The organism is Bradyrhizobium sp. P3_C3, from assembly GCF_056402655.1.
Window position 1 is genome coordinate 57,672 of sequence record NZ_JBFUGY010000016.1, and the last position, 114,883, is coordinate 172,554.

Below are 114,883 nucleotides of genomic sequence, written 5' to 3' on the forward strand. Positions count from 1 at the left end.
GACGAAGCGCGGCAGATAAGGCTGACGCGCGATCATCTCGGCCGGCGGATGCCAGTCCGGCCACTCGGCCTTGCGACTGACGCTCTGCACGCCGGCCCAGGTGAAACCTTGTCGGCCGACGCCGACGCCGTAACGGATCGCGCGGCCATTGCCGAGCACGTAATAGAGGTAAGTGTTGCCGGTATCGATGACGATGGTCCCGGCCGGCTCGTTCCGGTCGAAGCTGACGATCTGCTTGCGCAGCCGGTCGGGCAGCGCGGCATCCTCGTCGGCGGCCTGCGGCGCCGCGTTGACATAACCCCGCGAATAGCTCGGGTCCTGCGGATATCCCTGCGGCTGCATCGGCGCGTAGCCGAGCGTCTGGGCCTGTGCCGCGAAGGGCACGGTCAGCAATGCTGTCGCGAAGGCAATGGCGGTGGTGGCGCGCAGCGAGAAGCGGCGACGGACTGGAGAGAACCTTGTCATGTGCTGCCCCATTGGATGTGCATCAGGTGATGCGGCTCCCAACAAACGCAGCTGGACCGACTCAAGTTCCACCGCTCGCTGCGGCGGCGAGGTCACAGTCAAGCGAGCAAAACTTCACGAAACCGCGATGGAACCGGAACGTCCGCCCGGACGTTCTACTGCCAACAATGGGCGCGCGGAGGCTTCCGTGCGGGAGGAGATATTGTGCGCGTCCTTCCCACTGAACGTCTGATTTCCGGCAATAACGAGGGCGCCCCGCTTCCCGACAGCCATGTCGAGCTGCCGCCGGTGATCCGCCGCACCGAGTTCGTCGCCTTTGCGCTCGCCGGTCTGTTCCTGATTGCCGTGGTCGCCGTGCTCTACGTCGCCAGGGCATTCTTCCTCCCGGTCGTGATGGCGGTCGTCGCCGGCACCATGTTGTCGCCGGCCGCGAGCTTTCTCGAGCGGCGGCATGTGCCGCGCGCCTTCGGCGCCGTGCTGATCGTGATCGCGGTGACGACGGTGGTCGCCTTCGTCGTCGCGCTGATTGCCGTGCCAGCGATGGAGTGGAGCTCGCGCCTGCCGGAATTGGGCGCGCAGTTGAAGGAGAAGATGCACGTCTTCGACCGGCCGCTGGCGCTGTGGAAGGAATTGCAGACGATGGTGGGCGGCTCGGAGGGGCTGCCTAGCCTTCCGCTGCCGAAAACCGAATGGGTGCAACCGACGCTGGAATTCCTGTCGCCGACCTTCGCCGAATTCCTGCTGTTCTTCGCCACGCTGATCCTGTTCATCGCGAGCTGGCGCGACCTGCGGCGGGCGCTGATCATGAATTTCGGCGATCGCGATTCGCGGCTGCGCACGCTGCGGATCCTCAACGAGATCGAGGTCCATCTCGGCAACTATCTTTTGACGGTGACGCTGATCAATGTCGGCGTGGGTATCGCAACCGGTCTCATCTGCGCCGTCACCGGCATGCCCAATCCGGCCGGGCTCGGCGCGCTTGCGGCGGCGCTCAACTTCATCCCGATCATCGGACCGGTCGCGATGTTCGTCATCCTGGTCGTGGTGGGGCTCGTCGCCTTCCCGACCATCGGCGGCGGACTGATGGCGGGGCTCGCCTTCGGCGGCATCACCTTCCTGGAAGGACACTTCGTCACGCCGACCATCATCGGGCGCAGGCTTTCCCTGAACGCGCTTGCCGTCTTCATCGCGCTGGCCTTCTGGACCTGGCTGTGGGGGCCGATGGGCGCATTCCTGTCGTCGCCGCTCCTGATCGTCGGGCTGATCCTGAAGGAGCATCTGCTGCCGGAGAATTCGCCGCAGCTGCCGCAGGCATGACCGGTTTCCCGAACGGAACTTACCCGGGCACGAAACGTTTTCCGGCTATCTCAGCCGCCAACAGCTTTGGAGCTCCTGATGTCAACCAATGGCGAAACCGGGATGAGAGACTGGACCGACAAAGCCACCAGAGAACGCCTCGAGAAGGATGTAGCAGCCGTGAAAAGCGATATCGCCGCCCTCACCGATCAGATCACCGACGCGCTCAACACCTTTGCCAATTCCACCAGCAAGCAGGCCCGCCGCGGCTATCGCCAGGCCCGCGAGAGCGTGGATTCCGCGGTCGACGACATGTCGGATCGCGGCAGCGCCATGATGGAAGCTGCGCAAGACGCCTACGGCTCGATCGAGGAAACGCTGGAAGATGCCATCACGCAGCGGCCGCTCGCGACCGTCGGACTCGCGCTCGGCATAGGCTTCCTGATCGGCGTCGCCTGGCGCCGATAGCGTGGGCGCAGGACCTTGACGTTACGTCGGCGCTGTCGCGCCGTCGCTGCCGGCTTGCGGGGATCTGAGGAGCAAGGCCATGTTACAGCGCATCATCGACGGCATCAGCGCATCGACGGGCACGACCGTTCGCCTGACATCGCTCGCCGCGGGCGCGGCACTCGCGCTTTTCATCACCACGGGCTTTCTCTGCGCGGCCGCCTTCATCTCGGTCCTTCAGACCTATGGACCGGTGCAGGCCTGCCTCGCCGGCGCCGGCATCTTCTTCCTGCTGACGCTTGCCGCGGCGGGGAGCTATTGGGGCTACAAGCGGGAGATGCGGAAGCGCGCCCGGATCGCCGCCGAGCGCGCCGCGAAGTCGGCCGCTTCGAGCATGCTCGCCGACCCCATGCTGCTCGCGACGGGCCTCCAGATCGTTCGCGCCATCGGAATCAAGCGGCTGCTGCCGATCCTGGCGATCGGCGGCGTCGCCCTCGGAATCATGGCGAGCCGCGCCGGCGCATCCGACGAAGCCTCGGCTGAACCGGCCGAATAGCGGTCGAAGCGCTAAGATAATTTCGTCGTCGGCAGAACGGGCGAGCTTGCGGGAATTCCATCCGGCGATCATGCGCAATTTTGCGCCAGATTGGACAATTCCGGCCCCCCTCACGCAAACGCTACTCGGATAGGCGGGCGGTTGCCGCTAAAAGCAGCGGCCCTGATTCCAAAAGTCATTTTTCGCGATGAAACCGTCCGTCAAGGCGAACCTCGCCGCATTCCATCACGATGCCAGATTGTATTTGACGCTCGGCATTGCCAACTGGTCGGTGTTCGTCGACCACATCCCGAACAACGTCGTCAATCTCCTGACGCTGCGAAATTTCGGCTTCAGCGGCGCCGCGGACCTGTTCGTGTTCGTGGTGGGTTATGGCGTCGCGATCATTCACGGCAGGATGGCGCTGGAGCGCGGCTACGTCGTCGCGGCGACGCGCATCTTCCGCCGCGTCTGGCGGCTCTACGCTGCCTATGTCGTGCTCTTCGTGATCTACATCGACACCATCGCCTATGTCGCCTCGCAATCGATGGCGCCGGAGATCATCCACGAATACAACATCTCGGGCATTCTCGATCATCCGCTGCGCATCCTGGTCCGCGGCCTCGTGCTCCAGGAAGAGCCGCTGAACCTCGACCTCCTGCAACTGATGATCCCGCTGATGGCGTTCTTTCCGTTTGCGCTATGGGGTTTGTTGCGGCGGCCGAACCTGACGCTGGCGGCATCGGTCGCGCTATACGTTGCGGCGCGCTGGTTCGACTGGAATTTCCGGGTCTATCCGGACCAGGACTGGACCTTCAATCCGCTGTGCTGGCAGATGCTGATGGTCCTGGGCGGCTGGTTCGCCGTAACAGGCGCCTCCGGACGCGCGTTGCACGGCATGTCCTGGCTGCGGATCCTCGCGGGTGCCTATCTCATCTTCGCGATGGCCGTCACCTTGATGCGGCATTCGCCCGCGCTGGCCGTCTATTTGCCGGACTTCGTCGTCAGCAGCATCGCGCCGACCGACAAGGAAAACCTCGCGCCCTATCGCGTGATCCATTTCCTCGCGCTCGCCTTCCTCGCGACCCATCTCATTCCGGCCGACCACCCCGGCCTGAAGTTGCGGCCGCTTCAGGCGGTGATCACATGCGGCGAGGAATGGCTCGCGGTGTTCTGCGTTGCCGTGTTCCTGTCCTTCGCCGGCCATCTCATCCTGATCACCGGACCGAACCTCGTGGTGATGCAGATCGCGGTAAGCCTCGTTGGCTTCGCGGCCATGACAGCAGTGGCCTATTACATCTCGTGGTCGAGGCGGCAGGACCTTCCGGCCGCCCTGCGGCAGCAGGCCTAGAGCTCCGTTCCGATTTAATCGGAACGGAGCTCCAGATTCCTGTCTTGACGTGTTTTCTTCACGCGGACCGGTATCCACTTCGCTCGAAAACGCTCTAGCCAAATAATCGTGCGATTCTGCTAGGCCGAGACCTGTGGCTGCGCTATGCGGGGAGCCTCTGCGTGATGGGACCGGGCGTGGCGATGGCAAAGGGCGGGGGTGATGAGGCTGACAGCGCGCCCCGGCGCGGCCGGCCGCGATCGATCGAGACCACCAACGCCATTCTCGAAAGCGCCTATGCGCTGATGGCCGCCACCGGCCTTGCCGCCACCTCCATCGACGCCGTCGCACGCCACTCCAGCGTCTCCAAGATGACGATCTACAAATGGTGGCCGTCGCGGGAAGCGCTGCTGATCGACGCCTTCCTTCATCATGCCGCGCAGATGCTGCCGCTGCCGCCTGCGAGCTCCGGCAGCCCCGCGGCGCGCGCACGCCGCCATGCCGCGGCCTATGCCGAGGCGCTCCAGGGCGAGTTCGGCAAGGTGCAGCTCGCCGTCGTCTCCGAATGCATTTCCAAGACCGGCTCGGCGGAGCTGTTCTATGCCCGCTACCTGCAATTCCGCCGCGACGCACTGGTCGAGATGATCGCCGCGGGCCAGACGGATGGCAGCATCCTGGCGGAGGCAGCGCCCGAGGATCTCTACGACGCGATCTATGGCAGCCTGTTCTACCGCTATGTCTTCGGCATCGCACCGATCACGCCGGCCTACGCGCGCAATCTGGTCGACCTGGTGCTGCGGCCGAAGGGTTAGAGCATGATCCGGAAAAGTGCGAAGCGGTTTTCCGAAAAGATCATGCTCAAAACAACAATCTGAAGCGCGATCTCTATCGCACCGGCCTGACCGGTGCCGAGATCTTGTCCGTGCGGTCGCGCTCGGACATGTCGACCACCGTCTCCATCGGCGCCGTCAATTCATAGACGTAGGAGGCGTCGGTGAAGTAGCGCTTGGCGGTGCCGCCGAGCGCTTCGGGCGCGACACGGTCGAGCAGGATCAGACCGAAATCGGAATCCGGGCGGCGCGTCGCCTCGCTGGTGTTGAACTCCTCCCAGCGGAAATGGAAGACCTCGTCGGTCCCCTCGCCCGTCACCGTCCAATTCGCGGTGATGTGCGGATGCTTTCCGACCAGCGACAGACCCTCGTCGGAGTGCGAGGCGAGCTCGAAGAACAGGAGCGACAGGCTCTGCGCGGCGCGCGCGCTGACCGCGATGTCGGGGCCGGTGACGGCGATGCGGTCGGCATGCGGGATGGCGCGCGCCTCGAACAGGCCCTTCAGCTTGACGCCCTGCCACTGGCTCTCGCTGAGCAGCGAGACCACGTTGGACATGGCGTGGATGCGGCCGATCAGCAGTTCACGCGCAACGTCGATGTCCGAACCGTGACGCAGCGTGCGCGTCACGATCGACTGGATCACCGCCAGGATGTTCTTGACCCGGTGGTTGAGCTCGTCGATGACGGCGGTCAGCCGGCGCTCGAAGCCGATCCGCACCTGGATTTCCCGGCTGAGCCGCAGATTGTTGTAGGCGACATAGCCGAACAGGCCGCACACCATCGCGGTGATGGCAAAACCGATCGCCGCCACGATGATTGCCGTCTGCTCGGCGCGCCGCGCCGAATTGGTCTTGGCGTAGTAGCCGAGATGCCAGTCGCGCCCGCCAAAGCTCACCGTGCGCGTCGCCGACGGCGCCGGCCCGTCCGCTGCCGTCATGCGTGACGAGACCACGCCCTGGTCGTTGGCGACGAGCTCGCCACCCTCCCTGCGCGGATCCTTCAGCGCGACCGAGAACAACGACATGTCGTCATTGGTCAGCATCAGGGAGGCGAGCTCGTAGGAAAATGTGACGAAGCCGGCCGGCTCGGTCGCGCCCTCGGGAATGACGGGCGYGGCCACGATGATGCCGATGGGCCCGCCGCCCCGCAGCAACTGAACCGGGTCCGAGGCGACCGACCTCTTCTCGACACGCGCACGCGTCAGCATGGCGCTGCGCACCTGATCCTGCTCGTAGCTGCGGCCGGGCAGCGCCTTGGTCTCGTTGCTGCGCGGCTCGAGGTCCATCAGCACGTCGATCGGCTGGGTGACCTTCGCAAGATCGATCGGCTTGTCGTCATACGTGCGAATCTGCGGATTGGGGAAGCCGGCGCTCGCGATCGCGTCCTCCGCCGGCAGAAGCTCGTTCGGCTTCAGCCGGGCGACCCACCCGGCGACCACGAAATCGGTCTTGAAGGCGTAGATGGCCGAGCGCAGCGGCTCCAGCATGTTCGGCTTGATGACCGACGGCGCACGGAACAAGCCTGAGGCGACACGCGCAAGCAGCTCGCGCTCGGTCAGCCGGTCCTGGACCAGGCTCGCGTGGACGTCGATCGCGCGCGCCAGCGCGATCCGGTCCAGTGCCAGCTCCTGGTCGTGGACGCGATAGGCCGCGAGCCCGGAGAGCAGGGCTCCGAGCAGGGCGATGAAACCGATGATAAAACCCAGCCGGACCACTTCGACTACTCAGGCGAAAACAGCAGGTCGGCAATAAACACGGAGCATATCAACGCCGCTCGAACGGCCATGTGCCGAAACAGAGTGGACCCCAGTAACGGAGATAATGAAGGAGGAGGCATCAGTACGCAACTTCGGTCGCCTGAAAAGCTTAATTCGCCCGGCCGATGGTCTGGCCATGAAGGCTTTGCTCCGGGCACCGGAGGTAGTTAATCGCCGTGTCCGAAATTTGTTCCGCGGATGCGGCTTTTGCCCTAGACGTTAACGGCCGAAAACGCCTGCGCCACGTCGTCGCGCCGTCAGCTTGCCCGTTTCAGGCCGCCTTTGGCCTCGATGAAGCCGACGATCTGGTCGAGCCCCTCGCTCTTTTTCAGGTTGGTCATGACGAAGGGGCGCGCCCCGCGCATGCGCCTGGCGTCCGTCTCCATCTTCTCCAGGGAGGCGCCGACATGGGGCGCGAGGTCGATCTTGTTGATGACCAGGAGGTCGGAGCGGGTGATGCCGGGGCCGCCCTTGGACGGGATCTTGTCGCCGGCCGCCACGTCGATGACGTAGATGGTGAGGTCCGCGAGCTCCGGGGAAAAAGTGGCAGCCAGATTGTCGCCGCCGGACTCGATCAGCACGAGGTCGAGCCCGGGGAATTTTGCACGCATGTCGGCGACCGCGGCAAGGTTCATCGAAGCGTCCTCGCGGATCGCGGTGTGCGGGCAGCCGCCGGTCTCGACGCCGGCGATGCGGTCCGGCGTCAGCGAGCCCGAGCGCACGAGGAATTCCGCATCCCATTTGGTGTAGATGTCGTTGGTGATCGCCGCGATGTCATAGCGCTCGCGCATGGTCTTGCAGAGCAGGTCCATCAGCGCGGTCTTGCCCGATCCGACCGGGCCGCCTATTCCGACGCGCAAGGGGCCGTGAGATTTCGACATGTCACTCGCTCTCTCTTGATGGATTAAAGGCCGCACCGCTCACGAGCGAAACAGCCGCGTATATTGCGTCTCGTGCCGCAGGCTGGCGAGATCGGCGCGGAAGGTCGCGCTGCCGAGGTCGTCCAAGGTCGCATTCAACGCACGATTGGCGGTCGCGGCAACGGCGGCTTCCAGCTTCACCAGCACCCGCTGGCTGTCGGTCTGGCCGAGCGGAATGAGGCGGCTCGCCGCCGAAATCCAGTTCGAGACCAGCGCATGCAGGAAGGCGTGCAGCGTCGGCGCCAGCGGCACGCCGTGCACCGCGGCGACCACGCCGACGGCGACAGGATAGATCAGTGCCGTGCGACATGCCGCCACCATGGCATCCAGCCCGTCGGCATCCCACGCGGCGCGGGAGATGTCGATGAAGGCGCGGCCCTGCGAGGTCGTCTCGAGCTGCCGCTCGCGCGACGGCACGAAGGCGGCGGCGAGCTCGGCGATATCGTTCAAGGTGGTGTCTTCGCCCAACTCAGTGGCGCGATAGGCGTGGACCAGGAACGTCGCATCGCAAAAGCCGGAGCCGTCACCCAGCATGGCGTCGAGCCAGTCGGCCAGGGTCGCGGTGTCGGTGATGTCGCCCGCCTCGACCGCCCATTCGATGCCGCTGGAATAGGAGAAGCCGCCGACCGGAAAGGCCGGCGACAGCCACGTCATCAGCCGGTACAGCGCCGCCGCCTCGCGCTCGGCGAGGTCACCGGCACTCACCGGCTCATTTGTGGTCATGAGCATGCTTGTGGCCGTGGTGGTGGTCGGGGTGGTCGCAATGCTCGTCGTGGTGATGGTCGTGGCCACGGTCATGCGCGGCATGATCATGATGCTCGTGGCCGTGATGATCGTGGCCATGATCGTGGTGGTGATGGCCGTGATCATGATGCGCATGGTCGTCGTGGCCATGTGCATGGCCGGCATCGGCGTAAGCGCCGCCTTCGGGATCGAACGGCGCCTCGATCTCGATCACGCGCGCACCGAGGCCTTTCACCATGGCCTCGATGACATGGTCGCGGCGGATGCGCAGGCTCTTGGCCATGATCTGCGTCGGCAAATGACGATTGCCGAGATGCCAGCCGACGCGAATGAGGTGGTGCGGATCGCGGCCGCGGATCTCCAGCAGCGGCTCGGGCGCCGCGACCACTTCGACCAGCCTGCCGTCCTCCAGGACCAACGCATCACCGCCGCGCAGTGCGACGGCATTCTCCAGGTCGAGCAGGAATTCGAGGCCCCGCGTCCCCGTCATCGCCATGCGGCGGCGGTGCCGGTCGTCGAAATCGAGCACCACCGTATCCGCCGGCGTCTCCGTGAAGCCGTGCTGTCCCTTAACCTGCGTCGCCCGGATCATGCTTTTACCCCGTTACCGTGTCTCGACCTTCTCGGGCGTGATCACTTCAATCTTCGGCGGCGCCGTAAAACACTTCACCGCGACGCGGCCGAACGTCTTCATGTGCTCCATGGCACGATGCGGCACCAGCGCCTCGGCGCTCTCCCACTGCTCGACGAACACCATCTTGGCGGGATCGGTGACGCTCTCGTGCAAATCATAGGCGATGTTGCCGGGCTCCCTCCGCGTCTCCTTAATACAGGCGGTGGCGGCCGCAATGAATTCGGCGCGCGTCTCGGGCTTGATGGTCAAGGTGGCAACGACGTAAATCACGAGAAATCCTCCCGGCTTTTCTTCTGAGGTAAGATACCGGGCGGGACCTTAGACCAGGCGGGGTCGAACGCAAAACCGGAAAAGCCACCCCCCGGGCCTGCGCCGGGGGCATGCGTCCAGGCGCTATTTCAGTACATGAAATATCGCTGCGCCATCGGCAGCACCTCGGCGGGCGCGCAGGTGAGCAGTTCGCCGTCGGCGCGCACCTCGTAGGTCTCGGGATCGACCTCGATATTGGGCGTGGCGTCGTTGTGGATCATGCTCTTCTTCGAGATTTTTCCGCGGGTGTTCTGCACCGCATAGAGCTTCTTGTCGATGCCGAGCTTTCGCGCGAGGCCGCCGGTGACCGCCGCCTTCGAGGTGAACACCACGGACGACGCGGTGCGCGCCTTGCCGAAGGCACCGAACATCGGCTGATAGTGCACCGGCTGGGGCGTCGGGATCGAGGCGTTGGGATCGCCCATGGGGGCGGCGACGATCGAGCCGCCCTTGATAATACAGTCCGGCTTGACGCCGAAGAAGGCCGGCGACCACAGCACGAGATCGGCGAGCTTGCCCTTCTCGACCGATCCGATCAGTTTCGACACGCCGTGCGCGATCGCGGGATTGATCGTGTATTTGGCGATGTAGCGCTTGACGCGGAAATTGTCGTTGTCCTTGCCTTTGTCCTCGGCGAGCGACCCGCGCTGCTTCTTCATCTTGTCCGCAGTCTGCCATGTCCGGATGATGACCTCGCCGAGGCGGCCCATGGCCTGCGAGTCCGAGGACATCATCGAGAGCGCGCCGAGATCGTGCAGAATGTCTTCGGCGGCGATGGTTTCCTTGCGGATGCGGCTCTCCGCAAACGCGAGGTCTTCCGCGATCGAGGGATCGAGATGGTGGCACACCATCAGCATGTCCAGATGCTCGTCGATGGTGTTGCGGGTGAAGGGCCGCGTCGGGTTGGTCGAGGACGGCAGCACATTCTTCAGCCCCGCGACCTTGATGATGTCGGGGGCGTGACCGCCGCCGGCGCCCTCGGTGTGGAAGGCGTGGATGGTACGGCCCTTGAAGGCCTTGATCGTATCCTCGACGAAGCCGGATTCGTTCAGCGTGTCGGAATGCAGCATGACCTGGACGTCGTAATCGTCGGCCACCGACAGGCAGTTGTCGATCGCAGCCGGCGTGGTGCCCCAGTCCTCGTGCAGCTTCAGCGCGCAGGCGCCGCCCTTGATCATCTCGACCAGGGCGGCGGGCCGCGACGCGTTACCCTTGCCGGAGATGCCGAGATTGACCGGGAAGGCGTCGAACGACTGGATCATCCGCCCCATGTGCCACGGTCCCGGCGTGCAGGTGGTGGCGAACGTGCCGTGCGAGGGACCGGTGCCGCCGCCGAGCATCGAGGTGACGCCAGACATCAGCGCGTGCTCGATCTGCTGCGGACAGATGAAATGGATGTGGCTGTCGAAGCCGCCGGCGGTGAGGATTTTTCCTTCGCCCGCGATCACGTCGGTGCCGGGGCCGACGATGATGGTGACGCCCGGCTGGATGTCGGGATTGCCGGCCTTGCCGATCGCCGAAATCATGCCGTCCTTGATCGCAACGTCGGCCTTCACGATGCCCCAGTGGTCGACGATCAGCGCATTAGTGATGACGGTGTCGGCCGCGCCCTGCTTGTTGGTGACCTGCGACTGCCCCATGCCGTCGCGGATCACCTTGCCGCCGCCGAACTTCACCTCCTCGCCGTAGGTGGTGAAATCCTTCTCGACCTCGATGATGAGATCGGTGTCGGCCAACCGGACCTTGTCGCCGGTGGTCGGGCCGAACATGTCGGCATAGACGGAACGCTTTATTTTGACGGACATCATAAGCCCCGTTTGCGTTTGAATTTTTGGTTGTTCACAGCGAAGCCCTCGCTGCGCTTACGGCATCGTCGAATTTTGCATCGAGCCACGAATTGCCGCCACGGCATCCGGCGACGACCTGCTCAGCCCAGCCCGTGTAGTCGGCGAGATCGTCGCGCTCTTCGGCGGACGGGTCGGAATGAATGCGCGCGCCGATATTGCTAATCTTGTCGGCGATCTTGATCAGTTTGGCGCCGGCCGTCTTCTTCGGTGCATCGACGATCTGCCGGCGTCGCCGCTCTGGTTTGGGCAGGCTCATGTCGTCCGTACATTCAACGACGAGGGAGGCGACGCGGTCCGAGAATTTCCGCGCAAGTTCCTCGCGCGTCGTCTCGGTGTCCTCGATCGCATCATGCAACCACCCGGCCGCCACAAGCTCGGCATCGGCGCCATCTGTCGCTACCGCAAGCAGGTTCGCGACCTCGGCGAGATGATTGATGTATGGCTCGTTCCCCCGCCCCTTGCGCGCCATCCCGTTATGCCGGCGCGCGGCAAGCTCAGCAGCTTCCGAGATGAGGCGGACGGCGGGCAGCATGCCTCACAGCTTCCCCATCACGTCGCCACGGAAACCGTAGATCGTTTTCTTCCCCGCCACGGCGACGAGCTGGACGTCGCGGGTCTGGCCGGGCTCGAAGCGGACGGCGGTGCCGGCGGCGATGTCGAGGCGCATGCCGCGGGCTTTCTTGCGGTCGAACTTCAGCGCCGGGTTGGTCTCGAAGAAATGGTAGTGCGAGCCGACCTGGATCGGGCGGTCGCCGGTGTTGGCGACCGTCAGCGTCACGGTCTTGCGGCCGGCATTGAGCTCGATCTCGCCGTCCTGGATGAAGAGTTCGCCGGGGATCATGCTCTCGCTCCTACCTGATCGGCTCGTGCACGGTGACGAGCTTGGTGCCGTCCGGAAAGGTCGCCTCGACCTGGATGTCGTGGATCATCTCGGGAATGCCCGGCATCACCTGGTCGCGGGTGAGGACCTGCGCGCCGGACTGCATCAGCTCAGCGACGGTGCGGCCGTCGCGCGCGCCTTCGAGGATGAAGTCGGAGATGATCGCGATCGCCTCGGGATGGTTGAGCTTGACGCCGCGATCCAGCCGGCGGCGGGCGACGATGGCCGCCATCGAGATCAGAAGCTTGTCCTTTTCGCGGGGAGACAGGTTCATGCAGCATCTCTTCCGTTCAATGCATCAATTCAGCAGCCATCAACTCAGCCACAGCCGCGGCAGCGCCGCGCCGGTCCGCGCCAGCACCGCCATCATGTCGGCGCGCAAGCGCGCGGCATCTTGGGCACAGAACCGCGCCATTGCAAAGCCATTCCAGGCGGAGATTCCAACCTCGCCGGCGAATGACTCCGAGGCCTCGCGAATACGCTCGATCAGCGGCTCGTCGCCGGGAACGATCAGCGCCGTACCGATCGCGGCACCGCCCTTGGCCACCGCCGATCGCCCAAGTTTTGCACCGATATTGCCGTCGAGCCTGACAGTTTCGGCGAACACCAGCTTGCCCCCACGACGCAGCCGCCAGCGATCAACGAACTCGCCCTGCTCCATCCGCTCGCCCATGGCGGTGCGGCCGAACACGACGATCTCGCAAAGCAGAAGCGAGGCGGCCTCGTCGAGCTCGATATCGAAACGACGATGGACCCGGGCGCGATCAAACAAGATCGTCTCCTGGGGCAACCAGCCGAGATGCGCGCCTGCGGCGACCTTCAAGGCGATATTGAGCTGCGCCGCCGCCCCTGGCGCGCGATAGACCTTCTCGGCCGCCGCCGTGGTCAATGTCAGGCGCGAGCCCTGGCCTGCCGCGATCTCGATGTCAAAACTGTCTCCGCCGGCAACGCCACCAGCCGTGTTGACGAACACGCCGGAGAGCCCCTCGCCCTCCGGCGAGGGAAAGCGCACGCGCAGGGAGCCGGACTCATGCAAGACGCCACGCCGCGTCACGCCATCGCGGGCATGGACGTCGAAGCGCACCGCGCCGCGGGCGCGGTTCGCCTCGAAAACCGAAGATGTCGTTAAAGCGTCGCTGCGCATCCGTCTCCCCAGCCGGCCGCGGCAAAAATTTTCGGATTACAGCGCCATCTGGCGGCTGATTTCGGCCGGATCGAGATTGGATCGGTCGCAGGAGAACTTCACCGCGCCGCGATCCATCACGGCGAAACTGTCGCCGAGTTCGCAGGCAAAGTCGAGATATTGTTCGACCAGCACGATGGCGATGTTGCCGAGGTTACGCAGATACGAGATGGCGCGACCGATGTCCTTGATGATCGACGGTTGGATGCCCTCGGTCGGCTCGTCGAGCAGGAGCAGCTTTGGCCGCATCACCAGCGCACGCCCGATCGCGAGCTGCTGCTGCTGGCCGCCGGAGAGGTCGCCGCCGCGCCGGCCGAGCATGGATTGCAGGACCGGGAACAGCGAGAACACGTCGTCCGGGATGTGCTTGTCCTCGCGCTTGAGCGGACCGAAGCCGGTCTTGAGGTTCTCCTCGACCGTCAGAAGAGGAAATATCTCGCGGCCCTGCGGCACGAAGCCGATGCCCTTGCGCGCTCGCTCGTAGGGCTTGAGCCCGGTGATGTCGCTGCCGTCGAGCACGATCGCGCCGGAGGAGATCGGATACTGGCCGACCATGGCGCGCAACAGCGAGGTCTTGCCGACGCCGTTGCGCCCGAGCACGCAGGTGACCTTGCCGGGCTCTGCGGCGATGGAGACGCCGCGCAGCGCCTGCGCCGCGCCGTAGAACAGGTTGATGTCCTTGACCTCAAGCATCGCTCAGCGCCCCAGATAGACTTCGATGACCCGCTCGTTGGACGAGACCTGGTCGATGGTTCCTTCCGCAAGCACGGTGCCTTCATGCAGGCAGGTGACCTTGACGCCGAGCTCGCGCACGAACGTCATGTCGTGCTCGACGACCATCACGGTGTGGGTCTTGTTGATCTCTTTCAGCAGCTCGGCGGTGAGATGCGTCTCGACGTCGGTCATGCCCGCGACGGGCTCGTCGACGAGCAGCAGCTTCGGATCCTGCGCCAGCAGCATGCCGATCTCGAGCCACTGCTTCTGACCGTGGCTGAGGCTGCCGGCGAGCCGGTTGCGGGCGTCGGTGAGGCGGATCGTCTCCAGCACCTTGTCGATGCGCTCCGATTCCGCCCTGCTGCCGCGCCAGAACAGCGTGCCCTTGACGCTGTGGTCGACATTGAGCGCGAGCAGGAGATTGTCCTGCACGGTCTGGCTCTCGAACACGGTCGGCTTCTGGAATTTGCGGCCGATGCCGAGCTCGGCGATGCGGGTCTCGTCCAGACGCGTCAAATCGGTGACGCCGTCGAACAGCACCGTGCCCTCGTCGGGCTTGGTCTTGCCGGTGATGATGTCCATCATCGTGGTCTTGCCGGCGCCGTTCGGGCCGATGATGGCGCGCATCTCGCCGGGCGCGAGCGTCAGCGACAGATTGTTGATGGCGTGGAAGCCGTCGAACGAGACGTGCACGCCGTCGAGATAGAGCATCGCGGAGGTCGCGCGGGTGTCCATCACGTTCATTGCGCCTACTCCGCCATCTTGGGTTCGGTGACGCCATCTTCGGCCGCGGCGCTCGCGCTGGTCGCCGCGGTGCGTTTTTCTTTGGACGACTCCCACCAGGCATTGAAGGTGCCGACGATGCCCTTCGGCAGCAGCAGCGTCACCAGGATGAACAGCGCGCCCAGCATGAACAGCCAGTAGGGCGCGAGCATGCCCGAGGTGAAGAACGTTTTTGCATAGTTGACGACGACGGCGCCGAGTGCCGCGCCGATCAGCGTACCGCGGCCGCCGACCGCGACCCAGATCACCGCCTCGATCGAATTGCCGGGTGCGAACTCGCTCGGGTTGATGATGCCGACCTGGGGCACATAGAGCGCACCGGCAACGCCGGCCATGCAGGCCGACAACGTGAACACGAACAGCTTGTAGGATTCGACGCGGTAACCGAGGAACCGGCTGCGCGATTCCGCGTCGCGGATTGCGATCAGAACCTTGCCGAGCTTGGAGGACACGACGGAGCGGCAGATCAGGAAGCTCAGGATCAGCGCCAGGCAGCTCAGCGCAAACAGCGCGGCACGGGTGCCCTCGGCCTGCACGTTGAAGCCGAGGATGTCCTTGAAGTCGGTCAGGCCGTTGTTGCCGCCGAAGCCGAAATCATTGCGGAAGAAGGCGAGCAGCAGCGCATAGGTCATCGCCTGCGTGATGATCGACAGGTACACGCCGGTGACGCGGGAGCGGAAGGCGAGCCAGCCGAAGCAGAAGGCAAGCAGGCCGGGCACGACCAGCACCATCAGTGCTGCGAACCAGAGCATGTCGAAGCCGTACCAGTACCAGGGCAGCTTCGAGTAGTTCAGGAACACCATGAAGTCGGGCAGGATCGGGTTGCCGTAGACGCCGCGGGTGCCGATCTGCCGCATCAGGTACATGCCCATCGCGTAGCCGCCGAGCGCGAAGAAGGCGCCGTGGCCGAGCGAGAGGATGCCGCAATAGCCCCAGATCAGGTCGATCGAGAGCGCGAGGATCGCGTAGCAGACATATTTGCCCCAGAGCGCGACCAGATAGGTCGGCACCTGCAGGACCGAGCCCGCGGGCAGCAGCAGGTTGGAGAGCGGGATGAGGATGCCGCAGGCCGCGACGATGGCGAGAAAGATCGTCGCGCCGCGGTCCAGCGACCTGGTCAGCATGTGGGGGGTCATGCTTCCACCGCACGGCCCTTGAGCGCGAACAGGCCGCGCGGCCGCTTTTGRATGAACAGGATGATGAGAACGAGGATGGCGATCTTGCCGAGCACGGCGCCGGCGACCGGCTCCAGGAATTTGTTGGCGATGCCGAGCGTGAAGGCGCCGACCAGCGTGCCCCAGAGATTGCCGACGCCGCCGAACACCACGACCATGAAGCTGTCGATGATGTAGCTCTGACCGAGATTGGGGCTGACATTGTCGATCTGCGACAGCGCCACGCCCGCGATGCCGGCAATACCGGAGCCGAGACCGAAGGTCAGCGCGTCGACGCGCGAGGTGGCGATGCCCATCGAGGCCGCCATGCGGCGGTTCTGCGTCACCGCGCGCATCTCGAGGCCAAGCGCGGTATAGCGAAGCATCGCCAGCAAAATCGCGAACACCGCGAGCGTGAAGACGAGGATCCAGAGCCGGTTATAGGTGATGGTGATCTGGCCGAGCTCGAACGCGCCGCTCATCCAGGAGGGATTTCCGACCTCGCGGTTGGTCGGGCCGAACATGGTGCGGACCGCCTGCTGGAGCACCAGCGACAGGCCCCAGGTCGCCAGCAGCGTCTCCAGCGGACGGCCATAGAGGAAACGGATGATGCTTCGCTCGATCAGCACGCCGATGCCGCCGGCAACGAGGAAGGCGAGCGGCACGGCGATCAGCAAGGAATAGTCGAACAGGCCGGGATAGCGGGTGCGGATCACCTCCTGCACCACGAAGGTGGTGTAGGCGCCGATCATCACCATCTCGCCATGCGCCATGTTGATGACGCCCATCACACCGAAGGTGATGGCGAGCCCGATCGCGGCGAGCAGCAGCACCGAGCCGAGCGAGAGGCCGTACCAGGCATTCTGCACCGTGGACCAGACCGCGAGCGAGCCCTGGATCGAGCTGATTGCGCTCGCAGCGGCCTTGGTCACCGAGGCCGGCTGATCGCCCATGCCTGTCAGCAACGCCATCGCCTCCTGGTCGCCGCGCGCCTTGAGGGTCGCGACCGCCTCGAGCTTCTCGACCTCGGTGGCATCGGACTTGAACAGCAGGATCGCGGCGCGGGCATCGCCGAGTGCGGCCTTGACCGATTTGCTGGTTTCCTTGGCGAGCGCGGCATCGACCGGCTCGAGCGCAGTCTCCTCGTGCGACTTGAAGACGGATTGCGCCGCCTGGAGGCGCGTTCCGACATCCGGCGACTGGAGCGTCAGGCTGCCGATCGCAGCGTCGACGCTGCGGCGCAGGCGGTTGTTGAGGCGCACCGCGCTGGCGCTGTCGGGAACGCTGGCGACGGGCTCGCCGGTCGCAGCATCGATCGACTTGCCGTCGGCACCGGTGACGTAAACCTTCTTGCTATCAGGGTCGGCCATGAGGCGACCGTCCTGGAGCGCGCTGATGATGGGGAAAGCCAGCTTGTTGCCGCTGCTCGCGACGACGCCGATCGCCTCATCGGTGTCGGAGAAATCGTCATTGGCGAATTTGGCGACCGCATCCTCGAACGGACCGGCAAAGGCCGGCAGTGCGAACGCGATCAGGAACAACGAGAGGACAAAGGTACAGAGACGAGCGGACAAATTGGTTGGCACTTTGAATCACCCCGGCAGAAGTGGGGAGAAGGCGGCGGAATAGCCGCCTCCTCCCGTCGTGCAATGAACCGACAGATCGGGATCAGGAGCCCGAGCCGAGGCACTTGTTGGTCTTGGTGTTGAAGTTGCCGCACTTCTTGCCGACCCAGTCGCCGACCAGGTCCTTGGAGCCATCGAGCTCCTTCGACCAGGCGTCGCCTGCGACAAGACCCGGGGTCTTCCACACCACGTCGAACTGGCCGTTGGCTTTGATTTCGCCAATGAACACCGGCTTGGTGATGTGATGGTTCGGAAGCATCTTGGAGGTGCCGCCGGTCAGGTTCTTGGCTTCGATGCCGGGCAGCGCGTCGATCACCTTGTCCGGATCGGTCGACTTCACCTTCTCGACCGCCTTGACCCACATGTCGAAACCGATGACGTGGGCTTCCATCGGATCGTTGGTCACGCGCTTCGGGTTCTTGGTGTAGGTCTGCCAGGCCTTGATGAACTTCTCGTTCTCGGGCGACTTGATCGACTGGAAGTAGTTCCAGGCGGCGAGATGACCGAGCAGCGGCTTGGTGTCGATGCCGGCGAGCTCTTCCTCACCCACCGAGAACGCGACCACCGGGATGTCCTTGGCCTTGATGCCCTGGTTGCCGAGCTCCTTGTAGAAGGGAACGTTGGCGTCGCCGTTGATGGTCGAAACCACCGCGGTCTTCTTGCCGGCCGAGCCGAACTTCTTGATGTCGGCCACGATCGTCTGCCAGTCGGAGTGACCGAACGGCGTGTAGTTGATCATGATGTCTTCCTGGGCGACACCCTTCGACTTCAGGTAGGCCTCCAGGATCTTGTTGGTGGTGCGCGGATAGACGTAGTCGGTGCCCGCGAGCACCCAGCGCTTCACCTTCTCGTCCTTCATCAGATAGTCGACGGCGGGGATCGCCTGCTGGTTCGGCGCAGCACCCGTGTAGAACACGTTGCGCTCGCTCTCCTCGCCCTCATACTGCACGGGGTAGAACAGGATGCTGTTCAGCTCCTTGAAGACCGGGAGCACGGACTTGCGCGACACCGAGGTCCAGCAGCCGAACACGACCGCGACCTTGTCCTTGGTGATCAGCTCGCGCGCCTTTTCGGCGAACAGCGGCCAGTTCGAGGCAGGGTCGACCACGACGGCTTCGAGCTTCTTGCCGTTGACGCCACCCTTCTTGTTCTGCTCGTCGATGAGGAAGAGGATGGTGTCCTTTAGCGTGGTTTCGCTGATGGCCATGGTGCCGGAGAGAGAATGAAGGACGCCGACCTTGATGGTGTCGTCCGCGGCCTTGGCGCCGGTCAATGAAGCCAGACCCATCATCAGTCCGGCGGTCGCGGCGAGAACGCCACGGCGGCTAAATGACGCCGCTATATCGTGAGTGGATTTGTTAAGCATGGATGTATCATCTCCCTAACGCAGACGTGAAAAAGACGCTGCGAAACGGCCCCACGGCCGCCTGCGATTAACAGAATCGCAAGAACCATGCCATGGGCTGAGCACATGCCAACCTATTGGTCAGGCTAGATAATTTTGCTGCAATCCAACTTTCGCCGCACTCCGATTGCTCAAATCTTGGGCGAATAAAATGTATGCCAATGCGGCAGACAGGTTGTTTTTTGAGCAAAACAGCAACCCTGTCTAAATTTCCGGCATAACTATTTCTGCACTGCAATCGCGGTTTGAGGCCGCGTTGCCTTGAAACCGCCCCCTGAATGTTCCATATGGAGGTTCGAGACCTCTTGCGAATCAAGGGGTCGTAGCGAGCCGCGTGTTCTTAAGCCCTTTCCGGGCCTCTGGCTTGCCCCATCCCATCAAGCCATCCGACACCCCAAACACGCAGGTGTCCATTCGACACCCTTATTGCGCGTGCCCCGCTGATTGCGCCGGGCGCTCGCTTTCGACATGGAAAGAACCCATCTTTTGACTTCCTTTCAGGACTTCGGCCTTGCCGAACCCATCGCGCGTGCTCTCGCCGAAGAGAATTACGTCACTCCCACCCCCATCCAGGCCCAGACGATTCCCACGGCGCTGACCGGCCGCGACGTCGTCGGCATCGCCCAGACCGGCACCGGCAAGACCGCGTCCTTCGCGCTGCCGATCCTGCACCGCCTGCTCGAGAACCGGATCAAGCCGCAGCCCAAGACCTGCCGCGTGCTGGTGCTCTCGCCCACCCGCGAGCTGTCCGGCCAGATCCTCGACAGTTTCAACGCCTACGGCCGCCACATCCGGCTGTCCTCGACACTCGCCATCGGCGGCGTGCCGATGGGCCGCCAGGTTCGCGCGCTGATGCCCGGCCTCGAGGTTTTGGTGGCGACCCCCGGCCGGCTGCTCGACCTCGTGCAGAGCAACGGACTGAAGCTTGGAAGCGTCGAATTCCTCGTGCTCGACGAGGCCGACCGCATGCTCGACATGGGCTTCATCAACGACATCCGCAAAATCGTCGCCAAGCTGCCGATCAAGCGGCAGACGCTGTTCTTCTCGGCCACCATGCCGAAGGACATCGCCGAGCTCGCCGACGCGATGCTGCGGGATCCCGCCCGCGTTGCGGTCACCCCGGTGTCCTCGACCGCCGAGCGGATCAACCAGCGCATCATCCAGGTCGATTTCTCGGCCAAGCCCGCCTTCCTGACCAAGCTCCTGAAGGACGAGCCGGTCAATCGCGCGCTGGTCTTCACCCGCACCAAGCATGGTGCCGACAAGGTCGTGAAGACACTTGAGAAGGCTGGCATCGCCGCCAGCGCCATTCATGGCAACAAGTCGCAGAACCATCGCGAGCGGACGCTCGCCCAGTTCCGTTCCGGCGAGATCCGCACCCTGGTCGCCACCGACATCGCTGCCCGCGGTATCGATGTCGACGGCATCAGCCACGTCATCAATTTCGACCTGCCCAACGTGCCCGAGACCTATGTGCACCGCATCGGGCGCACCGCGCGCGCCGGCGCCGAGGGGACCGCGATCTCGCTGGTCGCCGGCGGCGAGGAACTCAGCTATCTCCGCGACATCGAGCGGCTGATCAAGGTAACGCTATCGCGTGAGGATCACCGCACCGATGCCGGGCGCCGCGATGCGGGCCCGCCCCCGCCGCAGCAACGACAGGGCCGGCCCGGCCGCCCGGGCCAGCGTCCGCAAGGCGCAAGGCATGGTGAGGGACGTCACACTGACGGACGACGCACCGACGAAAGGCATGCCGACGGACGCCACCATAGCGCCGCCAAGCATGGCGACGGAAGGCCCGGCGAAGGTCGGCACGGTGACGGAAGGCATGTTGACGGACGTCCCGGTGGTAGCCAGAAGGTCTCGAAGGGGTCTCGCCGCCAACGGTCCGGTGGTAAGACGCATTCTTCCCCAACCGAGCGCCCGGAACAGCGTTCCGCGCATAGCGCCGGCAAGCCCGATGGGATACAAGGCGTGGCCTTTTTACGCCGCGAGAGTCGGCCGATGGGCCAACCGACCCGCAAACCCTATTCGCACTAGCCGTCCACGACCTGGAGAAATTCATGGCTAAGGAAGAGCTGATCCAGTTCGAAGGACTGGTCACCGAAATCCTCCCCGACGCGCGCTACCGCGTGCAGCTCGACGCCGGGCACGAGATCGTCGCCTACACCGCCGGCAAGATGAAGAAGAACCGCATCAAGACGCTGGCGGGTGACCGCGTGACCGTGGAAATGTCGCCCTACGACCTCGAGAAGGGCCGGCTGATTTTCCGCCACAAGGACGAACGTCCGAGTGGCGTGGGCGGGCCTCCCCGTCCCGGACAGCGCGGTGGCCAGTTCCGCCGCCGCTGATCCGCTTCCGGCATCTCGGCTGCGAAAGTAAAATTCTGACCTGTATGCTGATCCGCCGTGTCGATCGCGGCGGATCAAAAAATCGTGCACGTCAGGATTGTTTTGGTGCCTTAATTCCAATAAAATCACTCATCGATTTTCGGCCGGACGACATTGGCATCCACCGGTACAGCCGGTTCAGACACGCTGACGACCCTTCCAGAAACTCGATCTAACCCGCCTGCGAAAGTAGGCTTCGACACTGCACATCTGAGAAGGAACTACCCCGTGAGCATGGGAACCGTGAAGTGGTTTAACGCGACCAAGGGCTTTGGCTTCATCCAGCCCGACGATGGCGGCCAGGACGTCTTCGTACACATCAGCGCCGTCGAGCGCGCCGGTCTCGGCACGCTGCGTGAAGGTCAGAAGGTCTCTTACGAGATCGTGGCCGACCGTCGTTCCGGCAAGTCGGCAGCGGACAACCTCCGCGCCGCCGGTTGAGCCCAAGGGCCTTTGGCCCGGACGGCTCTAGCGAGCAAGCAAAAGGAAAAGGCCGTGCGCAACGCACGGCCTTTTTTCATGTCCGAAAGAGCGGATGGACTCAGCAGGTCGTACCGGCCGCATCCGCGCTGTCGTAGACGCAACTGGACAACGCGTCGCTCTTGCCAGTTCGTCTTGCGAGCTCGTCTTGCTAGTTCGTTTTGGCGGCCGCGCCGGCGTTGCCGCTGGCGTTGTTGCTCAACGAACCGGCCTGGCTCATCGTGTTGTTGAAATAGTTGTCGCTGTCGCCGAGCGTCACGCGGCGCTGACACAGCGGCATGCAGCTGTAGGACTCGCGCTCTACCCCGCGATAGACGGTGACGAGCCGGTCGCTCGGACCTTCGACCTGGATCTGACGGTCGACCAGGATCTCACCGCCCCGGTCGAGCGCGATGAAATTGGTGGCACCGTAGCCCTTCCCGGTCACGACGATCATGCCGCCGGGCTGGAGCGTGACGTCGGCGATCAGGGGATTGCCGACCACGATGGTCGCCACCTTGCCGGGCAGCCGGACCAGCTTGGCCTGGTCGACATTGACGGCGATGGTGTCGGCGGTCGCCTCGGCAAGGCTGGCGGCCGGCGATGCCAGCACCGCAGCCGCAACCAGAAGACAAACGCGCGCATGACGGCGCAGCAACTCTTTACGCATACTCTTACCCCCGGGACGTCACAAACCGGCAGAAGCGATTCGATACACAGCGGAGCCGGTGCCCGACCCGGCTAACCTGCCCTTAATTCGTGAACGTTCCGCAAACTCGCCGACTATTGTTTGAACGGACTGGCGCTTTGCTGCCTCAGAAGATCCCTTACTGGCGGAACGGATAGGCGAGCTGGCCCCCGATCTCCTTCGGCATGGTCGCTTCGTCCTTGCCGTAGTCCTGCGGCAGTTTCCCCTCCGGCATGCGGAAGGTGCCGAACAGCACGTCCCAGATCGGAAACGTCCCGGCAAAATTGGTGTCACCGCCCTCTTCGAGCCCGGTGTGGTGCCAGCGGTGGAACACCGGCGTCGCCAGCACATATTTGAACGGCCCGAAGGTCCAGTTCAGGTTGGCGTGCACGAAGGCCGAATGGAAGGTGGTGAACGGACCGAGCCAGATCATGACGTTCGGGGAGATGCCGGCCATCAGCAGCACGACGTCGACGCCGATCGTCCCGAGCATGAGATTGACGGGATGGAAGCGGGCCGCGGAAATCCACCCGATCTCCTCCGACGAATGATGGATGGCGTGGTACTTCCAGAATCCGCCGTCGTGGAACAGCCGGTGCAGCCAGTACAACATGAAGTCAGACAGCACCAGGAACAGTATGGCCTGTACCCACAGCGGCAACTGCGCCAGCGGGCCATGGCCGTTGTCGTAGAAGGCGATCAGGTCGTCGGCATCGTGGATGTTGAAGACGGCACCGGCACCGACGATCAGGAGTCCGATCCGCATGGTGCGGGCGAACACCGGAACGAAGAACCAGTAGCAGATGTCGGTGAGGATCTCGCGCTTGCGCCACCACGGCGCGCCGGGATTGCAGGCCCAGAAATGCTCGAGCACGGTGAAGACCGCCGCGAGCACGAAGGTGACGGGGACCATCTTCTGGATGGTCTCGCCGAGCATCAAGGCGACTTGCATGGGCAGGCTCGACATCGTCGCCTCTCTTCCAAACTTCTGATCCCGCTTAGGCCTACTCCCCGAAATTTAAGGGAGGGTGAAGTCCACGGCGCGCTTGGGGCGCATTTGGAACAGGAAGAATTTCGATTGCGTCCTTAAGGCCAAATTCACTCTGGGCAAAAGCATCGGGCTGGAAGCGGGTTTGCCCGATCGAATTAACTCTACCGAAAGAGCTCGGATCTCATGTTTATCGCGTCAAGCACAGCGCCGAACGAGGCGATCACACCCCAGACGGAGTTTAGTTCATGAAGAACCTGATTGCGCGTTTCGCGAAGGATGAATCCGGCGCCACCGCCATCGAATACGGCCTGATTGCCGCCGGCATCGCACTGGCCATCATCACCGTCGTCAACAACCTCGGCAGCTCGCTGAACACCAAGTTCGGCTCGATCAGCTCCTCGCTGAAGTAAGCGACCGACCAACGACGGCAAAAGCCCCGGACCTCCGGGGCCTTTGTTTTTCTGAACGCGGCGAGTTCCAGTGGCGTTACGCGAGTACAGAACCGAAGCCGCGGTTGCGGCGAGCGAGGCGGAGGCGGCCGAGACCTCTTCGCCGGCGTACTGGGTTTGCCTTGCGCTGCTGCTTGCGACGGCCGTCCTCGCCGCGCGCATTGCCAGCATCTGGTGAGTGCGCCTCCGGCAGGCTCCTGCTCGCAGCGCCGCTGCCGCCGTTGTCGGTTTGTTTAGCACTGCCGGCTAGCATGCGGCGACACCCCCGATCCCGCGATGAACCCAAGCTCAAGACGCCGCCCATGATCCTCGACCTTGCGCGCCTTCTGCTCTTCCCGGCCCTGATGGCCTTCGCCGCCGCGAGCGATCTCTTCACGATGACCATCTCAAACCGCGTGTCGCTGGCGCTGATCGCAGGCTTCTTCGTGCTCGCGTTCGCCGGTGGCATGGCACCTTACGAGATGCTGAGCCATGTCGGCGCCGGCGCACTGCTTCTCGTCGTGGCCTTCGGCTGCTTTGCGATGGGCTGGATGGGCGGCGGCGACGCCAAGGTCGCGGCTTCGGTCGCGCTCTGGTTCGGCTTCGCGCAATTGATGGATTTCCTGCTCTACGCTTCGCTGTTCGGCGGAGCCCTGACGCTGCTCCTGCTCCAGTTCCGGCAATGGCCATTGCCTTACGGGCTGGCGGGCCAGGCCTGGCTGGCACGGCTGCACGACAAGGAGAGCGGCATTCCTTACGGCATCGCGCTCACGCTCGGCGCGCTGATGGTCTATCCGGAGACCGAATGGGTGAAGGCGATCGACCTCGCTCACCTCGCACTGCGCTGAACGCATCGGGTAAGCCGGCGTTAAGCCGATTTAGATACGCCTCATTAACCATGCTTTGACGAATAGCTGGTCAACTGCCGATTACGGCGGCGGCTGCGTCGCGGCGTTTTGTGGAAAGTGAAGCGTATGAATAGGGCACGCATTGTCGTCCTGACGGTCGCCATCTGCGCCGGCGGTGTCGCCGCGTACCTGGCGAGCGGCTCGGACTCTGCGCCGCCACCGGCGGCTCCGGTCGCACAGCTTCCGACCGTCGACGTCCTGGTCGCCAAGAACGACATCGGCCTCGGCCAGACCGTGAAGCCGGAAGACGTGCAATGGCAGACCTGGCCGGCCGCGACCGCGAGCTCCACCTTCATCCGCCGCAACGAGCGCCCCGAGGGCGCAACCCAGGTCATCGGCTCGATCGCCCGCGCGCCCTTCATCCAGGGTGAGCCGATCCGCGACCAGAAGCTGGTCAGGGCCGAGGGCTCCGGCTTCATGGCGGCGATCCTGCCGACCGGCATGCGCGCGATCTCGACCGAGATCTCGCCGGAGACCGGCGCGGGCGGCTTCATCCTGCCCAACGACCGCGTCGACGTGCTTCTGACGCGCCGCCTCAAGAACGCCGACCAGGGCGCCGGCGCCCAGGACATCGTCACGTCCGAGATCATCCTGGCCAACGTCCGCGTGCTGGCCATCGACCAGGCGCCGAAGGAAAAGGACGGCCAGAACGCCGTGGTAGGCAAGACCGTCACGCTCGAGCTCAATCCCGCGCAGACGGCGACGCTCTCCGCGGCCCGGCAGAGCGGCACGCTGTCGCTCGCGCTGCGCAGCATCGCCGACGTCAAGATGAGCGAGATCACGCTCGATGATTCCGCGAAGCGCGATGGCGTTTCGATCATTCGCTACGGCATCCCAAGCGCGACGGCGAAGGCACGATGAGGACTGTCGATATGAAATGCAGGGCAGATTTGGCGACGATGCGAGCCTCAATGGTCCGCGCCCTGTCGTTTTCGGCCGCCTTCGCGCTGACGCTCAACCCGGTGCTCACCCCGGCGATCGCCGCCGACTACCGCCCCGTGGCGCAGGTCGCGGCCGACGGCCAGATGAACGCGCGCTTCCTCTCGCTCGGCGTCGGCAAGTCGATCGTGATCGACCTGCCGCGCGACATCAAGGACGTGCTCGTCGCCGATCCCAAGATCGCCAATGCGGTGGTCCGCTCGTCGCAGCGGGCCTACATCATCGGCGCCTCGGTCGGCCAGACCAACATCGTGTTCTTCGATTCCGCCGGCCAGCAGATCGCGGCCTATGACATCGCGGTCAAGCGCGACCTCAACGGCCTGCGCGCCGCGCTCAAGCAGGTCCTGCCCAATTCCGACATCCAGATCGACGGCCTCGGCGACGGTGTCGTCCTGACCGGCTCGGCGGCGAACCCGCTGGAAGCGCAGCAGGCCAATGATCTCGCCGCGCGCCTCGCCGGCGGCGCCGAAAAGGTGGTGAACTCGATCGTGGTCCGCGGCCGCGACCAGGTCATGCTGAAGGTGACCGTCGCCGAAGTCGCGCGCACCATCATCAAGCAGCTTGGCATCGATCTCACCGCGAACCTGAACTACGGCACCTCGGTGGTGAGCTTCACCAACTCCAACCCCTTCACGGCTCTTGGCAAGAACCTGGTGGACGGCAACGCCCTGACCACGAAGTTCGGCGCGACGCCGTCGGTGCAGGCGACCCTGCGCGCGATGGAGAGCGCCGGCGTGATCCGGACGCTGGCCGAGCCGAACCTGACCGCGATCTCCGGTGAGTCCGCGACCTTCATCGCCGGCGGCGAATTCCCGGTACCGGCGGGCTATGCGTGCGATCCCACCACGCATGTCTGTACCACCCAGATCAGCTTCAAGAAGTTCGGTATCTCGCTCAACTTCACCCCCATCGTGCTAAGCGAGGGCAAGATCAGCCTGCGCGTGATGACCGAGGTCTCGGAACTGTCGAACGAAAATTCGATCACGCTGTCGCAGGCCGTGACCTCAAACTCGGTGAACTCGCTGACGGTGCCCTCGATCAAGACCCGCCGCGCCGAAACCTCGCTCGAAATTCCCTCCGGCGGCGCGATGGCCATGGCCGGCCTGATCCAGCAGCAGACCAAGCAGGCGGTCAGCGGGTTGCCGGGACTGATGCAGCTCCCGATCCTCGGCACGCTGTTCCGCAGCCGTGACTTCGTCAACAACGCGACCGAGCTGGTGGTGATCGTGACACCTTATGTCGTTCGCGCCGCGTCGCCAAAGGACCTGTCGCGGCCGGATGACGGCTTCGCCGCGCCTGCAGACCCGCAGGCCGAGCTGCTCGGCAATATCAACCGCATCTACGGCGTGCCCGGCCGGACCGAACCGGCCAAGAACTACCGCGGCACCTACGGCTTCATTACCGACTGAGGCGGAACGGGGATTTCACGATGATCACAGCACCACCCCAGATTCGCAAACGCGCCATCCGTTTCGGTGGCGCGCTCGTTGGCATGGCGCTCGCCCTCGGCGGCTGCCAGCACAACGAAGCGGTCACGGCCTCCATCCCCGACGATTACAAGCAGCGCCATCCGATCGCGATCGAGGAGCAGAACCGCTCGATCGTCGTCTTCGTCGGCCATGCCCGCGGCGGATTGACCGCCGCCCAGCGCGCCGATGTGATGGGCGTCGCCTCGGCCTGGCTGCACGAAGGTACCGGCGCCATCCGCATCGACGTGCCGTCCGGCACGCCCAACGCGCGTCCGGTCGCGGACACGATGCGCGAGATCCAGGCGATGCTGGCGGGCGCGGGCGTTCCGCCGCGCGGCGTCAACATTCGCCCCTACCAGCCGGAAGACAGGCGCTTCCTGCCGCCGATCCGGCTCACCTATTCCAAGATCGCCGCGGTCGCCGGTCCCTGTGGCCTGTGGCCGGACGACATCGGCCCCTCGATGAAGAACAAGAGCTGGTTCGAGAACAAGGACTATTACAATTACGGCTGCGCCTATCAGCGCAACATGGCGGCGATGATCGACAATCCGTCGGACCTCGAGCAGCCGCGGCCTGAAACGCCGTCCTATACGGCGCGTCGCACCACGGCCTTCGAGAAGTATCGCAAGGGAACGACGACGGCGACCACCTATCCTGAGGCCGAAAAGGCCAAACTCAGCGACACCGGCAAATGATCAGCTACGCTCGCCAGACTCAACAAGAGCAGTCCGAGGCGCCGACGCCGGTCGAGGAGCATATTGCTCCCTCACCGCGCGTGTCGGTCCAGGCTTTCTGCGAGACCGTCGAGACCGCTGCCGCGGTGCAGTCGGCCGGCGAAGACCGTCGTCTCGGCAAGGCCCATCTGAAGATCCAGATGGGCGGCATGGCGGCCGCGATCGAAGCCTACCGCTCGGCGCCGACGCCGAACGTGATCGTGCTCGAGAGCGACGGCCGCAACGATCTTCTGACCGGCCTCGACCATCTCGCCACGGTCTGCGACGCCGGCACCCGCGTGGTCGTGATCGGCCGCATCAACGACGTCACGCTCTACCGCGAGCTAGTGCGCCGCGGCGTCAGCGACTACGTGCTCGCGCCGGTCGGCGCGATCGACGTCGTGCGCTCGATCTGCAACCTGTTCTCGGCGCCCGAAGCCAAGGCGGTCGGCCGCATCATTGCCGTGGTCGGCGCCAAGGGCGGCGTCGGCGCGTCCACCATCTCCCACAACGTCGCCTGGGCGATCGCGCGCGACCTCGCAATGGACTCGGTCGTCGCCGATCTCGACCTCGCCTTCGGCACCGCCGGGCTCGACTACAACCAGGACCCGCCGCAAGGTATTGCGGATGCCGTGTTCTCGCCGGATCGCGTCGACACCGCCTTCATCGACCGCCTGCTGTCGAAATGCACCGACCATCTCAGCCTGCTGGCGGCGCCGGCGACGCTCGACCGGGTCTATGATTTCGGCACCGACGCCTTCGATGCCGTGTTCGACACGCTGCGCTCCACCATGCCGTGCATCGTGCTCGACGTTCCGCATCAATGGTCGGGCTGGACCAAGCGCGCCCTGATCGGGGCGGACGACATCCTGATTGTGGCAGCGCCTGATCTCGCCAATCTGCGCAACACCAAGAACCTGTTCGATCTGCTGAAGGCCTCGCGGCCCAACGATCGGCCTCCGCTCTACTGCCTGAACCAGGTCGGCGTCCCGAAACGGCCCGAAATTGCCGCCGCCGAGTTCGCCAAGGCGATCGAGAGCCAGCCGGTCGTCTCGATCCCGTTCGAACCGCAGATCTTCGGCTCGGCCGCCAACAACGGCCAGATGATCGCGGAGATCTCCGCCAACCACAAGTCGATCGAAATGTTCCTTCAAATCGCCCAGCGCCTGACCGGCCGCAGCGAGACGAAGAAGCAAAAGTCTTCCTTGCTTTCACCCCTGATTGACAAGTTGCGGGGAAAATAAGCCGCCGCATGGAGTTGTTAAGTGTTCGGTAAGCGTAGCGGAACAGACACCGATACTCGGGCTCCCAAGCCCGGCGCCGTGTCGCCAGAGCCTGCCCAGGCTCCGGCGCCCGCGGTGTCGCGCGCGCCGCCCCCGCCGGCCGTCGCCTCGCCGCCGCTTGCCCCCGCGCGGCCGGCGCCGGCCATGGAATCCCGCCGCTCGGACAATTACTACGAGGTCAAGGCAACGATCTTCGGTGCGCTGATCGAGGCCATCGACCTCGCCCAGCTCGCCAAGCTCGACTCCGAGTCCGCGCGCGAGGAAATCCGCGACATCGTCAACGAGATCATCGCGATCAAGAACATCGTGATGTCGATCGCCGAGCAGGAAGAGCTGCTCGACGATATCTGCAACGACGTTCTCGGCTACGGCCCGCTGGAGCCTCTGCTGTCGCGCGACGACATCGCCGACATCATGGTCAACGGCGCCGACACCGTCTACATCGAGGTCGCCGGCAAGATCCAGCGCACCGGTATCCGCTTCCGCGACAACCAGCAGCTCCTCAACATCTGCCAGCGCATCGTCAGCCAGGTCGGCCGGCGCGTCGACGAATCCTCGCCGATCTGCGACGCGCGCCTCGCCGACGGCTCCCGCGTCAACGCCATCGTGCCGCCGCTGTCGATCGACGGGCCCACGCTCACCATTCGAAAATTCAGGAAGGACAAGCTGACGCTGGATCAGCTGGTCAGGTTCGGCGCGATCTCGCCGGAGGGCGCGGAAATCCTCCAGATCATCGGCCGCGTCCGCTGCAACGTGCTGATCTCCGGCGGCACCGGCTCCGGCAAGACCACGCTGCTCAACTGCCTGACCAACTACATCGAGCACGACGAGCGCATCATCACCTGCGAGGACGCGGCCGAGCTCCAGCTCCAGCAGCCGCACGTGGTGCGACTCGAAACCCGTCCGCCCAACATCGAGGGCGAAGGCCAGGTCACCATGCGCGAATTGGTGCGCAACTGCCTGCGTATGCGCCCCGAACGCATCATCGTCGGCGAAGTCCGCGGACCCGAGGCGTTCGACCTGCTCCAGGCCATGAACACCGGTCATGACGGCTCGATGGGCACGCTCCACGCCAACAATCCGCGCGAAGCACTGTCGCGCTGCGAATCCATGATCACGATGGGCGGCTTCTCACTGCCCTCGCGCACCATCCGCGAGATGATCTGCGCTTCGATCGACGTCATCGTCCAGGCCGCGCGCCTGCGCGACGGCTCGCGCCGCATCACGCACATCACCGAGGTGATGGGCATGGAAGGCGACACCATCATCACCCAGGACATCTTCCTCTACGACATGGTCGGCGAGGACGCCAACGGCAAGATCATCGGCCGGCACCGCTCGACCGGCATCGGCCGCCCGAAATTCTGGGAGCGTGCGCGCTATTACGGCGACGAGAAGCGCCTTGCCGCCGCGCTCGATGCGGCGGAAGTCGCGCCGAAGACATGAGCAGATCGGCGCAGCCATGAACATGCAGGTCCTTGCCCTCGCCTTCCTAGCCACCGCCGCCGTCGGCGGCATCGCCTGGGTGTTCCTTTATCCGCTCCTGTCCGGAGAACGGAAGGCGGAAAGCCGCCGTGCCTCGATCGCGCGCGCCGATGCGCCCGCGGCCAAGCAGACCGAAAAGAGCCAGCGGTCGCGCCGCGAGCAGGTCGAGACGTCGCTCAAGGATCTCGAGGCGCGGCGCCAGCAGGAGAAGAGCGTTCCGCTCGGTGTTCGCCTGTCGCAGGCAGGGCTCGACTGGACGCCACAGAAATTCTGGATCGTGTCCGCCGTCGTGGCGGGAGTGCTGTTCGCGGCCGCCATGTTCGTTGGCGGCGGCCTGCTTGGCGCCGCCGGTCTTGCTTTTGCCGGCGGCTTCGGCCTGCCGCGCTGGGCGCTGGGCTTCCTGAAGAAGCGACGCGAAAACAAATTCCTGGCGGCGCTGCCCGATGCGGTCGACGTGATCGTTCGCGGCATCAAGGCGGGCCTGCCACTGTTCGAATCGATCAAGGTCGTCGCCGCCGACTCGCCTGAGCCGCTGCGCAGCGAGTTCCTGGCCATCATCGAGACGCAGGCGATCGGTATGCCGCTCGGCGAGGCCTGCTCGCGTCTCTACGAGCGCATGCCGCTGCCGGAAGCCAACTTCTTCGGCATCGTCATCTCGATCCAGCAAAAATCCGGCGGCAACCTCTCCGAAGCGCTCGGCAACCTCTCCAAGGTGCTGCGCGACCGCAAGAAGATGAAGGAAAAGATCCAGGCGATGTCGATGGAGGCCAAGGCCTCGGCCGGCATCATCGGTTCGCTGCCGCCGATCGTGATGTTCCTCGTCTATCTCACGACTCCGCACTACATCTCGCTGCTTTGGACCCATCCGACCGGCCAGCTCATGCTGGTCGGCTGCGTCGTCTGGATGTCGATTGGCATCATGGTGATGAAGAAGATGATCAATTTCGATTTCTAACGGTGCCGTATGGTCGAATTCCTCGTTTCGAAACTGCATGATGTCCGCTTCATGACCATGCTGCTGGCGGCCATCGCCGCCAGCGCCACCGTCTATACGCTGGTGATGCCGCTTTTCGCCGGCGAAGGCCTCGCCAAGCGCATGAAGGCGGTGGCGAGTGAGCGCGAGCGCATCCGCCAGCGCGAGCGCGAGCGCCTCAACAAGAGCGAGAAGGTCTCGCTGCGCCAAACGCCGAAGCAGGTCGTCTCCCGGGTCGTCGAGGACTTCAACCTCACCAAATGGCTCGCGCAGGAAGCCGCGCGCGACAAGCTCATCATGGCGGGCTATCGCGGCCAGGCGCCCTACATCACCTTCCTCTTCGCCCGCATGGTGGCTCCGCTCGTGCTGTTCGTCGGCTCGATCATCTACGTGTTCCTGATCGCGCATATGCAGCAGTCGATGCCGATCAAGATCGGCATCTGCATCGGCGCGGCCTATCTCGGCCTTCAGGCGCCCATGCTGTTCCTCAAGAATGCGATCTCCAAGCGCCAGCTATCGATCAAGCGCGCCTTCCCCGATGCGCTCGACCTGCTCCTGATCTGTATCGAATCCGGCATGTCGGTCGAAATGGCGTTCCGGAAGGTCGCTACCGAAATCGTTGGCCAGTCGATCGCGCTGTCCGAGGAGTTCACCCTGACCACGGCCGAGCTGTCCTATTTGCAGGATCGCAAGGTCGCCTATGAGAACCTGGCGCGGCGCACCGGGCTCGAGGGCGTCAAGTCGGTGTGTCTCGCGCTTCAGCAGGCGGAGCGCTACGGCACCCCGCTCGGGCATTCCTTGCGCGTCATGGCGCAGGAAAACCGCGACATGCGCATGAACGAGGCCGAGAAGAAGGCCGCCGCGCTGCCGCCGAAGTTGACGGTGCCGATGATCCTGTTCTTCCTGCCGGTGCTGTTCGTCGTCATTCTCGGACCGACCGGCATCAAGATCAGCGAGCTGCACTGACGTCGAGACGCGGACCGCGCGCGGTCCGCCGGCAGCTTCAGGATTGCAAGATCAGGTTCTGATCAATCGGGCTGGCTGAGCGAGGCGACCGGCGTCCGCTTCGGTGCGCCGCGCGGAGCGTCGCTGCGGCTCAGCATTTCCTTGAGGTAAGCGACATTGGCCGCGGCCTGGTCGGGCGGCAGGTCGGCCTTCACGATCGTCTCGGCTTCGGCGAAACGGCCCTGGAGACCGATGACGAGGCCGAGATTCTGCCGCACCCGGGTACTGGCGCGCGGCGAGGCGTAGGCCTGCCGCAACGCCTCTTCGGCCTTCGGCAGGTCCTTCGACAACATGTAGGACAGGCCGAGATTGGAGAGCACGCCGGGATCGCCTGGTGCGATCCTCAGCGCGCTCGCATAATAGGAACGCGCCTCGTCGTGGCGGCCCATCTGATCGAGCGCGGTGCCCTGCACCGAGAGCAGGCGCCAGTCCGGATTGTCGGGCGAGTGCGCCTTCGACAGCACATCGAAGGCTTGCTGAAAATTGCCGTTGTCGGCGAGCGCGCGGCCATACTGCGCGAGCAGCGCCTTGTTGCCGGGATTGGCGATGGTCGCCTGCTCGAGCACGGCGGCGGCCTGGGCGCGCTGGCCGTTGGCGCGCAAGGCCTGGCCGTAGCCGAGCGCCGCGTCGGCGTCCTTGGGATTGGCACGGTAGCGCTCGCCATAGACGTCGACGGCGCGCGCGGGATCGGCGGGGGCGGCTTCCGTCCGCGGCCCGACAGAGCCTGTGACGTCGGAGAGTTTCGACATGGCCGTGCAGCCGCCGAGGCCCATGGCCACTGCCGCCACCAGCGAAGTGGACGCGAGAAGCCGGGCAAGACTGAACCGTTGACGCATGACGCTTTTGACTCACGAGCCGATTGATCGAGCCGAACGCGCCAGCAATAGACTGTTAACCCTAACGGCGGGTTAACGTCAGCCTGGCTGCCCCTCACGGCGGTGTCTGCGGCGGCGGCTCGCCACCGAGTGCCAGATCGAGACCGAGCACCCTCACCGGCTCGTTCAGGTCGTGCAGCAGCAATTGCAGCCGCCGCCGCGACTGAGCAACATCGACGCCCGCGCTCGGCATCCCGGGCCATTCGCGCCGGAAGTCGTCGCGGTTGACCAGCCGCTTCGCAAGCAGCTCGTCGAGCTGAACATCGTCAATGCCGAGCACATCGGCGCAGTGCTCGATCAGGCGGCGCAGCAGCAACTTCACCGCGGCCAGCGCCCCGGCGTCATCCCTGCGCTCCGATCTCGCGAACTTGCCCTCGATATCGGCCCAGGCCCATGAGGTCACGAGATAGGCGTGGAGCGCGCTCGGCCAGTCCACCTCGCTGTCGGCATAGAAAGCGCGGCGCATCAGGAGCCGGCGAGCCTGTGCGGCGACTTGATCACGCTTCAGCATCGCACATGAGGCGATCTCGATGGCCGACTGGACGGCGGGATCACGCGAAAAATCCCGTCCTGCCGGCAACCTGATGACGCCGTCCGGCAGGTTCGAGTCGAGCAGCCCGAAGGTGCCGTCGTTGCGCGGCCGCGAATAGCGCGTGATCGCGAACTGGTGCTCCGTGCGGCCGGCCTGGGACGATGCGCCAAAATGAATGATGTTGAAGCCGGCATCGTCACCGGCCTGCCCGGTCGAGGACGGACAGGAGAGCACGTAGATCGTACGCCAGAAGGCTTCGCCGCTTTCGCTCCGCGTGGCACGCGGATCCGGAATCGAATAGCGGGTGAGCCCCTCGACATGCCGGTGTCCGTGCAGGACCAGATTGACGTTGAGCGACGTCGCCGCTTCGAGGAACGTTGCGGGCGCCGCGAGATACATCAGCGGTTCGTCGGGGACGCCGAGAAACCGCTTTCCTTCGCCGGTCGCCTGCGGCAGCGGATGATGATGCAACGCCAGTACGCGCACCAGGTTTTCCGCCGGCTCGGCATAGTCGGCGCGCCCCACGGATCCCATGCTGCCCGCGAGCTCGACGCTCAGCCGGGCGGAATCCGCGACAAGCGCGCTGTAGGCGCTCTCGTCGACATGGCCGCTCGCGAGCGTCGAGAGGCTCGCGCGGTTGGAGTCCAGCAGCACCAGATCGAGGCCGGCCTGGCGGTAATAGACGCTCTTCGAGCTCCGCGGCAGATGCAAATAATCATAGACGTCGTGGCGGCCCGCGCGCTGGCTCGGGCGCTTGACGTCGTGATTGCCCGCGACCGCCTGGATGTCGGTGAACAGTCCGGTCTGCCGGAAGGACGCGATGACGGCGAGCGCTTCGTCCAGCGCGCGCGGCGTCGGGTCGTCCACGAGATCACCCGTGATCAGCAGAATGCGATCGGGAACGTCCGCGAAGTCCGCCATCGCCTGGCGGATTGCGGCACCGAGCGCCTCGGTCGTCGCCAGCAGCCGGCCTGACCCGTCCAGATGCAGGTCGGAAATCTGCGCAATAACGAACGCTCTATCCATTTTGCGCCGCTCATTTGCGAATGCTGCGCCGCCCAAACGATGAGAAGAATGCTTTCGACGAACAGGTTTGGCCGGATATCAAGCCGGCCCGCCGCGTTGTTGCGCTCGGCAGAACCGCACGGCACAATCTAAAATATCCATCAATAATGCCACAACCGCGGCGCTAGTAAAGCCCCGCGGCCGCGCGCTCGTGAACGGCAGTTCTCAGCATGGGTACGAGATCCGCCCGGCGATGGTTTCGCTCACCCGATCAATATTCGATGGCAAGCCGCTTGCGGATTTCGTCGATGCGCTTGTCGAGCGCATCGAACCGCGCGTGGACGGAGCGGTCGTGGAGATAGAAGACGTAGCCGCCGGCAAGGAATGCGAAGATCCAGTGATGATGCTCGACATAACCAAAAATCGCCTCGACGACCTGGCCGATGAATGTGACCACGCTCCACACAAATTCCATTGCAGTTTCCTCCCGGCAGGCCTCGTCTTCGGCCGCCGGTCATCTCCTGCACACTTTTCCCAGTCGATCCGGCGGCCGTTGCCGGAACCTAGCATGGGCCCCTTGCGGCGAGTAGCGGGTCGCTGAACGGTGACAGCAAAGCCGATTGCAGCCGCGGCGAAACTCTGCGAAGTCTCGTCCGTTCGCATGACCTGCTTGATCTGACGATCCGGACCCGCCAATGCCTTCTGTCTTCGAGACATCGCCCACCGCCATCCCGATCACCTTCGTCACCAAGTCGAGCTGGGATCAGGTCGCCGAGAAATTGCCGCCGGCGCAGCGCCAGTTTGCCACCGCGAGCGCCTTTGCCGCCAAGCCGGGCGGCTATCTCGCGCTGCCCGCGCCGGACGGCGCGATCGCGCAGGTGCTGTTCGGACTCGAGGACGAGGGCGCGAGATCACGCGACCTGTTCCGGCCGGGCGCCCTGCCCGGCCTGCTGCCGCCGGGCATCTATCGCTTTGCCAATGCGCCGCACGATGCGCGGCTGGCGTCGCTCGCCTTTGCACTCGGCAGCTACCGCTTCGCCCGCTACCGCAAGGCTGACCGCCCCGCCGTCCGCCTGGTACCGCCCGATGGCGTCGACGCCGCCGAGATCAATCGCGTGGCGGATGCCGCGATGCTGGCGCGCGACCTCATCAACACGCCGTCCAACGACATGGGCCCGGAAGAGCTCGCTGCGGCCGCGCAAGCGCTCGCCACGGAATTCGGTGCGAGCTTTGCCTGCACCATCGGCGAGGATCTGAAGACGAATTTTCCACTGATCCATGCCGTCGGCATGGCCTCGGACCGCGCGCCGCGGCTGATCGACATCGGCTGGGGCGATCCTGATCATCCCAAGGTGACGCTGGTCGGCAAAGGCGTCTGCTTCGACACCGGCGGGCTTGACCTCAAGCCGTCGAGCGGCATGCTGATCATGAAGAAGGACATGGGCGGCGCCGCCAACGTGCTGGCGCTCGCGCGCATGGTGATGGATGCGAAGCTCAAGGTCCGCTTGCGCGTGCTGATTCCGGCGGTCGAAAATGCCGTCTCCAGCAATGCCTTCCGGCCGCTCGACATCTTCACGTCGCGCAAGGGCATCACGGTCGAGATCGGCAACACCGACGCGGAGGGCCGGCTCGTGCTCGCCGACGCGCTGGCGCTGGCCGACGAGGAAAAGCCGGACCTTCTGATCGATTTGGGCACGCTGACCGGCGCGGCGCGCGTCGCGCTGGGGCCGGATTTACCGCCCTTTTACACCAATGATGAGACGCTGGCCGCCGACGTCGCGCGGTGCGCGACGACGGAGAACGATCCGTTGTGGCGCATGCCGCTGTGGCCGCCTTACGATGCGTGGCTGGACTCCAAGACCGCTACCATCACCAACGCACCGTCCGGCGGCTTTGCCGGCTCGATCACCTGCGCGCTGTTCCTGCAACGGTTCGTCGAGCAGGCGAAGAGCTGGCTTCATGTGGATATTTACGGCTGGACCCCGTCGGCGAAGCCGGCGCGGCCCGAAGGCGGCGAATGCCAGGCCGCGCGCGCCATCTACACATTGCTGAGCGAGCGCTATGCATGATCCAGGACACGATCCGCGGCTGACACCGGCGCGCGGCGACCTCGCCGCAAAATATCTCGAAGGCCAGGTGCAAGCCGACCGCTTCGTCACGGGCGAGGAATTCGAGGTCTTCGAGGCGATCGCACCCGTGCGCGAGCAGCCGTCGTCGAACGCGATGCTGATGACGGAGGCGCTGCGCGGCGAACGCGTCACGGTCTACGATCGCAACGGCGAAGGCTGGGCCTGGGGCCAGCTTGGTGGCGATGGTTATGTCGGCTGGCTGCCTGATGCAGCGCTGATGAAGCCATCGGCCGCCCCGACCCACAAGGTGAGCGCGCTCCGGACATTCGCCTTCCCCGGTCCCTCGATCAAGCTGCCGCCGGCAGACACACTCGTCATGGGATCGAAGATCGCGGTCGCGCGCGAGGACGGCAGCTTCGCCGTGACGCGCGACGGACAATATCTGCCTAAGGCTCATCTCGCCCCGCTCGATCACCGCGAGCCGGACTTCGTCGCGGCAGCCGAACGCTTCGTCGGCACGCCCTATCTCTGGGGCGGCAAGAGCAGCCTCGGCATCGACTGCTCCGGCCTCGTGCAGGTTTCGCTGACGGCAGCGGGCATCGGCTGCCCGCGCGACAGCGACATGCAGCAGGCAGGGCTCGGCCGCGCGCTGGAGCCGCATGAGCGGAGCAGCTTGCTGCGCGGCGATCTCATTTTCTGGAAGGGCCATGTCGCCATCGTCCGCGATGGCGGCACCATGGTTCACGCCAACGCGCATCACATGGCAACCGTGATCGAGGCGACCGACCCGGCGATCGCGCGGATCAAGGCGGCTGGCAGCGAAATCGTCGCGATCAAGCGGTTGTAGCGCGACTTCGTAGGCTGGGTAGAGCGCAGCGAGACGCATCGTTCTCACCACGCGCCGCGATGCGATGGGTTTCGCTTCGCTCTACCCATCCTACCGAAGATTACGTCGCCACCGACCCGTTCCCCGCCGTCTCCAGCCGGAACGCCGCCGCGAACAGCGCGCGCGTGTAATCCGTCTTCGGGCTCTTGAACAGTTCGGCGGCCTGTCCCTCCTCGACCACCTTGCCGCCGCGCATCACGATGAGATGGCTGGCGAGCGAGGCGACGACGCGCAAATCGTGCGAGATGAACATGTAGGTGAGATCGCGCCTGCGCTGGAGTTCCCGCAAGAGGTCGACCATCTGCGCTTGAATCAGCATGTCGAGTGCGCTGGTCGGCTCGTCCAGCACGACGAAATCCGGCTCCAGCACCACCGCGCGCGCGATGCTGATGCGCTGGCGCTGGCCGCCGGAGAACTCATGCGGATAGCGATAGCGGGTGTCCGCCTTCAACCCGACGTCCTCGAGTGCCTTGACGACGCGCTCCTCACGCTCCTCGCGCGACAGCTTTGGCTGGTGCACGGTGAGGCCCTCGGCGATGATGTCGGCAACCGACATGCGCGGGCTGAGCGAGCCGAACGGATCCTGGAACACGATCTGCATGTCGCGCCGGAAGGGGCGCATCTCCTTGAAGCGCAGGCCCTGGATATCTTTGCCGAGGAACACGATGCGCCCGTTCGAGGAAATCAGCCGCATCAGGGCGAGCCCGAGCGTGGTCTTGCCCGAGCCGGACTCGCCGACAACGCCGAGCGTCTCGCCCTTGCGTACGGCAATGCTGACGCCGTCGACCGCCTTGATGTGGCCGACCGTCTTGCGCATCAGGCCGCGCTTGATCGGAAACCAGACCTTCAAATCATCGGCGGACATCACCACCGGTGCATTCGGCTGCGGCGGCGCCGGATCGGGCTTCGGCTCCGCCGCGAGCAGGTCGCGCGTATAGGGATGGTTCGGGGTCCTGAAGACCTGCTCGACCGGCCCCTGCTCGACGATCTCACCGCCCTTCATGACACAGACTTGGTCGGCGATGCGGCGCACGATGCCGAGATCGTGGGTGATGAACAGCAGGCTCATGCCGAGCCGTGAGCGAATTTCCGCGAGCAGCGTCAGGATCTGCGCCTGCACGGTGACGTCGAGCGCCGTGGTCGGCTCGTCCGCGATCAAGAGGTCCGGCTCGTTGGCGAGCGCCATCGCGATCATCACGCGCTGGCGCTGACCACCGGAGAGCTGGTGCGGATAGCTGTTGAGCCGCGTTTCAGGCTCGGGAATGCCGACCTGCGTCAGCAGTTCCAGCGTCCGCTTGCGCGCCTCGGCATTGCTGGTCGGATTGTGGAGCTGGATGATCTCGCCAATCTGCGCCTCGATCGTGTGCAACGGATTGAGCGAGGTCATCGGTTCCTGGAAGATGATGGAGATATCGCTGCCGCGAATCTCCCGCATCTGCTGCTCGGACTGGTCGATCAGCTCCCGCCCCTTGAAGCGGATGCTGCCCGAGGGATGCGAGGCATTCGGATAGGGCAGGAGCTTCAGGATCGAGAGCGCGCTGACCGACTTGCCGGAACCGGACTCGCCGACCAGTGCGACGCATTCGCCGCGCTTGATCTGGAACGAGACCTTGTCGACCGCGAGCGTGGTGGCGCCGCCCTGGTGGAAGGCCACCGAGAGGTCGCGGACGGCAAGCAGGGGCTGGTTGATCGCGTCCATCACGCCCTCACTTGAACGTCTTGCGCGGATCGAAGGCGTCGCGCACGGCTTCGCCGATGAAGATCAAGAGCGACAGCATGATCGCGACCGAGAAGAAGCCGGAGAAACCAAGCCAGGGCGCCTGCACGTTGGACTTGCCCTGCGACAGCAGTTCGCCGAGCGACGGCGAGCCGGGCGGCAACCCGAAGCCGAGGAAATCGAGGGCCGTGAGCGTCATGACCGACGAGGAGACGATGAACGGAAGGAACGTCATCGTCGCGACCATCGCGTTCGGCAGCAGATGCTTGAACATGATCACGGCGTTCGACACGCCGAGGGCGCGCGCGGCCTGGATGTACTCGAAATTGCGCCCGCGCAGGAACTCCGCGCGCACGAGCCCGACCAGCGACACCCAGGAAAACAGGAGCAGGATGCCGAGCAGCACGAAGAAGCCAGGCACGAGCACCGACGAGAGGATCAGCAAGAGGTAGAGCGAAGGGATCGCAGTCCATATCTCGATGAAACGCTGGAACAACAGATCGACCCAGCCGCCGAAATAGCCCTGCACCGCGCCGGCCGCGATGCCGACGACGGAGGAGACAATGGTCAGGCACAGGCCGAACAGCACCGAGATACGGAAACCGTAGATCAGGCGCGCAACCACGTCGCGGCCCTGATCGTCGGTGCCGAGCCAGTTGTATTCGAGGTCGCGGCAGCTCTTGAGGCCCTTCTTCTCGACGACAGGCTTGCACTGCGCCTCCGTCAGCATCCAGGTCGGCGGCGACGGCGCCGGCGTCGGCAGGTCGAGATTGTGGGTGTCGTAGGAATAGCGGATCAGCGGCCAGACGATGCTGCCACCCTTGTCCTTGATCAGCTTCTGCAAATAGGGATCGCGGTAGTCGGCCGCCGTCTCGAAGTCGCCACCGAAGGTCGTCTCGGAATAGGTGACGAAGGCCGGCCAGTAGAGATGGCCGTCGTACTTGATCAGGAATGGCCGGTCATTGGCGATCAGCTCGGCAAACAGCGACACCACGAACAGGATCATGAAGATCCAGAACGACCAGTAACCGCGCCGGTTCGCCCTAAAATTCTGCCAGCGCCGCCGGTTGAGCGGAGATGGCACGAACGGCTTGCGTGTGATCGGCACGGCATCGCCGAGCGGCGACTTTGCGGTGGTTTCGATCGGGGTCGGGGCGGTCAGTGTCATCAGACCTCCCGTGCCTCGAAATCGATCCGCGGATCGATCCACATGTAGGTCAGGTCAGAGATGAGGTTGATCACGAGGCCGACAAGCGAAAAGATGAAGAGCGTGCCGAACACCACGGGATAGTCGCGGTTGAGAACGCTCTCGAAACTGAGCAGTCCGAGCCCATCCAGTGAGAAGATGGTCTCGATCAGAAGCGAGCCCGAGAAGAAAGCGTGAATGAAGGTGCTGGGAAAGCCCGCGATCACGATGAGCATCGCGTTGCGGAAGACGTGGCCATAGAGCACCCGATTCTCGCTGCAGCCCTTTGCGCGCGCGGTCATCACGTATTGCTTGCGGATCTCATCCAGAAACGAGTTCTTGGTCAGGAACGTCATGGTGGTGAACGCGCCGAGCCCCATGGCGATCAGCGGCAGCGTCAAATGCCAGAAGTAATCGATGATCTTCCAGTACCAGGGAAATTGCGACCAGCCGTCTGACGTCAGTCCGCGCAATGGGAACCAGTTGAAGAACGAGCCCCCGGCGAACAGGATGATCAGGAGGATCGCGAACAGGAAGCCGGGAATCGCGTAGCCGAGCACGAGCACGCTCGACGTCCAGGTATCGAAGCGCGTTCCGTCCTTGACTGCCTTCCGGATGCCGAGCGGAATCGAGATCAGGTAGGTCAAGAGCGTCAGCCAGATGCCAAGCGAGATCGAGACCGGGAGCTTTTCCTTGATCAGCTGGAGCACGCTGACATCGCGAAAATAGCTGTTGCCGAAATCGAAGCGGGCGAAATTCCACACCATCAGCGCGAAGCGTTCGGGGGCCGGCTTGTCGAAGCCGAATTGCTTCTCCAGCTTCTTGATGAAGTCAGGGTCCAGGCCCTGCGCGCCGCGATATTTCGAATTGATGGCGTCGCCACCAGCGCCCAGCTGACCGGGCGCGCGCTGAGCGAAATCACCGCCGCCCGAGATGCGCGAGCTGCCGCCGGTGTCGGCGCCCGAGAGCTGCGCGATGACGCGCTCGACCGGGCCGCCCGGCGCGAATTGCACGACGACGAAGGAGACGAAGAGGATCCCGAGCAGGGTCGGGATCATCAGGAGGATGCGGCGGGCGATATAGGCGCTCATGATTATTTCGCCTGCTCGAGCTTGGTCGCCTTGGCGGCATCGAACCACCAGTTCTCCGGCGCACCGACGCCTTGCGCATATTTCGCCGGCTTGTCGGGATGGCTGAACTGGTCCCAATAGGCCACGCGATGAAAGTTTGCGTACCACTGAGGCACCCAGTAGCGCCCGGCCCGGAACACGCGATCGAAGGCGCGGCAGGCCGTGGTCAGCTCCGCCCTGGTCTGGGCGGCAATGATCTTCTCGATCAGCGCGTCGATGATCGGATCGGAGATGCCGGCGAGATTGTAGGAGCCTTTGGTCTTGGCCGCCTGGGAGGAGAAGAACGCCCGCATGGCGTCGCCGGGCGTCGCCGACATCGAGAAGCGTTGGATCGTCATGTCGAAATCGAAATCCTCGAGCCGCGCGCGGTACTGCACGGCATCGACCAGGCGAAACGTGGCGTCGATGCCGAGCGTTGCGAGGTTCTTCAGGTACGGCCCGTGATGCGGCTGGATCGACTGCTCGTCGTTCAGGAACTCGATCGTGAAAGGCTCGCCATTGGGCAGCACCCGCTTGCGATCCTTGACGACGTAGCCCGCCTCGTTGAGCAGCTCGCCCGCCTTGCGCAGCAGGCTGCGGTCCTGTCCCGATCCGTCCGACACCGGCGGCACGAAAGGCTGGCCGAACACTTCGTCAGGCACCTTGCCGCGGAAGGGCTCGAGCAGCGCGAGCTCTTCGGGCGAAGGCGGGCCTGATACCATCATGTCGGAGTTCTGGAATGGCGAGTGCGTGCGCGCATAGGCGCCGTACATGATCGACTTGTTGGTCCATTCGAAGTCGAAGGCGTAGGTCAGCGCCTCCCGCACGCGCGGATCCTTGAACTTGTCGCGGCGGATGTTGATGAACCAGCCCTGCGCACCCGACGGGGTCTCGTCCGGCAGCTGCTCGCGCTTGACCCGGCCGTCCTTGATCGCCGGGAAATCATAGCGTGTGGCCCAGATGCGCGAGGTGAGCTCCTCGCGGAACAGATAGTTCTTGCCGGTGAAGCCTTCGAAGGCAACGTCGCGGTCGCGGTAGAATTCGTAGCGCACCGTGTCGAAATTGTAGCTGCCGCGGCAGACCGGCAGGTCGGCGCCCCACCAGTCCTTGACGCGCTCATATTCGACATAGCGGTTCACCTCGAACCTGCCGACCTTGTACGGGCCGGAGCCCAGCGGCGTATCGAGCGTCGATTCATCGAAGGCGCGCGTGGCATAATAGGCCTTCGAGAAGATCGGCAGGCTTGCGACATAGAGCGGCACGTCGCGCGCGCGGTTCGGCGCGAAGGTGACGGCCACGGTGGCGTCGTCCAGCGCCTCGGCCTTCACGAAATCGCGGAGCTGCACGACGATCAGCGGATGGCCCTTCTCCTTCAGCGTGTTGAGCGAGAAGGCGACGTCATGCGCGGTGAGCCGGGAGCCGTCGTGGAAGCGGGCCTCGGGCCGTATCGTGAAGGTGTAGGTCAGCTTGTCCGGCGAGATTCGCACCGATTTCGCCGCAAGCCCGTACATCGCGTCGGGCTCGTCATTGGCCCGCGCCATCAACGGCGCGAAGGTCATGTCCATACCCTGCGCACCTTCGCCCTTCAGGATGTAAGCGTTGAGCGAAGAGAACGTGAAGTAGGACTGGTTGTAGGCCCGCACCGAGGGAATGAGCGAGAACGCGCCGCCCTTCGGCGCGTCGACATTGACGTAGCCGAAATGGTGGAAATCGGCGGCATATTTGAGATCGCCGAAGGCCGAGATGCCGTGCGCCTCGGTCCCCGCTTCGGATGCGCGCGCGCCATGTAGCAGCGGTGCGCCGAGGGACACGCCGACGGCGCTACCGACACCCAAGACCAGCACATGGCGGCGTGACATCTGCGTCATGCGGGGGATGTCCTTCACGACTTCTTTGCGATCCGTGCCGCCTTGTCTGCGTCGTACCACCAGATGAACGGGAAGCCGGACTGACCGTATTTGGGCAATTCCGCCGGTCGGCCGAAGCGATCCCAGCGCGCGGTGCGGATCTTCGAATAGGTCCATTGCGGAACGACGTAGTTATTCCACAGCAGCACGCGGTCGAGCGCTTTGGTTGCCGCGACGAGATCGTCGCGACCCGTGGCGTAGATCAGCCTCTCGATCAGCTTGTCAATCGCCGGATTCTTGATGCCGGCAATATTGCGCGAACCAGCGATGTCGGCCGTCTTGGACGACCAGAACTCGCGCTGCTCGTTGCCCGGCGACTGCGACTCGCCCCATGAGTTGGTGACGACGTCGAAATCCCAGTCCCGAGTCCTGTTCTCGTATTGAGTCGGGTCGACCGTGCGCACGCTGACCGCGATGCCGAGTCGTTCCAGCGACGGCTTGTAGAACAGCGTGACCCGCTCGAAGCTCGGATCCTGATTCAGCAGCTCCAGGGTGAACTGCGCACCGGTCTTGACATCGACCAGCTTGCGGTCGCGCACCTCGTAACCGGCCTCCTTGAACAGGCGCAGCGCCTCGCGAAGATTGTCGCGCACGGCTTCCGGACTGCCGCCGACCGGATTGGTATAGGCCGTCGTGAAGACTTCAGGCGGAACATCGGCGCGAACGGTCTCGAGGATCTCGAGCTCCTTGCCTTGCGGCAACCCGGTCGCCATGAGCTCGTCGATACCGTCGAAATAGCTGCTGACGCGCTTGTACTGACCGTAGAAGATCTGCTTGTTCATCTCCTCGAAGTCGAACGCATAGTTGAGCGCGCGACGGACGCGAGGATCTTTGAATTTGGCGCGGCGCAGGTTCGGCACGAAAGCCTGCATCACACCCGAGCTGCGATTGGCGAACTCCTCGAGGATCACCCGCTTTTCGGTCACGGCCGGGAAGTCGTAGGCTGTCGCCCAGTTCTTCGCACTGTTCTCGGTGCGCCAGTCCACCTGATCGGCCTTGAAAGCCTCGATCGCCACGGTGGCATCGCGGAAATACTCGTAGCGCATCTCGTCGAAATTGTTGCGGCCCACATTGGTGGCGAAATCGCGCCCCCAATAATCCTTGACGCGCTCCAGCGCGATCGACCGTCCCGCCACGAATTCCTTGACCTTGTAGGGACCGGAACCGAGCGGTATTTCGAGCGTGGTCGCGGAGACATCGCGCTTGCGGCCTTGCGCGTCGGTCCCCTCCCACCAATGCTTCGGCAAAACCGTGAGCTGCCCGACGATCTGCGGCAGCTCGCGGTTGCCCGGTGCGTCGAACACGAACTTCACCTCGCGCTCACCGACCTTCTCGGCCTTCACCACATGGCTGTAATAGGCCGAGTACATCGGGTGATGCTTCTTGAAGGCATCCAGCGAGAAGATCACGTCGTCCGCAGTGACCGGCTTGCCGTCATGCCATTTGGCCTGCGGCCGCAAACGATAGGTGACGAAGGAAAAGTCGGCCGGGTGGCTGACGGCCTCGGCCAGCGCGCCGTATTCGGTCGAGACTTCGTCGAGCGAGGTCGTCGTGAGGGATTCGTAGATGAACGCGACGGCACCGGCGACCTGCCCCTTCACTCCCGCCACTACGATATTGAAATTATCGAAAGTGCCGACGGCGATCTGGCGCGCGACACCGCCTTTGGGCGCTTCCGGATTGACGTAATCGAAGCGCTTGAAGTCGGCGGGATATTTGACCTGTCCGAACAGCGACAGCGCGTGGCGCCAGGGCGCCTCACTGGCGGATTGCGCCGCGGCCGTGCCGATGACGGGAAGGCCCCCTACGGAACCGAGGGCGGGGAGCGCTACGGCGGCAGTGCCGGTGAGCAGGAGATCGCGTCGGGTAATGGCCAAATCAACATTCCTGGTCTTGAAGGAGGTTACCCCTTTAAGTGCTCAATATAGGCGAGGTTTCGACGGAATATGTTGCTTTTTCCTCATGTTGGAAGTCCCGGCGGCCTGTCGGATGCGGCCAAACGCCCCGATAAACTCACCGCGAGGCCCGGATAAGCGAACGGCCAGGCTTTTCAGCCTGGCCGCACATTCAAGATCGGTTTTTGACGGCCTTACTTCGACGCCGTCGGGATCGGCTGAGGATGCTCTGACAGCGAATTCAGATAGGCGATGACGTCGGCGCGCTCGGAGTCCTTCGGGATGCCGGCGAAGCCCATCGCGGTGCCCGGGATGAAGCCCTTCGGATTGGCAATGAACTTGTTGAGGTCGTCGAACGACCAGGTGCCGCCCTTGGCCTTCATGGCGGCCGAGAAGTTGAAGCCGTTGCGGCCCTCGCCCCTGGCTTCGCCGACGACGCCATAGAGGTTCGGACCGACGCGATTCGGGCCGCCCTTCTCGAAGGTGTGGCAGGCGCCGCATTTCTTGGCAGCCGAAGCGCCCTTTTCGACGGAAGCGGTCTGGAGCAGCTTTTCGATCGGCTCGGAGGGCGCAGCAGCGGCGCCACCTTCCTTGCCGTGGCCGGCGTCTTCCTTCACGGCAATCTCGAAACCCGGCTTCTCGAGCGGCTTCGGCGTGAACAGCGCCTGGGCGGCGAAGCTCGTCACCAGCAGGATGAGACAGGTGCCCAGCACGGCACCGAGAATCTTATTGAGTTCGAAAGAGTCCATTTCCGGCCAGGCCCCACACCACAGTAAGGAAATAGCGGCCGAGCGGCCGCCAGGACGAGCCTCGGGAGAATCAAACGTTCCTTGTTGTTTCCCCGAGTTTTGCCATTGAGATATCGGTTTGCCCGGGGTCTGGCAACCCGTATAAGCGACCCGGCTTTCAGCCCGTCCCCACCCCATTTCTCGACGCGGAAAACCTCTCGTTTCCAGGCCCTTGACCCGATGATCGATCCCCGCATCCTGGTGCTGATCCCGGCCCGCATGGCCGCCACCCGCCTGCCCGGCAAGCCGCTCGCAGACATCGCGGGCCTGCCGATGATCGTGCATGTGATGCGGCGGGCAGAGGCCGCCGGCATCGGCCGGGTCGCGGTCGCGACCGATACGGACGAGATCGCCTCCGTGGTCACCGCCCATGGCGGCGAAGCCGTGATGACCCGCCCGGAGCACCCCTCTGGCTCGGACCGCATCCACGAGGCGATGCAGAAGCTCGATCCCTCAGGCAAGGCCGAGATCGTGGTCAATCTCCAGGGCGATTTCCCGACCATCACGATCGACAACATCCGCGAGGTGCTGCCGCCGCTGCAAGATCCGGCCGTGGACATCGCGACGCTGGCCTCGCAGATCCACACCCAGGAGGAGGACCTCGCGCCGAGCGTCGTGAAGGCGATCGGAACCTCGCTCGGCGGCCGGCGCATGCGCGCGCTTTATTTCACCCGCGCGACCGCGCCGACCGGCGACGGACCGCGCTACCACCATATCGGCCTCTACGCCTATCGCCGCGCCGCGCTGGAGCGCTACGTCTCACTGCCGCCGTCCCCGCTGGAATTGCAGGAGAAGCTCGAGCAGCTCCGGGCGCTGGAGGCCGGGATGCGGATCGACTTCACCATCGTCGATACCGTGCCCCGCGGGGTCGATACGCCGGCGGACCTCGAGACCGCGCGCAGCATCCTTTCCAAATCCTGAGCCGCTGTTACAAGGCCGATCATGAGCAAGCTGAAAATCGCATTCCAGGGCGAACCTGGGGCAAATTCCCACATCGCCATCGTCGAGGCCTATCCCGACGCCGAGCCGATGCCCTGCGCCACCTTCGAGGACGCGCTGTCGGCGATCTCGTCGGGCGAGGCCGATCTCGGCATGATCCCGATCGAGAATTCGGTCGCGGGGCGCGTCGCCGACATCCATCATCTGCTGCCGGCCTCCGGCCTCTTCATCATCGGCGAATGGTTTCTACCGGTCCGCCATCAGCTGATGGCGGTGAAGGGGACGAAGCTCGAGGACATCAAGAGCGTCGAGAGCCACGTGCATGCGCTCGGCCAGTGCCGGCGCATCATCCGCAAGCTCGGCATCAAGCCGATCGTGCACGCCGACACCGCCGGCAGCGCCCGCGACATCTCCGAGCGCAACGACAAGGCCGTCGCCGCGATCGCCTCGCGGCTTGCGGCAAAGATCTACGGCCTCGACATCCTGGCCGAGGACATCGAGGACGAGGCGCACAACACCACGCGCTTCGTGGTGCTGGCGCGCGAGCCGAAATGGGCGGCGCAGGGCTCGGGGCCGCTGGTCACGACTTTTGTATTTCGTGTGCGCAACTTGCCCGCTGCGCTCTACAAGGCGCTCGGCGGCTTTGCCACCAACGGCGTCAACATGACCAAGCTCGAAAGCTACATGGTCGACGGCAATTTCTTCGCCACACAGTTTTATGCCGACGTCGACGGCCACCCTGAAGACAAGGGACTGGCGTTCGCGATCGAGGAGCTGAAATTCTTCTCGCGCGAATTCCGCATCGTCGGCGTGTATCCGGGACACCCCTTCCGCGCGACGTTCAGCGAAACGCAACAGGATTGATTGCGTGTCCCGGACGCGCGAAGCGCGAGCCGGGATCCAGGGGCGGCGATACCCGGAGCGCGATGGGCCCCGGCTCTGCAGCGCACCGCTTCGCGCTGCGCCGCGTCCGGGGCACGAGAGCTTTACGCGGCCGCTTTCAGTCCGAACGCCTCGGCCAGCAGCGAATACGACTTCTTACGCGCGTCGTGATCGTACACGGCCGTAATCACCATCAACTCGTCCGGTTTGCTCGCATCGATCAACGGCTGCAGCTTCTTCTGCACCGTCGCCGGATTGCCAACGAAGAGGCGTGAACGGTTGCGCGAGATCGAAATGCGCTCGGCGTCCGTATAGGGATAGGCCAGCGCCTCCTCGACACTCGGCAGCGGCAGATATTGCCCGCGGTCGCGGCGCAGGCGGTTGAGATCGAACGAGGTGGCGAGCTTTTCGGCCTCCTCATCCGTGTCGGCCGCGATCACGGCGACCGCGAGGATCGCGCGCGGGCTCGCGCTCCAGGCCGAGGGCTGGAAACGGTTGCGGTAATGCACCATCGCATCGATCGCGTCATGGGACGCGAAGTGATGGGCGAAGGCGAAACCCATGCCGACTTGCGCAGCGAGCTCCGAGGAATAGTCGCTGGAGCCGAGCAGCCAGATCGGCGGCAGCTTGGTGTCGTCGGGCATCGCGACGACGTTGTTGTAGGGGTGCCCTGCGGGAAATTCGCGGGTCTCCCACAGAATCAGTTCGTGCAGCCGCTCCAGGAAGTCGTCGCCCTCGCGGCGGTCGAGACGGCTGCGCAGGGCGTAGGCCGTGGCGCCGTCGGTACCGGGGGCGCGGCCGAGACCGAGATCGATGCGGCCGGGAAACAGCGCCTCCAGCATCTTGAAGCGCTCGGCCACCACGAGCGGGGCGTGGTTGGGCAGCATCACCCCGCCGGAGCCGACGCGGATGTGCTTCGTCACCGCCGCGATCTGCCCGATCATCACGTCGGGCGCCGGGCTCGCCACCGAGGCGAGGTTGTGATGCTCGGCGAGCCAGTAGCGGACATAGCCAAGCCCATCGACATGGCGCGCCAGATCGATGCTGTTGCGCAGCGCCGCGGCGGGTCTTGTACCTGTGGTGACGACGGAGAGGTCGAGGACTGAGAGCGGGATCATGGCGCGCTAAGGTAGTGAAGGCCGGCGCGGCGGCAATGGGCAGACTGCGCAGGTCTGGCGTGTGCGGGCCGCGAACCCGCACGGCAGCGCCAGTTGAGGCGATGGGACGAGATTTGTCGCGGCAACACCATCTTCACACTGCCCACACCCCCTATTTGCTCCCGCCCGCCGCCAAAACCGTTGCAATTTGTTGATTTATATAACATTTTGTCATATCCGCGCACTTCCCACTCGCACCCTCATCCGTTCAATATTTCCACCGTTACCGGTGAAAGTGGGCGACTTCCCATCACCGATGGGCTGTCGAGTGCGACCGCTTTGGCTTATCTTGCCCGCATCCAATCGAGACCTGACTGCCGGCCGCCGAAAGCCGGACGAGCCCCTGGAGTGAGTGGTGCCATGACTGATCTGACGACGCCTGCCCGAGCCGAAGGGCAAGACGGGCACCTCCAAAACGGGCACCTCACCTCGAAGCGGCCTGCAATCTCCTTCGAGTTCTTTCCGCCCAAGACGGAAGAGATGGAGCGCAATCTCTGGGAGACCATCAACCGGCTCGCTCCGCTCGACCCGAAATTCGTCTCCGTGACCTATGGGGCCGGCGGCTCGACCCGCGAGCGCACCCATTCGACCATCACCCGCATCCTCAAGGAGACCGCGCTGCTGCCGGCCGCGCATTTGACCTGCGTCGGCGCCTCGCGCGGGGAGATCGACGAGATCGTCGATCGCTATCACGAGGTCGGCGTCCGCCACATCGTCGGCCTGCGCGGCGATCCCGCCGGCGGCATCGGCACGCCCTATTCCAGCCATCCCGACGGCTACCAGAGTTCCGCCGACCTCGTTGCGGGCATCAAGAAGCGGCACGGCGACATCGAAGTGTCCGTATCCGCCTATCCCGAGAAGCACCCTGAAGCGCGCGACTTCGACGCCGACATCGACACGCTGAAGGCCAAGGTCGATGCGGGTGCGACGCGCGCGATCACGCAGGTGTTCTTCGATAACGACCTCTACTTCCGCTACCTCGACCGCGTCCGTGCCCGAGGCATCGACATCCCGATCGTGCCCGGCATCATGCCCATGCACAATTTCAAGCAGGCCCGCAATTTCGTCACCCGCGCCGGCACCTCCGTGCCGGATTGGCTGGCGGAGAAATTCGACGGCCTCGACGACGACGCCGAGACCCGCAAGCTGGTGGCCGCGACCGTTGCCGCCGGCCAGGTGCAGAAGCTGGCGAAGCGCGGCGTCGACACCTTCCATTTCTACACCATGAACCGCGCCGATCTCGTGTTCGCGATCAGCCATTTGCTCGGCATCCGCGCCAAGAGCGCGCAGAAGGCGGCTTAAGATAAAATGACCACTCCCGTTTCTCCCAAGCGAACTGCCCTGCTCAATGCCGCCCGCGAGCGCATCCTCGTGCTCGACGGCGCCATGGGCACGATGATCCAGAACCTCCAGTTCGACGAGGCCGCCTTCCGCGGCGAGCGCTTCAAGGATTTCCATCGCGACCTGCGCGGCAACAACGATCTGTTGATCCTGACCCAGCCGCAGGCGATCGAGGACATCCACGCCGCCTATTTGCGCGCCGGCGCCGACATCGTCGCGACCAACACTTTCTCGACGACCTCGATCGCGCAGGCCGATTACGACCTCACCGACATCGTCTACGAGATGGCGCGCGAAGGCGCCCGCCTCGCCGGCAATGCCGCTCGTCGCATCGAGGCCGAGGACGGCAAGCCGCGCTTCGTTGCGGGGGCCATCGGCCCGACCAACCGCACCGCCTCGATCTCGCCCGACGTTTCCAATCCCGGCTACCGGGCCGTCACGTTCGACGATTTGCGCAAATCCTATGGCGAGCAGATCAACGGCATGCTCGACGGCGGTGTCGATCTGCTGCTGGTCGAGACCATCTTCGACACGCTGAACGCCAAGGCGGCGCTCTATGCGATCGCGGAAATCACCGAAGAGCGCGGCATCGACGTGCCCGTGATGGTGTCGGGCACCATCACCGACAAATCCGGCCGCCTCCTCTCCGGCCAGATGCCGGAAGCGTTCTGGAATTCGGTGCGGCACGCAAAACCCGTCACCATCGGCTTCAACTGCGCGCTCGGCGCGGAAGATCTGCGCGCCCACATCGCCGACATCGGCCGCGTCGCCGACACGCTGGTGTGTGCCTATCCGAACGCCGGCCTGCCCAACGAATTCGGCCAGTACGACGAGACCCCGGAATACATGGCGCGCCTGGTCGGCGAGTTCGCGCGCGACGGTCTGGTCAACATCGTCGGCGGCTGCTGCGGCACCACGCCGGACCATATCGCAGCGATCGCGGCGGCCGTCGCCCCGCACAAGCCGCGCATTGTGCCGGAAATCGAACCTCGCTTAAGGCTCTCCGGCCTCGAGCCGTTCATCCTGACGGACGCCATCCCGTTCGTGAACGTCGGCGAGCGCACCAACGTCACCGGCTCCGCCCGCTTCCGCAAGCTGATCACCGCCGGCGACTACACTGCCGCGCTGCAGGTCGCTCGCGACCAGGTCGAGAACGGCGCGCAGATCATCGACGTCAACATGGACGAGGGGCTTCTGGATTCGGAAGCCGCGATGGTGACCTTCCTCAACCTCGTCGCCGCCGAGCCCGACATCGCCCGCGTCCCCGTGATGGTCGACTCCTCGAAATTCTCGGTGATCGAAGCCGGCCTGAAATGCGTGCAGGGCAAGCCGGTCGTCAACTCGATCTCGATGAAGGAAGGCGAGGAGAAGTTCATTCACGAGGCGAAGATCGCCCGGCGCCATGGCGCAGCCGTGGTGGTGATGGCGTTCGACGAGGTCGGCCAGGCCGATACGTTCGCGCGCAAGACCGAGATCTGCAAGCGCGCCTATGACATCCTGGTGGACCGCGTCGGCTTCCCGCCGGAGGACATCATCTTCGATCCGAACATTTTCGCGATCGCGACCGGCATCGAGGAGCACAACAATTACGGCGTCGACTTCATCGAGGCGACGCGCTGGATCCGCCAGAACCTGCCGCACGCGCATATTTCCGGCGGCGTCTCCAATCTGTCGTTCTCGTTCCGCGGCAACGAGCCGGTGCGCGAAGCCATGCACTCGGTGTTCCTGTATCACGCCATCAAGGCGGGAATGGACATGGGCATCGTCAATGCCGGACAGATGATCGTCTATGACGACATCGATGCCGAGCTGCGCCAGGTGTGCGAGGACGTCATCCTCAATCGCGACCCCGGCGCGTCCGAGCGCCTGCTGGCGCTTGCGGAGAAATTCCGCGGCAACAAGACCCAGACCAAGGAAGCCGATCTCGCCTGGCGCGAATGGCCGGTGGCGAAGCGGCTGTCGCATTCGCTGGTGCATGGGATCACCGAGTTCATCGAAGTGGACACCGAGGAGGCCCGCAAGGCATCCAAGCGTCCGCTCGACGTGATCGAGGGCCCGCTGATGGCCGGCATGAACGTGGTCGGCGACCTCTTCGGCGACGGCAAGATGTTCCTGCCGCAGGTGGTGAAGTCCGCCCGCGTGATGAAGCAGGCGGTGGCGTGGCTGATGCCGTTCATGGAGGAAGAGAAGGCGCGCAACCTCGCCAACGGCATCGGCACCGAAGGTTCATCTTCCGCCGGCAAGATCGTGCTCGCGACCGTCAAGGGCGACGTCCACGACATCGGCAAGAACATCGTCGGCATCGTGCTCCAGTGCAACAATTTCGAGGTCATCGACCTCGGCGTGATGGTGCCGGCAGCCAAGATCGTCGAGACCGTGAAGGCGGAGAAGGCCGACATCGTCGGGCTATCAGGCCTGATCACGCCCTCCCTCGACGAGATGGCGTTCTTCGCCGGCGAATTGCAGCGCGAAGGTTTGAAGCTGCCGCTCTTGATCGGCGGCGCCACCACGAGCCGTGTGCACACGGCGGTCAAGATCGACCCGAGCTATCGCGCCGGTCCCGTCGTCCACGTCAACGACGCCAGCCGCGCCGTCGGCGTCGCCTCCTCGCTGCTCTCGCCGGAGAAGCGCGAGGCTTATGCCGCCGAAGTACGTGCCGAATACGCAAAAATCTCGGACGCGCATCTGCGCGCGCAGGCGGACAAGAAGCGCCTGAAGCTCGCGACCGCGCGCGCCAACCGCGTGCCGGTCGACTTTGCCAAGAACAAGCCGGTGAAGCCGACCTTCTTGGGCATCCGCAGCTTTGACGAATACGATCTCGCCGAGCTCGTGCCCTATATCGACTGGACGCCGTTCTTCCAGACCTGGGAGCTCGCCGGCCGCTTCCCCGCCATCCTCGACGATTCCAAGGTCGGCGAGGTCGCGCGCTCGCTCTATGACGATGCGCGGAAAATGCTCGACCTGATCGTCAGGGAAAAATGGTTCCGGGCGCGCGCCACCGTCGGCTTCTGGCCGGCGAACGCTCAAGGTGACGACATCGTGCTCTATGCCGACGAAAGCCGGACCAAGCAGATCGCGACGCTGCACACGCTGCGCCAGCAGCTCGAGAAGCGCGAGGGCCGGTTCAACGCCGCGCTCGCCGACTTCGTCGCGCCCGCCGGCGTCCCCGACTATGTCGGCGGCTTCGTCGTCACGGCCGGCATCGGCGAGGACGTGGTCGCCGACCGCTTCAAGATGGCCAATGACGACTACTCCTCGATCCTGTGCAAGGCCTTGGCCGATCGTCTCGCCGAGGCCTTTGCGGAACGCATGCACGCCCGCGCGCGCCGCGAGTTCTGGGCCTACGCGCCGGACGAAGCACTCTCCTGCGACGATCTTATCCTCGAGAAGTACCAGGGCATCCGTCCAGCGCCGGGCTATCCCGCGCAGCCCGATCACACCGAGAAGGCGACGCTGTTCGAGCTGCTCGATGCGGAGGCGACTGCCGGCGTGAAGCTGACCGAGAGCTTTGCGATGTGGCCGGGCTCTTCCGTGTCCGGGCTCTATTTCGCGAACCCCGAGAGCTATTATTTCGGCGTCGGCAAGATCGAGCGTGACCAGGTCGAGGACTATGCCGCGCGCAAGGGCATGACGGTGGCCGAGACCGAGCGCTGGCTCGCGCCGGTGCTGAACTACATCCCGTCGCAGCAGACCGACAAGGCCTTCGTGGCAACGCCCGCGAACGACGAGACGTCGAAGGACCTCGCCTCGCATCCGCCCGGCTGCACCTGCGCCGTGCATCTCGTCTGGCAGAAGAAGCGCGCGGGGGCGGGGTAGGCCCGCCTTCGCTTCCCAAGACTAAAAAAGTGAAAAACAACCCCATGCACAGTAGAGGTGGGGTTGAAAGGGTTGAGGAATTTCGGTCTTACCGAAACGACTTGCTCCGTCGGGCAAAACACTGGTAATATTCCATCATCGCCTGCCGTGCCGATGGTTGCCACACGTGCGGTCCCCATCCTCCCCTGGAGGGCGAGGATCGGTTCGCATGCAGCGAAGCGGAATGCGGACCGAGGTGGCGTGACGGTCTCTCCGCGTTGAACACTACCCGTGTTGAGAGGTCTCCCCACCCCGCTCGCGCTTCGCGCGAACGACCCTCTCCAGGGGAGGGTAGAGACCTCGCTCCTTCGGCGGCGCCGGCGGCTGCACGATCTCCCTGGACGGCGCCTGCGCCTCGCAACAACCGACAGTGCGCGACGCAAAGAGCGGCCTGCTCCTTTCTGACACACCACCAGGACGAGTCGCGGTCCGGAATTCGGCTCACCGGCAATTTCGCGCAGGAACCGGGCGGTGTGAACTCGTTCACTTGTCCGCTCAACCTTGATTCGATACTCTATCGGTCTACTACCTTCAAACCGATGGTTTGCTTGGGATCGAGCATATGAACCAGTTCATTGCACTGTTCGTCGCCGCGATCGCCCTTGTCGTGCTGCCTACGATTGCCGCGGCTGACTGTCCGAAAGGCTACGTGCCATGCGGCGAACGAAACCAGTTGTGCTGCCCGCGAAAGTAGCAAGTCGCAAATGGCTTTGGCTTGGTAGCCTCGTCTTTGTCGCGATCGGTCTGGTGATGGTTGCAGCCTGGGTCGGATTCCCGCGAAAGAAACAGACGATTGCGGCCATCCTCTCCGAGACCGGATATTTCGAGGTGGTCCCGCCGAGCACGTTCGGCGGTCCCGGCACCATCAACACGATCGAATATCTGAGCAATGGCCGGCTGGAGCTGCATCCGACCTGCGATGTCGACCCCACGCTGCTGGCCGACAAGATCCGGAAATCACCGACCGTGGACCGGGACCTGAAGCAGTCGCTCGAGAAGAATCTCGACGTGTCCGCACAGGTCAGGGACAAGCTGTCGGCGGTCGCCGGAATGCAGCAAGTCGATTCAATTCACCTCAAGCTCGAGAACGCCAACATTCTCCTGATTTCCGACGAGTCGCTGATATCGACCCGCAATGCATTGCTGAAGGCCGAATGCGAGGACGCGATCGCCCTGAACCTTTCGAGCGGCGGAGTCGTCTGCCAGACGCGGTCCGTGCTGGAAGCCGACGTCGTCTACGAGATCAAATATCACAACACGATTTCGATGGAGGAGCGGGCCAAGCTGACATCCGAGATCGCGGCGAAGCTCGAGCTGGACGCCCACCAGGGATCGGACGACAAGGTGTCCGGCTCTCAATTGTTCTTTGGCATAAGGCTGTCGCCGAATCCGATCGTCCTGAAGTCCGCGGCGGGTGAGATCAAGCCCTGCAACAGGCGATAGGACGCCGCGCTTTCACCCCTTCGGCGGGGCCAGCGGCTGCACGACCTCCTTGAACGGTGCCAGCGCCTCGCAGCGTTCGGCGTGTGCCGACAGCGCCGGATAGCGCGATGGCTCGAACAGAAGCGGATGCGCTTCACGGGTGAAGCGCACGACGCAGGCAACCGCAATGTCGGCGTGGCCGATCCGGCCGGCCAGCCAATACGGCGTCGTCACCCCGGCGCGTTCGGCTTCGAGCACTTTCAGCACGTCGGTGATCTGCGCCTGGCAGCGCTCGACCCACAGCGCAAGCTGCTCCTTCCGCAGCACGCGCTCATAGAGCAGGCTCACCGCCTTGTCGCCGAGACCGGTGGCGAGTGCGCAGATGCGCAAATGCTTTCGCCGCTCGGCGCCGCCGCGCGGCAGCATCGCCTTCTCAGGCCCGACGAGCTCATCGAGATAGTCGAGGATGATCGTACTCTCGATCAGCGCCTCGCCATCGTCGAGCACCAGCGTCGGCACGCGCCGCAGCGGATTATACGGCGCGATCTTGTCGGCATCGCCGAAGGTCGACCATGGCCGGTGCTCAAAGGCGAGCCCGTAAAGCCGCAGCGCGATCGCGACGCGGCGGACGAAGGGGGAGTCGTATTGGCCGATCAGGAACATGGTTCTCGCTCACTAGTCAGGGCCGGGGCTCGAAGCCGGCCATTCATCTTCTTCACAAGGCTATTATCGAACGACACAGCCAGCGAGCGGTGCCCAACGGCAACAGCTACACATTTTCGTCTCGGCACCGCCTCAACTCCAGCTTGCCGAACAAATTGTCGCATGGTTCATTCCGCGGACCCAGAGGGAAGCCAAATGAATCGGCGGGCATTGAGAGCGGCAGCGGTCGGCCTGGCTCTTACGGCGATCGTGCCCGACGTCACGTCAGCAGCCGATCTGCCGATGAAGGCGCCGCCCAAACCTGCCGACTTCAATCCGTTCTGGGCCGAGGCCGACTACCTTGCCTGGAGCGTGACGGGCGACAAGCTGCCGGCGCTGGTGACCACGAGCCCGGTCGGCACGCCGCTGGGAGTTGTCGGCGTGCTCGGCCAACCCACGACGACCGTGCTGTTCGGCAATTCCAGTGTGAACAATGACTGGCGTTCGGGCGGGCGCATCACCGCCGGCTACTGGTTCGATCCGCAGCGCAGCCGCGGCATCGAAGCCTCGTTCTTCGGGCTGGAGAATCTCTCGACCGGATTTGCGACCGACACCAATGCCAATCCGATCCTGGCACGGCCCTTCACCAATGCGCTGACGGGATTTCCCGACGCGCTGATCGCGGGATTTCCGGGGCTGGCCACCGGCAGTGCCAGCGCGAGCGAAACCTCGCGCCTGCTCGGCGCCGGCGCGCTCTATCGCTGGGATCTCGGCGCGTGGAGCGGACAGCGCGTCAGCGCGCTGGTTGGCTATCGCTATCTGCGGTCGACCGACACGCTGACGATCTCCAATACCGCGACCATTCTTGCCTTCGGCACCTTCAGCCCCACCGACAATTTCAAGGCGTCGAGCAATTTCCACGGCCTCGATCTCGGCCTCACCGGCGACTGGCGCAATGGCCCGTGGTCGCTGGAGTGGCGCGGCAAGGTGGCGCTCGGCGCCAATCTCAACAGCGCCGACATTTCGGGCTCGACCGCCTCGACCGTGGCCGGCGTCACCACGACGGCCCCGGGCGGCTTCCTCGCGCTGTCGAGCAATATAGGCCATTACGACCAGACCCGCTTCGCCGTGGTGCCGGAGCTGTCGTTGAAGGCGGGATATCAGGTTGCGCCCGGCTGGCGGCTGATCGCCGGCTACGATGTGATGTACTGGACCGGCGTACAGCGCGCCGGCGGGCTGATCGACACCACCGTCAATCCGAACCTCGCGCCACCGCCGGCCGGCGGCGGGCCGAACCGGCCCGGGCCGGTGCTCAACACGACGAACCTGCTTGCGCAGGGGTTCAGCTTTGGCGTGCGGTATAATTACTGAGGGCGCGTAGCCCGGCATTACTCAATGATCGGCACATGCCTCGCCGCCGTCGGCGATGCCGTTCCATCGAGGCGCGGATCATCGGCCACCTCGATCTGGCGGCGGAACGGGCGGAAGCCGGAGCGCTGATAGAACGCAACGGCGGACGGATGATCAAAGGTGCAGGTGTGCACCCAGACGCGGCGTAGCTCGCGCGACCAGGCAGTCTCCAGCGCGCGGTTCATCAGGAAGCGAGCAGCGCCCGTCCCGATCAATCCGGCGGTGACGCCGAAATAGACCAGCTCGCACTGGCCGGCCTCGCGGAAATCCAGCTCCAGCAGGCCTTCGTCGCGACCGTCCACGACCAGGGCATGGACCTCGACGCCCGGCGCGTGGATAATTGCGGCGAGCTCCCCGTCATTCAGGCGCGCACGCGAGAACCACAGCCACTCCTCGCCGACACGGCGATGGAGGTCGCGATACCAATGAAGCGCGGGCGCGTCGACCTTGCGCAAGGACCACGCGCCTGGAGGATCGTCGCGGCGCGCGGGAGGCACGGTCATCTCCAGATGCGTGACGACCGCGGCGATCTTGCCGGCGGGGATGTCGGAATAGCCGTCGGGGATGATCATGGGGCCTCTCGGAAAGACATGGCGAACAGCTCGCTTGCGGCCCATCTTTCGAGACGCCCGCTTACGGCGGGCCCACAGGATGAGGCCGCGTTTCGCGGCGGGATATCAGACCCTCATGGTGAGGAGCCCGCCTAAGCGGGCGTCCCGAACCATGCAGGCCGCGCTCTTCCGGCACTCTCCAGCCAACAAGTCGCTCATCGCGGCGTCAAAATGATCGCTTCCGCGGTCGCGGCTTCGACGGCCGGGCGGCTGTAGAGCAGCGGAACGTATTGGCCCGTTGCCCAGAGCGGAGCGAGGTCGCGGTAATGGGCGCTGAAGGGATCGCCGGATTGGCCGGGCGTGTTGATGGTGCGGCTCGCATCCCAATTGCCGACGTCGAGCACCATGCGGAACGATGCGCCGGCGAACAGCTGGTAATCGGCGCGGCGGTAGGTGGCCGCGCGCGGCACGTTGGCGGCACCGCCATAGGCGAGCGGGCCGACCGAGAGCTGCGCAGCGGTGGCCTTGTCGGCGAGGGGCATCAAGGCATGGTCGAACTTCGCGACATGCAGCCGGCCCCAGCGCCAGGTCGAGGCATCCGGCCCAAGCTTGCCCGTGACGTCGGCCACTGCGGCGCCGAGGCTGTCGCACAGGATCTGGTCGCGCGCGGCAGCGGGATCGGCGCCGAATGACGCATCCGGGGATTCCAGATAGGCGACCAGCGCCGAAATGCTCGACGCCTCCGGCGCGATCAGATCGGCGGCCTTGGGCGCCGTGGTCTTCAGCAGCACCGGCCCAAGATGATTGGCGATCCAGACCTCGAACACGGCAGCCGCCGCGCTGTCGGCGGCATCGCGCGCGTCCCATGGCTTGAGCAGCTCGAGACCCTTCTTCACATTGGGATCGTCGGAGGTGAGCGGCTGCAATAGTTTGACGAGGCGCCGCCCCAGCATCGCGGTGTCGTCGTTCTGCAAATCCATGGCGTCGGCGAGCGTCACCTTGCTGTTGGCCGCGATCACCTCGGTGATGCGTTGCCAGCGCGCGCTGTCGGACCATTCGAAGCCGACCTTGCGTTCGGCTATCGGGTAATCGGCTGGCAGGTTCATCTGGTTGGCGGTGGCGAGAAAGCCCTGCTTGGGCTGATAGGCCTTTGGCAATTCGTCGAGCGAGAGAAAGCCTTGCCACTCATAGCGGCCGTCGCCGGGCACCGGCATCAGGCCGTCGAAGTTGGCGCGCCGCGGCGTCTTGCCGGCGGCGACCCAACCGATATTGCCGCGGGTGTCGGCATAGACCTGGTTCTCCGACGGCGCGCCCCAGCGGCGCATGGCGGTGAGGAAGCCGTTCCAGTCCTTCGCGGTCATGTAGTCGGACGAGCCGAAATAGGCCGAGGTACCGGGCTCGAACCAGATCGAGCGGACCGCGAAGGCGCGTTTGTTCGCGTCGTCGACGAAGATGACGGGGCCGTGGCGGGTGAATTTCAGCTCGACGTCGCGATCGGCCTCGCCTTTCACCTGCTCTTTCTCGTGCAGGATGCGCATGTCTTCCCAGCCATTGCCGTAGCGGTACTGGTTGGGGTTTTGCGGATTGAGCTCGTAGACGTAAAGGTCTTCCTGGTCGACGTTGAAGATGGTGAGACCAAAAGCGATGGTGCCGTTGTGGCCGATCGAGATGCCGGGCAACGCCGGCTCGCCGGCACCGATCACGGAGAGGCCCGGCGCATTGAGGCCAACGATGTAGCGCAGCGAGGGCACGCTGTGCTCGCGATGCGGATCGTTGGCGAGGATCGGGCGGCCCGTCGCCGTGCGCGAGGCCGCGATCACCCAATTGTTGGAGCCGATGGTGTCGCGCTGCTGGTCGGCCTCGGTGAGGTATTTGTCGGGATCGTGGGCGAGTGCGGCCTGCTTGTCCTTCGGTGCCGCGAAGGCCACCGGGCGCGTCGCGAGATCGTAAGCCGCGAGCACGGCCTTCGGCACGCTGCAGGGGTCGAGACCATCGGGGACTTTCGTGGTCCATGCCGGTTCGAGCTTGACGCGGAAACGATCGGCATCGAGGCCTGCGGCGCAGGCGACCAGCGAGCGCTTGACCTCGGAGGCGACATTGCGCGTCAGACCGTGGCTGCGAATGCGGACGACGTCATCCGCCGTCCACGGATCAGGCATCGTGCCGGCAATCCTGAACTCGATCGGCAGCGGACGTTTTCCTGCGCGCACATCGGCGACACAGGCATTGACGCCGGCGACAAACGCGTCCGCATAGGTCTTCGCCTTGGGACCGTAGGCCGCCCACTCCGCGTTCATGTCGCCGCGATACAGGAACAGCCGCAGCGCCTTGTCCTGTTCGGCATAGGCCGGGCCGAAATCCTTGGCGAGCAAGCCAAGCCCGCGCTTGCGCCAGAGATCGATCTGCCAGAGCCGGTCGCGCGCGGCGTTGAAACCTTGCAGGAAGAACAGGTCGTGCTCGTTGCCGGCATAGATGTGCGGGATGCCCCAGACGTCGACCAGGATCTGGGCGGGGGCATCGAGGCCGGCGACGTCGGTCTTGAGCTGCCGCGCGCTTCCGAGCGGATTCGGCTTGTCGCGCGCGATGGCCGTCGAGGTCAGCAGCGCGGCGCAGATCGCTGCGCCGCAGAGTTTTTGGATGACCCGGTTGAGATCCGTGTTCATTGTCTTCTCCCGTTGTTGTTATTTTAGTCCGTAGCCCGGATGGAGCGAAGCGTAATCCGGGAATCTTACTCGTGGAGATAACCCCGGATTGCGCTTCGCTCCCTCCGGGCCACAAGCCGCCTATCCCTCTCCCTCATCGCTCGCGAGCACGCCCTTCACCGCGCGCGCCCAGCCCGCGAGCTTCCGCTCCCGCGTCGCCTGGCTCATGTTCGGCTTGAAGCGATGCTCGAGGCGCCAATTGTCGGCGAACTTCGTCGGCTCGGGATAGACGCCCGCCTGGAGGCCGGCGAGATAGGCTGCGCCCAACGCCGTGGTCTCCTGGATCACGGGGCGATCGACCGGTGCGTCCAAGAGATCGGCGAGGCGCTGCATGGTCCAGTCGGACGCGGTCATGCCGCCGTCGACGCGCAGCACGACGCTCGCGACTTCCGAGCTCGGCCAGTCCGCGCGCATCGCGGCCCAGAGGTCGAAGGTCTGGTAACACACGCTCTCCAGCGCGGCGTGCGCGAGCTCGGCCGGGCCGGTGTTGCGGGTGAGGCCGAACAGCGCGCCGCGCACGCGCGGATTCCAGTAGGGCGCCCCCATGCCGACGAAGGCCGGGACCAGATAGACGCTCTGCATGGAATCGGACTGATCAGCGAGCGGGCCGGTCTCGGCGGCGTGCTTGATGATGCCGAGGCCGTCGCGCAGCCACTGCACCGCAGAACCCGCGACGAAGATCGAGCCTTCGAGCGCGTAGGTGCGCTTGCCGTCGAGCTGATAGGCGACGGTGGTGAGCAGCTTGTTCTTGGAGACGACCGGCGTGGTGCCGGTGTTGAGCAGGGCAAAACAGCCGGTGCCGTAGGTGGACTTCATCATGCCCGGGCGGAAGCAGGCCTGGCCGATGGTTGCGGCCTGCTGGTCGCCGGCAATGCCTGAGATCGCGATCGCGCCGCCGAACAGGTCCGGCGTGCTGTCGCCGAAGCGGGCGGAGGAATCCTTCACCTCGGGCAGCATCGAGCGCGGCACGCCGATGATCTCCAAGAGCTCGTCGTCCCACTGGCCGGTGTGGATATTGAACAGCAGCGTGCGCGAGGCATTGGTGGCGTCGGTGGCGTGCACCTTGCCGCCGGTGAGGCGCCAGAGCAGATAGCAATCGACGGTGCCGAACATCAGCTCGCCACGCGCGGCGCGCGCCCGCGCACCGGGAACGTGGTCGAGGATCCAGGCGACCTTGGTGCCGGAGAAATAGGGATCGATGATCAGGCCGGTCTTCTGCGAGATCACGGGCTCGCGGCCGTCGGCCTTGAGTTTTGCGCAGATGTCAGCGGTGCGGCGGTCCTGCCAGACGATGGCGCGGTGCACGGCCTGGCCCGTGGCGCGGTCCCACACCACGGTGGTCTCGCGCTGGTTGGTGATGCCAATCGCCGCAATGTCCTTTGCGGTGATGCCGGCCTGCTCGATCGCGTCGCGGCAGACCATCACGGTCGAGGTCCAGATGTCCTCCGGCTCGTGCTCGACCCAGCCCGAGGCCGGAAAATGCTGCGGAAACTCCTGCTGCGCGCGGGCGGCAATCGAGATGTCACTGCGAAAGACGATGGCGCGCGACGAGGTGGTGCCCTGGTCGATGGCGAGGACGAAAGACATGGAAGCTTACCCTGGCGTTTCCCTGAGAGGGGGTCATTGTGTCGCGCCAAAGGGAGCGGATTAGGGCGGGAAGGTCAAGATTGGATGAGCGGACACGGCCGCCTTCCCTTCTCCCCTTGTGGGAGAAGGTGGCGCGCAAAGCGCGCCGGATGAGGGGTATGCTTCGGCGAATTCAGCAGGAAGAGATTCAATCGCTGAGAGAAACCCCTCACCCGTCTCGCCGCTACGCGGCGAGCCACCCTCTCCCACAAGGGGCCTGTTGCGTTATGGGCTCTTGAGGCTGAAGACGTCAGGAGCGAATGCCCTGGTCCCGGCAATTGCCTGCCAAGATCTGTAGTTGTCGCCCTCGGAGGGCGACTCACGCGGCGATCGTGGCCCACCGCCTCATGTTGAAGGCGATCGAGGCGAGCACGACTTGCCCGGTCGCCTTGATCAGACCGACGTAGCGAATGCAGGTCAGCCGCATGCGGCGTTTGAGAGTAGCGAAGGTGGTCTCGACCTGGGCTCGGCGGCGCGCGATGAGGAGGTTGTAGCGTTTGAGCCTGGGCGGCAGTTCCGGGTGATGTCTGTTGGGCCGACGAGCGATRCGGGGTTTCTTGCCCTCCGCCTTCAGCCGGGCCCGTCGGGCATGGGTGTCGTAAGCCGCATCGGCCCACACCGCAGYTTCATCGCCCCGGATCAAAGCGTCCGCAGGTGTCGTATCGTTGACGTTAGCGGGTGTGGTCAGCACCGCGCGGATCAAGCCGGATCCTTCGTCCACACCCACATGGGCCTTGTAACCRAAGGTCGAGCCGCTTTTGCCCTGCCGTTTGGCAAACCGGGCATCAGGRTCGTTTGAGGGGCGATCCTCCTTGGGCGGAGCCGAGACTGCCTGGATCAAGGTCGCATCCAGCATCGTGCCGCGCTTGAGGATGACGCCAGCATTCTCAAGCTGACGATCCAATTCGCCAAACAGCTTCTCCAGCAGGCCTTGTTCAACGAGCTGGTTCCGGAAGCGGTTCAGGACCGTATGGTCGGGCGTCGCATCCTCAAGGCTCAAACCGACGAAGCGCTTGAACGACAACCGGTCGCCCAGCGCTTCCTCGAGTTCGCGCTCCGAAAGACCATACAGCGACTGCAACAGCACAGCACGAAACAGCACCAGCACCGGATAGCCTGGTCGACCGGGGCTCCCTTCATCCCGCAAATGGCCGATCAGCTTCTCGAASCGGTACCACTTGACCAGGCCAGCCAGCCGATCCAGCGCCGCATTGGCGCCRGCSCCCTTCGGCATCAGCGCTTCCACAAAGCTCGGCTGTCCCGTCCGCTTGACCGCCATCGCTACCCTCCAAGGCTTTGCCCTAGGGAATCACAATTGACGAATTACGCAACAGGCCCCTTGTGGGAGAAGGTGGCGCGAAGCGCCGCTACGCGGCGATCCACCCTCTCCCACAGGGGAGAGGGTAAGAAAGCGCCTCATTTCTCCACCGCCCGCCGGACCTGTTCGCCGATCTGCGACAGCACGAGCTGCGCCTGCGGCAGGATCGCGCCCATGGCGTGGAAATTGTGGACCATGCCGTCATGGCAGACGTGCTCGACCGCGACGCCGGCGGCGAGCAGCTTGCGCGCATAGGCATTGCCCTCGTCGCGCATCGGATCGAATTCGGCGGTGTGGATGATCGCGGTCGGCAGGCCTGCAAGCCGCGTCGCGCGCAAGGGGGAGATGCGGGGGTCGGCGGTGTCGATGCCATCAGGCAGATAATCGGCGAGATCGGCTTCGATGGTGGCGCGATCGATCAGATGGCCTTCGGCGAATGCCTCGCGCGAAGGCGAGGTCTCCTCGAAATCCAGCACCGGGCAGATCAGGCATTGCGCGACGATCGAGAGGCCGGCGGTCTGCATCGCTTCCTGGCACACGATCGCCGCGAGCGTGGCGCCGGCGGAATCGCCGCCGACCACCAGACGTTCGGCGTCGATGCCCAGCGACGAAGCTTGCCGCGCGACCCACTCCGCGGCCGCGATCGCATCAATGACGGCAGCAGGAAATTTGTACTCAGGCGCGAGCCGGTAATCGACCGAGACGAGGCGACAGCCGGTTACATGCGCCAGCGCCGCCGCGATGCGGTCATGGGTCGCAATGCTGCCGGCCACGAGCCCGCCGCCATGAAAGAACACAAAGCCCGGCGCGTGGTCGCCGGCTGATGCGGGCGAATAAAGGCGATAGGGCAGCTCTCCGCCGGGACCCGGAAACGTGCCGTCGGCGGTGGTCACATCCGGCGCATCAGTGCGTGCAAACTGCATCAGCTTGGCCAGCGACTGCCGCCGTGCCTCGACGCTCGGCCGGCTCCGCCCCTGCGGGGCGGCCGCAGCCATCATGGTCAACAAACGCCTTGCAAGCGGATCGAGCGGCATGGATCCTTCTCCCTCGTCGGAGAGGGTAACGCACCATATCCCAGCAGGGAATCATTTAGACATTGGGACAATAGTGCCCGGGTATTTCCAAGGGAGGCCGGTCATGGCCGAGATCAAGAAACCGATCGAATATTCGCCGAGCTGGACCTTCTTCGAGGGCAAATGGCACGACGGCAACGTGCCGATCATGGGCCCGCGCACGCATGCGGCCTGGCTCGGCTCGGTCGTTTTCGACGGTGCGCGCGCGTTCGAGGGCGTCGCGCCCGACCTCGACCGTCACGTCGCCCGCGCCAACCAGTCCGCGATCAATTTTGGCCTGAAGCCGGTGGTCGACACCGGCACATGGCTTTCGCTTGCACACGAAGGCATCGCGCGCTTCGGCGCGAAGGCCGAGCTGTACGTCCGCCCGATGTACTGGGCGCAGAACGGTTCGGGCGGTGGCGTGCTGTTCGACCCCGAGACGACCAATTGGTGCCTGTGCATCTACGAGGCGCCGATGCCGAAACCCGTCGGCAACGCCATCACGCTGTCGCCGTTCCGCAGGCCTACGGCCGAATGTGCGCCGGTCGAGGCCAAGGCCGCCTGTCTCTATCCGAACAATTCGCGGGCGCTCGCGGAAGCCGCCGGGCGCGGCTTCCAGAACGCGCTGATGCTCGACATGCTCGGCAATGTCGCGGAGTTCGGCAATTCCAACGTGTTCATGGCCAAGGACGGCGTGGTCTACACGCCGGTCCCGAACGGCACGTTCCTGAACGGCATCACACGCCAGCGCGTCATCAGCCTGCTGCGCGGCGACGGCGTCACCGTGGTCGAGAAGACGCTGCGCTATGCGGACTTCCTCGCTGCCGACGAGATCTTCTCGACCGGCAATTTCGCCAAGGTCGCCCCCGTCATCCGCATCGACGATCGCGAACTGAAGCCGGGCCCGCTCTACACCAAAGCGCGCAAGCTCTATTGGGACTTTGCGCATGCGGTGAAGCTGGCGGCTTGATCCGCGCTTTTCGGCGTCCTAGCCACGTCGCTTAAACCGGCTGAACTGAAACGCCTGGGTCGACTTCCACGGCGTGTGATGCGTCTCGCTCCGCGTCTCGATCAGCTCGAACTCCGGCCCAAGCTCCGCAGCAAGACTCGCGCTGTCGTGCCGCTGCACCGGCAGGCCGCTGCATTTCTCCGGGCCATCAAGCGCAAATGTCGCGATGATGACGTGGCCGCCGGGCGCAATCGCCGACCGCAGGCGCTCGACGTAAGCGGCCCTGTCGCGCGGATCGGTCAGGAAGTGAAATGCCGCGCGATCGTGCCAGACGTCGTAGCTGTGCCCCGGCCGCCATGTCGTGGCGTCGGCAACGATCCAGTCGACTGCTGAAGCGGCGCGGCCGATTCGTCTCTTCGCCGCTTCAAGCGCGTTGGCGGAGAGATCCAGCACGGCGAGGTCGCGGTATCCGTCCTGCAGGAGAGCGTCCACCAGCCGCGAAGCACCGCCGCCGATGTCGATGATGGCGGCGCCATGGTCAGGACAGGCCGAGCGGATCATCTCGAGCGAGATCGCCGGGCTGTCCTGAAACCAGCTTACCTCGGCCTCGCCCTTGGTGGCGTAGACGTTGTCCCAGTGGGTGCTGCGGTCGGACATGGCGGCTCCGGCCTGGCCGGGACGACAGCGCGCAAGTCGCGCCGTTACGAACCGGCGGCCCGCGCGCCCGCCGCAGGTGGACGCGCCGGCGCGAACGAAATCCCTACTCGTCCTTCTTCGACATCCGCTCGAGGCGTTCCTGCATGTCCTTCATCTGCTGACGCAGGTCGTCGATGTTGCTGGTGTCCGTCGGCGCCGCAGCGCTTGCGTCGGCCTCCGGTTCGGGGCTGGTCGCCGGACGGCCCGCGTTGGGGGCAAACGGCTTGAACATCGAGAAGGTCTGCTGGAACAGCTCCATGTTGCGGCGGACCTGTTCTTCCAACGGAGCAAAAGGAGTGCCGGAGAGCGAGTTGGCGATCTGCTTGCGGAACTTCTCCTGCTCCTGGGTCAGCGTCGCGATCGACTGCTCCAGATATTTCGGCACCACCATCTGCATGCTGTCGCCGTAGAAGCGGATGAGCTGGCGCAGGAAGGTGGTCGGCAGCAGGTTCTGGCCGGCCTTGTTCTCCTGCTCGAAGATGATCTGGGCGAGCACGGAGCGGGTGATGTCGTCGCCGGTCTTGGCGTCGTAGACCAGGAAATCCTCTCCGTCCTTGACCATGGCGGCGAGGTCTTCGAGCGTCACGTAGGTGCTCGTTCCGGTGTTATAGAGCCGGCGGTTCGCGTATTTCTTGATGGTGGTGGGTTGGTCTGATTTCGCCATGGGCTCTCACTTGCAAGCGCGGAGAACGGGAACCCGGCGGATAATGCCGCAGGGCGGGAAGAGTACGCAACGCAACAAAATAAGCATTTTCAAAGGGGTCACGCTACCGTTTTGTGCGCCACGGTTAATCGGGCAGCAAAAACGTGCTTGCGAAAGCGCCAAGAACGCTATTTTGAATGCGTTGCGGCATGAATTCGGTCGCCGGCCGATTGACATGCCTCAACGACGTTAACAGGATGCCATTCGAGACTGGCGAGCCGTTTCCCCAGCCCCGCCTGCCCCCTTTCAACACCAGGAGATGCCCATGTCAGACGATGTCGTCATCGTCAGCGCCGCCCGCACCCCGGTCGGAAGCTTCAACGGAGCGTTCGCGACCCTTCCCGCCCATGACCTCGGCGCCATCGCCATCAAGGCCGCGCTGGAGCGTGGTGGCATCGAGCCCGGCCGGGTCTCCGAAGTCATCATGGGGCAGATCCTGACCGCGGCTCAGGGCCAGAACCCGGCCCGCCAGGCCTCGATTGCCGCCGGCATTCCGGTGGAGAGCCCGGCCTGGGGCGTCAACCAGCTTTGCGGCTCGGGCCTGCGCACCGTCGCGCTCGGCTACCAGGCGCTGCTCAACGGCGATTCCGAGATCGTGGTCGCCGGCGGCCAGGAATCCATGAGCATGGCTCCGCACGCCCAGTATCTGCGCGGCGGCGTCAAGATGGGCCCGGTCGAGTTCGTCGACACCATGATCAAGGACGGCCTGTGGGATGCCTTCAACGGCTATCACATGGGGAATACGGCCGAGAACGTCGCGCGCCAGTGGCAGATTACCCGCGCCCAGCAGGACGAGTTCGCGGTCCACTCGCAGCAGAAGGCCGAGGCGGCGCAGAAGGCCGGCAAGTTCAACGACGAGATCGTTCCCGTCACCATCAAGACCCGCAAGGGCGACATCGTCGTCAGCGCCGACGAATATCCGCGTCATGGCGCAACGCTCGACGGGATGGCGAAGCTCAAGCCCGCCTTCGAGAAGGAAGGCACGGTCACCGCGGGTTCGGCCTCCGGCATCAACGACGGCGCCGCTGCCGTTGTGCTGATGACGGCGAAGCAGGCCGCCAAGGAAGGCAAGAAGCCGATCGCGCGCATCGTGTCCTGGGCGCAGGCCGGCGTCGATCCGAAGATCATGGGCTCGGGCCCGATCCCGGCCTCGCGCGCCGCGCTGAAGAAGGCCGGCTGGAGCGTCGGCGATCTCGACCTGATCGAGGCCAACGAGGCCTTCGCGGCGCAGGCCTGCGCCGTCAACAAGGATCTCGGCTGGGACACCTCGAAGGTCAACGTCAACGGCGGTGCGATCGCGATCGGCCATCCGGTCGGCGCTTCCGGCGCACGCGTGCTGGTGACGCTGCTGCACGAGATGCAGAAGCGCGATTCGAAGAAGGGCCTCGCCACGCTGTGCATCGGCGGCGGCATGGGTATCGCGATGTGCCTCGCGCGCGACTGAAGCTGACATCTAACTTACGTGTCACTTGCGCGTGCGCTGCACACATAGATGAGTGCATCGCACGCGACTAAAAAGGCGGCGGTTGCAAATCAAATATTCTTCGCAACAGCGCCAGCCTCGACTAAATACAAACGCCCGGCTCGACGCCGGGCGTTTTGTTCTTGATGTCCGTCAAACCAACCGCATAATCCGCATCTAAAACGATCACTCAGAAACGTCCGCAGAGTCCAAGGGAAGGAATACGATATGGCACGTGTTGCACTGGTGACGGGTGGTACGCGGGGCATCGGAGCTGCGATCAGCAAGGCGCTGAAAGCGGCCGGCTACAAGGTCGCGGCGAGCTATGCCGGCAATGATGCGGCGGCGGAGAAGTTCAAGGCCGAGACCGGCATCGCCGTCTACAAATGGGACGTCAGCAATTTCGATGCCTGCGCCGAAGGCGTGAAGAAGGTCGAGGCCGAGCTCGGCCCCGTCGACGTGCTCGTCAACAACGCCGGCATCACCCGGGACACCGCCTTCCACAAGATGACGCTCGAGCAGTGGAACGCCGTGATCAACACCAATCTTGGGTCGCTGTTCAACATGACGCGCCAGGTCATCGAGGGCATGCGCGCGCGCAAGTTCGGCCGCGTCATCTCGATCTCGTCGATCAACGGCCAGAAGGGGCAATTCGGCCAGGTCAACTATTCCGCAGCAAAGGCCGGCGACATCGGCTTCACCAAGGCGCTCGCGATCGAGAACGCCAAGGGCGGCATTACCGTCAACGCGATCGCACCGGGCTACATCAACACCGAGATGGTGCAGGCGGTGCCGAAGGACGTGCTGGAAAAGAACGTGATCCCGCAGATCCCGGTCAATCGTCTCGGCGAACCCGAGGAGATCGCGCGCGCCGTGGTGTTCCTCGCCGCCGACGAGGCCGGCTTCATCACCGGCTCGACGCTGACCATCAATGGCGGCCAGTATCACGCCTGATAGGGCGTCAAGCCTGTAGATTCAGGCGCGACAAGGCGATAGTGAAGACGAAATGCCCGGCCTCGTGCCGGGCATCATCGTCCTCAGGGCCTTTCGATTGATGACCCCGCGCACAGCCACACTGATCGGATTGACCGCGATCCTGATGTGGTCGCTGCTTTCCGTGATGACGGTGGCGACCGGAAAGATTCCGGCGTTCCAGCTCGCCGCCATGACGTTCGCGATCGGCGGTCTCGTCGGCCTCCTCACCTGGGTCGGCCGCGGCGATGCAGCGAGGAGCTTGCGTCAGCCGCTGGTCGTATGGGTCGTCGGCGTCGGTGGCCTGTTCGGCTATCACGCACTGTATTTCCTGGCGCTGCGCTTTGCGCCGCCGGCCGAAGCCGGTCTCTTGAATTACATGTGGCCGCTCCTGATCGTGCTGTTCTCGTCGTTCCTGCCGGGCGAGCGGCTTGCCGTGCATCACATTATTGGTGCCGTGCTCGGCCTCGTCGGCACCGTGTTGCTGTTCGCCGGGAGCACCTCCGGCTTCGCGCCGGGCCAGCTGCCGGGATTGATCGCGGCGTTCATCGCGGCGTTCGTCTGGGCGACCTATTCGGTGCTGTCGCGGCGATTGAAGGCGGTGCCGACCGATGCGGTCGCGGGCTTCTGCCTTGCCACCGCCGCGCTTGCCGCGCTGATGCATGGTCTGCTTGAAACCACGGTGTGGCCGGAGACGACGCTGCAATGGCTCTCCGTGGCCGCGCTCGGCATCGGCCCCGTCGGCGCCGCGTTCTACGCCTGGGACATCGGCATGAAGCGCGGCGACATCCGCGTGCTCGGCGCCGCATCCTATGCGACGCCGCTGCTCTCGACCGGATTCCTCATCGCCGCCGGTTTTGCAAAAGCCAGCGCCAACATCGCCATCGCCGCGATCCTGATCGCCGGCGGCGGCCTGATCGCGGCGAAGGATATGGTGCTGCGGAAGCGGTGACCGTCGTTCTCGGGTTCGCCGCCATGCGGCGCCCCGGAATGACAGTGCGCCTTACGGCTCCCAGCCCTTCGGCGCGAGCTCGAATTTCGCGAACTCGAATGCGGGCGCCACGGTGCAGCCGACCAGCGTCCACTCTCCGATGCTCTCCGCCATCTGCCAGGCATTCGCCGGCACGATTCCCTGCGGCCGTTCGCCGCTCACAAGGTCCGCGCCGAGCCGCACCTCGTGTTGCGAGCAGCCTTCATGCGCGATGCGCAGCGTCAGCGGGCTGCCGGCGTAGTAGTGCCAGATCTCCACGGCGTCGATGCGATGCCAATGCGAACGTTCGCCGCGCGCGAGCAGGAAATAAATGAGGGTCGAGCGCGACCGGCCGTTGGTATCAGTGGTCTGGTCGCGAAACGTCTCGCGGTAGTGGCCGCCTTCGGGATGCGGGCGGAGTTCGAGGCGTGCGATGATCTCGGCTGCGGTCGGCATCGATCCCCGTCAGGATTTGCTCTTCAGGACTTGTTCTTGCGCTCGCGCAGTTCACCGAACACCGCGGCGGCGTCCGCGCCCTTCATGTGTAGCCTGGTTGCGACCGACGGTTCATCAGCACGCAGGAACACGTTTGCTCGCTTCTCGTCACCAAGCAGTGATGGAATGGTTGGCCTATTCTCGGCCCGCAGCTTCGCCACTTCCGCCGCGCGTGCCTGGAGCGCCACATTGTCGGGGTCGATGGTGAGCGCGAACTTGACGTTGGACGCGGTGTATTCGTGCCCGCAATAGAGCTTGAAGTCGTCAGGCAGCGCCCGCAGCTTCAGGAGCGAGTCCCACATCATCGGGTAGTCGCCTTCGAACACGCGGCCGCAGCCGATCGAGAACAGCGTGTCGGCCGCGAACAGCGTCTTCTCGTTGTCGAACACGTAGGAGATGTGGTCGAGCGTGTGGCCGGGCGTCTCCAGTACGCGCCCCAGCAAGCTGCCGACCTTGACGATGTCGGCATTGGCGACGCGCAGGTCGACGTTGGCGATCTCAGTCGTCTTGTCATGCGGCGCGACGACGCGGCAATTGTATTTCTGCTTGAGTTCGGCGACCCCGCCGACATGATCGCCATGATGATGAGTGATCAGGATGTCGGTGAGCTGCCAGCCCTCGCGCTCAAGCGCCTTCAGGATGGGGCCGGCCTCCGGCGCGTCGATCGACGCCGTCGCCTTGGTTTCCACATCGTGGATCAGATAACCGAAATTGTCGTTTAAACAGGTGAAAGTACGAATTTCGGCGGCCATGTCATCTCCATCGCGCTCAGCCCCGCAGACAAATATGGCGTTAACGTTGCGCAGGCAATGCAATATTCCGCGCGCGGGAGCCGCCTCGTGCATGTTACATTGCCGTCATGACCATTGATGTCGTCGACCTCCGCGAGTTCTACTCCCGTCGCCTCGGGATTGTGGCGCGGCAAATGATCAATCGCGGCATCAGGGAGCGCTGGCCGACCGCCGCGGGCCAGCGTGTGCTCGGCATCGGCTATCCCACCCCCTATCTCGGCCTGTTCCGCGAGGACGCGGAGCGCTGCATCGCTTTCATGCCGTCGGCGCAGGGCGTCTTGAAATGGCCGACGGGCCGGCCGGCGCTGGCCTCGCTGGTCGATGAATTCTCGCTGCCGCTTCCTGACGCCGCGGTCGACCGGATCCTGCTGATTCATGCGCTGGAGATGTCGGACGATCCGGCCGCGCTCTTGCGCGAGGTATGGCGGGTGCTGTCGCCCTCCGGCCGCGTGATCGCGGTGATCCCGAACCGGCGCGGGGTATGGACCCGCACCGACAGCACGCCGTTCGGTCACGGCCGGCCCTATTCGCGCTCGCAGATCACCGACCTGTTGCGCCAGACCTGGTTCACGCCGACCGCCTGGGGCGAGGCGCTGTTCATGCCGCCCTATGCCGGCGGCTGGGTGCTGAAATCGGCGCAGGTGTGGGAGCGTGCGGGCGCGGCGCTGTCGTTGCCCTTTGCCGGCGTGCACATTGTCGAGGCGACCAAACAGGTCTATCGCGCGATCCCCGCCAAGCGCGAGCGCGCGCGGCTGATTCCCTCGTTGAAGCCGGTGCTGGTGCCGTCCTCGACGGTGACGCGCACCTGAAAACAAATCGTCCCGGCGCGAGGCCGGGACGATGCAGATCAGAATATCGGAAGAAGCTTACTCGCCGGAGGCGACTTCGTCGCTGGAGCCGGCCGGAGCCGCCTCGCGCTCGGGGCGCGGACCGTGCGGCCGGCGGCGCCGCCGCGGAAAGCGTTCGCCGCCACCGCCGCCTTCCAGGCCACCCTGACCGCCATTCGCGGCACTATTCACTTGCGGCTGTGCGCCGGTGATGAAGGAGGGAAGGCGATCGACGCTGCCGGTGTCGGCAACGACGGGCTGCGGCTGGTTCAGCGGCAGCGGCTGCGGCTGATATGGCGGCTGCGCACGATGGTCGCGTTCGCGATGTTCGCGGGGCTGCTGGTTGTCGCGCTGATAGGGCTGCTGGCCGTCACGCGGCTGATGATCACGCTGGTGATCGCGCTGGCCGTCGCGGTCGCGCATGAAGGGCTGTTGCTGCTGCGGCGGCTGCGGGACGAAGCCCGGCTCCTGGCCGAAATTCGAGAAATTCTCGCCGTCGTCCTCGCTGTCGTCGCCGCTGTTGCTGACGGGCTCGTCGCCGCGCGGCTGCTGGTTCTGGCGGAACTGTTCCTGGGCCGCCGCGATCAGGCGGAAATAATGCTCGGCGTGCTGGTAGTAGTTCTCGGCGGCGACCGGGTCGCCGGAAGAGCGCGCATCGCGCGCGAGCTGAAGATATTTTTCGGCGATGTGCGAAGCCGTGCCGCGGATCTTGATGTCGGGTCCGTTCGATTCGTAAACCCGGGTCATCGGGTTCTGGCCGCGCCGGTTGTTGTTGTTGTTATTATTATTGTTATTGCGGTTGCGCATCCGCTGCTTGTTCTGACCGTTTCTCATGTCCTGCCTTTAATTCCAGCCCTAAAGGTTGCACGCATTACTGATTGCTCGGAGTGACCTGATGACAGCGGTTCACATCTCTCATGCGCACCGCGCGCAAGAGCGGCTTGAACCCTGCCGATGTCCGTCGACCGTCGCGTTCAACAAAGACGCGTTCCCCACCCGCCAGCATCCATTGCCAGCGAACCCATTCATATCGCCTGCCGAAACAAGCCCAGCTTTGTTGCGTAAGTCTTCAAGCGCAATATCAGGCTTTCGTTCACTTTGCGGTCGGAGAGCAGCGCAGCTCCAATGGCCATCGCGCTCAACAGGACCTGCGGCTTGGAACCTTTAAATCAGTAAAGCTCTCGCCCGAGAGCCCGGCTTTTGCCCGTAGGTCTACGGGGCCGGCACCGATGTGTTGACCGGAACGTAGTCGTTCCCAAGGGATATTCCAAGAGGTTTTTTGCAACCCAATCCGGCTTTTATGGGGGCATTTTTCGGGCCGAAACCGCCCGCGGGATGCCCGCCAAATCGGCCTTGGGCGGCCTGTCCACAGACAACGCGGCGGCCGTCATCAAGGTTTCAATATCGCGGGCCTGCCCTTGCCCCGCCTCGACGATCAACGCCCCGCCGGGGGCGAGCCGCTCGGCCGCCTGCGGGATCAGGGCGCGGTAGGCGTCATAGCCGTCATTGCCGCCGTCGAGCGCCAGATGCGGATCGTGCTCGCGCACGTCGAGGCTCAGTTTCGGAATTTCCCCTGAGGGAATATAGGGCGGATTCGACACGATGAGATCGAACGGGCCGCGCAGCGCCGCCGCATAGGAGCAGGCGACGAAGCCGGAACGGTCGGCGAGGCCCAGTGCTGCGGCATTGCTCCGCGCGGTGTCGAGCGCGGAGAGGCTGAGATCGGTTCCGACACCGAAGGCATCGGGAATTTCGTGCAGCAGCGCGAGCAGGATCGCGCCGGATCCGGTGCCGATATCTGCGATTCGCGGGCGCGGCCCCGATATCGTGGCCTCCCGAAAGATCTCCAGTGCCAGTTCGACCACGGTCTCGGTGTCCGGCCGCGGCACCAGCGTCGCTTCGGACAGTTGGAACGGCAGGCCCCAGAATTCGCGCGCGCCGAGAATGCGGGCGACCGGCTCATGCGCGAGACGGCGCTGCGCATAGGCTTCGAGCCGCGCGGCCTCTTCGGGCGTGAGCTGGCGCGCCGCCTGCGTGACGATGCCGGTCAAATCAAGCCTCAGCGCGGCTCCGACGAGCAGGCGCGCGTCGAGGGCGGGCTCTTCGATGCCGGCCGATTGCAGCCGCGCCGCAAGCGCGCGCCGCGCACTCTCGATGCTGTGTCCGGAATCGAAACCTGTCGCCAATGGAGCCATCCTGCCTGGTGTCGTGGATAGATCGGCGGCATTGCTTGCGTCAACGGAAAGGAGCGCGTCTGATCGCACCTCGCAGCGAGCGAGGGGTTCATGACGGCTTACGACGATCAGAACGTCTTCGCAAAGATCCTGCGCGGCGAGATTCCCTGCTTCGAGGTTTTCAGGGACGACCGCAGCCTCGCCTTCCTCGACATCATGCCGCGCTCGCCTGGACACACGCTGGTCATTCCCCGGGCGCCGGCGCGTGGCATCCTCGACATCGCGGATGACGATCTCGCCGCGGTCGCCCGAACCGGCAAGCGCATCGCGATTGCGGCGATGAAGGCGTTCGACGCCGAGGGTATCATCCTGCAGCAGTTCAGCGAACCGGCGAGCGGGCAGGTGGTCTTCCACCTGCACATGCACGTCATGCCGGTCAGGGCCGGAATCGAGCTGCTGCCGGCGCAGACGCGCAAGGAAGACATGGCCGTGCTCGCCGATCACGCGAAGCGGATGATTGCGGCACTTGGCAGTTGATCGAGATAGCGCTGCAGCAAGACCGTAGGACGGGTAGAGCTGTTGCGAAATCCATCATCGAGACAATCTCGAAATCGACTGGCGCAGCTTCGCTCCACCGAAACTGCGAGCCAGCGATCTTTCATCGAACCTTCATCAGTTCCTGTTCAGCGGGCGGGGTCGAAGGGGAGAGCCAATCGGACATTCGAGCGCGGCACGATCCCAGCGTCCGACATCAGCTGCCGCCTGATAGGTGGTTTGCAGAAACGCCATGAGCGCGGCCTCTGGCTCGCTGGATTTTCGCACAAGGTCGTAGGGCAGGAGATATTCGCCGAGCTTCCGATCGAAGTATGCGCCCGCCGGCATGACCTGTCCGTCAGCAAAGCCATTCGGGGTGGGGTAGGCATAGGAGTAGAAGGCCGCAAAGTCTGTACCACCTCCGCCCGGCCAAAAGCMGGCGGACGAGACCTCATCGCTATAGGCCTCGCGTGTCACGACGTCCGGCAAACCCGGGACGCCACCCGGGTGAAGCGGAGCGGAACGCCCAGAGAAGCGCGTCACCGCGAGATCGAAGCTGCCCCAGAAGAGATGGACCGGACTGACTTTCCCGATGAACCCCGTCCGAAACCGATAAAATACTCCGCTGATCGCGACGAGGGCGCGGAAGAACCGCGTCACGGCGTCTGCGTCATAGGGCCTGATTTGGCGGTCCTCCGTGAATGGGATCGGATCTGGAACCTCACTGGGCCGACCGTCAAATTCTGGTGTTCCGCCGAGATGTCCTACCAAATCACAGAACCGGGCGTGAAATTCGGCGACGGACATTCGCCCGAGCGGCATTTCCGCCCTGCACCCATCAGCTGCTTCTCCGATCAGGACGTGACGGGAGAGATCGAAGACGATCTCGATACCTGATGCGTCTGGAATCAGCGAAGTCGTGAGCCCGCGTGCATTCACGTAGAAGGTCGCGTGCCAGGAATGGTTGACCCATGGCGTTCTCGCGAGCCGATACTTGCCGACAATCTGGCAATACAGATGAAGCGCGGAACAGGTTTCGCGCCATGCCTCGAAGGGAATCTCCGGCCAGATCGCGCTCATAGCGTCTCCTCCCTCAGGTTCGGTTCGGCTTGGCAAGGCCTCACCTCGGCTAAAGGCGACCCTGTGTCCGCTTTGGGCCCAAGGCGACATTCCGGGGGCGAGGCCGCATGCTGCGCCCTCGAAAGCAGATATCCCGGAGTTTAGGGGGACTCGACCTAGACGCCAAGGTATCGCTGCAGCAGCTCCGGCTGGGCCTTGAGCTCCTGCGCCGCCCCCTCGTGCACGATGTGGCCGTTGTTCATGATGTAGATCCGTGTCGCCAGCGCCAGCGTTGCTGCCAGATTCTGCTCGACCAGCACGATGGTCTGGCCGGCGGCCGCGAGCTCGCGGCAGGCCTTGACGAGATCGTGGACGATGACGGGCGCGAGCCCCTCGAACGGCTCGTCCAGCAGCACGATCTTGGGATCGCGCACCAGCGCCCGGGCGATCGCGAGCATCTGCTGTTCGCCGCCGGAGAGCTCGGTGCCGCGGTTGTTGCGCCGCTCCTTCAGCCGCGGAAACATCTCGTAGATGCGCTCGAGCGGCCAGCGCTTCGGTGCGGTGATCCCAGCGAGGACGATGTTCTCCTCCACCGACAAGCTGCCGAAGATCCGGCGCTCCTCGTGCACGAGCTGCATGCCGGCCTGCGCGATTCTGTGGCTCTTGCGTCCGGCGATATCGATGCCGTCGAACTTCACGCTGCCGCTGCGGGGCGTTACGACGCCCATCAGGCTCTTGAGCGTCGTGCTCTTGCCGGCGCCGTTCCGCCCGAGCAGCGCCACCACCTCGTGCCGTTCGACGCGCATGGCGACGTCGAACAGGATGTGGGAGTCGCCGTAGTAGCTATTCAGGCCGTTGACCTCGATCAGGCTCATGCGGCGATCTCTCCGTGAACGCCGCCGAGATAGGCTTCCTGCACCGCGGCGTTGGTCCTGATTTCCTCCGGTGTGCCGTCCAGCAGCACCTTGCCCTCCTGGAGCACCGTTACGCGCTCGACCAGCTCGAACAGCGAGTCCATGTCGTGGTCGATGATGATCATGGTGCGTCCGCGCGCGATCGATTTGAGCAGCTTGACGGTCTCGACCCGCTCGCGCGGGCTCATGCCCGCGAGCGGCTCGTCGAGCAGCAGCAGGCGCGGCGAGGTGGCGAGCGCAAGCCCGATCTCCAGCCGGCGCTTCTCGCCATAGGCGAGCTCGGATACCGGCGTGTCGGCGCGGCGGGTCAAATTGACCAGGGCAAGCGTGTGCGCCACCTGCTCCGTCAGGCCCTTGACGTCCGAGAGCTTGCGGAACAGGTCGAGCCGGAACTTGCCGCGCAGCTCGGCGAGCGCCGCGATCGTCAGGTTCTGTCGCACCGTCAGGCCCGTGAAGAGCTGGTTGACCTGGTAGCTCTTGGTGAGTCCGAGCTGGCAGACCTCGGTGACCTTCAATCCCGTGATGTCGCGGCCCTCGAACACGATCTGGCCGGAGGTCGGCGCGATCTCGCAGGTCAGCATCTTGAAGAAGGTCGATTTGCCGGCGCCGTTGGGGCCGATGATGCCGCGCAGCTCGCCCTGATTGACGCTGAAATCGATGTCGCTGTTGGCGACGAGACCGCCATAGCGCTTGGTCAGGCCGGTGGCTTTCAGGATCGGCCCGGAATAGGCGGGGTGCGCGACCTCCCTGGCCTGCATCGGCGCAGGCGGAGCTTGCTGCGGCGTCTCGATCTCAGCCTCCTCCTCCGTCTCCGCAGCCCTTCGCGCTCGCTTGCCGGACACAAGGCCGTAGAGATCGACGAGGCCGCCCACAATGCCGCCGCGCAGGAAGCAGACCAGCACCACGAACACGACGCCCAGCACGAGCTTCCAGGCCGCTCCGAGGCCCAGCGCGGACTGAAGGAAATCCTGAAGGAAGAGCCAGACTGTAGCGCCGACCAGCGGTCCAAACAACGTACCCCTGCCGCCGATGGCAGTCTGCATCACGAGCTGGCCCGAGGTGTCGAAGGTGAAGGCGTCGGGCGGCATGAAGGCCTGCAATACGCCGAGCAGGCCGCCGGCGAAGCCCGCATAGGCCGCAGCGATCACGAAGGCGGTCAACTTGTAGCCGTGGATATTGTGGCCGACGGCGGTGGCGCGCAGCGGATTGTCCCGGATCGCGCTGAAGATGGCGCCGACAGGCGAGCGGACGATCCTGAGCGCGATGATGACGCCGATGAAGTAGCACAGCGCGATGAACTGATAGAGCGACCAGCCATTGGTGAAGTGGATGGTGGTGAAGCCGAGATTGAAGCTCGGCGTCGGTACGCCCGGCAGGCCGTTCTCGCCTCCGGTGAAATCCGAGAGCGGATTGAACTCGACGAAGAAGAACACCTCCGCGATCGCCACGGTGATCATGGCGAAATAGATGCCGGTGCGGCGCAGCGCGATCAGGCCGATCAAATAGCCGGTCGCCGCCGCCGCGATCATGCCGATGATCAGTGCGCCCAGCACGTTGCCGAAACCCGCGCGGGTCAGGAGGTAGGCCGCGACAAAGCCGCCGGTGCCGTAGAAGGCGGACTGGCCGAACGACAGCAGGCCGGTGAATCCGAACAGGATGTCGAAGCCGAGCCCGAACAGGCCCCAGACCAGGATCCGGTTCACGGTGTTCGGGGCGAAGCCGAGATGTGGCAGCACGAACGGGGCTGCGATCAAACCGATCGCGGTCAGGGTCTCGATCAGGAACGGGCGTTGCTTGAGCATCAGGAAATCGCTTACTCGCGGCCCTGGACGCCGAGCAGGCCATGCGGTCGCACCACGAGCACGAGCGTCATCGCCGCAAACAGCATCACATAGGCGTAGCCGGGGTTGAACATGGAGGTGACGCTGATGATCTCGCCGGCGATCAGGCCGCCGAGGATCGCGCCCGGAAACGAGCCGACGCCGCCGATCACCACCACCACGAAGGTCTGGACCAGGATGTCGTCACCGATGCCCGGTGTCAGCGACACCACCGGCGCATTGACGATGCCGGCAAATCCGGCGGCCATTGCGCCGATGCCGAACACGACCATGAAGACGCGGTAGACGTTGATGCCGAGCGAATCGACCATCACCGAATCCTCGATGCCGGCGCGCACGATCATGCCGAGCCGGGTCCGGTAGAGCACGATGAACAGTGCGCCGAGGGCGACCGCGACGATGCCGACGACGGCGAGGCGGTAGGTCGGATAGAACATGAACCCGAGATTGGTGATGCCCTGGAACAGGGCCGGCGGCGGCACCAGCTGCGACTGGCTCGAGAAGATCAGGCGCACCAGCTCGACGAAACAGATGCCGAGCCCGAAGGTCACGAGCAGCTGATCCTCGTGCGGGCGATGATAGAAATGGCGGATGATGACGCGTTCCATCGCGACGCCGAGCAGCATCACGAACAGCGAGCCCGCGATGACGGCGATGATGAAGGACTCCGTGTACTGGTAGGCGACGAAGCCGGCATAGCCGCCGATCATGAACATCGCGCCATGCGCGAGGTTGAGCACGCCGAGCGTGCCGTAGATGATGGTCAGGCCGGAGCTGATCAGCGCGAGCAGGGCGCCGAGCGCGAGCCCGTTGAAAAGCTGCGAAACGAGGTTGGGCCAACTGATCATGCGACAATCGCCGTTGTGACGCGCCATGGTGCGCGTCAGAAAAAGGTGACGCCGCAGGACCAGAGTGAGCCCGCGGCGTCACAGGGGTTAGCGCGGGCTCAGCTGTAATCGCCGGGATGGCAGCCGAACGCGTCCGGCTTCTGCATCAGCCCCTCACCTGGGACGATCTCGACAACGTCGTACCAGTCTTCCTTGTTCTTCATGTCCTTCTGCTGCTTGCCCTTCACGATGATCACCGGGCGGACGCATTGGTGATCCTCGGGGCGGTAATGTACGTCGCCGACCAGGGAGGGGATCGTCTCGCCCTTCTCGTAGGCCTTGATCACGTCGGGCGGATTGAAGCTGCCGGCCTGCTCGCACATGTGGGCCCAGTGCGCGAAGCTGACATAGGCGTTCTCGGCGCCCCATTCGGGCTTGTAGCCGTACTTCTTCTCGAAGGCCTCGTTGAACATCTTGGCGAGCGGGAACTTGTCCTCGATCGTCCACCAATAGTCGGTGGCGGCATAGACGCCCTGCATCAGGCCGCCGGTCTCGCGCGCGATGAAGGGCACCTGGTAGGGAACGACCAGCTTCATCTTGTCGAGCACGCCGAACTGCTTGGCCTGCTGGGTCGACAGCACCGCGTCGTGGCCCCAGTTGACGTTGATGAGCACGTCGGCGCCGGAATTCGCGACGTTCAGCAGATACGAGGAGTAGTCGGGCGCGCCGAGCGGCGCGACCTGGTTGGTCACCGTCGTCCAGCCTGCAGTTGCGAGGAAGTCCTGCATCGACTTGGTGACGGTGTGGCCGTAGGTGTAATCGGGCGTCAGGTAGGCGGCCTTTTTGTTCTTGCCGAACTCCCTCACCATCACCGGGCCGATCGCCGCGGCGGCGGTCTGGCCGAAGAAGTTCTGGCGGAAGCCGTAGCGAACGCAGTCCTTGCCGGTGGTGTCGTTCGAGCCGGAAATGCCGCACACGAACAGCACGTGTTCGCGCTGCGCGAGCTTGTTGAGTGCGACCGCGACGGCGCTCGACGTGCCGCCGGTGATCATGATCGCCTTGTTCTCGCTGATGAAGCGCTGCTGCGCCTGCACCGCCTCGTTCGGCTTGGCCGCGGAATCCGCGACGCCGAACTTCAGCTCCTTGCCGAGCACGCCCTTGCCGGTCTTCGGCGAGATCTTCTTGATCAGGTCATGGCCGCTGTTGATGTGCTCGATCGCGAGCTGGTAGCCCTTGAGCTCGTCCTCGCCCTGCACGGCGTAGGTGCCGGTGCGCGGGACCGAGATTCCGATGAAGGCGGTGGAACCCGAAACGCCGGCGGGATACGAGCCGATCGCCGGCTTGTCCTCGGCAAAGGCCGGCATCGCGGGCAGCATCGAGCCGCCGATGAGGCTCGCTGTGGTCTGGAGCAGGCCACGGCGCGAGAGGCCGCGGCGGATGAGATCGTCAGTCATGGTCGTTTCCTCCGAACATCGTTCTTGTTTGCATGCGCAAGCACGACCTGTCCGGCGCCAGCCGACCTCGCTGGCCTGCTGCGCCGGGCACGTCACATCCGCGTGTAGCTCTTGGCCCTAAGCATTGCTTGTGAAGCCCTTCTGTCAATTTCGTCTTTGGTCGAACGACGAGAATTATCACGTGAAAACATATCGGATCACGATATATATTAGTCTTTGTGAGTACGAGGCTGGCGGGTTCGGCGAGAGAAATGGCGCGGCAGACGACAGTGGCGGGTGCCCGGAAGCGACGATCCTGGCCGCGGGAGGCGGAGCGGCCGGAGGCTGCGTGGCCGGCGGGGGAGGGCAGCGACCAGCGTGCGGCGCCGCAGTCGGGCGATGCCTCCCGCGTGTCCGAGCCGCGCAGCCGGCCAGCCGGCCGGCGCGGACCCGTCGTCGGCCCCGTCCTGGCCAAGGTCCAGGCCAAGCGCGCGCCCGGCCCGATGCAGAAGCTGAGCGTGCGCGCGCAGAATGTTCTGAAGGAGCTTGCGGTGGAGCTCACCGGCGAACAGCCGCCGAAGGGGAATTGGTTGCCGTCGCGCGAGTTGCTGCTCGCGCTGACGGCCGAGCGCCTTGCGACCGCGCGCAACTGCGGACCTCACACGATGCGGGAGATCGTGGATTGGGCCCAGGGCTGCGGCGTGACCATCAAGCCGGTGATCCCGCCCGGCGGCTCGCTGTCGCAGATGTGGGCGGAGTTGATTGCCAATGCGTCGGCAGGCAGCCTGACCAGCGCCGAGATCGCCAGTGCGCTGCAGCGCTCGATCAGGCGGAAGAGCGTTCGCATCCCGATCGCGTTTCAGGTCATCCTGGTGAAGATCCTGCTCTCCAGTTTCGAATAGGCCCCGATATTTGTGCATCCGCGGCGCCGCTCGGTTGGTTCCGCCGGTCCTTCCTTGCTAGTCTCGGCAGTGGCCGCCCGCTTCACCGGCGGGCTCGACGTCGCAGGCAGGAATGACTCAATCGAAGCGGAAGACGACGCGCCCCTCCTCCGCGGCGCCCTCAAAGGGCGGCGCGATGCGCGAGGCCGACTATGCGGCGCTTGCACAGTTCCGCTATCAGCTTCGGACCTTCCTGGCATTCAGCGAAGCCGCGGCCCAGAGCGCCGGGTTGACGCCGCAGCAGCATCAGGCGCTGCTGGCGATCAAGGGGCTGGCCACCCCCGACGGCGCAAGCGTCGGCGACATCGCGCGCTTCCTCCTGATCCGGCACCATACCGCGGTAGAGCTGGTGGATCGCATGGCGAAGCTGAAGCTGATCGGACGGGAAGCCGATCCGCAGGACGCAAGACGCGTCCTGGTCAGGCTGACGGCCAAGGGCGAGCAGAAGCTGCGATCGCTCTCGCGCATTCACCTGGACGAGCTGAGTGCCGCCGCACCCGCCCTGGCCAGGATCCTGCGATCGTTCCGGGCCAAAGCGCGCTGAGGCGGGTTCAGGCCGCCGCGCCTTGCGCGGCGAGCTGTGCGGCCTGATGCTCGGTGGTCAGCGCGTCGGTCAATTCGCCGAGCGCTTCGCCGGCGATCACCTGCGGCAGCTTGTAGAGCGTCAGGTTGATGCGATGATCGGTGACGCGTCCTTGCGGGAAATTGTAGGTGCGGATGCGCTCGCTGCGGTCGCCGGAGCCGACCTTCTCCTTGCGCTCGGCCGAGCGTGCGGCGTCGAGGCGCTGCTGTTCGGCATCGTAGATGCGCGAGCGCAGGATGTTCATGGCGGAGGCGCGGTTCTTATGCTGCGAGCGGCTGTCCTGCATCATCACCACGATGCCGGTCGGGATGTGGGTGATGCGGATCGCCGATTCGGTCTTGTTGACGTGCTGGCCGCCGGCGCCCTGCGCCCGCATGGTCTCGATGCGGAGGTCGTCGTTCTTGATGTCGACGTCGACCTCCTCGACCTCCGGCATCACGGCGACGGTAGCGGCGGAGGTGTGGATGCGTCCCTGCGTTTCGGTGTCCGGCACGCGCTGCACCCGGTGCACACCGGATTCGAATTTCAGCTTCGAGAACGCGCCGCGGCCCTGGACCTCCGCGATGATCTCCTTGTAGCCGCCGACCGTGCCTTCGCTGGCCGAGATCACCTCGACCTTCCAGCCCTGCAAGCTGGCGAAGCGCTCGTACATCCGGAACAGATCGCCGGCGAACAGCGAGGCCTCGTCGCCGCCGGTGCCGGCGCGGATTTCCAGCACCACGTTGCGGTCGTCCATGGCGTCCTTGGGCAGCAGTGCGACGCGAATCTTCTGGACCAGCTCTTCGATTTTTGGCGTCAGCTCGTCGCGCTCGGCTTCCGCCATGCCGCGCATCTCGGAATCCGTCGCGGGATCGGCGATCAGCGCCTCGGTGTCGGCGAGTTCTTTGACCGCAGAACGATACGCCTTCACCGCCTCGATCAGCGGGGTGAGCTCGGCGAGCTCGCGGGTGATCTGCACGTAGCGTTCGGAGGCGAGCTGGCCGAGCGATTCGGCCTCGAGCGAGGCGTGATGCGCGAGCAGGACGTCCAGTTTGGCTTCGGGGAGTGACGACATCGGTTCGGTCTCAAAGGGCGGAAAAAGGCGAGGCGGCGGGAAGGGGGCGACAGGCCCGCTACAACGCCAGGCCCTCGGCCTCGGCAAATTCCGTCAGCTTCTGCCGGATCGAGACGCTGCCGGAGGGCGCGTCCAGCAACGGGCCGAGCATCGCTTCGGCCTTCTTGGCATCGAGGTCGATCACCATCGCCTTGACCGGGCCGAGCGCGGTCGCCGAGAGCGACAGCGAACGATAGCCCATCGCGATCAGCGCCAGCGCGCCGATCGGCTTGGAGGCCATCTCGCCGCACAGCGATAACGACTTCTTCGCATCGTTCGACTTCCGCGCGATCTCGCGCAGCACGCGCAGGATCGGCGCCGACATGGTGTCGAAGCGCTCGGAGACCTTGGCATTGCCGCGGTCGACCGCGAACAGGAACTGGAACAGATCGTTGGACCCGACCGAGATGAAGTCGACCTTCTTCAGGAGCTCGTCGAGCTGGTAGAGCAGGGCGGGCACCTCGACCATGGTGCCGATGTCGATGCGCTCCGGCAGGGTGTGGCCGTGCTGGCGCAGATAGGTCAGCTCGCGCTCGACCAGCGCCTTCGCAGAGTCGAATTCGGCGACCTCCGAGATCATCGGGAACATGATGCGCAGCGCGCGGCCGCCGCCGGCGCGCAGCAGCGCGCGGATCTGGCCGCGCAGCAGGCCGGGGCGATCGAGGCCGAGCCGGATCGCGCGCCAGCCGAGTGCGGGATTCTCCTCGATCACCGCTTCCATATAGGGCAGCGCCTTGTCGCCGCCGATGTCGAGGGTGCGGAAGGTGACGGGCTTGGTGCCTGCGGCGTCCAGCACCGTGCGATAGAGCGCGAGCTGGTCGCTGGTGCGCGGCAGGCTCTGTCCCACCATGAATTGCAGCTCGGTGCGGAACAGGCCGATGCCGGCGCTGCCGGTGTCCTCGATATGCGGCAGGTCGATCGCAAGACCTGCGTTGATCATCAGCTCGACCTTCTGCCCGTCCTTGGTGACGCAGGGGCGGTCGCGCAGTGCAAGGTATTGCGCCTGGCGGCGGGCGCGGAAGCGCACGCGTTCGGCAAAGGCGGCTTCGACCTCCTGCGACGGGCGCACATAGATCGAGCCCGAGGTGCCGTCGACGATGATGGCGTCGCCGGGATCGGCGATGCCGGGCGCGTTCGGCACTTCGCCGACCGCGGGAATGCCGAGCGCGCGGGCCACGATCGAGACGTGGGAGTTGGCGGTACCTTCCTCCAGCACGATGCCGCGCAGGCGCTTGCGGTCGTAGTCGAGCAGCGCCGCCGGGCCCATCGCGCGCGCGATGACGATGGCATTGTCGGGCAATTGCTCGCGCGAGGGTGCGTGGTCCTGGCCGACCAGCTGCCGCATCAGGCGGTAGCCGAGATCCTCGAGATCGTGCAGCCGGTCACGCAAATAGGGATCGGTGGAGCGCAGCATGCGCGCGCGGGTGTCGGACTGCACGCGTTCGACGGCGGCTTCCGCCGTGAGGCCGGTCGCGACCGCCTCATGCAGCTTGTGCGACCAGCCCTGGTCGTTGGCGAACATGCGATAGGCTTCCAGCACCTCGCGGTGCTCGCCGCCCTCGGCAACGTCGCCACGCTCCAGCATGCGGTCGAGATCGGCGCGCAGCTTGGCGAGCGCGGTGTCGAGCCGCTTGATCTCCTTCGGCAGATCCTCGGCGATGTAGTCCTTGATGACGACGCGCGGCTCGTGCAGCACGACATGGCCGAGCGCGATGCCTTCCGAGAGGATGGCGCCGACCTTCTGCGCCGAWTGGCGCGCGGCCGGCTCCTGGCCCGGCTGGGCCAGCGCAGACAATTCGCCGGAGGCGATCAGCTCCGCCAGCACCATCGCGGTGGTCTGGAGCGCCTCGAGCTCCTCCTCGACATAATTGCGCTTGGCGCGGTTCTGCACCACCAGCACGCCGAGCGTGTTGCCGGCGCGCAGGATCGGCACGCCGAGGAAGGAGTGGTAGATTTCTTCGCCGGTCTCCGGGCGGAACGAGAAGGCCGGGTGGCTTTGCGCGTCGCTGAGGTTGAGCGGGGTCGCCTCGCTGGCGACGAGGCCGACCAGGCCCTCATGGGCGCTCAGCACGGTATGGTGCACCGCCTCGCGGTTGAGACCTTCGGTGGCGTAGAGCTCGAGCGTGTTGTCGATGCGCAGCACATAGACCGAGCACACCTCGGCCACCATATTGGCGGCGATCAGCACCACGATCTTGTCCAGCCGCTCCTGGGCCGAGACCTGCTCCGCCATGGTTTCGCGGAGCCGTCTCAACAAGACGCGGGGACCTCCCGACGCGCTCCGCATGAACCGTCAATCTCCTCCGTCTGCCTGGCCCGGCGGTATCGGCCGGCGGCTGGCCCAAAATTCCAGAAAAACAACCAAATTGTTCGTCCGGCGCAGGCACAAACACAAATCTACTCAAGATTTAGCGCTTGCACCGAATCAGCGCCGCCTGAACTGGGACACAGTCTGCGGCAGCCCACCCTGTTCGCCGTATAGCGAATTGAGGCTTGTTTTGCCAAGCAAAACGCCTGCCAAACGCGAAGGTGTGTACACCTTCGCGTTTGCTGCGACCGCTAAGAGAAAATTCGTCTAGGCCTGATCGAGACCGTAGAGCGTGTGCAGGGTGCGTACCGCGAGCTCGGTATAGGCGGTGTCGATCAAAACCGAGAATTTGATCTCGGAGGTTGTAATGGCCCGGATGTTGATATTCCGTCCGGCGAGGGCCGAAAACGCCTGGGCGGCGACGCCGGCATGGCTGCGCATGCCGCTGCCGATTACCGATATCTTGGCGACGTCGGTGGCGGTATCGAGCCGGGCATAGCCGATCTTGCCCTTGGCGGCCGTGATCGTGTCCTTGGCGCGGGTGTAGTCGGCCGCCGGCACCGTGAAGGTGAGATCGGTGGTCTTGCCGTCCTCGGAGACGTTTTGCACGATCATGTCGACGTTGATGTTGGCATCCGCCAGTGGGCCGAAGATCGACGCTGCCACGCCGGGCTTGTCCTCGATCTGGCGTACCGAGATCTGGGCCTCGTCCTTCGAAAAGGCGATGCCGGTGACGACGTGGCTTTCCATGATCTCCTCCTCGCTGCAGATCAGCGTGCCGGGCGGCTGGTTGGCATGCGGGTCGATATCCTCGGGCTTGTCGAAGCTCGAGCGGACGAAGATCGGCATGTTGTGGACCATGCCGAGTTCCACCGAGCGGACCTGGAGCACTTTTGCGCCCTGGGAGGCCAGTTCCAGCATGTCTTCGAACGCGATCTTGTCGAGGTGGCGGGCCTTCGGCACGATTCGCGGGTCGGTGGTGTAGACGCCGTCGACGTCGGTGTAGATGTCGCAGCGGTCGGCCTTGACGGCGGCGGCGATCGCCACGGCCGAGGTATCGGAGCCGCCGCGGCCGAGCGTGGTGATGCGATTGGTCTCGGGATTGATGCCCTGGAAGCCGGCGATGACCGCGACCTCCTTGCGCTCCCGGAAGCGCTTGATGATCTCGCTGCCGTCGATGTCCTCGATTCGGGCCGAGGCATGGGCGTCGCTGGTCTTGATCGGGATCTGCCAGCCCTGCCAGGAGCGGGCCTGGATGCCCATGCCCTGAAGCACGATGGCGAGCAGGCCCGACGTCACCTGTTCGCCGGAGGCGACAACGGCGTCGTATTCGCGCGCGTCGTGCATCGGCGAGGCCTCGGTGCACCAAGCCACCAGCTCGTTGGTTTTACCGGACATCGCCGAGACGACCACGGCCACTTCATGGCCGGCGTCGACCTCACGCTTCACATGGCGTGCGACGTTGCGGATACGTTCGATATTGGCGACGGACGTGCCGCCGAATTTCATCACGAGGCGGCTCATGACGACGCGTGCATTCCCTCATAAGGATCAGTATGGTGACCCGCACCGGACGGGTGCCGGCGGACACCGACCGCGCGTATACATAGCGGCGGGGCCGGGGGCAAGCGGGTTCCTGCGGGGGCAGGGTAAGGTCCGACCTAAGGTCTGGCTTGGGGGTATGGGTTAACCGAGATCATGGCGCGTTATATCGACGAGATCCTGCAACCGGGCGAGCGGGTGCTGTATTCGACCAATGCGCACTGGATCTTCTATTTTCCGGCCATCGTGGCCTGGATCGTGGCTCTCGCCTTTCTCGTCCTGATGCCGCAGGCCACGGCCGATGGCCTCAGGGTGCTGTGCCTCATAGCCGCCGGCGTCGTAGCTCTGGCCGCCCTTTACTGGACCATCAAGGGCTGGTTCCATCGCTTCACGACCGAGACCGACGTCACCAACTTGCGGGTTGTGCACAAGACGGGGTTCATCAAGCGCCGGACCTTTGAAATGGCGCTGGACAAGGTCGAGAGTGTCGACGTCGACCAGTCGATTCTTGGACGTATTCTCAACTACGGCGACGTGACGATTCGCGGCGTTGGCGAGGGGATCGAAAAGATCACGACCGTCGACACGCCGCTCGCCTTCCGTAGTTCGATCACCACGCGGTAGGACCGCGCCTAACCATGAGCATGCAGCAAAATACTTCCGCAACCGCAAGCCCGCAGCCGGGCTCGACCGTCGACGCCGCCGAGATCGCGAAATTCTCGAAACTTTCGGCCGAGTGGTGGGATCCCAACGGCAAGATGGCGCCGCTGCACCGGATCAACCCGCTGCGGCTCGGCTACATCCGCGACGCCGCCTGCCGCAAGTTCGAGCGCAACGTGCGCAGCCTCAACTGTCTTGGCGGCCTGCGCGTGCTCGACATCGGCTGCGGCGCCGGCCTGTTGTGCGAGCCGCTGTCGCGCCTCGGCGCCCAGGTCATCGGCGTCGATCCCTCGGTGAGCAACATCGCCGCCGCGAAGCTGCACGCCGACAAGAGCCATCTGTCGATCGATTACCGCTGCACCACGGTCGAGGAGATCGACCCGCGCGAGCGCTTCGACATCGTGCTGGCGATGGAAGTGGTCGAGCACGTCGTCGATGTCGGCGTTTTCCTCAAGCGCTGCGCGGCGCTGCTGAAGCCGAACGGGCTGATGGTGGTCTCGACGCTGAACCGGAACTGGAAGAGCTTTGCGCTCGCCATCGTCGGCGCCGAATACGTCCTGCGCTGGCTGCCGCGCGGCACCCATGAATGGAACAAGTTCGTCACCCCCGACGAGCTGACGAAGTATCTTTTGGACAACCGTCTCGTCATCACCGAGCAGACCGGCGTCGTCTACTCACCCTTCGCCGACAAATGGGCCCTCTCGTCGGATATGGACGTGAACTACATGGTCGTGGCGGAAGGGATGGTGTGAGGGGTACGCGAGGCGCGAGCATCGCACCCATGACGTGGGCGTGATTGACCTGCTTCGCCGCTAGCGGCAGGTTGGCCACGGCTTCCCCTCCTACCGCTCCACCCGCATGCTCACCATCGCCAGCCTCTGGATTCCCTTCACCGTCATTGCTGCGCTAGGCCAGGTCGCGCGCAATGCGATGCAGCGGTCGCTGACGAAGCCGCTGGGGACCTGGGGCGCGACCAATATCCGCTTCCTGTTCGGCTTCCCGTTCTCGCTGCTGTTTTTGGGCGTGGTGCTGGTCGCGACCGGTGATCACCTCGGCATGCCGCCGACCGTGTTCTGGCCCTGGCTGTTGCTCGGGACGCTCAGCCAGATCGTTGCGACCGGGCTGATGCTGCTCGCGATGAACGATCGCTCCTTCGTGGTGACGACGGCCTACCTCAAGACCGAGGCGATCCAGACCGCGATTTTCGGCTTCGTCTTCCTCGGCGATCATCTCACCTGGCTCAAGGTGCTGGCGATCGTGATCGCGACTGTCGGCGTCGTCATCACGGCCCTGCGGCCCGGCGGCGAGAAGAGCTTTGCCGAGCTGAAGCCGACCATCACCGGTCTCGTCGCGGCTGCGGCGTTCGCGTTGTCAGCGGTCGGTTTTCGCGGCGCGATCATCAACGTGCCTGATGTCTCCTTCGTGACGGCGGCGTCGTTCACGCTGGTGCTCGGTCTGTTCGTGCAGACGCTGGTGCTGACGATCTATCTGCTCTGGCGCGCGCCAAAGGTGCTCCAGTCGATCCTGGGATTGTGGAAGCCGTCGCTGCTCGCAKGCTTCATGGGCGCGTTCGCCTCGCAATTCTGGTTCCTGGCCTTCGCGCTGACGGCCGCCGCCAACGTCCGCACGCTCGCTTTGATCGAGGTGCTGTTCGCGCAAGGCGTGGCGTATTACTCGTTCAAGCAGCCGATCGCGCCGCGCGAGATTTTTGGTATCGCGCTGATCGTGGTTGGAGTCGCGTTGCTGGTGGGAGTTTAGCCGCACCCACCGTCATGCCCGGCCATGACGGAAAGCGCGAACTGTCAGTTCCTATCTTCCGGGAGCGTCGGCAGCGGCGACACCTCGATGCCTTCGTCGATCAGCGACTTGGCCTCGTCGGGCGAAGCCTCGCCATAGATCGGACGGTGCTCCTTGTCGCCGTAATGCATCGCGCGGGCTTCGTTCGCAAAGCGCTCGCCGACATTGTCGGCGTGCTTGACGATGTGATCGCGCAGCTCCTTGAGCTTGGCGCGCAACTCGCGCTCCTGCGCCATCATCAGCGAGGTCGGTCCCGACGGCGCAGCCTCGGGCGCAGGCGTTGAGGCCGGCTCCGGCGGCGGCGTCGCCCGTCCGCGGCCCTTCTTGCCGATGATCCGCGGGGCCATGATCGCCTTCTCGACCTTGGCCGAGCCGCAGATCGGGCAAGTCACGAGCTTGCGCCTCACCTGCGAATCATAAGCCGACGAGCTCTGGAACCAGCTTTCGAATGCGTGGCTTCGGTCGCAGTGGAGCGCGTAGCGGATCATGCCGATCCCCGCACTAGGTGGAGATGGTCCGGCCCGGCCTTGGGATCGGCGACGCCGAAGCGGCGGCCGTGCTGGAGCGAGGGGATCGCGCGGCGGGCAGTCTCGACCTTGGCCGGGTCGATCTTGGCCATGATGATACCGGGCTCGACATCGCCCTCGGCGAGGATCTCGCCCCAGGGATCGATGATCAGCGAGTGGCCATAGGTCTCGCGCTTGTTCTCGTGCAGGCCGGCCTGTGCCGCTGCGAAGATGAAGCAGCCGGTCTCGATCGCGCGCGAGCGCAGCAGGATGTGCCAATGCGCCTCGCCGGTCTTGCGGGTGAAGGCCGACGGCACCGTGATAAAATACGCGCCGCTCTCGGCCAGCGCGCGGTAGAGCGCGGGGAAGCGCACGTCGTAGCAGATCGTCAGCCCGACGCGACCCCAGGGCAGGTCGGAGATCACGGCGGTCTCGCCCGGCTGGTAGTTGGCGGATTCGCGATAGCTCTCGCCGTCCGGCAACTCGATGTCGAACATGTGGATCTTGTCGTAGCTCGCGAGCACATTGCCCTCGGGGCCAATCAGGAAGGACCGATTGACCGCCTTCTCCGGCGAGAAGCGCAGCGCCAGCGATCCGACATGGATGTGGATCTTCAGTTCGGCCGCGAGCGCGCAATAGGCCCTTAGCGAGGTGTCGTCCTCTTCGCTCTGGAGGTGCTCGAACAGCGCCTTGCGGTTGAGCTGCATCATGTTGCTGACTTCGGGCGTCTGCACGTAATCGGCGCCATCGGCCGCAGCCTGCCGGATCAGTCTGGTGGCCTGCGCGAGGCTCGGCTCGGGCATCAGGCCGGTGCGCATCTGGATCATCGCGGCGGTGAAGGTGCGATCCTCGCTCATGACACCGCCTTTACGCTTTCGAGCAGGCCGTCGAGCTTGCCCTCGCGGTCGAGCGCATAGAGCTCGTCGCAACCGCCGACATGGGTTCCGCCGATCCAGATCTGCGGGAAAGTCGAGCCCCCGCCGGCGCGGTCGTACATCTCTTCGCGCCAGGACGGGTTCCTGGCGATGTCGAACTCCGTGAAGGTTGCCTTCTTGCGGGTCAGCAGCGATTTGGCGGCGGAACAATAGCCACAGCCCGGCCTGGTGTAGATTTCGACAGCGTCGGTCATGTCGTGTGGCGCTCTCATGTCATGAAGTCATTGAATTATATGGGACGGGGGCCGCTCTCGACAACCCGGGCGAACACCAGCACGTCCACCTGGGCCGCCTTGGCGCGGAGCAGGGCCCGCGCACAGGCGTCCAGCGTCGCCCCCGAGGTCAGAACATCGTCGATCAGGACGATGCGGCGGCCCTGGATTTCCGCCTGGCGGTCGGGGGATACCTGGAATGCGCCCTGCACATTGGTGGCGCGCTGGGTCCGCGACAGGCCAATCTGCTGCTCGGTGGCGCGCACCCGGCGCAGTACTTCACCGCGCACCCTGACACCGCTCTGCCGCGCGATGATGCGCGCCAGCGCCCCGGACTGGTTGTAGCGGCGCCGCCACGCCCGGCGCCAATGCAGGGGCACCGGCACCAGCATGTCGGCTCCGGTGAGCAGTTCGGCGCCCGCGCGCGCCATCCAGCGGCCCATGGCCGGCGCCAGATCGGTGCGGTCCTGGTATTTCAGCGCATGCACCAGCGTGCGCGCGACGTCGTCATAGCGCACCGCCGCGCGTGCGCGCTGGTAGGCCGGCGGGCTCGCGATCGCCTCCATCGACAGCATCTCGGGGCCGGGATCATAGACGAAGGGAATGCCGAGCCGCGGGCAATAGGGCCGTTCGATGAACGACAGCCGCGCCCAGCAGGCCGCGCAGACGCCCTCGCCATCGACGGGCTCGCGGCAGGACACGCACAGTGTCGGCAGCGCGATGTCGAGCGCGAGCCGTGCGGCGCGCGACAGCACGTGGCGGCCGGCCGTCCATGCGGCACGCAACGGCGCGGCGATGGAGCGGGTGGGGGCGGCGTCGGCTTCCATGGGGAGAGGCTAGCGTTCTGTTTACGGGGGCTCAAGCCACACTCTCGCGCCCCGGACGCAGCGCAGCGCTCCCGGCTATGCGAAGCATCGTCCGGTGCGGTGCGCTGTAGAGCCGGGACACGAGAGAGGAGATTGCCATGGCGGTCGTGATCGGCGTAACCAGCGGCATGGCCCAGAAGCCGCAAACCCCGCCCGCTCTGTTCGATCGCGCATTGCTGCATGCGCGGCAGCGGCGCGCACATGCGCAGGGCGAGGTGACATTCCTGCTCGATCGTGTTGCAGAGGACATGACCGACCGGCTGGCCGCCGTGATGCGGGAGTTTCACGCTGCGGCCGATCTCTGGACGCCCGGAGAGGGGCTCACGGGGCCGCCATCACTTCGGCGGATCGCGCTCGACGAAGCGGGCGCGGAAAAACTGCCCTTTGCCCCGGAAAGTCTCGACCTCGTCGTCTCGGCGCTGGCGCTGCAATTCGTCAACGACCTGCCGGGGGTGCTGGCGCAGGTGCGGCGTGCGCTGAAGCCGGACGGATTGCTGCTCGCAGCGATGATCGGCGGCGACAGCCTGACCGAGCTGCGCCAGGCCTTTGCGGCGGCCGAAGCCGAATGCGAGGGTGGCGTGTCGCCGCGCGTGGCCCCGTTCGCCGATCTGCGCGATATCGGCGCGCTGTTGCAGCGGGCAGGCTTTGCGCTTCCGGTCACCGATGTCGACCGTGTCGTGGTGCGCTACGCCAATGCGTTTGCGCTGATGCAGGATCTCCGCCGCATGGGCGCGGCCAATGTGCTGATCGAGCGGCGGCGCACGCCGACGCCCCGCGCGACGCTGCTGCGCCTGGCCGAAATCTACGCCGAACGCTTTGCGGATGCCGACGGCCGCATCCGTGCGACATTCGACATCATCTGGCTCTCCGGCTGGGCCCCGCATGCAAGCCAGCAGCAGCCGCTCAAGCCGGGGTCGGCGAAAGCGAGCCTGGCGGAGGCGGTGAAGAAGGCGGGGAAGGAGTGATCCTCATGGTGAGGAGGCGCGTAAGGTGCGCTTAGCGGACGATGCTTTGCATCGCCGCGAGAACCATGCGGGCCGCGCTCTTGCCGTGTGGCCATCCTTCGAGACGCGCGTGCCGCGCTCCTCGGATGAGGTCCGTACTCACATCAGCAAATCGATCAGATGCGGGATCAACGGAATGTCCGCGGGCGGCATCGGGTAGTCGCGCAGCTTGTTGGCGCGGACCCAGGCCAGGGTCTGGCCTTCGCGCGGGGTGACCAGTCCCTCCCAGCGCCGGCAGATGTAAAGCGGCATCAGCAGGTGAAAGGTCTCGTAGCCGTAGCTCGCAAAGGTCAGCGGCGCCAGGCACGGTTCGGCGACGGTGATGCCGAGCTCTTCATGCAGCTCGCGGATCAGGCTCTGCTCCGGCCGCTCGCCGGGCTCACACTTGCCGCCGGGGAATTCCCAGAGGCCCGCAAGCGTCTTGCCCTCCGGGCGCTGCGCGATCAGGACGCGCTTGTCGGCGTCGACGAGCGCGCAGGCCACCACCAATGTCAGTTTGAGATCGGCCATCGGCGTTCGGTTTAAGACCTGTAATCCCCGTTGATCGCGACATACTCCTTCGTCAGGTCGCAGGTCAGCACGCGGTCGCGACCCTTGCCGAGGCCGAGCGAGACCTTGATGGCGATCTCCGGGGCCTTCATCGCTTCCGACACCTGCGCCTCGTCATAGGACGGATCGCGCGCGCCGCTCTTGGCGACGCGGATGCCGTTGAAGGAGATCGAGAGCTTGTCGCGATCGGCCGGCTCGCCGGCCTTGCCGACCGCCATCACCACGCGGCCCCAATTGGCGTCCTCGCCGGCGATTGCGGTCTTGACCAGCGGCGAGTTCGCAATCGACATCGCGATCTTGCGAGCCGACGCCTTGGTCTTGGCGCCTTCCACGGTGATCTCGACCAGCTTGCGCGCGCCCTCGCCGTCGCGGGCGACCTGCTCGGAGAGATTGGCGAGCACCTGGTTGAAGGCCTTGACGAAGGCCTTCAGGCGCGGATCGCTGGCGCGGCTGATCTTCGGCGCGCCGTGCTCGGCGGCGGCGCCGGTGGCGAAGGCCAGCAGCGTGTCCGAGGTCGAGGTGTCGCCGTCGATCGTCACCGCGTTAAAGGTGTCCTCGACGCCGCTCTTGAGCAGGGCTTGCAGTGCACCGGGCGCGATCGGCGCGTCGGTGAAGATGAAGGACAGCATCGTCGCCATGTCGGGGGCGATCATGCCGGCGCCCTTCGCCATGCCGTTGATGGTGACCTTGGCCTTGCCGAGCTTGACGGTCGCGGTCGCGACCTTCGGGAAGGTGTCGGTGGTCATGATGGCCTTGGCCGCGGCGAGATAGTCGCCGGGCTCGGCGGTCTCGGCCAGCCGGCCGAGCACACCGTCGAACTTGGTCGCGTCCAGCGGCTCGCCGATCACGCCGGTCGAGGCCAGGAAGATCTCACCCTCGCTGCATCCGACCGCCTTGGCCGCGATCTTCGCGGTCAGCGCGGTGGAGCTGCGTCCGGTCTTGCCGGTGAAGGCATTGGCGTTGCCGGAATTCACCACCAGCGCGCGCGCCTTGCCGCCCTTCAGCTTGGCGCGGCACCATTCCACCGGCGCGGAGGGGCATTTCGACCTGGTGAAGACGCCCGCGACCGCGGTGCCCTTGTCCATCACCGCCAGCAGCACGTCGGTGCGGTTCTTGTAGCGGATGCCGGCTTCGGCCGTCGCAAGACGGACGCCCGCGATCACGGGCATGTCGGGGACAGTTTTGGGGGCGAGCGGGGAGACGGAGGAGGACATCGGGGCGCCTTGGTGAGGTCTGGATATGCAGATGGCCGGGCATTTGCCCGGCCATTGCGACGTTAGATACTATTGGCGTCCGCGAAGTGACAGCGAATTCTTACTTCTTCGCGGGGGGCGCCATCTTGCTGTCGGAGGGCTTGGCAGGGTCGGCCGGCTTGGCATCCGGTTTTGCATCCGCTGCCGGCTGGTCGGTCCGCTCGACCTTGGCTTCCGCGCGGAGCTTGGCGACGTAGTCGGCCTGGGCCTTGCGGGTGACGTACTGCTCGATCTGGGCCTTGACCTGCTCGAAGTCCGGCGCCTTGCGGTTGCGCTTTTCCTCGACCTTGATGATGTGCCAGCCGAACTGCGACTTCACGGGATCGGAGATCTTGCCCGGCTCCAGCGTGAAGGCCACGGCCGAGAACTCCGGCACCATCTGCTCCTTGGTGAAGAAGCCGAGGTCGCCGCCATCGGCGGAGCCCGGATCCTTGGACTTCTTCTTGGCGAGCTCGGCGAAATCGGCGCCCTTGTCGAGCTCGGCCTTCACCGCCTTGGCCTCGTCCTCAGTCTCGACCAGAATGTGGCGGGCGCGGACCTCCTGCTCGCCGGTGATCTGCTTGGAGGCMTCCTCATAGACCTTCTTCATGGCGTCGGGGGTGGTGGCGGCCTTGCCCTCGTTGGCGAGCAGGCTGTCCATCAGCAGGCGGTTCCGGGCGAACGCCAGGCGCTTCTTGAACTCGTCGCCGTCGGCGACCTTCTTGTCCTCGGCAGCCTTGCTGACGATCTTCATGTCGATCAGGAAGGACAGCACGTTCTCGTCCTTGGTCGCCGGGTCCATCTGGGCGAGGCTCGCCCCGAGTTCCTCCTCGGCCATGGCAACGTCGCTCTTCTTGATTTCCGCGCCATTGACCTTCGCCAGCACCGGATCGTCGGCAGCCCGGCCGGGACCCGCGATCAGCGCCAACGCAAGGCAGCCCACGAGGGCGGTGGCGAGGCCGAAGCGCAGGCCGGTTTTGGTTACCGGGAACGAGGTGGTCATGGAAAATCCTTTTGTTGAAGCAGGGGGCTGCTCTAGCGGGGCGGACACTCGCCCAATTCAGGGGGGCTTGGCAACGCGAAAAGTCTGTCAAAATGATGAATTAGCCGCAATGCGCCCGCCGTTGACAAGGCCCTGACCGGGCCATATCTCTGCCCGGTCGCGACCATGGCGATGGCGTTTATTTTGCTGCGTTTTTGGCCGTTGAACCCAGACTTGCCCAATTCCCACCCATATGGCGGATGACCCCCCGCAGTCCGGGCTCTGTCGCCATCAGGCGTCACGGTGAGTTGATAGGCAGGGGGGTGACAACTTCTTGGCTGCAACGCGGTTGAATCGCGAACACAGGAACTAGGCATGATCGGCGCGCTCGCCCGCAAGTTTTTCGGCTCCGCCAACGACCGGCGGGTGAAGGGATACCAGTCCCGCGTCAACGCGATCAACGCGCTGGAGCCGGAGGTTTCGAAACTCTCCGACGAGGCACTGAAGGCCCGCACCGTCGAGTTCAAGAAACAGCTCGCCGAGGGCAAGACGCTCGACGATCTGCTGGTGCCGGCCTTCGCCACCGTGCGCGAAGCCGCCAAGCGCACGCTCGGCCAGCGGCATTTCGACGTGCAGCTGATCGGCGGCATCGTGCTGCACGAGGGCGACATCGCCGAGATGAAGACCGGCGAAGGCAAGACGCTGGTCGCAACGCTCGCGGTCTATCTCAACGCGCTCGCCGGCAAGGGCATTCACGTCGTCACCGTCAACGACTACCTCGCCCGCCGCGACTCCGGCTGGATGGGCCAGATCTACGGCTTCCTCGGCTTGACCACCGGCGTGATCGTGCACGGCCTGGACGATGCCGAACGCAAGGCGGCCTATGCCTGCGACATCACCTACGGCACCAACAACGAATACGGCTTCGACTATCTGCGCGACAACATGAAGTACCGGCTCGAGGACATGGTCCAGCGCCCGCATTTCTACGCCATCGTCGACGAAGTCGACTCCATCCTGATCGACGAAGCGCGCACGCCGCTGATCATCTCCGGCCCGCTCGACGACCGTTCCGATTTCTACAACACCATCGACGGCTTCCTGCCCAAGCTCGACAAGACCGATTACGAGGTCGACGAGAAGCAGCGGACGGTGACGCTGACCGAAGGTGGCATGGAGAAGATCGAGACGTTGCTGCGCGACGCCGGCCAGCTCAAGGGCGAGTCGCTCTACGACGTCGAGAACGTTTCCGTCGTGCACCACATCAACCAGGCGCTGCGCGCCCATACGCTGTTCACGCGCGACAAGGACTACATCGTCCGCGACGACGAGGTCGTCATCATCGACGAGTTCACGGGACGCATGATGGCCGGCCGACGTTATTCGGAAGGCCTGCATCAGGCGCTTGAAGCCAAGGAGCATGTCCAGGTTCAGCCGGAAAACCAGACGCTGGCCTCGATCACCTTCCAGAACTACTTCCGGATGTACGAGAAGCTCGCCGGCATGACTGGTACGGCGCTGACGGAAGCCGATGAGCTCTTCGACATCTACAAGCTCGAAGTCGTGGAGATCCCGACCAACGTGCCAGTGGGCCGCCTGGACGAGGACGACGAGGTCTATCGCACCCAGAACGAGAAATACGCCGCCATCCTGGCCGAGATCGAGCGCGCCAATGCGCGGCTGCAGCCGGTGCTGGTCGGCACCGCCTCGATCGAAAAATCGGAAGTGATCGCCGAATACCTCAAGAAGCACGGTTACCGGCAGATCGATTTCGGCAACGAAAATTCGATGCAGAAGCTGTACGCCGCGGCCCGCGCCGGCAAGCCGGCAAAACTGTTCGCGGTGCTGAACGCGCGCTTCCACGAGCAGGAAGCCTATATCGTCGCGGAAGCCGGCGTGCCCGGCGCGATCACGATCGCGACCAACATGGCCGGCCGCGGTACCGACATCAAGCTCGGCGGCTCGCTCGAGATGCGGATCCAGCAGGAGACTGCCGGCATCGAGGACGAGGCGGAGAAGGCGAAGAAGATCGAGCAGATCAAGGCCGACATCGAGCACTTCCGCGAGATCGTGCTGAAGGCCGAGGAAGAGGTCGAGATCGAGCCGGCGAAGGGCTCGAAGCCGGCCAAGACCGTGAAGAAGCCCGGCGGCCTCTACATCATGGGATCCGAGCGTCACGAATCCCGCCGCATCGACAACCAGCTGCGCGGCCGTTCCGGCCGTCAGGGCGACCCCGGCCGCTCGAAGTTCTTCCTGTCGCTGGAAGACGATCTGATGCGCATCTTCGGCTCGGATCGTCTCGACAGCATGCTGCAGCGTCTCGGCCTCAAGGAAGGCGAGGCGATCATCCATCCCTGGATCAACAAGGCGCTCGAGAAGGCGCAGCAGAAGGTCGAGGCGCGCAACTTCGACATCCGCAAGAACCTGCTCAAGTTCGACAACGTCCAGAACGACCAGCGCAAGGTGATCTTCGACCAGCGCGTCGACCTGATGAAGGACGACAGCGTCGCCGAGACCGTCACCGACATGCGCCACGCCTTCATCGACGACCTCGTCGCCAAGCACGTGCCCGAGCATGCGTATGCCGAGCAGTGGGACGTCGCCGGCCTGAAGGAAGAGCTGAAGCGCGTGCTTGATCTCGACCTGCCGGTCGACGACTGGGCCAAGGAAGAGGGCATCGCCGACGAGGAGCTGCTCACCCGCATCGAGACCAAAGCCGACGAGCACATGGCGGCCAAGGTCGGGCAATGGGGTCCCGACGTGATGCGTTACGTCGAGAAGACCATTCTGCTCCAGACGCTCGACCATCTCTGGCGCGAGCATCTGATCATGCTCGACCATCTGCGCCAGGTTATCGGCCTGCGTGGCTACGGCCAGCGCGATCCGTTGCAGGAGTACAAGACCGAGGCCTTCAATCTCTTCCAGGAGATGAGCGCGCATCTGCGCGAGGCCGTCACGGCGCAGCTGATGCGCGTCGAGATCGTCCCGCCGGAGCAGGAAGCTCCTGTCCTGCCGCCGATGGAAGCGCACAAGTTCGACCCCAACACCGGCGAGGACGAAATGGCGCTCGCCAGCGTCACGCTCGGAGCGCAGGCTTCCGACGCAGCTCTTCGCGATCCGAAGAACCCCGCAAGCTGGGGCAAGGTCGGCCGCAACGAGGATTGCCCGTGCGGCTCAGGCAAGAAGTACAAGCATTGTCATGGACGCTGGGCTTGATGCAACTTATCGTTGCTTCTTCAATGGGTTAGCGGATCGCCTGAGCTAAGCGGTCCTCCTTCAATTGAAATGCTGTCGACCATGGTGGTGCTTGCCGAACTTCAGGGGCATCACGAATGGAAGGCGCTCGCTATCTTGAGGATGGCAGGCTCACGATTTTTCGCCGCAATGGCACGTATTACGCCCGCCTTCGATTTTCACCGGGGAAATATGTAACTCGATCGCTGAAGACGACGGTCGAGGAGAAGGCCGTGCAGGTGGGCCGTCGATTGCTGTTCCAATTAGAACACAGAGCCGAACAGGGGCTTCCACCAAAATCCAGATCATTCGCAGCCGTCATTGACGACTACATCCGCTTTCGTGAGCGGGATCATACGCACGGCGGATTCCTCTCTTATCCGCCGCCACACCGCGCCAAATTCATTTGGCTGTCGGACATTTGGCTGAGTCCATTGGGATCTTACCCAAATCATACCATTGGGAATGATTATACCGCGTCACGAGCTCCATTTCATAGCGCGCCTTTTCCGCGTCATCTCTCAGAGCTTGGCTCTTTCGTCTATTTTGAGGGTTATTAGTCACGTCAGCAGGGAAGCCCGCGTCTAAATCCTCTATCCGAACGACAAACCGTCCGTGAACAGGATCATCATCGAAGGAGGTACGAAGGATATCCATCCTTGATCGGTTAGCCTCAATATCAAGGCGATAGACTCGAACGTCTGTTGCCGGTGCAATATCCCTCAATGCTGCTTGTAGCCGAACTGTCACGTTAGAAAGTAGGTCTCCTGAATAGCGACAAGTGTATTGAAGTTCATGCTCTGAGACCAAATCTGAGAGCCATACCAAGTTGGTATCTACTGATGGTATCGCACCATCGTTACACGCTTCGGGGTCGCCGAGGCACTTTCCGATCAGCTGCTCTAACGAACTCTGCTGAGATCTCAAAGTCGCAATATCCTTTTGATGAAGCTGCCCAATAACAGACTGCACCTGGCCGGCATCTCTCAGGGTATCAAGTTCATTTTGCATCTTCTTTAGCGCCGATCCAATATCTAGAGAAGCCAAATAAGCCTTCCGAATGAATTGTCGCCTAGCACCATAGGTTGGAGGCAGCTTCAAACCATAGGGCTCGTATGAAGCGAGCCAGTACTCAGTGGGGATGGAAGTCCCAACTTTGACGCCCTGCAAATAACCGTTCAAAGCGTCGAGTGCGGCGTCGACATTGACGTCATCGGCAGCCTTGGCAAACGCAGCGGCTTTAGTTGGATCACCGCCCCTTGCTTGAAAATCAAGTTTTACAGACCCGTACTTGCTCGCTCGACGGAAAAAAGAGGATAGCTGAAAGTTCGATTCAGCAGACGCGAATCCTTTTACCTCGACTTTGGAAGAAAACGAAGACTTCAAAACTTCTTGTATGGACTGACTCAAATCAGTCGTCTTCAGAACAAGAGCGACGTAGGCGGCGCGCAATTCTCGATCTACAAAATGAGTACCACACGCATTGATAAATTCGTCATATTTTTTTTCGTCTAGTAAAGCCTTGAACTGCGGCTTCAACGTAGCATCGCGGATACGGCGGACACCAAAATTGTATCGAGCCAAGTGCACTAACATTAGGTCTGTTTTCGATGAGTTGTATTCCATTGACCCGTCAAACTTGAACTCACCCCCTCCAGAAATTCCCTTGAATGTGGCCTCCCCCTTCATGCTGACGTCTATCTCAAGTTTCCTCAGCATGTCTTCGTGACTCTTCACGAAATCCGAGCTTATCTCGATCTTGTTAACGCCCTCTGGCAGCCCAGCCTCCTTAGAGTCGTCGCCCGCGCCAAGCTCCACGTACTTGTATCCCGAGAACTCGACACAAGTTTGGAATGAGAGCGTGGGCGCATCGGCATTTATACCGCGCCCGAGGTCAAGCGGTGCACCCTCGACATGTCCGAACTCGACGTCCGCAAGAGCAAACTGAAACTCCGAGGTCAGCCCCATGAATAGCAGTGATGCAAGAAGATATTTGATAACTCGATAGGGGTTCATTGGCTCTTCGCTCCCCAATCAACCGGGGTGATGGAGTTCAATTTGAAATATCCCATTACGTTTTGCTTGATCACACCATCACGGCCGTCATTTCCAAATTGCCCCTTGTGGCCAGGGCTTCCGTTCAGACCATCTGCTCCTCTTTCGCCATCGTAACCTGGTACGCCGCCTCCGTTAGTTCGGATTTGCACAAAGCGGGCGTCTTCACCGCCGCGTCCTCCAATTCCTCCAGCCCCGCCAGTGCCGCCAAGTCCGCCCGGTGCACCGGTGCMTGGCCGTCCGCCCTTCCCACCCTTGCTGTCTAAATCGTTTCTCTTTGGCCTTTGACCGCTGCGATCATCAAAAGTCCGAATTACGACCTCGATGTTTCCGCCATTTCCTCCGTTGCCACCATTGCCGCCGCTTCCGCCTGCCCCCCCATTGCCTCCGTTGCCGCCCTTTGCGCCGTTGCCTCCAGATGAGCCATTGTGCCCTACCGCTGCATCACCTCCCTTTCCTCCATTTCCTCCATTTCCTCCCGCTCCTCCGTTGCCGCCTGCAGTACCATCGCTACCGTTTCCGCCTTCTCCTCCTCTCGTGTAAACCGTAAGCGTAGAATCAGGCCCGAAGTCATCGACGTGAAGCAGCACATTTACATTGTCTTGGCCTCCGCCGCCGTCATTGCCATTCTGGCCGTTCTGACCATTCGTGCCGTTCGTGCCTGCTACCCCGCTGCTGCCCGACTCCGAACCCTTCCCGAGAGGATACTTATCGCTGTACCCAGGACCTTCCGCGCTATCCCCGTCGCGGCCAGGCATCCCACTTGTTCCATTTTTGCCGTGAATTGGCGCCAAGGCGACAGGCGGGCCATCGCCTCCCTTCTTGTCGCGAGCCCCGCGAATGCGTACCGGGCCGTCCACGAGAGCAGCCCTTATCTGTAAATCAGAATACGTGGCGATTTCTGCGTCAGGCAAAAAGTGTATCTTGTCGCATACGATTGTTATTATACCGGACGAAGCGTTCTCGAGACTTTGAACTTGTACGCGACCGCTTACAGTCATTTCAGCGCACCGAAGGTTGCCAATCCGATGAATCGATTGTCCAGCTTGGAGCTGGATATTGGCAACATTGCCCTTGAACTCATCCGCAAGAGCTGTCGTCGACAACGAGCAGAGATAGACCAATCCGAATGTAAAAATTCTCACGTTCTTTTCCTCCTCGGTTCGACATGCACGAGCTTAGTTCGTTCGAGCCTCCCAGGAGACGGGACTAATTTTCTGAAGGGCACCGAACCCGAATACGTTTTCTTTGCGCACGCCATCCGCGCCAGCATTTCCCCAGCTACCATGGTCTCCTGGTGATCCGGCTTGACCGTCTTGGCCCGGATATCCTCCATAACCATCTGCGCCGCCACCGTGATCAAGGCTTCCGTTTCCACCTACGCCCCCGCTTCCGCCTCGACCTGCGCGACCTCCGCCTCCTCCAGCGCCCCCACTTCCAGGACGCCCACCCTTACCGCCAGTGTTCTCTAGCTCCACCCTACTTGGACGCACTCCACCTTGATCTGAATTGACCAGCACTTGGATCGTGCCTCCATTTCCTCCGCGGCCTCCCGATCCCCCTTGCCCACCATCACCGCCGTCCCCGCCATTGCCCCCGGCACCTCCCTCACCACCGCGCGAAGCAGGATGGCAAATCGCTGCCGAACCGCCAGCCCCCCCGTTTCCGCCGCTACCACCGTCACCTCCGATGCCTCCTGCTTGACCGTCTCCGCCGGCTCCTCCACTGCCCCCGTTGGATGTGATCTCAACCGAAGCAGCGCGATCAAATTTCAGCGCCAGTATACGGATGTCTACGTTATCTTGGCCGGCTGCTCCGTCGGCGCCTCGCAGGCCGTCATCAGCATCTCCGCCAGGCCCGCCGTCGCCTCCAGCCCCCCCCGGCGTTGATGCATCACCTTCGATGTTCACTCCATGGAAGATATCCAGGCTATGAAAGCAAGCATTAGCTCCTTCTCCGTCGCCGCCATCTCCTCCGTCGCCGCCGTCGTCGCCGTCCAAGGCTCGTCCCAGCACAGATGCTCCCGCGCTCCCGGATGCACCTCTAATCCCACGAATTTTCACGGAACCCGTAATCAAATTTGCCCTGAGAGTCAGATTGGTGCCGACGCTGAGCAGAGCACCGGCTGCAAATGTGATACTGTCGCATTCGATCTCGATTGGCCTGTCATCGATGATCGGCTGCAGCACATTTGCTCCAGAAACATTGAGCTCTTCGCAATGAAACTTTTGGGCGAAATAGACGCTGCCGCGTAGTGAGACTGTTTGGGTGTTCGCTTGAATAGCAGATTTTAATCGGCTCGCCGCCGAAGCGGCCTGCGGGAGTGTTAGGTCATAGTCGGAGAAAATGAACCCCTGCTCGACGCGAGGTCCCGCCGGCTTATTGATTTCTGCAAATCGGGCAACCTTGTCGCCCGCGCCGTCACACTTGTAGTCATCATCGTAACTGAAAACGCCCGAGCTAACGCAGCGACTGAGACTTGCACCCCAATGCGCCTCATCGCTATCACGAAAGACTTTGATCGAACTGTTCTTTGCCTCAGCGTGGTAGTAAATTTTCCCATCAGGAATGGTAGCAAGCGGGGTTACACATCGACCGGGATCAGCGTTGTACCAGCCCATTGTAACGTATTTGCTCTTCGTTCCGTCGTAATAGACGATCGAGATCGCGGCGCTCACGGGGGTATGGTTGCAAATAGCTACCTGACTCTTAGCCTCGTTTGCACCAATAGAGCCAAAAGCAGCCGAAAAAAGCATTGCTGCAGCGCGACGCAATAACATCGCTCTTCTCCTCAAATTGGAAGAACGATACATCATCCGGGGTGAACTTCAACCAAAGATAGTGCGCACAGGCGGTTCATTTTCACGCGGCAACAGGGAGAATGACAACCCGGCGTCCACCCATTTCATGCCGTCGGGCCAGTCCGGCTCAGCAGGGCACCGCCGCAAAGCGAAGAAGGTCAGCGCAGTTTCCATTTAGGATTTCGAAGAGGCAGACCTAGCGCCGCATGATGTCGCCAGCGCGGTCGCATTGTCTGGTCTTCGCCAGATCTGATGGATGTTGCGAGATCCGGCATTTCTACGGTCACGGAGAATCCGAACTTGGAGCAATTCAGGACGACGTTTCTTGAAGCCAACCGAGACGATGCGGTCCGGGTGAACGCGAAATTGAAACCGAAAACGATCACGGACTCGCTAACAGTTTTTGCCTGGCGAACTTGCTAGGGCTGCTTCGCGTTGGGAGAAGCGATTTTGGCAATCAAGGGACCGACGAATCCTCGTTACAGGCAACCTCGAACACACCAACGCCATTCCGCAGGGCATTCGCTGCATAGTAGTGCCGCAAGCTGTAAATGGTGTACTTTTCGCCAAAGCTACTCCGCGCGATTCCAGCATCCCGCAATGCCGCATTCAGCTGATCAATCAGCGAAGTAATGTTCGATCCGTCGGGGCATAACGAACAGCAAACCGTAAGCGTCTTCCGTCCGTCGTTTTGTCAAATATTTGTTTAGCCTCTTGGCTGCGACCGATCTGACGATCGCATCACGCTCGTCCGTTTTGCCCTCACGACGAAGCGGAAATTGCAGCAGAGTAACTCTCAGCTACTGACCGTGCGATTATTCACCCTAGACAAAACCCGTTCTGCGCATGAGCTGAGAGTATAATCCGACTAACGCCGTCAGAAGCCAACAGTGAAAATCACTGTGGGCAGGCTCCTTTGCTAACCCTACCTTAAGCCCCCAGTCTATCCAGTCTTTGTCCGCTCAATTCGCTTCTAGCCGGTGTGTTAGGCTTGCGAGCTCGAGGCTAGCATCCCGCAATGAACTAACTGCATGTTCGCCTCGATTAATCAATTCCTCCTTGGTCGACCGATTACTCAACAAGCTTGGGTCAGACGAGAGTTGGAACAACCATGTTTTCCGCTCACCTGTCGCTGACGAGAGCAAAATCTCACAATCTAACCCTTCCTGTTGAAATTGTTCGCGAAGAAGGATTGCGACGTCGTGGATCGCGTGTCGAAGATGGTCAATCTTTTCTGCAACAACGCCCGCATTACGTTGCATTCTTTGAAGCTCAGCAGGCAATCCGGTCGATTGTTTCATATCCAAAAGCAGCACCAGCTTCGAAGCTTCAACCTCATACAGCGACTGATTAAGTGTACGAAGGCGTTGTCGCAATTGGTCACGCCTTTCAGTAGCAACAAATTCGTCCAAGCTGCGACTGATCCGTTGGAGCCAGTCGAAAATGGATTGGCTTGCTCTCTCGAAAGCAGCCTGACTGCCTGTTGCATCTTGCGGAAGTCCGCTCGCTGGGAGGAAGAGGCTAAGAGCAATTATGAGAACCAGTTTTTTCATTTCTGCGTCCCCTGCGTGAGACCCAATTCCCAAGAAGAATGTCGCCCCCAAGATATGCGAGAGTTACAGCAGGAGCCAAAAACAACAATTCAGGAGGAGCACCGAGCAACTTCTCTGCGCCATACGCCAAGCCAAGGGTAATACAGAGCACGCCAAAGGATCTGGCGAACGCCTTGACCATGGGTCTCTCCCTTGTCATCTAAAAGTAGCATACGTTCGCCCTGGCACTAAGTAGATTGCGGCATGTTTACAGAGCTTAGGTACTAGGACCGAGATAATGAGGAGTGCTCCGGCACCAAGAAATGCACTTCGTGCAGGCGCCTTGCTAGCGTAGACCTCGAAGCACACGCCCTTCGGCTTCACTTTCCGAGTGAAGAATCGTCGTCAATCCCCAATCTTTTTCGTGCTTGTTCACTAAAGCAATAGGGATTTTCTAGACCGCCCGCCTTGAACTCAGCTTCAGTGCCCTTGTACTTTATCGCCCTCTGGCCAGAAAATTGTCCCTGCACAATCGTTTGCCGGCGGCCTCCATCGCCATCCGTCCACAAAACCAGAACATTCCCAGAGTCTCTAACATTGTCTTTCTCATCCATCCCAGCTCCACTCATGTAAGTATTAAAGTTGTCGCGCTTAAAAATATCTTCGAAGGGGGCGAGCTGCTCATTGAGCAACACCCAATAGCGCATCTCAAATGGGATAACGACGAGACCTCCGCCAGATTTGATCACTGGATTCGGAATCTCTTGATAGCCGCACCCCTCAAGGAAATATGTCTGCGTACCTGATATATGTTCAACCAACGCGGCGTTTATGCTGGCGTCCTTTTTCCCCTTATTGATTACAGCGATCTTACCAGACACCTTTGCGATCTGTAGCCGCCTTTCAATTTGATAGTCCGAGAGCGTCAATGGCTGCACCATCGAAAATCGCAAATCGTGATTTCTGGTGCAGCACAAAGTCATGAAGTAATCGACGCCGCCCCATGTAATGCCAATTAGGCTAAACACCGCCACTAGCGCTACCGCAATCATGTTGGCAGTAGAGAAGTGGCGCTGCCAATTTTGATATGACTTGCAGTCTTTGCAAATTATTGCGTCGTTGGGAATCTGCGCCTTGCAATGCCAACACGCCTTCTGAGCTGGATATTCTGTGTTAGACATAAGCTCGGTCTCCCGCCAACATCGTGCGAGATCATAAGGGCCAAGTCGGGCGCCAGTTTAGGCCGGACTGCCCGAAAGGTGATTGAAGAAGGACATCTGGGCCAAACTGCGTGTGGTCAACAGCCATCGTTCGGTCCGCGCAATCGGCGCGTGGGTTACCAGTTAGGATATCGCATCCCCTACCTACTTCGAGCCCCGCAGCGCTATCTACGATTACTGTACGAAATAAGGGGTCATCCATCGCTGCGACTGCCGTAGGGATCATCGAAAAGGACAACAGAATTCTCTCAAACATTGGACAAACCTCCACAATCTACAATTTTACGATCTCCTTCAGCCCTCCGCCGGAGGGTCGCGCAGAGTTGCGAGCTTGGCTGAAATCAAAAAGAGTTGGCTTCGCGCACCTCTCGAAATGAACGCAGTGAGGCTCCTTCATCAGGTAGTTCATTTGGCCACGAAGAAGAGTATGGTCATCGTGTGGAAGTTCGATCCCTTAAATGGATGAGTTATTAAACTTTCCGGACTAGCTGCTTTGGCTGCGCATCTGAATGTTTCTTTGGCTCTCAGCGGCACGACCTAATTGCCATCACTTATCTTGCAAATGCCATTCGCAAGCCTCGTTGGGTGGATTTGTGAGACACTCATTGCAAGCGTCGACAGGTCCGGAGCCAGCGGAGCACACGCCTCGAACGGTTTTAGGACCGGTGACGACGAGCTTCTTTTTTGAGTCGTACAGTATGTCTTGCGCTGGCGAGCAAGTGTACAGCCGCTGACAGAATACGTTGATTTGAGCGAAGGCCGAATTCGCGGCCCAACGCCCCGTTTCAGCTCGGGCAGTATTCAAAAGCACCAGATTGATTACGAAGACTTCGAGAAGGACTGCTGCTCGCTTTGAGAGCGGCGCGACTTCGAAGCTTTGGCTGAGCAGGCAATCGGAAGTGAAGAGCAAGCTCATAAGCTTCCCCCCCGATCAAATATACACATCGAAAAGAATAGCTCAGTTTGGCATGAGCACGCCAGCATGACAAGGTGTTACGCGCCTATTAATGCCTAAGGTTGTGCGGCAAGTTGTCCCTCAATCCACGAAGATGTCTAGCTTGCACGGCATCTGGTAAGAAGAACTGTCTCGGACAACGTTATTGATCCAAACGCTCAATTGAGACTTCTCAAACTGAGGCGACTCTTTGCGAGTGGTCCGACATCCCCTTGCTCCGCATCTCCAGTCAAAATGGCTCTGACATCACAAAGAGACAAAGAGCAAGCAGTTGGGATCTTCGGCCGCTCGACAGCTCTCCTCGAGACGGAAGCTTTTCGTCCTTTGCGAGGAACGGCACGTACTTTGTCCTCGCAAGAACGGCTCTTCTCGTGCAAGCGAGAGGGGAAACAAAGCACTCCAGAAGCCATCACCCAATGGAAGGCTCGCTTATGTGACAATAAGTTTGCCCCGAACCTGCTCAGGCGAACAACGGGGACTCCTCGTGGTTCCCTGCATTTGATGCGCCGATTCAATTGCACTGCGGCATCCCGCCGAGGAGGAGCCCGCCTACGGTTGTAGTCACTCTCGGCGCTTCGGGGGCGCTGGCCACCGAAAGGATCGTTCGGCTAAACAGATTGCATGTTCGCGGCAACACAGCCTGACCTAAAACTTACCAGATTCAACCCAAACTGATATATTCTCGCATTATCGCTCAAAGCAATACTAGGTTAGGGGAATCACCATGAAGCGTGTGCTTGCACTGTTCCTTTTCCAAGCCGTGATGTGCATGCAACCGGCACAATCGGATGAGATTAGCGACTACTACAGTAAGCTACAAAAGAATCTCGAAAGGGAGCACTGGATTCCGATTTTGATTCCTCGGGGCGAAAAGGTCGGCAATGTCTATGACGTCCACACGTTGCAATTCTTGGCAGACAACAAGACGTGCTTTCCAAAACTGTCGCCACCTGCCCCGCAAGAAAGTGCGGTGCCCAGCCTCACCATTTCATACAACGTGAACGGAGCATTGGCGGCCGGATTAACAAATGTTGCTGTGGCGGAGGCTCAACTCGGAAGTGCTGATTCGGTGGTTATGGAATACGAGGATGTGACCGTAGTCAGCATGCCCGCCCTTACGCTTGCCGGCTTATTCGATCCCAAGCGCTGCAAGTTTCTGGAAGCTCAGGTTGATGCAACTCGCAACGGAAAGCCCTATTCAGGGCAGGCATCTTACCTCGTACTCGGCGAAGTTATGTCCGCCCGCAGAAACATAAAGCTGAACTACCGTGACAGCGGAAAGGCGCAGATCGAACTTACGAACTGGCAAAAATTCTTGAGGCTTGCAGGAGTTACCGCTTCTGCTCGCATTGAGGGGGGAGCAGACAAAACCGTTGTTGTGACCACAAAGAATGCTCTCCCGATCGCAATGCGACCGGCATTCGTACCGGACAGCTTCCCCGGCGCACGCAACGGAGCATTTCCTGGGGCTGCCGATGTGACGTGGAGCCCGTTGGATCTTCAGGACAAATACTCGACAGAGCAACTTGATGATCTCGGCGCCAATCTGACTAAGTCTCTTCCTTCGAAGGAACAATTGGACGGGTTCTGAGGATAGCCGAAGCGATTTTGCGTGCGCAGGCGTTTTTTCGACGCTTTGAATTACTCGCTGCTGGAGAATCGCTCCATGAACCATCTCTTAACACGACGAGTCTTCATCAGTTCTGCCGCGAGCGTAGGCTTGTTGGCTTCGGATCATCCCGCATCGGCAAACGAGGGATTTGAGCGTCCGCCGGGCGTGCCGCCTGACCTGCCACGTCCAGAAGCTATGCGCATGTTGTTGGGTTTGTACGAGGCCCCCGTTCGAAAAACCTTAGACGAGATAATCGGACAGACCGCAGGGGAGCAACGGCTTCGGCTTCAGAATGCTTCTCCGCAGTTCATCCTTAAGGAGCGAGCGTTCGAGTTCTATGCGGAAGCGGGCGACGTGGTACGGCAAAGAATCGTGTTATCGCTCGGAGGACTATCTTCTCTAGAAATCTGCGCTATTGCGTTCGTAATCTCAATGCAGAATCAGAATGACTTGTGGTGGTTCAGTTTCCTTCTATACCACCGCGGTCTCGTTCGAAAGCAATCCGATGCACTGTGGATCGAACCCGGTGTTGCCGCTTTCGGCGATGGATACAATCAAGACGAAGCCAAAAAGTTGGCTGTGCCCTCAGAACATTTCTTCAGCGAGATGAGATATTTCATCCTTGCGCATGAAGCAGCGCATGTGGCGTTCGAGCACAAGGCGTCCCAGCTACAAGGGGAGACTCAGGAAGCCTGGCGGTCTCGCCTCAGAGAACAGGAGCTGCAGGCCGACAAGTTCGCCATTGAAACATCGCTCAAGGGCGGTATTAGTGCCTTTTCTGTATCATACACAATAATCTGTCACCTTATCCTTGCTCAGGACGATCCAGCCGGATCCGACCTTCAAACCCACCCTGCGGACCATGAGCGGCTTTTGCAGGCGGCCGCACTATTCCAAGACCTACTAAAGGGAGAGCCTGAGAAAGGCGATTTCCTAAATCGTTTTGCGACCCATTTTGGAAGCCCGCTGTCCTACTTCGCTCTTGATGAATTGGCGCAAAGCGTTTCTCTCGGGTCTTTGCTCATCACACGGACTTAGAAAACTTCAGGGTAAACTGAATTGTTGGAACAAAGAGCGAGCATAAATTCGTCAATCTCCCAACCGTGTTGCAAATACCGCCGCTGTAGCTTGCTTCGCGTAGTACTCCTGAATAATCTCTACTGAAGTGCCCATGTTGCGGCGACCCTCAAAGACGCCAACGCCATTACGCAGCGCATTCACGGCGTTGAAATGCCTGAGGCTGTAAATGGAGTACTTCCGTCAAACGTGCTCCGCCCGACCCCCGCCTCTTTAAGCGCAGCATTGAGCTGATCGATGAGCGTGATAATTTGCGAACCATCGGGCATGACGAACAACAAGCCAGCGGGATCTTCCTCCCTGCGTTTTGTCAAATATTTGTCTGGCCTCTTAGCTGCGACGGACCTGACGACAACGTCCCGCTCGCCCGTCTTTCCCCTTACGACTAGCCTGAAAATTATTGAGAAGCTTGCTGCGACACCCGACGTTGAACCGGCAGAATTTCTCAGACGGCACAAGCCATACAGGAAGGTTTGTTAGACCTGGGTGGCGTTCGTAGAGACTTGACGGCTTTCCTGAGACTGAATTTGCTGCGCAGCAGCAACGCGATAGCCTCTTCGGGCCTCGAAAACATAGACCGAATGCTGAAAGCTATCGATCAGCGTTCAACTCTCTCACCGTAAAAAGTTGGAAGGCTCGCTGCCCGTCTGGTTTAATCGGCAAACGCTGCAACAAAAAAGCTGCGCTCGGCTCCCATTCCCTTGAGCTGCGTCGGCCCTCGATCCTCGAAGTGGAAAAGCTCCCTAACACGCCAGTACGTAGCCTCCGAAATGTGCACCTTATTCGGCTCACCTGTAGACTCCAACCGACTGGCCAGATTGACGGTCCGCCCCCAGTAGTCGTAGATGCGCTTCTGTCGGCCTATTACTCCTCCAATAGTCGAGCCAGTGTGAACTCCCACCCTGATCTTTAAGGGATAGCCCGTCTTCACAGAGATGCTCTCAACGACCTTGATGGCGTCAAGGGCAAAGTCAATCATCGCCTTAGCATGATTTGCTGGTGATGATTTCTTTCCACTGATCGCCATGTAGGCGTCACCGATTGTTTTGACTTTCTCGACGCCGTGCCCCTCCGCTAACGCATCGAACTCTGAAAAAATTTGATCGAGAATTTCGAGCACATGCCTTGGAGCAAGGTGTTCCGTGAGCGTGGTGAAGCCGACAATATCTGAGAACAATAGCGTTACTTCTCCGAACGACTCAGCTGCCGCTGAATTGTCGCTGCCTTCCAACGAGGTCAAAGGAATGTAACTGGATAGAAATCCCGAAAGTTTGTTTTTTTCTCGCTCTTGAAGAAAGCTGCGACGAAATTCTTCTCGAGCAAATCGCTCTCGCCAATAACTCATCAGAACAAGCACAGAATAAATATTCGCTATGTTGAACAGATAGGCAGCGGCGACAGCAAATGCAATTTTTGTAAAATAGAGTAATGACGATGCGTAAATGAGAACCGCTGATGCGCCGACAAGAACGGACCAAAGAACATCTATGGGAAATAGACCAATTGCCGAGACGCAGATGAGTGCAAAATTGAGAGCTGACGTTCCAGAATCAAGCGACAACGCCCCCTGCTCGAAATGAAGTATCTGAGCGACGGCTAGCACGCTCACGAGAATCGTAAAACACCAAACGAAGATATTTTCACGCCCCCTGAAGAGACTTGTGAACGTTAGTCCAAAGAAGATCAGCATAAGTGGGATGGCATACAAAAAGCGAAATCGGCTTTGCTCACTCCCGCTCACTGTTTCTGTATTATCCCAAAATCCAAAGACTCCGAAGAGCACTACGCTCAACAGCACAACCGCAGAAATAACGCCTCTGGTGCGCTCGCCTCTTTCCGTCTTGTAATCGGCCTCCATCGCCTCGCTCTCAAAACGCAGACCAAGATTAAGGCGAACGCCGTCTACATACCTTGCGAAATCGAACGACATTTCGCCCTCACAATGCAAATTAAAGATACAACTTAAACGAAACACGCATCGAAGCAACACTCGTCTAATTTTGTCTTGCGGTATAGAGCCTCTCGGTGGGCCTCCCAATTCAGACGACCAGGCATAGGGCGGATAAGCATCGGATCGGCGTCAATCACCCAGCCTCGTGGCGAACACCGTCGGCGTGGCCTGCTTGCCATAGTACTCTTGGATCATCTGGACCGATGTGCCCATATTGCGAGCGACCTCGAAGACTCCTACTCCGTTGCGAAGCGCATTCACTGCATAGAAGTGCCGCAAGCTGTACACGGTGTACTTTTCGCCGAAGCTGCTTTTCTCCATGCCCGCTTCCTGCAAAGCAGCATTCAACTGATCAATTAGCGAAATAACTTTCGATCCGTCAGGCATCACGAATAGCAACCCGGCTGGCTCTTCTGCCCGCCGCTTTGTCAAATATTTGTCTAATCTCTTGGCCGCGACCGTTCTAACGACGGCGTCCCGTTCACCGGTTTTTCCTCGCACGACGAAGCGATAATTCTTCCGTCCCTTCTCATCTTTGAACGGGTGAACGTCTCGGACGTTCAAGTTGTTCGCTTCTCCTGGTCGGAAGCCGGAATTGGCCACGACGAGGACGTATATCTTTAGAAGTTCTCGGCTCTTGCGAGTTCGCACATCACGAGCTGTGTTGATGCGCTTACAAAGCGCCCGCCAAAGCATTCTAAATTCTGATCGCTCGAAGGCTGGCCTGACCCGCTTCTTTTTCGGAGTGAACGTCGCTGTTATTCGAGCCTGCTTAGCCCGAAGTCCCTGCTCTTGCGCCCATTTCACAATGGCTTTGCCGAGCATCATGTCCCACTGAAGCGTCTTATCCGTCGGGTGTCGCTTAGCGTTCTTCGGCAGGACTTCGAACGAGGCGTAGTAGTCCCGTCGCCACGGAATGAACTCTCGCATCACCCTATCGTCGATATCCTCGACGGCGAGGTGCCCAGCGTACTCCCGCCAGAACTTCGAAACCCGTCTGATCTGCCGCAGCATCCCCGCTGAGGTCTTGCCGTGCGTATGATCCCGCTCACGAAAGCGGATGTAGTCGTCAATGACGGCTGCGAATGATCTGGATTTTGGTGGAAGCCCCTGTTCGGCTCTGTGTTCTAAT

The 114,883-nt window shown here is 63.2% G+C and carries 104 protein-coding genes (1 of these 104 running past the window's edge); 41 read left to right on the forward strand and 63 right to left on the reverse strand.

The features are described 5' to 3' along the window. Positions 1-465, reverse strand: partial view of a L,D-transpeptidase gene (locus AC1DW2_RS19760; protein ID WP_063986079.1) — the 5' portion only. Its footprint begins 318 nt before the window's first position; 465 of the gene's 783 nt are visible here — the first part of the coding sequence; it begins with the start codon at positions 463-465; its stop codon lies beyond the left edge, outside the window. A 204-nt stretch (positions 466-669) separates the two neighbouring features. On the opposite strand from AC1DW2_RS19760, the gene AC1DW2_RS19765 reads away from it, so the two are divergent. The 5 genes from AC1DW2_RS19765 (at position 670) to AC1DW2_RS19785 (ending at position 4,885) form a co-directional block, all read left to right on the forward strand. After that, positions 670-1,782 (forward strand): AI-2E family transporter, encoded by a 1,113-nt coding sequence (locus AC1DW2_RS19765; RefSeq protein WP_063980985.1) that lies wholly within the window; start codon positions 670-672, stop codon positions 1,780-1,782. A gap of 75 nt (positions 1,783-1,857) precedes the next feature. Beyond that, a complete protein-coding gene (locus AC1DW2_RS19770) occupies positions 1,858-2,229 on the forward strand; it encodes an ElaB/YgaM/YqjD family protein (protein ID WP_028148389.1) in 372 nt (123 codons plus the stop codon). A 79-nt stretch (positions 2,230-2,308) separates the two neighbouring features. Further along, entirely contained in the window at positions 2,309-2,764 is a 456-nt protein-coding gene (locus AC1DW2_RS19775; protein WP_247302228.1) for a hypothetical protein, read from the forward strand. 187 nt (positions 2,765-2,951) lie between these two features. Beyond that, entirely contained in the window at positions 2,952-4,094 is a 1,143-nt protein-coding gene (locus tag AC1DW2_RS19780) for an OpgC domain-containing protein (protein WP_477006995.1), read from the forward strand. Between the two features lie 164 nt (positions 4,095-4,258). Further along, positions 4,259-4,885 (forward strand): TetR/AcrR family transcriptional regulator, encoded by a 627-nt coding sequence (locus AC1DW2_RS19785; protein ID WP_477007036.1) that lies wholly within the window; start codon positions 4,259-4,261, stop codon positions 4,883-4,885. Positions 4,886-4,958: 73 nt separating this feature from the next. Here AC1DW2_RS19785 and AC1DW2_RS19790 read toward each other — a convergent pair whose 3' ends face one another. From AC1DW2_RS19790 to urtA, 15 genes are all read right to left on the reverse strand, one after another. Then, positions 4,959-6,617, reverse strand: coding sequence for a CHASE domain-containing protein (locus AC1DW2_RS19790; RefSeq protein ID WP_477006996.1), 1,659 nt, complete (start codon positions 6,615-6,617; stop codon positions 4,959-4,961). A gap of 299 nt (positions 6,618-6,916) precedes the next feature. Next, positions 6,917-7,540, reverse strand: coding sequence for an urease accessory protein UreG (gene ureG, locus AC1DW2_RS19795; RefSeq protein ID WP_014498207.1), 624 nt, complete (start codon positions 7,538-7,540; stop codon positions 6,917-6,919). A gap of 39 nt (positions 7,541-7,579) precedes the next feature. Next, complete coding sequence (locus AC1DW2_RS19800) at positions 7,580-8,308, reverse strand: urease accessory protein UreF (RefSeq protein WP_071916689.1); 729 nt, start codon at positions 8,306-8,308, stop codon at positions 7,580-7,582. Next, the gene (locus AC1DW2_RS19805) at positions 8,289-8,915 is read right to left on the reverse strand and encodes an urease accessory protein UreE (RefSeq protein WP_477006997.1); all 627 of its coding nucleotides are present in this window, start codon (positions 8,913-8,915) and stop codon (positions 8,289-8,291) included. The genes AC1DW2_RS19800 and AC1DW2_RS19805 overlap by 20 nt, the downstream gene beginning before the upstream one ends. A gap of 12 nt (positions 8,916-8,927) precedes the next feature. Then, positions 8,928-9,227: a putative quinol monooxygenase gene (locus AC1DW2_RS19810; protein WP_477006998.1), complete on the reverse strand. Its 300-nt coding sequence runs from the start codon at positions 9,225-9,227 to the stop codon at positions 8,928-8,930. Between the two features lie 128 nt (positions 9,228-9,355). Continuing rightward, positions 9,356-11,071 (reverse strand): urease subunit alpha, encoded by a 1,716-nt coding sequence (gene ureC / locus AC1DW2_RS19815; RefSeq protein ID WP_247302221.1) that lies wholly within the window; start codon positions 11,069-11,071, stop codon positions 9,356-9,358. A 34-nt stretch (positions 11,072-11,105) separates the two neighbouring features. Beyond that, complete coding sequence (locus AC1DW2_RS19820; RefSeq protein WP_477006999.1) at positions 11,106-11,645, reverse strand: HD domain-containing protein; 540 nt, start codon at positions 11,643-11,645, stop codon at positions 11,106-11,108. Positions 11,646-11,648: 3 nt separating this feature from the next. After that, positions 11,649-11,954 (reverse strand): urease subunit beta, encoded by a 306-nt coding sequence (locus AC1DW2_RS19825; RefSeq protein ID WP_007599812.1) that lies wholly within the window; start codon positions 11,952-11,954, stop codon positions 11,649-11,651. Positions 11,955-11,964: 10 nt separating this feature from the next. Beyond that, complete coding sequence (locus AC1DW2_RS19830) at positions 11,965-12,267, reverse strand: urease subunit gamma (protein WP_007605424.1); 303 nt, start codon at positions 12,265-12,267, stop codon at positions 11,965-11,967. A gap of 39 nt (positions 12,268-12,306) precedes the next feature. Next, positions 12,307-13,137 carry an urease accessory protein UreD gene (locus tag AC1DW2_RS19835; RefSeq protein WP_477007000.1) on the reverse strand — a complete coding sequence of 277 codons (831 nt, stop codon included), beginning with the start codon at positions 13,135-13,137 and terminating at the stop codon, positions 12,307-12,309. A gap of 36 nt (positions 13,138-13,173) precedes the next feature. Next, complete coding sequence (gene urtE / locus AC1DW2_RS19840) at positions 13,174-13,869, reverse strand: urea ABC transporter ATP-binding subunit UrtE (RefSeq protein ID WP_008131878.1); 696 nt, start codon at positions 13,867-13,869, stop codon at positions 13,174-13,176. A gap of 3 nt (positions 13,870-13,872) precedes the next feature. After that, positions 13,873-14,634 (reverse strand): urea ABC transporter ATP-binding protein UrtD, encoded by a 762-nt coding sequence (gene urtD / locus AC1DW2_RS19845; RefSeq protein ID WP_014498216.1) that lies wholly within the window; start codon positions 14,632-14,634, stop codon positions 13,873-13,875. A gap of 5 nt (positions 14,635-14,639) precedes the next feature. Beyond that, positions 14,640-15,809 carry an urea ABC transporter permease subunit UrtC gene (urtC, locus tag AC1DW2_RS19850; RefSeq protein ID WP_477007001.1) on the reverse strand — a complete coding sequence of 390 codons (1,170 nt, stop codon included), beginning with the start codon at positions 15,807-15,809 and terminating at the stop codon, positions 14,640-14,642. Next, positions 15,806-17,413 (reverse strand): urea ABC transporter permease subunit UrtB, encoded by a 1,608-nt coding sequence (urtB, locus tag AC1DW2_RS19855; protein ID WP_477007002.1) that lies wholly within the window; start codon positions 17,411-17,413, stop codon positions 15,806-15,808. Before urtB ends, urtC begins: the two co-directional genes overlap by 4 nt. Positions 17,414-17,495: 82 nt before the next feature. Continuing rightward, positions 17,496-18,818, reverse strand: a complete 1,323-nt coding sequence (gene urtA, locus AC1DW2_RS19860; RefSeq protein WP_063980975.1) for an urea ABC transporter substrate-binding protein — start codon at positions 18,816-18,818, stop codon at positions 17,496-17,498. A 507-nt stretch (positions 18,819-19,325) separates the two neighbouring features. Between urtA and AC1DW2_RS19865 the strand changes: the two genes are divergently transcribed. The 3 genes from AC1DW2_RS19865 to AC1DW2_RS19875 all read left to right on the forward strand — a co-directional run bounded on the left by AC1DW2_RS19865 (position 19,326) and on the right by AC1DW2_RS19875 (position 21,688). After that, positions 19,326-20,897 (forward strand): DEAD/DEAH box helicase, encoded by a 1,572-nt coding sequence (locus AC1DW2_RS19865; RefSeq protein WP_477007003.1) that lies wholly within the window; start codon positions 19,326-19,328, stop codon positions 20,895-20,897. Between the two features lie 23 nt (positions 20,898-20,920). Then, complete coding sequence (gene infA, locus AC1DW2_RS19870; RefSeq protein WP_008131890.1) at positions 20,921-21,208, forward strand: translation initiation factor IF-1; 288 nt, start codon at positions 20,921-20,923, stop codon at positions 21,206-21,208. A gap of 267 nt (positions 21,209-21,475) precedes the next feature. Next, complete coding sequence (locus tag AC1DW2_RS19875) at positions 21,476-21,688, forward strand: cold-shock protein (protein ID WP_028148374.1); 213 nt, start codon at positions 21,476-21,478, stop codon at positions 21,686-21,688. A 190-nt stretch (positions 21,689-21,878) separates the two neighbouring features. Here AC1DW2_RS19875 and AC1DW2_RS19880 read toward each other — a convergent pair whose 3' ends face one another. Further along, entirely contained in the window at positions 21,879-22,376 is a 498-nt protein-coding gene (locus tag AC1DW2_RS19880; RefSeq protein WP_063980973.1) for a pilus assembly protein N-terminal domain-containing protein, read from the reverse strand. Positions 22,377-22,533: 157 nt separating this feature from the next. Beyond that, a complete protein-coding gene (locus AC1DW2_RS19885; protein ID WP_477007004.1) occupies positions 22,534-23,361 on the reverse strand; it encodes a sterol desaturase family protein in 828 nt (275 codons plus the stop codon). A 269-nt stretch (positions 23,362-23,630) separates the two neighbouring features. Here AC1DW2_RS19885 and AC1DW2_RS19890 point away from each other — a divergent pair, with 269 nt between their 5' ends. From AC1DW2_RS19890 to AC1DW2_RS19935, 10 genes are all read left to right on the forward strand, one after another. Further along, on the forward strand, positions 23,631-23,795 hold the full coding sequence (locus AC1DW2_RS19890) for a Flp family type IVb pilin (protein ID WP_014498224.1): 165 nt from the start codon (positions 23,631-23,633) through the stop codon (positions 23,793-23,795). A 70-nt stretch (positions 23,796-23,865) separates the two neighbouring features. Continuing rightward, complete coding sequence (locus tag AC1DW2_RS19895; protein ID WP_167768029.1) at positions 23,866-24,012, forward strand: hypothetical protein; 147 nt, start codon at positions 23,866-23,868, stop codon at positions 24,010-24,012. Between the two features lie 124 nt (positions 24,013-24,136). Further along, positions 24,137-24,661: an A24 family peptidase gene (locus AC1DW2_RS19900; protein ID WP_014498226.1), complete on the forward strand. Its 525-nt coding sequence runs from the start codon at positions 24,137-24,139 to the stop codon at positions 24,659-24,661. A 126-nt stretch (positions 24,662-24,787) separates the two neighbouring features. Continuing rightward, on the forward strand, positions 24,788-25,582 hold the full coding sequence (gene cpaB / locus AC1DW2_RS19905) for a Flp pilus assembly protein CpaB (protein ID WP_063980971.1): 795 nt from the start codon (positions 24,788-24,790) through the stop codon (positions 25,580-25,582). 11 nt (positions 25,583-25,593) lie between these two features. Beyond that, positions 25,594-27,069 carry a type II and III secretion system protein family protein gene (locus tag AC1DW2_RS19910; protein WP_354242114.1) on the forward strand — a complete coding sequence of 492 codons (1,476 nt, stop codon included), beginning with the start codon at positions 25,594-25,596 and terminating at the stop codon, positions 27,067-27,069. 20 nt (positions 27,070-27,089) lie between these two features. Next, positions 27,090-27,824 carry a CpaD family pilus assembly protein gene (locus AC1DW2_RS19915; RefSeq protein ID WP_085401884.1) on the forward strand — a complete coding sequence of 245 codons (735 nt, stop codon included), beginning with the start codon at positions 27,090-27,092 and terminating at the stop codon, positions 27,822-27,824. Then, a complete protein-coding gene (locus AC1DW2_RS19920) occupies positions 27,821-29,086 on the forward strand; it encodes a CpaE/TadZ family protein (RefSeq protein ID WP_063980969.1) in 1,266 nt (421 codons plus the stop codon). Before AC1DW2_RS19915 ends, AC1DW2_RS19920 begins: the two co-directional genes overlap by 4 nt. 21 nt (positions 29,087-29,107) lie before the next feature. Then, entirely contained in the window at positions 29,108-30,571 is a 1,464-nt protein-coding gene (locus tag AC1DW2_RS19925) for a TadA family conjugal transfer-associated ATPase (protein WP_071916702.1), read from the forward strand. A gap of 16 nt (positions 30,572-30,587) precedes the next feature. Further along, on the forward strand, positions 30,588-31,565 hold the full coding sequence (locus tag AC1DW2_RS19930) for a type II secretion system F family protein (protein WP_354119971.1): 978 nt from the start codon (positions 30,588-30,590) through the stop codon (positions 31,563-31,565). Positions 31,566-31,574: 9 nt separating this feature from the next. Next, positions 31,575-32,549: a type II secretion system F family protein gene (locus AC1DW2_RS19935; RefSeq protein ID WP_063980966.1), complete on the forward strand. Its 975-nt coding sequence runs from the start codon at positions 31,575-31,577 to the stop codon at positions 32,547-32,549. Positions 32,550-32,611: 62 nt separating this feature from the next. Here the strand turns inward: AC1DW2_RS19935 and AC1DW2_RS19940 are convergent, their stop codons facing one another. From AC1DW2_RS19940 to AC1DW2_RS19950, 3 genes are all read right to left on the reverse strand, one after another. Continuing rightward, positions 32,612-33,424: a tetratricopeptide repeat protein gene (locus tag AC1DW2_RS19940; RefSeq protein WP_063980965.1), complete on the reverse strand. Its 813-nt coding sequence runs from the start codon at positions 33,422-33,424 to the stop codon at positions 32,612-32,614. Between the two features lie 94 nt (positions 33,425-33,518). Next, on the reverse strand, positions 33,519-35,021 hold the full coding sequence (locus AC1DW2_RS19945) for a metallophosphoesterase family protein (protein ID WP_477007005.1): 1,503 nt from the start codon (positions 35,019-35,021) through the stop codon (positions 33,519-33,521). Positions 35,022-35,271: 250 nt separating this feature from the next. Then, positions 35,272-35,475, reverse strand: coding sequence for a hypothetical protein (locus AC1DW2_RS19950; protein WP_063980964.1), 204 nt, complete (start codon positions 35,473-35,475; stop codon positions 35,272-35,274). Between the two features lie 220 nt (positions 35,476-35,695). Between AC1DW2_RS19950 and AC1DW2_RS19955 the strand changes: the two genes are divergently transcribed. Both AC1DW2_RS19955 and AC1DW2_RS19960 read left to right on the forward strand, forming a co-directional pair. Then, positions 35,696-37,069, forward strand: a complete 1,374-nt coding sequence (locus tag AC1DW2_RS19955; RefSeq protein ID WP_477007006.1) for a leucyl aminopeptidase family protein — start codon at positions 35,696-35,698, stop codon at positions 37,067-37,069. Next, complete coding sequence (locus AC1DW2_RS19960) at positions 37,062-37,916, forward strand: C40 family peptidase (protein ID WP_477007007.1); 855 nt, start codon at positions 37,062-37,064, stop codon at positions 37,914-37,916. Before AC1DW2_RS19955 ends, AC1DW2_RS19960 begins: the two co-directional genes overlap by 8 nt. Before the next feature lie 100 nt (positions 37,917-38,016). Here the strand turns inward: AC1DW2_RS19960 and AC1DW2_RS19965 are convergent, their stop codons facing one another. From AC1DW2_RS19965 to AC1DW2_RS19990, 6 genes are all read right to left on the reverse strand, one after another. Continuing rightward, positions 38,017-39,654 carry an ABC transporter ATP-binding protein gene (locus tag AC1DW2_RS19965; RefSeq protein WP_477007008.1) on the reverse strand — a complete coding sequence of 546 codons (1,638 nt, stop codon included), beginning with the start codon at positions 39,652-39,654 and terminating at the stop codon, positions 38,017-38,019. 7 nt (positions 39,655-39,661) lie between these two features. Beyond that, positions 39,662-40,840 carry an ABC transporter permease gene (locus tag AC1DW2_RS19970; RefSeq protein WP_063980960.1) on the reverse strand — a complete coding sequence of 393 codons (1,179 nt, stop codon included), beginning with the start codon at positions 40,838-40,840 and terminating at the stop codon, positions 39,662-39,664. Then, positions 40,840-41,949 (reverse strand): microcin C ABC transporter permease YejB, encoded by a 1,110-nt coding sequence (locus AC1DW2_RS19975; RefSeq protein ID WP_028148358.1) that lies wholly within the window; start codon positions 41,947-41,949, stop codon positions 40,840-40,842. Before AC1DW2_RS19975 ends, AC1DW2_RS19970 begins: the two co-directional genes overlap by 1 nt. Before the next feature lie 2 nt (positions 41,950-41,951). Next, entirely contained in the window at positions 41,952-43,835 is a 1,884-nt protein-coding gene (locus AC1DW2_RS19980) for an extracellular solute-binding protein (RefSeq protein ID WP_063986075.1), read from the reverse strand. Positions 43,836-43,849: 14 nt separating this feature from the next. Beyond that, a complete protein-coding gene (locus AC1DW2_RS19985; RefSeq protein WP_063980959.1) occupies positions 43,850-45,751 on the reverse strand; it encodes an extracellular solute-binding protein in 1,902 nt (633 codons plus the stop codon). A 212-nt stretch (positions 45,752-45,963) separates the two neighbouring features. Then, positions 45,964-46,518 carry a c-type cytochrome gene (locus AC1DW2_RS19990; protein ID WP_063980958.1) on the reverse strand — a complete coding sequence of 185 codons (555 nt, stop codon included), beginning with the start codon at positions 46,516-46,518 and terminating at the stop codon, positions 45,964-45,966. 219 nt (positions 46,519-46,737) lie between these two features. Here AC1DW2_RS19990 and AC1DW2_RS19995 point away from each other — a divergent pair, with 219 nt between their 5' ends. Continuing rightward, the gene (locus tag AC1DW2_RS19995; protein WP_063980957.1) at positions 46,738-47,478 is read left to right on the forward strand and encodes a 3-deoxy-manno-octulosonate cytidylyltransferase; all 741 of its coding nucleotides are present in this window, start codon (positions 46,738-46,740) and stop codon (positions 47,476-47,478) included. A 21-nt stretch (positions 47,479-47,499) separates the two neighbouring features. Then, positions 47,500-48,360, forward strand: coding sequence for a prephenate dehydratase (locus tag AC1DW2_RS20000; protein WP_014498246.1), 861 nt, complete (start codon positions 47,500-47,502; stop codon positions 48,358-48,360). Positions 48,361-48,482: 122 nt separating this feature from the next. Here the strand turns inward: AC1DW2_RS20000 and AC1DW2_RS20005 are convergent, their stop codons facing one another. Next, entirely contained in the window at positions 48,483-49,496 is a 1,014-nt protein-coding gene (locus AC1DW2_RS20005; RefSeq protein ID WP_063980956.1) for an LLM class flavin-dependent oxidoreductase, read from the reverse strand. A gap of 399 nt (positions 49,497-49,895) precedes the next feature. Between AC1DW2_RS20005 and metF the strand changes: the two genes are divergently transcribed. From metF to AC1DW2_RS20020, 3 genes are all read left to right on the forward strand, one after another. Then, the gene (gene metF / locus AC1DW2_RS20010) at positions 49,896-50,837 is read left to right on the forward strand and encodes a methylenetetrahydrofolate reductase [NAD(P)H] (protein ID WP_063980955.1); all 942 of its coding nucleotides are present in this window, start codon (positions 49,896-49,898) and stop codon (positions 50,835-50,837) included. A gap of 6 nt (positions 50,838-50,843) precedes the next feature. Beyond that, positions 50,844-54,692 carry a methionine synthase gene (gene metH, locus AC1DW2_RS20015; protein ID WP_477007009.1) on the forward strand — a complete coding sequence of 1,283 codons (3,849 nt, stop codon included), beginning with the start codon at positions 50,844-50,846 and terminating at the stop codon, positions 54,690-54,692. 789 nt (positions 54,693-55,481) lie between these two features. After that, positions 55,482-56,174 (forward strand): hypothetical protein, encoded by a 693-nt coding sequence (locus AC1DW2_RS20020; RefSeq protein WP_240537478.1) that lies wholly within the window; start codon positions 55,482-55,484, stop codon positions 56,172-56,174. Positions 56,175-56,186: 12 nt separating this feature from the next. Here AC1DW2_RS20020 and AC1DW2_RS20025 read toward each other — a convergent pair whose 3' ends face one another. Then, positions 56,187-56,816, reverse strand: a complete 630-nt coding sequence (locus AC1DW2_RS20025; RefSeq protein WP_477007010.1) for a glutathione S-transferase family protein — start codon at positions 56,814-56,816, stop codon at positions 56,187-56,189. A 195-nt stretch (positions 56,817-57,011) separates the two neighbouring features. Here AC1DW2_RS20025 and AC1DW2_RS20030 point away from each other — a divergent pair, with 195 nt between their 5' ends. Then, complete coding sequence (locus AC1DW2_RS20030) at positions 57,012-58,166, forward strand: BBP7 family outer membrane beta-barrel protein (RefSeq protein ID WP_477007011.1); 1,155 nt, start codon at positions 57,012-57,014, stop codon at positions 58,164-58,166. A gap of 17 nt (positions 58,167-58,183) precedes the next feature. On the opposite strand, the gene AC1DW2_RS20035 is transcribed toward AC1DW2_RS20030, so the two are convergent. From AC1DW2_RS20035 to AC1DW2_RS20055, 5 genes are all read right to left on the reverse strand, one after another. Next, positions 58,184-58,777 carry a GNAT family N-acetyltransferase gene (locus tag AC1DW2_RS20035; protein ID WP_477007012.1) on the reverse strand — a complete coding sequence of 198 codons (594 nt, stop codon included), beginning with the start codon at positions 58,775-58,777 and terminating at the stop codon, positions 58,184-58,186. Positions 58,778-58,971: 194 nt separating this feature from the next. Further along, positions 58,972-61,419: a penicillin acylase family protein gene (locus AC1DW2_RS20040; RefSeq protein WP_477007013.1), complete on the reverse strand. Its 2,448-nt coding sequence runs from the start codon at positions 61,417-61,419 to the stop codon at positions 58,972-58,974. A 120-nt stretch (positions 61,420-61,539) separates the two neighbouring features. Beyond that, positions 61,540-63,045 (reverse strand): glycerol kinase GlpK, encoded by a 1,506-nt coding sequence (gene glpK / locus AC1DW2_RS20045; protein ID WP_477007014.1) that lies wholly within the window; start codon positions 63,043-63,045, stop codon positions 61,540-61,542. A 358-nt stretch (positions 63,046-63,403) separates the two neighbouring features. Further along, complete coding sequence (locus AC1DW2_RS20050; RefSeq protein ID WP_477007015.1) at positions 63,404-64,363, reverse strand: IS5 family transposase; 960 nt, start codon at positions 64,361-64,363, stop codon at positions 63,404-63,406. A gap of 137 nt (positions 64,364-64,500) precedes the next feature. Beyond that, the gene (locus AC1DW2_RS20055) at positions 64,501-65,436 is read right to left on the reverse strand and encodes an alpha/beta hydrolase (RefSeq protein WP_477007016.1); all 936 of its coding nucleotides are present in this window, start codon (positions 65,434-65,436) and stop codon (positions 64,501-64,503) included. A gap of 103 nt (positions 65,437-65,539) precedes the next feature. Here AC1DW2_RS20055 and AC1DW2_RS20060 point away from each other — a divergent pair, with 103 nt between their 5' ends. Then, positions 65,540-66,427 (forward strand): branched-chain amino acid aminotransferase, encoded by an 888-nt coding sequence (locus AC1DW2_RS20060; RefSeq protein ID WP_208083508.1) that lies wholly within the window; start codon positions 65,540-65,542, stop codon positions 66,425-66,427. Between the two features lie 18 nt (positions 66,428-66,445). Here the strand turns inward: AC1DW2_RS20060 and AC1DW2_RS20065 are convergent, their stop codons facing one another. Together AC1DW2_RS20065 and phaR are read right to left on the reverse strand one after the other, a co-directional pair. Further along, positions 66,446-67,063 (reverse strand): class I SAM-dependent methyltransferase, encoded by a 618-nt coding sequence (locus AC1DW2_RS20065; RefSeq protein WP_441496768.1) that lies wholly within the window; start codon positions 67,061-67,063, stop codon positions 66,446-66,448. A gap of 103 nt (positions 67,064-67,166) precedes the next feature. Then, a complete protein-coding gene (gene phaR / locus AC1DW2_RS20070; protein ID WP_071908507.1) occupies positions 67,167-67,766 on the reverse strand; it encodes a polyhydroxyalkanoate synthesis repressor PhaR in 600 nt (199 codons plus the stop codon). Between the two features lie 304 nt (positions 67,767-68,070). Between phaR and AC1DW2_RS20075 the strand changes: the two genes are divergently transcribed. From AC1DW2_RS20075 to yddG, 3 genes are all read left to right on the forward strand, one after another. Continuing rightward, the gene (locus tag AC1DW2_RS20075; RefSeq protein WP_063986017.1) at positions 68,071-69,249 is read left to right on the forward strand and encodes an acetyl-CoA C-acetyltransferase; all 1,179 of its coding nucleotides are present in this window, start codon (positions 68,071-68,073) and stop codon (positions 69,247-69,249) included. A gap of 246 nt (positions 69,250-69,495) precedes the next feature. After that, positions 69,496-70,221, forward strand: a complete 726-nt coding sequence (gene phbB / locus AC1DW2_RS20080; protein ID WP_028149509.1) for an acetoacetyl-CoA reductase — start codon at positions 69,496-69,498, stop codon at positions 70,219-70,221. A 100-nt stretch (positions 70,222-70,321) separates the two neighbouring features. Further along, the gene (yddG, locus tag AC1DW2_RS20085) at positions 70,322-71,191 is read left to right on the forward strand and encodes an aromatic amino acid exporter YddG (protein WP_354131693.1); all 870 of its coding nucleotides are present in this window, start codon (positions 70,322-70,324) and stop codon (positions 71,189-71,191) included. 51 nt (positions 71,192-71,242) lie between these two features. On the opposite strand, the gene AC1DW2_RS20090 is transcribed toward yddG, so the two are convergent. Together AC1DW2_RS20090 and gloB are read right to left on the reverse strand one after the other, a co-directional pair. After that, positions 71,243-71,665 carry a cupin domain-containing protein gene (locus AC1DW2_RS20090; protein WP_441496769.1) on the reverse strand — a complete coding sequence of 141 codons (423 nt, stop codon included), beginning with the start codon at positions 71,663-71,665 and terminating at the stop codon, positions 71,243-71,245. A 23-nt stretch (positions 71,666-71,688) separates the two neighbouring features. Further along, positions 71,689-72,456 (reverse strand): hydroxyacylglutathione hydrolase, encoded by a 768-nt coding sequence (gene gloB, locus AC1DW2_RS20095; protein ID WP_063980560.1) that lies wholly within the window; start codon positions 72,454-72,456, stop codon positions 71,689-71,691. 107 nt (positions 72,457-72,563) lie between these two features. Here gloB and AC1DW2_RS20100 point away from each other — a divergent pair, with 107 nt between their 5' ends. Then, positions 72,564-73,304 carry a class I SAM-dependent methyltransferase gene (locus AC1DW2_RS20100; RefSeq protein WP_014490441.1) on the forward strand — a complete coding sequence of 247 codons (741 nt, stop codon included), beginning with the start codon at positions 72,564-72,566 and terminating at the stop codon, positions 73,302-73,304. A gap of 57 nt (positions 73,305-73,361) precedes the next feature. On the opposite strand, the gene AC1DW2_RS20105 is transcribed toward AC1DW2_RS20100, so the two are convergent. Beyond that, complete coding sequence (locus AC1DW2_RS20105; protein ID WP_477007017.1) at positions 73,362-74,156, reverse strand: DUF4167 domain-containing protein; 795 nt, start codon at positions 74,154-74,156, stop codon at positions 73,362-73,364. Positions 74,157-74,620: 464 nt separating this feature from the next. Beyond that, complete coding sequence (gene prmC / locus AC1DW2_RS20110; RefSeq protein WP_354246769.1) at positions 74,621-75,517, reverse strand: peptide chain release factor N(5)-glutamine methyltransferase; 897 nt, start codon at positions 75,515-75,517, stop codon at positions 74,621-74,623. Positions 75,518-75,607: 90 nt separating this feature from the next. Between prmC and AC1DW2_RS20115 the strand changes: the two genes are divergently transcribed. Continuing rightward, the gene (locus tag AC1DW2_RS20115; protein WP_166346284.1) at positions 75,608-76,033 is read left to right on the forward strand and encodes an HIT family protein; all 426 of its coding nucleotides are present in this window, start codon (positions 75,608-75,610) and stop codon (positions 76,031-76,033) included. Positions 76,034-76,168: 135 nt separating this feature from the next. On the opposite strand, the gene AC1DW2_RS20120 is transcribed toward AC1DW2_RS20115, so the two are convergent. The 5 genes from AC1DW2_RS20120 to AC1DW2_RS20140 all read right to left on the reverse strand — a co-directional run bounded on the left by AC1DW2_RS20120 (position 76,169) and on the right by AC1DW2_RS20140 (position 82,125). After that, positions 76,169-77,110 (reverse strand): DUF5996 family protein, encoded by a 942-nt coding sequence (locus AC1DW2_RS20120; protein WP_477007018.1) that lies wholly within the window; start codon positions 77,108-77,110, stop codon positions 76,169-76,171. Between the two features lie 155 nt (positions 77,111-77,265). Beyond that, positions 77,266-77,964 (reverse strand): ABC transporter ATP-binding protein, encoded by a 699-nt coding sequence (locus AC1DW2_RS20125; protein ID WP_441496772.1) that lies wholly within the window; start codon positions 77,962-77,964, stop codon positions 77,266-77,268. After that, a complete protein-coding gene (locus tag AC1DW2_RS20130; protein WP_477007019.1) occupies positions 77,961-79,805 on the reverse strand; it encodes a branched-chain amino acid ABC transporter ATP-binding protein/permease in 1,845 nt (614 codons plus the stop codon). Before AC1DW2_RS20130 ends, AC1DW2_RS20125 begins: the two co-directional genes overlap by 4 nt. Positions 79,806-79,816: 11 nt before the next feature. Further along, positions 79,817-80,692, reverse strand: a complete 876-nt coding sequence (locus AC1DW2_RS20135; protein ID WP_014490434.1) for a branched-chain amino acid ABC transporter permease — start codon at positions 80,690-80,692, stop codon at positions 79,817-79,819. Positions 80,693-80,790: 98 nt separating this feature from the next. Next, positions 80,791-82,125, reverse strand: coding sequence for a substrate-binding protein (locus AC1DW2_RS20140; protein ID WP_477007020.1), 1,335 nt, complete (start codon positions 82,123-82,125; stop codon positions 80,791-80,793). Between the two features lie 251 nt (positions 82,126-82,376). Here AC1DW2_RS20140 and AC1DW2_RS20145 point away from each other — a divergent pair, with 251 nt between their 5' ends. Continuing rightward, positions 82,377-83,006, forward strand: a complete 630-nt coding sequence (locus AC1DW2_RS20145) for a hypothetical protein (protein ID WP_441496775.1) — start codon at positions 82,377-82,379, stop codon at positions 83,004-83,006. A 112-nt stretch (positions 83,007-83,118) separates the two neighbouring features. Next, a complete protein-coding gene (locus AC1DW2_RS20150) occupies positions 83,119-83,589 on the forward strand; it encodes a MarR family winged helix-turn-helix transcriptional regulator (protein WP_441496776.1) in 471 nt (156 codons plus the stop codon). 7 nt (positions 83,590-83,596) lie between these two features. Here AC1DW2_RS20150 and prfA read toward each other — a convergent pair whose 3' ends face one another. The 3 genes from prfA to AC1DW2_RS20165 all read right to left on the reverse strand — a co-directional run bounded on the left by prfA (position 83,597) and on the right by AC1DW2_RS20165 (position 88,553). Beyond that, positions 83,597-84,682, reverse strand: a complete 1,086-nt coding sequence (gene prfA, locus AC1DW2_RS20155; protein ID WP_166060453.1) for a peptide chain release factor 1 — start codon at positions 84,680-84,682, stop codon at positions 83,597-83,599. Positions 84,683-84,740: 58 nt separating this feature from the next. Further along, positions 84,741-87,008, reverse strand: coding sequence for a phosphoenolpyruvate--protein phosphotransferase (ptsP, locus tag AC1DW2_RS20160; RefSeq protein WP_477007021.1), 2,268 nt, complete (start codon positions 87,006-87,008; stop codon positions 84,741-84,743). A 288-nt stretch (positions 87,009-87,296) separates the two neighbouring features. Continuing rightward, entirely contained in the window at positions 87,297-88,553 is a 1,257-nt protein-coding gene (locus tag AC1DW2_RS20165) for an aspartate kinase (RefSeq protein ID WP_441496777.1), read from the reverse strand. Positions 88,554-88,727: 174 nt separating this feature from the next. Here AC1DW2_RS20165 and AC1DW2_RS20170 point away from each other — a divergent pair, with 174 nt between their 5' ends. The 3 genes from AC1DW2_RS20170 (at position 88,728) to AC1DW2_RS20180 (ending at position 90,989) form a co-directional block, all read left to right on the forward strand. Further along, positions 88,728-89,195, forward strand: coding sequence for a PH domain-containing protein (locus tag AC1DW2_RS20170; RefSeq protein ID WP_071908493.1), 468 nt, complete (start codon positions 88,728-88,730; stop codon positions 89,193-89,195). A 14-nt stretch (positions 89,196-89,209) separates the two neighbouring features. Next, positions 89,210-89,983, forward strand: coding sequence for a bifunctional 2-polyprenyl-6-hydroxyphenol methylase/3-demethylubiquinol 3-O-methyltransferase UbiG (gene ubiG, locus AC1DW2_RS20175; RefSeq protein ID WP_354118577.1), 774 nt, complete (start codon positions 89,210-89,212; stop codon positions 89,981-89,983). A 106-nt stretch (positions 89,984-90,089) separates the two neighbouring features. Then, the gene (locus tag AC1DW2_RS20180) at positions 90,090-90,989 is read left to right on the forward strand and encodes an EamA family transporter (protein WP_477007022.1); all 900 of its coding nucleotides are present in this window, start codon (positions 90,090-90,092) and stop codon (positions 90,987-90,989) included. 44 nt (positions 90,990-91,033) lie between these two features. Here the strand turns inward: AC1DW2_RS20180 and AC1DW2_RS20185 are convergent, their stop codons facing one another. The 4 genes from AC1DW2_RS20185 to AC1DW2_RS20200 are packed head-to-tail and all read right to left on the reverse strand — an operon-like array spanning position 91,034 to position 93,508. After that, positions 91,034-91,516, reverse strand: coding sequence for a DUF1178 family protein (locus AC1DW2_RS20185; protein ID WP_439033885.1), 483 nt, complete (start codon positions 91,514-91,516; stop codon positions 91,034-91,036). Continuing rightward, positions 91,513-92,391 carry a carbon-nitrogen hydrolase family protein gene (locus tag AC1DW2_RS20190; protein WP_354246735.1) on the reverse strand — a complete coding sequence of 293 codons (879 nt, stop codon included), beginning with the start codon at positions 92,389-92,391 and terminating at the stop codon, positions 91,513-91,515. Before AC1DW2_RS20190 ends, AC1DW2_RS20185 begins: the two co-directional genes overlap by 4 nt. Beyond that, positions 92,388-92,663 (reverse strand): glutaredoxin 3, encoded by a 276-nt coding sequence (gene grxC / locus AC1DW2_RS20195; RefSeq protein WP_063980577.1) that lies wholly within the window; start codon positions 92,661-92,663, stop codon positions 92,388-92,390. Before grxC ends, AC1DW2_RS20190 begins: the two co-directional genes overlap by 4 nt. A 35-nt stretch (positions 92,664-92,698) precedes the next feature. Beyond that, positions 92,699-93,508 carry a ComF family protein gene (locus tag AC1DW2_RS20200; protein ID WP_354131656.1) on the reverse strand — a complete coding sequence of 270 codons (810 nt, stop codon included), beginning with the start codon at positions 93,506-93,508 and terminating at the stop codon, positions 92,699-92,701. A gap of 137 nt (positions 93,509-93,645) precedes the next feature. Between AC1DW2_RS20200 and AC1DW2_RS20205 the strand changes: the two genes are divergently transcribed. Beyond that, positions 93,646-94,512 carry a methyltransferase domain-containing protein gene (locus tag AC1DW2_RS20205; RefSeq protein ID WP_477007023.1) on the forward strand — a complete coding sequence of 289 codons (867 nt, stop codon included), beginning with the start codon at positions 93,646-93,648 and terminating at the stop codon, positions 94,510-94,512. Between the two features lie 138 nt (positions 94,513-94,650). Here AC1DW2_RS20205 and AC1DW2_RS20210 read toward each other — a convergent pair whose 3' ends face one another. The 3 genes from AC1DW2_RS20210 to AC1DW2_RS20220 form a co-directional block, all read right to left on the reverse strand. After that, positions 94,651-95,061, reverse strand: coding sequence for a (deoxy)nucleoside triphosphate pyrophosphohydrolase (locus tag AC1DW2_RS20210; protein ID WP_028159577.1), 411 nt, complete (start codon positions 95,059-95,061; stop codon positions 94,651-94,653). Positions 95,062-95,072: 11 nt separating this feature from the next. Then, positions 95,073-96,314 carry a bifunctional glutamate N-acetyltransferase/amino-acid acetyltransferase ArgJ gene (gene argJ / locus AC1DW2_RS20215; RefSeq protein WP_441496780.1) on the reverse strand — a complete coding sequence of 414 codons (1,242 nt, stop codon included), beginning with the start codon at positions 96,312-96,314 and terminating at the stop codon, positions 95,073-95,075. Between the two features lie 100 nt (positions 96,315-96,414). Beyond that, positions 96,415-97,335, reverse strand: a complete 921-nt coding sequence (locus tag AC1DW2_RS20220; protein WP_477007024.1) for a peptidylprolyl isomerase — start codon at positions 97,333-97,335, stop codon at positions 96,415-96,417. Between the two features lie 354 nt (positions 97,336-97,689). Here AC1DW2_RS20220 and secA point away from each other — a divergent pair, with 354 nt between their 5' ends. Beyond that, a complete protein-coding gene (gene secA / locus AC1DW2_RS20225; protein ID WP_477007025.1) occupies positions 97,690-100,530 on the forward strand; it encodes a preprotein translocase subunit SecA in 2,841 nt (946 codons plus the stop codon). Positions 100,531-100,950: 420 nt separating this feature from the next. On the opposite strand, the gene AC1DW2_RS20230 is transcribed toward secA, so the two are convergent. The 6 genes from AC1DW2_RS20230 to AC1DW2_RS20255 all read right to left on the reverse strand — a co-directional run bounded on the left by AC1DW2_RS20230 (position 100,951) and on the right by AC1DW2_RS20255 (position 108,117). Beyond that, positions 100,951-102,564 (reverse strand): hypothetical protein, encoded by a 1,614-nt coding sequence (locus AC1DW2_RS20230; protein ID WP_477007026.1) that lies wholly within the window; start codon positions 102,562-102,564, stop codon positions 100,951-100,953. Then, the gene (locus AC1DW2_RS20235) at positions 102,561-103,748 is read right to left on the reverse strand and encodes a hypothetical protein (protein WP_477007027.1); all 1,188 of its coding nucleotides are present in this window, start codon (positions 103,746-103,748) and stop codon (positions 102,561-102,563) included. The genes AC1DW2_RS20230 and AC1DW2_RS20235 overlap by 4 nt, the downstream gene beginning before the upstream one ends. A gap of 33 nt (positions 103,749-103,781) precedes the next feature. Continuing rightward, complete coding sequence (locus AC1DW2_RS20240) at positions 103,782-105,383, reverse strand: DUF1036 domain-containing protein (RefSeq protein ID WP_477007028.1); 1,602 nt, start codon at positions 105,381-105,383, stop codon at positions 103,782-103,784. Positions 105,384-105,431: 48 nt separating this feature from the next. Next, positions 105,432-105,578 carry a hypothetical protein gene (locus AC1DW2_RS20245; RefSeq protein WP_477007029.1) on the reverse strand — a complete coding sequence of 49 codons (147 nt, stop codon included), beginning with the start codon at positions 105,576-105,578 and terminating at the stop codon, positions 105,432-105,434. Between the two features lie 788 nt (positions 105,579-106,366). Further along, on the reverse strand, positions 106,367-106,957 hold the full coding sequence (locus tag AC1DW2_RS20250) for a hypothetical protein (RefSeq protein WP_477007030.1): 591 nt from the start codon (positions 106,955-106,957) through the stop codon (positions 106,367-106,369). A 359-nt stretch (positions 106,958-107,316) separates the two neighbouring features. After that, a complete protein-coding gene (locus AC1DW2_RS20255) occupies positions 107,317-108,117 on the reverse strand; it encodes a hypothetical protein (protein ID WP_477007031.1) in 801 nt (266 codons plus the stop codon). A 1,718-nt stretch (positions 108,118-109,835) separates the two neighbouring features. Between AC1DW2_RS20255 and AC1DW2_RS20260 the strand changes: the two genes are divergently transcribed. Together AC1DW2_RS20260 and AC1DW2_RS20265 are read left to right on the forward strand one after the other, a co-directional pair. Further along, complete coding sequence (locus AC1DW2_RS20260) at positions 109,836-110,702, forward strand: hypothetical protein (protein WP_477007032.1); 867 nt, start codon at positions 109,836-109,838, stop codon at positions 110,700-110,702. Between the two features lie 75 nt (positions 110,703-110,777). After that, positions 110,778-111,761 carry a M48 family metalloprotease gene (locus tag AC1DW2_RS20265; protein ID WP_477007033.1) on the forward strand — a complete coding sequence of 328 codons (984 nt, stop codon included), beginning with the start codon at positions 110,778-110,780 and terminating at the stop codon, positions 111,759-111,761. Positions 111,762-112,452: 691 nt separating this feature from the next. Here AC1DW2_RS20265 and AC1DW2_RS20270 read toward each other — a convergent pair. Further along, positions 112,453-113,730: an adenylate/guanylate cyclase domain-containing protein gene (locus AC1DW2_RS20270; protein ID WP_477007034.1), complete on the reverse strand. Its 1,278-nt coding sequence runs from the start codon at positions 113,728-113,730 to the stop codon at positions 112,453-112,455. A 150-nt stretch (positions 113,731-113,880) separates the two neighbouring features. Next, a partial coding sequence (locus AC1DW2_RS20275; RefSeq protein WP_477007035.1) for a tyrosine-type recombinase/integrase occupies positions 113,881-114,883 on the reverse strand: 1,003 nt, incomplete at its 5' end.

Coding starts and splice junctions, on each gene's coding strand:
- AC1DW2_RS19775 (WP_247302228.1), top strand. CDS start 2,309: ATGTTACAGCGCATCATCGACGGCATCAGCGCATCGACGGGCACGACC.
- AC1DW2_RS19780 (WP_477006995.1), top strand. CDS start 2,952: ATGAAACCGTCCGTCAAGGCGAACCTCGCCGCATTCCATCACGATGCC.
- AC1DW2_RS19785 (WP_477007036.1), top strand. CDS start 4,259: ATGGGACCGGGCGTGGCGATGGCAAAGGGCGGGGGTGATGAGGCTGAC.
- ureG (WP_014498207.1), bottom strand. CDS start 7,540: ATGTCGAAATCTCACGGCCCCTTGCGCGTCGGAATAGGCGGCCCGGTC.
- AC1DW2_RS19800 (WP_071916689.1), bottom strand. CDS start 8,308: ATGCTCATGACCACAAATGAGCCGGTGAGTGCCGGTGACCTCGCCGAG.
- AC1DW2_RS19805 (WP_477006997.1), bottom strand. CDS start 8,915: ATGATCCGGGCGACGCAGGTTAAGGGACAGCACGGCTTCACGGAGACG.
- ureC (WP_247302221.1), bottom strand. CDS start 11,071: ATGTCCGTCAAAATAAAGCGTTCCGTCTATGCCGACATGTTCGGCCCG.
- AC1DW2_RS19820 (WP_477006999.1), bottom strand. CDS start 11,645: ATGCTGCCCGCCGTCCGCCTCATCTCGGAAGCTGCTGAGCTTGCCGCG.
- AC1DW2_RS19825 (WP_007599812.1), bottom strand. CDS start 11,954: ATGATCCCCGGCGAACTCTTCATCCAGGACGGCGAGATCGAGCTCAAT.
- AC1DW2_RS19830 (WP_007605424.1), bottom strand. CDS start 12,267: ATGAACCTGTCTCCCCGCGAAAAGGACAAGCTTCTGATCTCGATGGCG.
- AC1DW2_RS19835 (WP_477007000.1), bottom strand. CDS start 13,137: ATGCGCAGCGACGCTTTAACGACATCTTCGGTTTTCGAGGCGAACCGC.
- urtE (WP_008131878.1), bottom strand. CDS start 13,869: ATGCTTGAGGTCAAGGACATCAACCTGTTCTACGGCGCGGCGCAGGCG.
- urtD (WP_014498216.1), bottom strand. CDS start 14,634: ATGAACGTGATGGACACCCGCGCGACCTCCGCGATGCTCTATCTCGAC.
- urtC (WP_477007001.1), bottom strand. CDS start 15,809: ATGACCCCCCACATGCTGACCAGGTCGCTGGACCGCGGCGCGACGATC.
- urtA (WP_063980975.1), bottom strand. CDS start 18,818: ATGCTTAACAAATCCACTCACGATATAGCGGCGTCATTTAGCCGCCGT.
- AC1DW2_RS19865 (WP_477007003.1), top strand. CDS start 19,326: ATGGAAAGAACCCATCTTTTGACTTCCTTTCAGGACTTCGGCCTTGCC.
- infA (WP_008131890.1), top strand. CDS start 20,921: ATGGCTAAGGAAGAGCTGATCCAGTTCGAAGGACTGGTCACCGAAATC.
- AC1DW2_RS19880 (WP_063980973.1), bottom strand. CDS start 22,376: ATGCGTAAAGAGTTGCTGCGCCGTCATGCGCGCGTTTGTCTTCTGGTT.
- AC1DW2_RS19885 (WP_477007004.1), bottom strand. CDS start 23,361: ATGTCGAGCCTGCCCATGCAAGTCGCCTTGATGCTCGGCGAGACCATC.
- AC1DW2_RS19890 (WP_014498224.1), top strand. CDS start 23,631: ATGAAGAACCTGATTGCGCGTTTCGCGAAGGATGAATCCGGCGCCACC.
- AC1DW2_RS19900 (WP_014498226.1), top strand. CDS start 24,137: ATGATCCTCGACCTTGCGCGCCTTCTGCTCTTCCCGGCCCTGATGGCC.
- cpaB (WP_063980971.1), top strand. CDS start 24,788: ATGAATAGGGCACGCATTGTCGTCCTGACGGTCGCCATCTGCGCCGGC.
- AC1DW2_RS19910 (WP_354242114.1), top strand. CDS start 25,594: ATGAAATGCAGGGCAGATTTGGCGACGATGCGAGCCTCAATGGTCCGC.
- AC1DW2_RS19915 (WP_085401884.1), top strand. CDS start 27,090: ATGATCACAGCACCACCCCAGATTCGCAAACGCGCCATCCGTTTCGGT.
- AC1DW2_RS19920 (WP_063980969.1), top strand. CDS start 27,821: ATGATCAGCTACGCTCGCCAGACTCAACAAGAGCAGTCCGAGGCGCCG.
- AC1DW2_RS19930 (WP_354119971.1), top strand. CDS start 30,588: ATGAACATGCAGGTCCTTGCCCTCGCCTTCCTAGCCACCGCCGCCGTC.
- AC1DW2_RS19935 (WP_063980966.1), top strand. CDS start 31,575: ATGGTCGAATTCCTCGTTTCGAAACTGCATGATGTCCGCTTCATGACC.
- AC1DW2_RS19940 (WP_063980965.1), bottom strand. CDS start 33,424: ATGCGTCAACGGTTCAGTCTTGCCCGGCTTCTCGCGTCCACTTCGCTG.
- AC1DW2_RS19945 (WP_477007005.1), bottom strand. CDS start 35,021: ATGGATAGAGCGTTCGTTATTGCGCAGATTTCCGACCTGCATCTGGAC.
- AC1DW2_RS19950 (WP_063980964.1), bottom strand. CDS start 35,475: ATGGAATTTGTGTGGAGCGTGGTCACATTCATCGGCCAGGTCGTCGAG.
- AC1DW2_RS19955 (WP_477007006.1), top strand. CDS start 35,696: ATGCCTTCTGTCTTCGAGACATCGCCCACCGCCATCCCGATCACCTTC.
- AC1DW2_RS19960 (WP_477007007.1), top strand. CDS start 37,062: ATGCATGATCCAGGACACGATCCGCGGCTGACACCGGCGCGCGGCGAC.
- AC1DW2_RS19965 (WP_477007008.1), bottom strand. CDS start 39,654: ATGGACGCGATCAACCAGCCCCTGCTTGCCGTCCGCGACCTCTCGGTG.
- AC1DW2_RS19970 (WP_063980960.1), bottom strand. CDS start 40,840: ATGACACTGACCGCCCCGACCCCGATCGAAACCACCGCAAAGTCGCCG.
- AC1DW2_RS19975 (WP_028148358.1), bottom strand. CDS start 41,949: ATGAGCGCCTATATCGCCCGCCGCATCCTCCTGATGATCCCGACCCTG.
- AC1DW2_RS19980 (WP_063986075.1), bottom strand. CDS start 43,835: ATGACGCAGATGTCACGCCGCCATGTGCTGGTCTTGGGTGTCGGTAGC.
- AC1DW2_RS19990 (WP_063980958.1), bottom strand. CDS start 46,518: ATGGACTCTTTCGAACTCAATAAGATTCTCGGTGCCGTGCTGGGCACC.
- AC1DW2_RS19995 (WP_063980957.1), top strand. CDS start 46,738: ATGATCGATCCCCGCATCCTGGTGCTGATCCCGGCCCGCATGGCCGCC.
- AC1DW2_RS20000 (WP_014498246.1), top strand. CDS start 47,500: ATGAGCAAGCTGAAAATCGCATTCCAGGGCGAACCTGGGGCAAATTCC.
- AC1DW2_RS20005 (WP_063980956.1), bottom strand. CDS start 49,496: ATGATCCCGCTCTCAGTCCTCGACCTCTCCGTCGTCACCACAGGTACA.
- metF (WP_063980955.1), top strand. CDS start 49,896: ATGACTGATCTGACGACGCCTGCCCGAGCCGAAGGGCAAGACGGGCAC.
- metH (WP_477007009.1), top strand. CDS start 50,844: ATGACCACTCCCGTTTCTCCCAAGCGAACTGCCCTGCTCAATGCCGCC.
- AC1DW2_RS20020 (WP_240537478.1), top strand. CDS start 55,482: ATGGTTGCAGCCTGGGTCGGATTCCCGCGAAAGAAACAGACGATTGCG.
- AC1DW2_RS20025 (WP_477007010.1), bottom strand. CDS start 56,816: ATGTTCCTGATCGGCCAATACGACTCCCCCTTCGTCCGCCGCGTCGCG.
- AC1DW2_RS20030 (WP_477007011.1), top strand. CDS start 57,012: ATGAATCGGCGGGCATTGAGAGCGGCAGCGGTCGGCCTGGCTCTTACG.
- AC1DW2_RS20035 (WP_477007012.1), bottom strand. CDS start 58,777: ATGATCATCCCCGACGGCTATTCCGACATCCCCGCCGGCAAGATCGCC.
- AC1DW2_RS20040 (WP_477007013.1), bottom strand. CDS start 61,419: ATGAACACGGATCTCAACCGGGTCATCCAAAAACTCTGCGGCGCAGCG.
- glpK (WP_477007014.1), bottom strand. CDS start 63,045: ATGTCTTTCGTCCTCGCCATCGACCAGGGCACCACCTCGTCGCGCGCC.
- AC1DW2_RS20055 (WP_477007016.1), bottom strand. CDS start 65,436: ATGCCGCTCGATCCGCTTGCAAGGCGTTTGTTGACCATGATGGCTGCG.
- AC1DW2_RS20060 (WP_208083508.1), top strand. CDS start 65,540: ATGGCCGAGATCAAGAAACCGATCGAATATTCGCCGAGCTGGACCTTC.
- AC1DW2_RS20065 (WP_441496768.1), bottom strand. CDS start 67,063: ATGTCCGACCGCAGCACCCACTGGGACAACGTCTACGCCACCAAGGGC.
- phaR (WP_071908507.1), bottom strand. CDS start 67,766: ATGGCGAAATCAGACCAACCCACCACCATCAAGAAATACGCGAACCGC.
- AC1DW2_RS20075 (WP_063986017.1), top strand. CDS start 68,071: ATGTCAGACGATGTCGTCATCGTCAGCGCCGCCCGCACCCCGGTCGGA.
- phbB (WP_028149509.1), top strand. CDS start 69,496: ATGGCACGTGTTGCACTGGTGACGGGTGGTACGCGGGGCATCGGAGCT.
- yddG (WP_354131693.1), top strand. CDS start 70,322: ATGACCCCGCGCACAGCCACACTGATCGGATTGACCGCGATCCTGATG.
- AC1DW2_RS20090 (WP_441496769.1), bottom strand. CDS start 71,665: ATGCCGACCGCAGCCGAGATCATCGCACGCCTCGAACTCCGCCCGCAT.
- gloB (WP_063980560.1), bottom strand. CDS start 72,456: ATGGCCGCCGAAATTCGTACTTTCACCTGTTTAAACGACAATTTCGGT.
- AC1DW2_RS20100 (WP_014490441.1), top strand. CDS start 72,564: ATGACCATTGATGTCGTCGACCTCCGCGAGTTCTACTCCCGTCGCCTC.
- AC1DW2_RS20105 (WP_477007017.1), bottom strand. CDS start 74,156: ATGAGAAACGGTCAGAACAAGCAGCGGATGCGCAACCGCAATAACAAT.
- prmC (WP_354246769.1), bottom strand. CDS start 75,517: ATGGCTCCATTGGCGACAGGTTTCGATTCCGGACACAGCATCGAGAGT.
- AC1DW2_RS20115 (WP_166346284.1), top strand. CDS start 75,608: ATGACGGCTTACGACGATCAGAACGTCTTCGCAAAGATCCTGCGCGGC.
- AC1DW2_RS20125 (WP_441496772.1), bottom strand. CDS start 77,964: ATGAGCCTGATCGAGGTCAACGGCCTGAATAGCTACTACGGCGACTCC.
- AC1DW2_RS20130 (WP_477007019.1), bottom strand. CDS start 79,805: ATGCTCAAGCAACGCCCGTTCCTGATCGAGACCCTGACCGCGATCGGT.
- AC1DW2_RS20135 (WP_014490434.1), bottom strand. CDS start 80,692: ATGATCAGTTGGCCCAACCTCGTTTCGCAGCTTTTCAACGGGCTCGCG.
- AC1DW2_RS20140 (WP_477007020.1), bottom strand. CDS start 82,125: ATGACTGACGATCTCATCCGCCGCGGCCTCTCGCGCCGTGGCCTGCTC.
- AC1DW2_RS20145 (WP_441496775.1), top strand. CDS start 82,377: ATGGCGCGGCAGACGACAGTGGCGGGTGCCCGGAAGCGACGATCCTGG.
- AC1DW2_RS20150 (WP_441496776.1), top strand. CDS start 83,119: ATGACTCAATCGAAGCGGAAGACGACGCGCCCCTCCTCCGCGGCGCCC.
- prfA (WP_166060453.1), bottom strand. CDS start 84,682: ATGTCGTCACTCCCCGAAGCCAAACTGGACGTCCTGCTCGCGCATCAC.
- AC1DW2_RS20165 (WP_441496777.1), bottom strand. CDS start 88,553: ATGAGCCGCCTCGTGATGAAATTCGGCGGCACGTCCGTCGCCAATATC.
- AC1DW2_RS20170 (WP_071908493.1), top strand. CDS start 88,728: ATGGCGCGTTATATCGACGAGATCCTGCAACCGGGCGAGCGGGTGCTG.
- ubiG (WP_354118577.1), top strand. CDS start 89,210: ATGAGCATGCAGCAAAATACTTCCGCAACCGCAAGCCCGCAGCCGGGC.
- AC1DW2_RS20185 (WP_439033885.1), bottom strand. CDS start 91,516: ATGATCCGCTACGCGCTCCACTGCGACCGAAGCCACGCATTCGAAAGC.
- AC1DW2_RS20190 (WP_354246735.1), bottom strand. CDS start 92,391: ATGAGCGAGGATCGCACCTTCACCGCCGCGATGATCCAGATGCGCACC.
- grxC (WP_063980577.1), bottom strand. CDS start 92,663: ATGACCGACGCTGTCGAAATCTACACCAGGCCGGGCTGTGGCTATTGT.
- AC1DW2_RS20200 (WP_354131656.1), bottom strand. CDS start 93,508: ATGGAAGCCGACGCCGCCCCCACCCGCTCCATCGCCGCGCCGTTGCGT.
- AC1DW2_RS20205 (WP_477007023.1), top strand. CDS start 93,646: ATGGCGGTCGTGATCGGCGTAACCAGCGGCATGGCCCAGAAGCCGCAA.
- AC1DW2_RS20210 (WP_028159577.1), bottom strand. CDS start 95,061: ATGGCCGATCTCAAACTGACATTGGTGGTGGCCTGCGCGCTCGTCGAC.
- argJ (WP_441496780.1), bottom strand. CDS start 96,314: ATGTCCTCCTCCGTCTCCCCGCTCGCCCCCAAAACTGTCCCCGACATG.
- secA (WP_477007025.1), top strand. CDS start 97,690: ATGATCGGCGCGCTCGCCCGCAAGTTTTTCGGCTCCGCCAACGACCGG.
- AC1DW2_RS20230 (WP_477007026.1), bottom strand. CDS start 102,564: ATGAACCCCTATCGAGTTATCAAATATCTTCTTGCATCACTGCTATTC.
- AC1DW2_RS20240 (WP_477007028.1), bottom strand. CDS start 105,383: ATGTTATTGCGTCGCGCTGCAGCAATGCTTTTTTCGGCTGCTTTTGGC.
- AC1DW2_RS20245 (WP_477007029.1), bottom strand. CDS start 105,578: ATGGAAACTGCGCTGACCTTCTTCGCTTTGCGGCGGTGCCCTGCTGAG.
- AC1DW2_RS20250 (WP_477007030.1), bottom strand. CDS start 106,957: ATGAAAAAACTGGTTCTCATAATTGCTCTTAGCCTCTTCCTCCCAGCG.
- AC1DW2_RS20255 (WP_477007031.1), bottom strand. CDS start 108,117: ATGTCTAACACAGAATATCCAGCTCAGAAGGCGTGTTGGCATTGCAAG.
- AC1DW2_RS20260 (WP_477007032.1), top strand. CDS start 109,836: ATGAAGCGTGTGCTTGCACTGTTCCTTTTCCAAGCCGTGATGTGCATG.
- AC1DW2_RS20265 (WP_477007033.1), top strand. CDS start 110,778: ATGAACCATCTCTTAACACGACGAGTCTTCATCAGTTCTGCCGCGAGC.
- AC1DW2_RS20270 (WP_477007034.1), bottom strand. CDS start 113,730: ATGTCGTTCGATTTCGCAAGGTATGTAGACGGCGTTCGCCTTAATCTT.